Annotated in this window: 97 protein-coding genes, 1 tRNA gene, 1 pseudogene and 2 riboswitches (1 of these 101 running past the window's edge); of the genes and pseudogenes, 54 read left to right on the forward strand and 45 right to left on the reverse strand. The window is 73.2% G+C overall.

The annotated features are described in order from the left end of the window. Positions 1-476, forward strand: the final stretch of a protein-coding gene (locus ACTEI_RS10140) for a L,D-transpeptidase (RefSeq protein WP_122977422.1). It extends 751 nt beyond the left edge of the window; only the last 476 of its 1,227 coding nucleotides appear in the window; its start codon lies off the left edge, out of view; the stop codon is at positions 474-476. A gap of 111 nt (positions 477-587) precedes the next feature. Here the strand turns inward: ACTEI_RS10140 and ACTEI_RS10145 are convergent, their stop codons facing one another. Further along, the gene (locus tag ACTEI_RS10145; RefSeq protein ID WP_203723620.1) at positions 588-2,078 is read right to left on the reverse strand and encodes a bifunctional aminoglycoside phosphotransferase/ATP-binding protein; all 1,491 of its coding nucleotides are present in this window, start codon (positions 2,076-2,078) and stop codon (positions 588-590) included. A 166-nt stretch (positions 2,079-2,244) separates the two neighbouring features. Between ACTEI_RS10145 and ACTEI_RS10150 the strand changes: the two genes are divergently transcribed. The 3 genes from ACTEI_RS10150 to ACTEI_RS10160 all read left to right on the forward strand — a co-directional run bounded on the left by ACTEI_RS10150 (position 2,245) and on the right by ACTEI_RS10160 (position 4,293). Further along, complete coding sequence (locus tag ACTEI_RS10150) at positions 2,245-2,520, forward strand: DUF1876 domain-containing protein (RefSeq protein ID WP_122977423.1); 276 nt, start codon at positions 2,245-2,247, stop codon at positions 2,518-2,520. Positions 2,521-2,715: 195 nt separating this feature from the next. Then, complete coding sequence (locus ACTEI_RS10155; RefSeq protein WP_239082327.1) at positions 2,716-3,120, forward strand: universal stress protein; 405 nt, start codon at positions 2,716-2,718, stop codon at positions 3,118-3,120. 255 nt (positions 3,121-3,375) lie between these two features. Further along, complete coding sequence (locus ACTEI_RS10160) at positions 3,376-4,293, forward strand: universal stress protein (protein ID WP_122977425.1); 918 nt, start codon at positions 3,376-3,378, stop codon at positions 4,291-4,293. A 51-nt stretch (positions 4,294-4,344) separates the two neighbouring features. Here the strand turns inward: ACTEI_RS10160 and ACTEI_RS10165 are convergent, their stop codons facing one another. From ACTEI_RS10165 to ACTEI_RS10185, 5 genes are all read right to left on the reverse strand, one after another. Next, complete coding sequence (locus tag ACTEI_RS10165; RefSeq protein WP_122977426.1) at positions 4,345-4,824, reverse strand: universal stress protein; 480 nt, start codon at positions 4,822-4,824, stop codon at positions 4,345-4,347. Positions 4,825-4,917: 93 nt separating this feature from the next. Continuing rightward, a complete protein-coding gene (locus ACTEI_RS10170; RefSeq protein WP_122977427.1) occupies positions 4,918-5,802 on the reverse strand; it encodes a universal stress protein in 885 nt (294 codons plus the stop codon). A gap of 203 nt (positions 5,803-6,005) precedes the next feature. Further along, entirely contained in the window at positions 6,006-6,503 is a 498-nt protein-coding gene (locus ACTEI_RS10175; RefSeq protein ID WP_122977428.1) for a hypothetical protein, read from the reverse strand. A 137-nt stretch (positions 6,504-6,640) separates the two neighbouring features. Then, positions 6,641-7,483, reverse strand: coding sequence for a universal stress protein (locus ACTEI_RS10180; RefSeq protein WP_122977429.1), 843 nt, complete (start codon positions 7,481-7,483; stop codon positions 6,641-6,643). Between the two features lie 387 nt (positions 7,484-7,870). Further along, entirely contained in the window at positions 7,871-8,794 is a 924-nt protein-coding gene (locus ACTEI_RS10185; RefSeq protein WP_122977430.1) for a universal stress protein, read from the reverse strand. 299 nt (positions 8,795-9,093) lie between these two features. Here ACTEI_RS10185 and ACTEI_RS10190 point away from each other — a divergent pair, with 299 nt between their 5' ends. Together ACTEI_RS10190 and ACTEI_RS10195 are read left to right on the forward strand one after the other, a co-directional pair. Then, a complete protein-coding gene (locus ACTEI_RS10190) occupies positions 9,094-9,990 on the forward strand; it encodes a universal stress protein (protein WP_122977431.1) in 897 nt (298 codons plus the stop codon). 351 nt (positions 9,991-10,341) lie between these two features. Next, positions 10,342-10,626, forward strand: coding sequence for a hypothetical protein (locus ACTEI_RS10195; protein ID WP_122977432.1), 285 nt, complete (start codon positions 10,342-10,344; stop codon positions 10,624-10,626). Between the two features lie 217 nt (positions 10,627-10,843). On the opposite strand, the gene ACTEI_RS10200 is transcribed toward ACTEI_RS10195, so the two are convergent. Next, entirely contained in the window at positions 10,844-11,677 is an 834-nt protein-coding gene (locus ACTEI_RS10200; protein WP_122977433.1) for a universal stress protein, read from the reverse strand. Positions 11,678-12,069: 392 nt separating this feature from the next. Then, complete coding sequence (locus tag ACTEI_RS10205) at positions 12,070-12,528, reverse strand: SPW repeat protein (RefSeq protein ID WP_164465897.1); 459 nt, start codon at positions 12,526-12,528, stop codon at positions 12,070-12,072. A 286-nt stretch (positions 12,529-12,814) separates the two neighbouring features. On the opposite strand from ACTEI_RS10205, the gene ACTEI_RS10210 reads away from it, so the two are divergent. Further along, on the forward strand, positions 12,815-15,139 hold the full coding sequence (locus ACTEI_RS10210) for a heavy metal translocating P-type ATPase (RefSeq protein ID WP_203723619.1): 2,325 nt from the start codon (positions 12,815-12,817) through the stop codon (positions 15,137-15,139). Positions 15,140-15,571: 432 nt separating this feature from the next. On the opposite strand, the gene ACTEI_RS10215 is transcribed toward ACTEI_RS10210, so the two are convergent. Further along, positions 15,572-18,010 (reverse strand): glycoside hydrolase family 3 N-terminal domain-containing protein, encoded by a 2,439-nt coding sequence (locus ACTEI_RS10215; RefSeq protein WP_122977435.1) that lies wholly within the window; start codon positions 18,008-18,010, stop codon positions 15,572-15,574. Between the two features lie 142 nt (positions 18,011-18,152). Between ACTEI_RS10215 and ACTEI_RS10220 the strand changes: the two genes are divergently transcribed. The 3 genes from ACTEI_RS10220 to ACTEI_RS10230 all read left to right on the forward strand — a co-directional run bounded on the left by ACTEI_RS10220 (position 18,153) and on the right by ACTEI_RS10230 (position 24,044). Then, positions 18,153-18,965, forward strand: a complete 813-nt coding sequence (locus ACTEI_RS10220) for a hypothetical protein (RefSeq protein ID WP_239082326.1) — start codon at positions 18,153-18,155, stop codon at positions 18,963-18,965. Positions 18,966-19,772: 807 nt separating this feature from the next. Beyond that, positions 19,773-22,037, forward strand: a complete 2,265-nt coding sequence (locus ACTEI_RS10225; RefSeq protein WP_122977437.1) for a beta-L-arabinofuranosidase domain-containing protein — start codon at positions 19,773-19,775, stop codon at positions 22,035-22,037. A gap of 216 nt (positions 22,038-22,253) precedes the next feature. Next, the gene (locus tag ACTEI_RS10230; protein WP_122977438.1) at positions 22,254-24,044 is read left to right on the forward strand and encodes a CocE/NonD family hydrolase; all 1,791 of its coding nucleotides are present in this window, start codon (positions 22,254-22,256) and stop codon (positions 24,042-24,044) included. A gap of 244 nt (positions 24,045-24,288) precedes the next feature. Here the strand turns inward: ACTEI_RS10230 and ACTEI_RS10235 are convergent, their stop codons facing one another. Then, a complete protein-coding gene (locus ACTEI_RS10235; protein ID WP_122982041.1) occupies positions 24,289-25,233 on the reverse strand; it encodes an NADP-dependent oxidoreductase in 945 nt (314 codons plus the stop codon). Positions 25,234-25,894: 661 nt separating this feature from the next. Between ACTEI_RS10235 and ACTEI_RS10245 the strand changes: the two genes are divergently transcribed. The 3 genes from ACTEI_RS10245 (at position 25,895) to ACTEI_RS10255 (ending at position 30,227) form a co-directional block, all read left to right on the forward strand. Next, positions 25,895-27,004, forward strand: a complete 1,110-nt coding sequence (locus tag ACTEI_RS10245) for a nucleotide disphospho-sugar-binding domain-containing protein (protein ID WP_122977439.1) — start codon at positions 25,895-25,897, stop codon at positions 27,002-27,004. Between the two features lie 234 nt (positions 27,005-27,238). Then, positions 27,239-28,690, forward strand: coding sequence for a glycoside hydrolase family 43 protein (locus tag ACTEI_RS10250; protein ID WP_239082325.1), 1,452 nt, complete (start codon positions 27,239-27,241; stop codon positions 28,688-28,690). Positions 28,691-28,898: 208 nt separating this feature from the next. Beyond that, positions 28,899-30,227, forward strand: coding sequence for an ATP-dependent 6-phosphofructokinase (locus ACTEI_RS10255; protein ID WP_239082324.1), 1,329 nt, complete (start codon positions 28,899-28,901; stop codon positions 30,225-30,227). A gap of 94 nt (positions 30,228-30,321) precedes the next feature. On the opposite strand, the gene ACTEI_RS10260 is transcribed toward ACTEI_RS10255, so the two are convergent. Next, complete coding sequence (locus ACTEI_RS10260; RefSeq protein WP_122977441.1) at positions 30,322-30,921, reverse strand: MarR family winged helix-turn-helix transcriptional regulator; 600 nt, start codon at positions 30,919-30,921, stop codon at positions 30,322-30,324. A gap of 387 nt (positions 30,922-31,308) precedes the next feature. Between ACTEI_RS10260 and ACTEI_RS10265 the strand changes: the two genes are divergently transcribed. Continuing rightward, positions 31,309-31,857, forward strand: a complete 549-nt coding sequence (locus tag ACTEI_RS10265; RefSeq protein ID WP_122977442.1) for a carboxymuconolactone decarboxylase family protein — start codon at positions 31,309-31,311, stop codon at positions 31,855-31,857. Between the two features lie 115 nt (positions 31,858-31,972). Further along, the gene (locus tag ACTEI_RS10270; RefSeq protein WP_203723618.1) at positions 31,973-32,809 is read left to right on the forward strand and encodes a hypothetical protein; all 837 of its coding nucleotides are present in this window, start codon (positions 31,973-31,975) and stop codon (positions 32,807-32,809) included. Between the two features lie 353 nt (positions 32,810-33,162). On the opposite strand, the gene ACTEI_RS10275 is transcribed toward ACTEI_RS10270, so the two are convergent. Continuing rightward, entirely contained in the window at positions 33,163-34,605 is a 1,443-nt protein-coding gene (locus tag ACTEI_RS10275) for a family 43 glycosylhydrolase (protein WP_122977443.1), read from the reverse strand. 430 nt (positions 34,606-35,035) lie between these two features. On the opposite strand from ACTEI_RS10275, the gene ACTEI_RS10280 reads away from it, so the two are divergent. Genes ACTEI_RS10280 through ACTEI_RS10295 form a run of 4 tightly spaced genes read left to right on the forward strand, consistent with a single transcriptional unit; the run spans position 35,036 to position 40,200 of the window. Beyond that, positions 35,036-36,313 carry an ABC transporter substrate-binding protein gene (locus tag ACTEI_RS10280; RefSeq protein WP_122977444.1) on the forward strand — a complete coding sequence of 426 codons (1,278 nt, stop codon included), beginning with the start codon at positions 35,036-35,038 and terminating at the stop codon, positions 36,311-36,313. A gap of 13 nt (positions 36,314-36,326) precedes the next feature. Continuing rightward, the gene (locus tag ACTEI_RS10285; RefSeq protein WP_239082323.1) at positions 36,327-37,340 is read left to right on the forward strand and encodes a carbohydrate ABC transporter permease; all 1,014 of its coding nucleotides are present in this window, start codon (positions 36,327-36,329) and stop codon (positions 37,338-37,340) included. 3 nt (positions 37,341-37,343) lie between these two features. Then, a complete protein-coding gene (locus ACTEI_RS10290) occupies positions 37,344-38,177 on the forward strand; it encodes a carbohydrate ABC transporter permease (RefSeq protein ID WP_122977445.1) in 834 nt (277 codons plus the stop codon). A 55-nt stretch (positions 38,178-38,232) separates the two neighbouring features. Then, positions 38,233-40,200 (forward strand): right-handed parallel beta-helix repeat-containing protein, encoded by a 1,968-nt coding sequence (locus ACTEI_RS10295; RefSeq protein WP_122977446.1) that lies wholly within the window; start codon positions 38,233-38,235, stop codon positions 40,198-40,200. Between the two features lie 64 nt (positions 40,201-40,264). On the opposite strand, the gene ACTEI_RS10300 is transcribed toward ACTEI_RS10295, so the two are convergent. Further along, positions 40,265-40,534: a hypothetical protein gene (locus ACTEI_RS10300; protein WP_122977447.1), complete on the reverse strand. Its 270-nt coding sequence runs from the start codon at positions 40,532-40,534 to the stop codon at positions 40,265-40,267. Positions 40,535-41,026: 492 nt separating this feature from the next. Between ACTEI_RS10300 and ACTEI_RS10305 the strand changes: the two genes are divergently transcribed. Both ACTEI_RS10305 and ACTEI_RS10310 read left to right on the forward strand, forming a co-directional pair. Next, positions 41,027-42,289 (forward strand): M20 metallopeptidase family protein, encoded by a 1,263-nt coding sequence (locus ACTEI_RS10305; RefSeq protein WP_239082322.1) that lies wholly within the window; start codon positions 41,027-41,029, stop codon positions 42,287-42,289. 505 nt (positions 42,290-42,794) lie between these two features. Continuing rightward, entirely contained in the window at positions 42,795-43,460 is a 666-nt protein-coding gene (locus ACTEI_RS10310; RefSeq protein WP_164465898.1) for a PAS domain-containing protein, read from the forward strand. A gap of 148 nt (positions 43,461-43,608) precedes the next feature. Here the strand turns inward: ACTEI_RS10310 and ACTEI_RS10315 are convergent, their stop codons facing one another. Further along, positions 43,609-44,316, reverse strand: coding sequence for a LuxR C-terminal-related transcriptional regulator (locus tag ACTEI_RS10315; protein ID WP_164465899.1), 708 nt, complete (start codon positions 44,314-44,316; stop codon positions 43,609-43,611). Between the two features lie 426 nt (positions 44,317-44,742). Here ACTEI_RS10315 and ACTEI_RS10320 point away from each other — a divergent pair, with 426 nt between their 5' ends. Next, complete coding sequence (locus tag ACTEI_RS10320) at positions 44,743-45,051, forward strand: MazG-like family protein (RefSeq protein ID WP_122977451.1); 309 nt, start codon at positions 44,743-44,745, stop codon at positions 45,049-45,051. A 175-nt stretch (positions 45,052-45,226) separates the two neighbouring features. Here ACTEI_RS10320 and ACTEI_RS10325 read toward each other — a convergent pair whose 3' ends face one another. After that, the gene (locus tag ACTEI_RS10325) at positions 45,227-45,805 is read right to left on the reverse strand and encodes a MarR family winged helix-turn-helix transcriptional regulator (protein WP_164465900.1); all 579 of its coding nucleotides are present in this window, start codon (positions 45,803-45,805) and stop codon (positions 45,227-45,229) included. Between the two features lie 93 nt (positions 45,806-45,898). Here ACTEI_RS10325 and ACTEI_RS10330 point away from each other — a divergent pair, with 93 nt between their 5' ends. After that, a complete protein-coding gene (locus tag ACTEI_RS10330) occupies positions 45,899-46,486 on the forward strand; it encodes a hypothetical protein (protein ID WP_122977452.1) in 588 nt (195 codons plus the stop codon). Between the two features lie 304 nt (positions 46,487-46,790). Next, on the forward strand, positions 46,791-47,798 hold the full coding sequence (locus ACTEI_RS10335) for a BtrH N-terminal domain-containing protein (protein ID WP_122977453.1): 1,008 nt from the start codon (positions 46,791-46,793) through the stop codon (positions 47,796-47,798). A 231-nt stretch (positions 47,799-48,029) separates the two neighbouring features. Here ACTEI_RS10335 and ACTEI_RS10340 read toward each other — a convergent pair whose 3' ends face one another. The 5 genes from ACTEI_RS10340 to ACTEI_RS10360 all read right to left on the reverse strand — a co-directional run bounded on the left by ACTEI_RS10340 (position 48,030) and on the right by ACTEI_RS10360 (position 57,201). Then, positions 48,030-48,434, reverse strand: coding sequence for a hypothetical protein (locus ACTEI_RS10340; RefSeq protein ID WP_122977454.1), 405 nt, complete (start codon positions 48,432-48,434; stop codon positions 48,030-48,032). Between the two features lie 116 nt (positions 48,435-48,550). Continuing rightward, positions 48,551-54,622, reverse strand: coding sequence for a phospholipase A2 (locus ACTEI_RS10345; protein WP_122977455.1), 6,072 nt, complete (start codon positions 54,620-54,622; stop codon positions 48,551-48,553). Positions 54,623-55,204: 582 nt separating this feature from the next. Further along, positions 55,205-55,723 carry a hypothetical protein gene (locus ACTEI_RS10350; protein ID WP_145830840.1) on the reverse strand — a complete coding sequence of 173 codons (519 nt, stop codon included), beginning with the start codon at positions 55,721-55,723 and terminating at the stop codon, positions 55,205-55,207. A gap of 593 nt (positions 55,724-56,316) precedes the next feature. Further along, positions 56,317-56,520, reverse strand: a complete 204-nt coding sequence (locus ACTEI_RS10355) for a hypothetical protein (protein ID WP_122977457.1) — start codon at positions 56,518-56,520, stop codon at positions 56,317-56,319. A gap of 123 nt (positions 56,521-56,643) precedes the next feature. Further along, on the reverse strand, positions 56,644-57,201 hold the full coding sequence (locus ACTEI_RS10360) for a MarR family winged helix-turn-helix transcriptional regulator (RefSeq protein WP_122977458.1): 558 nt from the start codon (positions 57,199-57,201) through the stop codon (positions 56,644-56,646). A 370-nt stretch (positions 57,202-57,571) separates the two neighbouring features. On the opposite strand from ACTEI_RS10360, the gene ACTEI_RS10365 reads away from it, so the two are divergent. Together ACTEI_RS10365 and ACTEI_RS39525 are read left to right on the forward strand one after the other, a co-directional pair. Then, positions 57,572-58,888 carry a hypothetical protein gene (locus ACTEI_RS10365; protein ID WP_122977459.1) on the forward strand — a complete coding sequence of 439 codons (1,317 nt, stop codon included), beginning with the start codon at positions 57,572-57,574 and terminating at the stop codon, positions 58,886-58,888. Positions 58,889-59,179: 291 nt separating this feature from the next. Beyond that, entirely contained in the window at positions 59,180-59,413 is a 234-nt protein-coding gene (locus ACTEI_RS39525) for a hypothetical protein (RefSeq protein ID WP_483396351.1), read from the forward strand. A gap of 124 nt (positions 59,414-59,537) precedes the next feature. Here the strand turns inward: ACTEI_RS39525 and ACTEI_RS10370 are convergent, their stop codons facing one another. Together ACTEI_RS10370 and ACTEI_RS10375 are read right to left on the reverse strand one after the other, a co-directional pair. Further along, on the reverse strand, positions 59,538-61,175 hold the full coding sequence (locus tag ACTEI_RS10370; RefSeq protein WP_145830841.1) for an ABC transporter permease: 1,638 nt from the start codon (positions 61,173-61,175) through the stop codon (positions 59,538-59,540). Then, entirely contained in the window at positions 61,172-62,065 is an 894-nt protein-coding gene (locus ACTEI_RS10375; protein ID WP_122977461.1) for an ABC transporter ATP-binding protein, read from the reverse strand. The genes ACTEI_RS10370 and ACTEI_RS10375 overlap by 4 nt, the downstream gene beginning before the upstream one ends. Positions 62,066-62,570: 505 nt before the next feature. On the opposite strand from ACTEI_RS10375, the gene ACTEI_RS36855 reads away from it, so the two are divergent. The 3 genes from ACTEI_RS36855 to ACTEI_RS10385 are packed head-to-tail and all read left to right on the forward strand — an operon-like array spanning position 62,571 to position 65,717. Then, on the forward strand, positions 62,571-63,713 hold the full coding sequence (locus ACTEI_RS36855) for a hypothetical protein (protein WP_164465901.1): 1,143 nt from the start codon (positions 62,571-62,573) through the stop codon (positions 63,711-63,713). 20 nt (positions 63,714-63,733) lie between these two features. After that, the gene (murI, locus tag ACTEI_RS36860; RefSeq protein WP_164465902.1) at positions 63,734-64,618 is read left to right on the forward strand and encodes a glutamate racemase; all 885 of its coding nucleotides are present in this window, start codon (positions 63,734-63,736) and stop codon (positions 64,616-64,618) included. Between the two features lie 34 nt (positions 64,619-64,652). Beyond that, the gene (locus ACTEI_RS10385) at positions 64,653-65,717 is read left to right on the forward strand and encodes an amidoligase family protein (RefSeq protein ID WP_122977462.1); all 1,065 of its coding nucleotides are present in this window, start codon (positions 64,653-64,655) and stop codon (positions 65,715-65,717) included. Positions 65,718-66,029: 312 nt separating this feature from the next. On the opposite strand, the gene ACTEI_RS10390 is transcribed toward ACTEI_RS10385, so the two are convergent. Beyond that, on the reverse strand, positions 66,030-66,557 hold the full coding sequence (locus ACTEI_RS10390) for a hypothetical protein (RefSeq protein WP_145830842.1): 528 nt from the start codon (positions 66,555-66,557) through the stop codon (positions 66,030-66,032). Between the two features lie 44 nt (positions 66,558-66,601). Further along, the gene (locus tag ACTEI_RS10395) at positions 66,602-67,621 is read right to left on the reverse strand and encodes an NADPH:quinone reductase (protein WP_122977464.1); all 1,020 of its coding nucleotides are present in this window, start codon (positions 67,619-67,621) and stop codon (positions 66,602-66,604) included. A gap of 98 nt (positions 67,622-67,719) precedes the next feature. Here ACTEI_RS10395 and ACTEI_RS10400 point away from each other — a divergent pair, with 98 nt between their 5' ends. Next, positions 67,720-68,073 (forward strand): ArsR/SmtB family transcription factor, encoded by a 354-nt coding sequence (locus ACTEI_RS10400; protein WP_239082320.1) that lies wholly within the window; start codon positions 67,720-67,722, stop codon positions 68,071-68,073. A gap of 492 nt (positions 68,074-68,565) precedes the next feature. Here the strand turns inward: ACTEI_RS10400 and ACTEI_RS10410 are convergent, their stop codons facing one another. Both ACTEI_RS10410 and ACTEI_RS10415 read right to left on the reverse strand, forming a co-directional pair. Further along, complete coding sequence (locus tag ACTEI_RS10410) at positions 68,566-69,489, reverse strand: NADP-dependent oxidoreductase (protein WP_122977466.1); 924 nt, start codon at positions 69,487-69,489, stop codon at positions 68,566-68,568. 106 nt (positions 69,490-69,595) lie between these two features. Continuing rightward, the gene (locus ACTEI_RS10415) at positions 69,596-69,991 is read right to left on the reverse strand and encodes a MerR family transcriptional regulator (protein WP_122977467.1); all 396 of its coding nucleotides are present in this window, start codon (positions 69,989-69,991) and stop codon (positions 69,596-69,598) included. A 79-nt stretch (positions 69,992-70,070) separates the two neighbouring features. Between ACTEI_RS10415 and ACTEI_RS39310 the strand changes: the two are divergent. From ACTEI_RS39310 to ACTEI_RS36880, 4 genes and pseudogenes are all read left to right on the forward strand, one after another. Continuing rightward, positions 70,071-70,596: pseudogene (locus tag ACTEI_RS39310) on the forward strand (hypothetical protein); the annotation flags it as partial. A 146-nt stretch (positions 70,597-70,742) separates the two neighbouring features. Next, on the forward strand, positions 70,743-71,102 hold the full coding sequence (locus tag ACTEI_RS36870; RefSeq protein WP_164465903.1) for an ABC transporter permease: 360 nt from the start codon (positions 70,743-70,745) through the stop codon (positions 71,100-71,102). Then, positions 71,099-71,326, forward strand: a complete 228-nt coding sequence (locus tag ACTEI_RS36875; RefSeq protein ID WP_164465904.1) for an ABC transporter permease — start codon at positions 71,099-71,101, stop codon at positions 71,324-71,326. The genes ACTEI_RS36870 and ACTEI_RS36875 overlap by 4 nt, the downstream gene beginning before the upstream one ends. A gap of 15 nt (positions 71,327-71,341) precedes the next feature. Next, positions 71,342-71,611, forward strand: coding sequence for a hypothetical protein (locus ACTEI_RS36880; RefSeq protein ID WP_145830843.1), 270 nt, complete (start codon positions 71,342-71,344; stop codon positions 71,609-71,611). A 216-nt stretch (positions 71,612-71,827) separates the two neighbouring features. On the opposite strand, the gene ACTEI_RS10430 is transcribed toward ACTEI_RS36880, so the two are convergent. From ACTEI_RS10430 to ACTEI_RS38175, 4 genes are all read right to left on the reverse strand, one after another. Further along, positions 71,828-71,910, reverse strand: a tRNA-Leu gene (locus ACTEI_RS10430). Positions 71,911-72,155: 245 nt separating this feature from the next. Then, positions 72,156-72,470, reverse strand: a complete 315-nt coding sequence (locus tag ACTEI_RS38165) for a hypothetical protein (RefSeq protein ID WP_239082319.1) — start codon at positions 72,468-72,470, stop codon at positions 72,156-72,158. Positions 72,471-72,883: 413 nt separating this feature from the next. After that, a complete protein-coding gene (locus ACTEI_RS38170; RefSeq protein ID WP_145830844.1) occupies positions 72,884-73,762 on the reverse strand; it encodes a hypothetical protein in 879 nt (292 codons plus the stop codon). A 913-nt stretch (positions 73,763-74,675) separates the two neighbouring features. Continuing rightward, the gene (locus ACTEI_RS38175; protein WP_145830845.1) at positions 74,676-74,876 is read right to left on the reverse strand and encodes a hypothetical protein; all 201 of its coding nucleotides are present in this window, start codon (positions 74,874-74,876) and stop codon (positions 74,676-74,678) included. A 33-nt stretch (positions 74,877-74,909) separates the two neighbouring features. On the opposite strand from ACTEI_RS38175, the gene ACTEI_RS38180 reads away from it, so the two are divergent. The 6 genes from ACTEI_RS38180 to ACTEI_RS10460 all read left to right on the forward strand — a co-directional run bounded on the left by ACTEI_RS38180 (position 74,910) and on the right by ACTEI_RS10460 (position 85,390). Continuing rightward, positions 74,910-75,452, forward strand: coding sequence for a fibronectin type III domain-containing protein (locus ACTEI_RS38180; RefSeq protein WP_145830846.1), 543 nt, complete (start codon positions 74,910-74,912; stop codon positions 75,450-75,452). Positions 75,453-75,565: 113 nt separating this feature from the next. Further along, entirely contained in the window at positions 75,566-78,205 is a 2,640-nt protein-coding gene (locus ACTEI_RS10440; protein ID WP_122977469.1) for a fibronectin type III domain-containing protein, read from the forward strand. A gap of 13 nt (positions 78,206-78,218) precedes the next feature. After that, a complete protein-coding gene (locus tag ACTEI_RS10445) occupies positions 78,219-79,193 on the forward strand; it encodes an AAA family ATPase (protein ID WP_122977470.1) in 975 nt (324 codons plus the stop codon). Then, positions 79,190-80,302, forward strand: coding sequence for a DUF58 domain-containing protein (locus ACTEI_RS10450; RefSeq protein ID WP_122977471.1), 1,113 nt, complete (start codon positions 79,190-79,192; stop codon positions 80,300-80,302). Before ACTEI_RS10445 ends, ACTEI_RS10450 begins: the two co-directional genes overlap by 4 nt. Beyond that, positions 80,296-82,863, forward strand: a complete 2,568-nt coding sequence (locus ACTEI_RS10455; RefSeq protein WP_122982048.1) for a transglutaminase TgpA family protein — start codon at positions 80,296-80,298, stop codon at positions 82,861-82,863. Before ACTEI_RS10450 ends, ACTEI_RS10455 begins: the two co-directional genes overlap by 7 nt. 289 nt (positions 82,864-83,152) lie before the next feature. Further along, on the forward strand, positions 83,153-85,390 hold the full coding sequence (locus ACTEI_RS10460) for a hypothetical protein (protein WP_122977472.1): 2,238 nt from the start codon (positions 83,153-83,155) through the stop codon (positions 85,388-85,390). Between the two features lie 148 nt (positions 85,391-85,538). Here the strand turns inward: ACTEI_RS10460 and ACTEI_RS10465 are convergent, their stop codons facing one another. Continuing rightward, on the reverse strand, positions 85,539-86,246 hold the full coding sequence (locus ACTEI_RS10465) for an alpha/beta hydrolase family protein (protein WP_122977473.1): 708 nt from the start codon (positions 86,244-86,246) through the stop codon (positions 85,539-85,541). A 29-nt stretch (positions 86,247-86,275) separates the two neighbouring features. On the opposite strand from ACTEI_RS10465, the gene ACTEI_RS38185 reads away from it, so the two are divergent. The 5 genes from ACTEI_RS38185 (at position 86,276) to ACTEI_RS10480 (ending at position 90,142) form a co-directional block, all read left to right on the forward strand. Then, positions 86,276-86,509: a hypothetical protein gene (locus tag ACTEI_RS38185; RefSeq protein WP_244940676.1), complete on the forward strand. Its 234-nt coding sequence runs from the start codon at positions 86,276-86,278 to the stop codon at positions 86,507-86,509. Between the two features lie 154 nt (positions 86,510-86,663). Beyond that, positions 86,664-87,524, forward strand: coding sequence for a phytochrome family protein (locus tag ACTEI_RS38190; RefSeq protein WP_239082316.1), 861 nt, complete (start codon positions 86,664-86,666; stop codon positions 87,522-87,524). Beyond that, a complete protein-coding gene (locus tag ACTEI_RS38195) occupies positions 87,406-87,696 on the forward strand; it encodes a sensor histidine kinase (RefSeq protein ID WP_239082321.1) in 291 nt (96 codons plus the stop codon). The genes ACTEI_RS38190 and ACTEI_RS38195 overlap by 119 nt, the downstream gene beginning before the upstream one ends. Before the next feature lie 202 nt (positions 87,697-87,898). Next, the gene (locus ACTEI_RS10475) at positions 87,899-89,239 is read left to right on the forward strand and encodes a hypothetical protein (protein WP_244940677.1); all 1,341 of its coding nucleotides are present in this window, start codon (positions 87,899-87,901) and stop codon (positions 89,237-89,239) included. Between the two features lie 99 nt (positions 89,240-89,338). Next, the gene (locus tag ACTEI_RS10480; RefSeq protein WP_122982050.1) at positions 89,339-90,142 is read left to right on the forward strand and encodes a class I SAM-dependent methyltransferase; all 804 of its coding nucleotides are present in this window, start codon (positions 89,339-89,341) and stop codon (positions 90,140-90,142) included. A gap of 179 nt (positions 90,143-90,321) precedes the next feature. On the opposite strand, the gene ACTEI_RS10485 is transcribed toward ACTEI_RS10480, so the two are convergent. Beyond that, the gene (locus ACTEI_RS10485; protein ID WP_122977474.1) at positions 90,322-91,947 is read right to left on the reverse strand and encodes a glycoside hydrolase domain-containing protein; all 1,626 of its coding nucleotides are present in this window, start codon (positions 91,945-91,947) and stop codon (positions 90,322-90,324) included. Positions 91,948-92,109: 162 nt separating this feature from the next. Between ACTEI_RS10485 and ACTEI_RS10490 the strand changes: the two genes are divergently transcribed. Next, positions 92,110-93,333: an MFS transporter gene (locus ACTEI_RS10490; protein ID WP_122977475.1), complete on the forward strand. Its 1,224-nt coding sequence runs from the start codon at positions 92,110-92,112 to the stop codon at positions 93,331-93,333. 166 nt (positions 93,334-93,499) lie between these two features. Here the strand turns inward: ACTEI_RS10490 and ACTEI_RS10495 are convergent, their stop codons facing one another. Beyond that, complete coding sequence (locus tag ACTEI_RS10495) at positions 93,500-93,892, reverse strand: hypothetical protein (protein WP_145830847.1); 393 nt, start codon at positions 93,890-93,892, stop codon at positions 93,500-93,502. A 327-nt stretch (positions 93,893-94,219) separates the two neighbouring features. On the opposite strand from ACTEI_RS10495, the gene ACTEI_RS10500 reads away from it, so the two are divergent. Together ACTEI_RS10500 and ACTEI_RS10505 are read left to right on the forward strand one after the other, a co-directional pair. Beyond that, the gene (locus ACTEI_RS10500; RefSeq protein ID WP_122977477.1) at positions 94,220-94,543 is read left to right on the forward strand and encodes a hypothetical protein; all 324 of its coding nucleotides are present in this window, start codon (positions 94,220-94,222) and stop codon (positions 94,541-94,543) included. Between the two features lie 275 nt (positions 94,544-94,818). Beyond that, the gene (locus ACTEI_RS10505) at positions 94,819-95,448 is read left to right on the forward strand and encodes an HD domain-containing protein (RefSeq protein WP_122977478.1); all 630 of its coding nucleotides are present in this window, start codon (positions 94,819-94,821) and stop codon (positions 95,446-95,448) included. Positions 95,449-95,787: 339 nt separating this feature from the next. On the opposite strand, the gene ACTEI_RS10510 is transcribed toward ACTEI_RS10505, so the two are convergent. After that, positions 95,788-96,918 carry a M20 family metallopeptidase gene (locus tag ACTEI_RS10510; protein WP_122977479.1) on the reverse strand — a complete coding sequence of 377 codons (1,131 nt, stop codon included), beginning with the start codon at positions 96,916-96,918 and terminating at the stop codon, positions 95,788-95,790. 223 nt (positions 96,919-97,141) lie between these two features. Then, positions 97,142-97,900, reverse strand: coding sequence for a DUF1684 domain-containing protein (locus ACTEI_RS10515; protein ID WP_122977480.1), 759 nt, complete (start codon positions 97,898-97,900; stop codon positions 97,142-97,144). A gap of 72 nt (positions 97,901-97,972) precedes the next feature. Continuing rightward, positions 97,973-98,087: riboswitch (SAM riboswitch) on the forward strand. A gap of 48 nt (positions 98,088-98,135) precedes the next feature. On the opposite strand from ACTEI_RS10515, the gene ACTEI_RS10520 reads away from it, so the two are divergent. The 3 genes from ACTEI_RS10520 to ACTEI_RS10530 all read left to right on the forward strand — a co-directional run bounded on the left by ACTEI_RS10520 (position 98,136) and on the right by ACTEI_RS10530 (position 102,977). Then, positions 98,136-99,338: an aminotransferase class V-fold PLP-dependent enzyme gene (locus ACTEI_RS10520; protein ID WP_239082314.1), complete on the forward strand. Its 1,203-nt coding sequence runs from the start codon at positions 98,136-98,138 to the stop codon at positions 99,336-99,338. A gap of 118 nt (positions 99,339-99,456) precedes the next feature. Further along, a complete protein-coding gene (locus ACTEI_RS10525) occupies positions 99,457-101,679 on the forward strand; it encodes a glycoside hydrolase domain-containing protein (RefSeq protein ID WP_262384709.1) in 2,223 nt (740 codons plus the stop codon). A 2-nt stretch (positions 101,680-101,681) separates the two neighbouring features. Continuing rightward, entirely contained in the window at positions 101,682-102,977 is a 1,296-nt protein-coding gene (locus tag ACTEI_RS10530; RefSeq protein ID WP_122977482.1) for a glycosyltransferase, read from the forward strand. An 80-nt stretch (positions 102,978-103,057) separates the two neighbouring features. Here ACTEI_RS10530 and ACTEI_RS10535 read toward each other — a convergent pair whose 3' ends face one another. Next, complete coding sequence (locus tag ACTEI_RS10535; protein WP_239082310.1) at positions 103,058-103,678, reverse strand: GNAT family N-acetyltransferase; 621 nt, start codon at positions 103,676-103,678, stop codon at positions 103,058-103,060. Between the two features lie 11 nt (positions 103,679-103,689). Further along, positions 103,690-103,806: riboswitch (SAM riboswitch) on the reverse strand. A 109-nt stretch (positions 103,807-103,915) separates the two neighbouring features. Between ACTEI_RS10535 and ACTEI_RS10540 the strand changes: the two genes are divergently transcribed. Continuing rightward, positions 103,916-104,797, forward strand: a complete 882-nt coding sequence (locus ACTEI_RS10540) for a TIGR03560 family F420-dependent LLM class oxidoreductase (protein WP_122977483.1) — start codon at positions 103,916-103,918, stop codon at positions 104,795-104,797. A 119-nt stretch (positions 104,798-104,916) separates the two neighbouring features. After that, on the forward strand, positions 104,917-105,543 hold the full coding sequence (locus tag ACTEI_RS10545; protein WP_122977484.1) for a PilZ domain-containing protein: 627 nt from the start codon (positions 104,917-104,919) through the stop codon (positions 105,541-105,543). A 122-nt stretch (positions 105,544-105,665) separates the two neighbouring features. On the opposite strand, the gene ACTEI_RS10550 is transcribed toward ACTEI_RS10545, so the two are convergent. The 9 genes from ACTEI_RS10550 to ACTEI_RS10595 all read right to left on the reverse strand — a co-directional run bounded on the left by ACTEI_RS10550 (position 105,666) and on the right by ACTEI_RS10595 (position 114,300). Further along, positions 105,666-106,640, reverse strand: a complete 975-nt coding sequence (locus tag ACTEI_RS10550; RefSeq protein WP_122977485.1) for a DUF4190 domain-containing protein — start codon at positions 106,638-106,640, stop codon at positions 105,666-105,668. Between the two features lie 108 nt (positions 106,641-106,748). Further along, positions 106,749-107,951: an esterase-like activity of phytase family protein gene (locus ACTEI_RS10555; RefSeq protein WP_122977486.1), complete on the reverse strand. Its 1,203-nt coding sequence runs from the start codon at positions 107,949-107,951 to the stop codon at positions 106,749-106,751. Between the two features lie 316 nt (positions 107,952-108,267). Next, positions 108,268-109,464: a glutamate-cysteine ligase family protein gene (locus ACTEI_RS38200; protein WP_239082309.1), complete on the reverse strand. Its 1,197-nt coding sequence runs from the start codon at positions 109,462-109,464 to the stop codon at positions 108,268-108,270. Positions 109,465-109,764: 300 nt separating this feature from the next. Further along, a complete protein-coding gene (locus tag ACTEI_RS10575; protein WP_122977488.1) occupies positions 109,765-110,304 on the reverse strand; it encodes an SUKH-4 family immunity protein in 540 nt (179 codons plus the stop codon). Continuing rightward, positions 110,301-110,840, reverse strand: a complete 540-nt coding sequence (locus tag ACTEI_RS10580) for an SUKH-4 family immunity protein (RefSeq protein ID WP_122977489.1) — start codon at positions 110,838-110,840, stop codon at positions 110,301-110,303. The genes ACTEI_RS10575 and ACTEI_RS10580 overlap by 4 nt, the downstream gene beginning before the upstream one ends. Further along, positions 110,837-111,550 carry a hypothetical protein gene (locus tag ACTEI_RS10585; RefSeq protein ID WP_122977490.1) on the reverse strand — a complete coding sequence of 238 codons (714 nt, stop codon included), beginning with the start codon at positions 111,548-111,550 and terminating at the stop codon, positions 110,837-110,839. The genes ACTEI_RS10580 and ACTEI_RS10585 overlap by 4 nt, the downstream gene beginning before the upstream one ends. After that, on the reverse strand, positions 111,547-112,989 hold the full coding sequence (locus ACTEI_RS10590) for a PrsW family glutamic-type intramembrane protease (RefSeq protein WP_164465906.1): 1,443 nt from the start codon (positions 112,987-112,989) through the stop codon (positions 111,547-111,549). Before ACTEI_RS10590 ends, ACTEI_RS10585 begins: the two co-directional genes overlap by 4 nt. Positions 112,990-113,014: 25 nt before the next feature. Further along, positions 113,015-113,359 carry a hypothetical protein gene (locus tag ACTEI_RS36885; RefSeq protein WP_164465907.1) on the reverse strand — a complete coding sequence of 115 codons (345 nt, stop codon included), beginning with the start codon at positions 113,357-113,359 and terminating at the stop codon, positions 113,015-113,017. Beyond that, entirely contained in the window at positions 113,359-114,300 is a 942-nt protein-coding gene (locus tag ACTEI_RS10595; RefSeq protein WP_122977492.1) for a hypothetical protein, read from the reverse strand. Before ACTEI_RS10595 ends, ACTEI_RS36885 begins: the two co-directional genes overlap by 1 nt. Before the next feature lie 243 nt (positions 114,301-114,543). Here ACTEI_RS10595 and ACTEI_RS10600 point away from each other — a divergent pair, with 243 nt between their 5' ends. Next, positions 114,544-115,113, forward strand: coding sequence for a hypothetical protein (locus ACTEI_RS10600; RefSeq protein ID WP_122977493.1), 570 nt, complete (start codon positions 114,544-114,546; stop codon positions 115,111-115,113). Positions 115,114-115,343: the final 230 nt, after the last annotated feature.

Raw genomic sequence — 115,343 nt, forward strand, 5'->3', positions numbered from 1 at the left:
GTGACAACCGGACACATCACACGAAGGTCTATATCGACGGCAAGCTCGTCCGGACCATGAAGAGCAGCCTCGGCAAGGGCGGCTCCACCACGGGCGCGAACGGCGAACACGTCAGTTACTGGACGGCCGGCGGCCCGCACGTCGTGCTGTCCAAGGAGCGGGTGCACACCATGAGCTCGGCCAGTTACGGCGTCACCGACCCGAAGGACCCGAACTACTACGGCGCCGAGGAGATCGAGTACTGCACCCGGATCACCTACTCCGGCGAGTTCCTGCACGCCGCCCCCTGGAACCAGGCGCTCGGCCGGGCCAACCTGTCGCACGGCTGCATCAACCTCAGCGTGGCCGACGCCCGGTGGGTGTACGAGAACTTCCTGGTCGGCGACATCGTGGACGTCCGCAACAGCCCCCGCAAGCTGCCGATCTGGAACGGGCTCGGCGACTGGACGGTCCCGTTCGACCGGTACGGCCGCTGACCGGGGCCGGGCCCGCGCCCTCCGGTCAGGCGAGAAGCGTCGTCACCCCGGCCGCTGTCCCGCCCGATCGCCGCGACCGGTGCGTTCCCGCCGTCCGCCCGGGCCCGCCGGTCAGCCCGGCTGGTGGACCGGGCCGCCCGCGGTCGAGAGCTGCCGGTACGGCCCGACCGCGGCCAGCGCCTGAGCGATCGCGTCGACGGTGGTGTCGGTGCGGATCTCATGGGCCTGCGGCCAGTCGTCGGCGTCCCGGGCCAGCAGGGCGGCGATCCGGGCGTCCGCGTCGGAGTACCCGCCCGGGACGCGAGCGGCCAGCCGGTCCGCGAGCGTCGCCGGCTCGGCGGTGCAGCGCAGCTCGGTCAGGTCGCTGTGGGCACAGGTGGCCAGGGAGCGGGCGCAGCCGCGCCGTCGTTCGCTCGTCCAGGAGGCGTCCAGAATGACCGTCTCGCCGTGTTCGAGCAGGCGGCGGGCGCGCCACATCATCTCGGCGTAGGTGCGTTCGGTCCACTCGGCGGTGTAGATCCCGGTGCGGTAGTCGGCGGCGCCGGTCCCCGGGTCGATGCCGGCCAGCTCCTTGCGGATCCGGTCGCTGCTCAGGACGGTGGCGCCGAGCCGGTCGGCGAGCCGGCCGGCCAGGGTCGACTTGCCGGTCGCCGGTGTCCCGCCGACCAGCACCAGCCGGACCGCGCCGGCGCGCAGGTGCCGCAGGGTCAGATCGGTGTAGTCGGCGACGTCGACGGCCGCGTCCGGATCGCCCTGCTCGTGACGCAGGCAGGCGACCTTGGCGCGGACGAACGCCCGGTACGCCGAGTAGTGGTGGACCAGTGCCTCCGGCGCCGGATCGCCGCTGAACTCCAGGTATCCGGCGAGGAAGTCGTGCGCGAGGGCGGGCGCGCCCAGGTGTTCCAGGTCCATGGTCAGGAACGCCACGTCGTCGAGCACGTCGAGGTAGCGCAGCCGGTCGTCGAACTCCAGGCAGTCCAGCACCCGGGGGCCGTCGTCGAGCAGGAAGATGTCGTCGGCGATCAGGTCGCCGTGGCCGTCGACGATGTGCCCGTGCCCGATCCGCTCGGTGAACAGCCGGTCCCGGCCGGCCAGGAACTCGTGCGTACGGTCCTCCACCTCGGCGGCGTCCAGGGCGTCCAGCACCCCGCCGTGGAAGCGGCGCAGCTGGGTGAACGTGGCGTCCCACCGGTCCTGCAGCGCGGCCCGGGAGCCCTCGATGTCGATCGTGGGCCCGCGCCGCGCCCGGGCGTGGAAGGCGGCCAGCATCCGGGCCAGCCGGCGCAGGTCGGCGGCGATCGGGGCCGGCCTGCGGACCAGCGTGGACAGGCGCCGGTCGGCCGGCATCCGGCGCATCACCACGAGATGGTCGCAGGGTTCCCCGTCCGGACCGAGCACGTCGGCGACGCCGAGGTAGACGTCCGGCGCCAGCCGGCGGTTGAGCTGGATCTCCCGGTGGCAGACCCGGGACCGGTCGGTTCGCTGGCGGAAGTCGAGGAAGCCCAGATCGACCGGCTTCTTCAGCTTGTACACGCGATCACCGAGGAAGAACAGCACCGCGGTGTGTGTCTGCAGCATCTCCGCGTGGCCGGGCACTGCCATGATCCACCACCCCCATGGCTTCTCCACTCCACCGTCATTCTGTCGTCCCGGCGCCGGCAGGGGACGTCGGGCCGGGAAACCGGGGCCGATGACCTGCCCGGAGCCGGCCCCCACGCGCCTGGTCCGGGGAAACAATGAGGGGGAGGACCGCGAGAGGAGGGTAGTGATGATTCATACGCGGAACTGGGCCGTGGAAATCGCCATCGACGAGGACGAGGAGGACCGGCGTACCCGTGCGGTCGCCCTGCTGCGCACCGGGGCCGGGCAGCCGGTCCGGGGCGAGGGCATCGCCCGCCGGGCGCCCCGCGACCGGGAGGTGCCGGAGATCGGTGACGAGCTGGCGACGGCGCGCGCCCTGTCCGACCTCGCCTACCAGTTGCTGGACGTGACGGCCGCGGACATCGAGGAGATCACCCACCGCCCGGCGCACCTGAACTGTTAGGGGTCGCGGCGGGCCAGCACGGCGGTGCCCGGCTCCTCGCCAGCCCGGCACCGCCCGCTCGTGCCGGTGGCGCACACGCCGGCGAAGCGGAAGCGGCGCATCGTACGGATCGTCCCGGATCATGGAGGTGCGTGATGACACGGTTTCGAGGACCCGGACCCCTCCGGCGTCCGTGACGGCGACATCGTCGTCGGCGTGGACGGGTCGCCACCGGCCCAGCGGGCGCTGCGCTGGGCGGCCGGTCAGGCGCGGCTCACCGGCGCTCGGCTGCACGTGGTGACCGCCTGGGAGCTGCCGTCCTACCACGGGTGGGCGCCGCCCGCCCCGTACGACGAGGATCTGGCCGCGACCGCCGGCAAGGTGCTGTCGATATCGGTGCGCGAGGTGCTCGGCGACGAGCCGTCCGACCTGGTGGTGGCCGAGAGCGTGGTGCCCGGACACCCGGTGCAGGTGCTGGTCGACGCGTCGGCCCGGGCCGCCCTGCTGGTGGTGGGCTGCCGCGGGCACGGCGCCTTCACCGGCGCCCTGCTCGGCTCGGTCAGCCAGCAGTGCGTCCAGCACTCCCGCTGCCCGGTCGTGGTGGTGCGCGGGAGCGGATGAGGGACGTCCGGCCGGCAGCTCGTGATCAGAAGTGGGTTCGGGACACCGGCCTGCGCATCGCGCCGGCCGGTGTCACGTCACGTGCCGGTACCGCGGTGTCCGGCGACGTCCTGGCCGGGCCGCGCTCGGGGCCCGGCACGTGATCGCGGGACCGGGACAGGCCGAACGGCACTACAACGGAGCGTGTTCGAGGGTTCACTTGAGGTGAGGGCGTCGGTGGTTCGGCCCGGCGCCCCGGCATTCGGAGGTGCCGTCATGAGAAACATCGAACAATTCAGGGACGAGACGGCGGCACGCCGCACCATGGGCGGCGTCAACCATTTCGGTGACATGATCAATCGCTACCTGGGTGCGGTCAGCTACCCCGACCCGTACGCCGCCGCGCCCGCCCGGGCCCCGGCCGCGAAACGGGCCGCGGCCACCCTCACCGCCGGAACCGTCCTGGTCGGCGTGGACGACAGCCTGATCAGCACGGTCGCGGTCGATCACGCCGCGATCGAGGCCGAGCTGCACGGCTGGGCCCTGCGCCTGGTCACGATCCAGCACACCGGCGCCGACGAGGCGGGGGAGACCCTGCTGCGCCGGCTGACCGACCGGGTGCACGCCAGCGCCCCGGCGGTCCCGGTGACCAGCCGGCTCACCGTCGGGGCCCGGCCGGCCCCGGTGCTGCTGGCCACCGCCGCCGACGCGGACCTGCTCGTGGTCGGTCACCGGCACGGCGCCGCGACCACCGCGCTCGGGCGCAGCGTCGCCGACCGGGTGTGCCACGGCCACCCCGGGCCGGTCCTGGTGGTCCGGATGCCGGACTGGCCGGCCGGGCCGGAGTTCGGCACCAGGCCGCTGGCGGTGGCCGTGGACGGCTCGCCGGCGGCACGGGTGGCGGAGGAGTTCGCGTACGCCGAAGCCCGCGTCCGCGGCTGTGAGGTCACCCTGCTGCACGTCGTCGGCGACCGGATGGACCTGGCCCGGCGGCAGGAGACCCGCGACGGCGTACCGGTGCACCACCGGATCGTCTCCGGCGACCCGGTCTCGGCTCTGGTGGAGGAGTCCGCCCGGGCGGCCGCGGTGGTGATCGCGCGTCACCGGCACGACGTGCTGAACCGGACCCTGCTCGGGCCGGCCACGCACGTGCTGCCTCAGCGCGCGCTCTGCCCGGTCTTCCTGGTCGGCTGAGCGCGGCAACGGCCGGCGCCCCACGGGCGCCGGCCGCGTCTGGTCCGGCTCCTACCGGTGCGCGCCGACGGTACGCAACGCCGGCTCCCGGTCCGGCACCGGTTCACCCATCCGGGACGGGATCACCACCACCGGGCAGATCGCCTTGCGGATGCAGGCCTCGCTGACCGAACCGAGCACGGTGTGCCGCAACCTGCTGTGCCCGTGGCTGCCCAGCACCAGCAGGTCGGCGCTGCGGGCGGCCCCGGTCAGCACCTCGGCCGGTGACCCCTCGACCGCCTCCGCGGCGATCGGCAGGTGCGCGCCGTGCACGGCCAGGACCGCTCGGATCTGCTGATCGAGCAGCTCGGCGGCCCGCCGGCGCTCCTCCTGCGGCGAGGCCGTGTCACTGGCCTCGACGCCCTCCCAGGACCACGCCATCACCGCTTGCACGGCGGTGTCGCGGTCGGCGGCCTCCTGGGCCGCCCACTCCAGCGCGCGGCGGCCGCTGTCGGAGCCGTCCACGCCTACGACGATCAGATGTTTGTTCACGTGTGCCCCCCTTGGATGATGGCGGCTGCCCGGCGCCGGAGCGGCTCCGGCCCGCGCAGCCGCCGCATGGTCGGGTCCGGTCCCGGCCGGTGCTCATGGCGTGCCGTCCCGCCCGTGCTCCGGGCGCACGATCAGGACCGGGCATGCGGCGTGGTGCAGCAGCTGCAGGCCGACGGAGCCGAGCAGGGTACCGGCGAGCACCCCGTGGCCCCGGCTGCCGACGATCACCAGCTGGGCGTCCCGCGAGGCGTCGACCAGCACCGCCGCGGCGCCGTCCGGCGACACCAGGGTCTCCACCTCTACGTCGGGGAACTTCGCCTGCCACGGCGCGAGGTGCTCGGCCAGCCGGATGCGCTCGGCGGCGTCCTGCACCGGGGCCCGCAGGTAGGCCGGCGGGAGGTCGCCGTCGTACGGCGGGAGCGGCGGCACGTACGCGCGGATCGCCACCAGCTTGACGCCGCGCTGGTGAGCCGCGGCGAACGCGGCCTCCAGCACGCCGTCGGCCGCCACGGAGTCGTCCACCCCGGCGGCCACCGGCCGGTCGCCGTGCTCGGCGTCGTCCGGGACCACGGTGACCGAGCAGTGGGCGTGGGTGGCGACCCGCTGGCTCACCGACCCGAGCCGCAGCCCGGGGAAACCGCCGTGCCCGCGGTGACCGAGGACCATCAGCCCGGCCGTCTCGGAGGCGATCACCAGCTGGGCGGCCGGGCTGCCGATCAGCACGCCGGTCTCCACCCCGAGCGACGGCGCGACCGCGCGCGCCTGTTCGGCCGCCGCGGCCGTGATGGCCTCGGCGGCCTGGTGGGCGGCCCGGTACTGCTCGCCGGCGAAGTCGTACCGCGCGGTCGCCCATTCCCAGTCCAGCACGTGCACGACCCGCAGCGGCTGCTCGCGGCGCCGCGCCTCGGCCGCGGCCCACCGGACCGCGAACCGGCTGGCATCGGCGCCGTCGACCGCGACGACGACGGTTCGTGTCATGTCGGCTCCCTCCACGGGCCTGCTCGCATCGTCGTCCGGGTCGTGCCGGCGGCGTCCCGGTCGTGCCGGCGGCGTCCGGGTCGTGCCGGCGGCGTCCGGCCGCGCCGAGCAGATGCGGGTTGCGGGTCCCTACCGAAAGCGTCCCATGCCGGCTGCGGCGGGACCGGGGGATTGGGGCTCGCCCGGGCCCGGTCGCGCTCCGGTCAGCCGGCCGTCGCCGGCGCGGCTTCCCGCTGCTGCTCGGCCAGTGACAGGTACAGGCGACTCCAGTCGCGTTGTTTGCGCTCGGCGCGCCGCAGCGCCAGCGCCCGCGACGACAGCCGCCAGCGCCACAGCGCCGTGATCCGCAGCTCGCGGTCGGACATCCGGCGGAAGCGCGGATCCCCGGCGGCGGCCTGCGCGTACACCCGGTCGGTCTCCCGGACCAGCCCGGCGTGCCAGCGGTCCCGGCAGCGCTCGGCCTCGCGCAGGCAACCGGCGGCCTGCTCGTTCCAGTTCAACCGGCACTGGCGGCAGCCGGGCGGCACCCACACCGGCCAGTACCGCGCGTCGCCCTGCGGCGGCCCGACGAGGTGCCCGGCGCACGGCACGACGCCGTCGCGGCCGGCTCGAGGGCAGACCCCGGCCGGCGTGGGTCCGCGGCAGACGTCGATGACCTGACCGGTGACCGGTTCGCGGATCGCTACCGTGGTGGTGCTCATCGTCCCCGCCTCCTCACGGTCGGTGACGGCTCATACCGTCAGTGTCACGCCGGCCGGGACCGGCGGTCAGGGGCGAACGGACCACCGGCACGGGGCGAGCGCCCGTATCCGGCCCTCGCCCGGTCGTGGTGGCGCGGTCATGCCGCACCGACCGTCCCGCCGGTCTCGTGCACCACGGCGAGCGGGCACTTCGCGTGCCGCAACACCCGCCAGGTGGGCGAGCCGAGCAGCAGGCCGCGCACCGCGCCCAGCCCGCGACCGCCGACGACCAGCAACTGGGCGGTGTCCCCGGCCGCGATCAGCGCGTCGGCCGCGTGCCCGGACACGACCTCGGCCTCGATCCGCAGCCCGGGGAACTCGTGCCGGGCCGTGTCGACCAGGGTGTCGAAGACCGGTCCGCGGGCGGCCGCCGAATGGTGCGAGCGGATGTCCAGGGCACGCAGCGCGACGTCGCGGGCGGCGGCCCGTCCGGCGGCGAACCGCAGCACGGCCGGCGCGTGGCGGGAGCCGTCCAGCGCCGCCACCACCGGCTCGGTCCCCGCCGGGTGGCCGTGCACCACCACGACCGGGCAGCGCGCGTGCGCGCCCACCTCGGCGGCGACCGAGCCGAGCACGTCGGCCAGGATCCCGTGGTCCCCACCGCCGAGCACGATCATCGTGGCCCCGGCGGAGCGTTCCACCAGCGCGGTGGAGGTGAGCGCGGGTACGGCGGTGGCGGTCACCTCGACCAGCGGGTGCGTCCGCCGCGCGTCGGTCACGGCGTCGCCGAGCATCTGCTGGATGACCCGGTCGTAGCTCTCCGGCCGCAGCGCGGGCGACGGCACCACGCTCGCCGCGGGCGCCCAGATCGGCCACTCGTCGGCGTACACCAGCTCCGCGGGTGTGTTCGTGCGGCTCGCCTCGTCCAGCGCCCACATCAGGGCGGCCCGGGCGGCGGGTGAACCGTCGAATCCGATGACGATCCTCTTCTTCTCCTGCATGGCCGCGGGCCTCCTTCCCGATCGCCGGCCGCCACGCCGGGTGGCGCTGGGTCCGGTCGCCTTCTCAGCCTCCATCGGACGCCCGCCCCGGACGGCCGGGCGGGCGTGCCGGTCCGGCCGGGTGGGCCTGCCGGGCCCCGGCGGGCCCGGGACGTGCCGCCTCCGGACCGGGGGTGACGCTCCCGGCGCGTCCGGGACGTGCCGCTTCCGGACCGGGGGTGACGCTCCCGGCGCGTCCGGGACGTGCCGCTTCCGGACCGACGGTGACGCCGGGTCACCGGCCGCCGCCCGCGGCACCCCGTCGGCACCGGCCGGATGCCGATGTCGCGGGCCCTCCGGACGGCCGGGCGCGAACCCCCGGAGACGGGCCCCGGGGCGACCCGCCGCTCAGCGGGTGAGCCGGGCCTCGGCGGGACGCACCGCGTCCGGGAGCCGCACCGGCCGGTCGGCGGGAACCAGCAGCACCGGGCAGAGCCCGGGGCGCCGCTCCGGGCGCCCGGCCGGGACGCCGATGAGGTCGCCGAGCCGGCCACGGCCCCCGGTCCCGGCCACCAGCAGCCGGGCCCGCCGCGACGCCCGGGCGAGGGTGTACGGCACGTCGACGTCCGGGATGACCAACCGTTCCACGGTGACTCGCGGGAACCGCCCGGACCATTCCACCAGAGCGGCGGCCAGCGGCTCCGGCACCTGCTCGGCACCGTCGCCGTCCGCGCGCACCGGGAACGGGTGCCGGGCCCACCGGTCCGGCGACGGCTGCCGGGCGTGCACCACGACCAGGTGCGCGCCGGTCAGCGCGGCCTGCGCGAACGCGTACCCGACGGCGGCCTCGGCGGGACGGCCGGAAACGCCCAGGACGACGGGGCCCCGCTCCGGGACCTGCCCGCGGTGCACCAGCAGCGGGCCGGGGCAGGCACGGGCCAGCAGGCGAGCCGTCGTACCCCAGTCCGGCCGGCCGAACTTCCCGTCCCGATGGCCGATCACCAGCATCTCGGCGTTCCGCGAGCAGTCGATCAGCGCGTCGGCGGGATCGCCGGCGCACAGCCGGGTCTGCACGGTGAGCCCGGGCCGGCCGGTGGCGGCGTGCTGGGCGGCGAGCGCCAGCACCCGCCCGCCCTCCGCGGGGCCCGGATGCGGGCCCGGCAGGCGGAACCGGCCGCGGTAGTGCCCCGGCCAGGCGTGCACGATGAGCAGCCGCGCCGAGCGGCGGGTGGCCTCGGCGGCCGCCAGCTCGACGATCGCCGGGCTGTGCGTGGTGCCGTCGATGCCGGCCACGACCGTACGGTCGTCCCCGGACGGGCGAGGCTTTCCCATGACTCAACGGTACGAAAGTTTCCCGGGATCGGGGCACGGTCCGCGGTCCCGTCCGGCGCTCCGGAGTCCCCGCGCCGCCTCGCCGCCCGGATCGGCCGGCGACTCGCCGACCCGCCGGCCGCGGCCGTGGTCACCGCGCCGGGACACCGGCCGGGTCGGGAACGGCTCGAAGCCCTGCCCGGGCGCCGCTTCGGCGGTTATATGGGAGTAAGGAGCGCCGGCAGCGCCGTCGCTGCCCCGGTCCCGGGGCGCCGCTTCGTTCCCGACGCGCACAGCGCCGATGAGGTCGGGAGGCTGCCATGAGCGACCTGAGCAACTTCAGAGTGGAGCGGGAGGCCCGGAACCGGGCGGGCGCCCCGCGCCGGACCGCGCCGTACAGCGAGGCGGTCAACCGCTACCTCGGCTTCCCCTCGTACGTGGACCCGTACGCCCCGATTTCCGCGCCGGCGGTCGCGGCCGGGGAGGCGGCCGGCGCCGGGCCGGTCGTCGTCGGGGTGGACGACCACCCGAGCGGTCACGTCGCGGTCGACCTGGCGGCGATCGAGGCCGGGGTACGCGGGGCCGGGCTGCTGATCCTGCACGCCGGCCCGCTGGCCCGCGACGCCGGGGTGCTGGACCGGCTGACCGAGCGGGTGCACGGCTTCCTCCCGAGGGTGGCGGTGACCACCCGGCTCAGCGGCGGCACGGGCGCCGCCGAGGCGCTGCTGTCCGAGGCGGGCCGCGCCGACCTGATCGTGGTCGGGCACCGGCACGGGGCCGCCTGGGGCCTGTTGGGGCTCAGCGTGGCCGACCGGGTCGCGGCCCGGCATCCCGGCCCGGTTCTGGTGGTACGGGTTCCCGGCTGGCCGCCCGGACCGGAGCTGGCAACCCCGCCCCTGGTCGTCGGCGTCGACGGGTCGGCGGCGGCCTCCCGGGCGGCGGACTTCGCCGTCGCGGAGGCGCGAATCCGCGGCTGCGACGTCACCCTCGTGCACGTCACCCGGCAGCCCAGCGAGCGGCCGAACTGGACGGACCGGTGCGGCGGTGTCGCGGTGCACAACCGCACCGTGGCCGGCGACCCGGCGAGCGAGCTCGTGGCCGCCTCCGCCCACGCCACCGCGATCGTGCTCGGCCGCGACCGGCGGCACACCAGGCTGGGGCCGGTGAGCCGGGCGGTCCTGCACCACGCGTGCTGCCCGGTCTTCTTCACCGGGTGAGCGCGGGCCGGCAACCACCGGCCCCGGGCGCCCGGCCGCCCTGGCCGGTCCCGCCCCGCCGGCCGGATGGCGGCCGCGCCCGGCCGGTTCGCGGCCGGAACGGTCATCGGGTCGGTTTCTTGCGGAGCGTGTGTGGAGGCGGCCCGCCGGGTTCGCGGCCGGAACGGTCATCGGGTCGGTTTCTTGCGGAGCGTGTGTGGAGGCGGCCCGCCGGGTTCGCGGCCGGAACGGTGACCGGGCCGGTTCTCGCGGCGGCGCGTGTGCGGCGGCCGCCCGGCCGGACGTTTTTCGCTGTTCGCCCCGCCGCCGCGAGTCCATGCCGAGCGGGGTCCGGCAGGAGCAGGATAGGTGGTGAAGGGGGTGATCCTCATGCTGTTCCTGACGGTGTTCATGCTGATGATGGTGGTCGTCGGCATCCTGGCCATGTGGCCCGTCTGCGAGTCGGCGAAGGCGTCGGACGGCGAGGCGAATGGCGATGCCGGATCTGACGACGCCGCACAGCAGCCGACGACCCTGGAGGGCGCGCTGACCGCACAGCTTCTCCGCGGCGAGATCAACCGCCGGCAGTATCGGCACGAGCTGGAGCGGCTGGCCGCCCGTGACGACGAGGCACATCCGCTGACGGCGCCCAACTAGAGGCGGCCGCGGCGCCCGGACCGATGGGCCGTCCCGGTCCGGGCGCGACGGCGCCCGTGCTCGACACACGCCGCCCGTGCTCGACACGCGCCGACGGGTGCGACAAGCGCCGACCGTGTTCGACACGCGCCGACCGCGCCTGACAGGCGCCGACCGCGCCTGACAGGCGCCGACCGCGCTTGACACGCGCCGACCCGGCTGGGACCCGGCCGCGGGCTCAGACGCGGGCGCTCTCCGCCGGGGCCGCGGGCGCCTCGACCCTGGTGCCCGAGCGCGGCCGGGAGGCGCCACGTACCACCACGATCGGTCCGCGACCGTGGTGCAGCAGCGTCTGCGCGACCGAGCCGAGCAGGCCGTGGTACGGCTGCCGGCCGCGGGCGCCCACGACGATCAGCGACGACTCCTGCGATTCGCGGCGCAGCACCGCGGTCGGATCCCCGCCGAGCACACGGACCTGCGCCTGCACCCCCCGCTTGAGCGCCCGCGTGGCGACCACCTCGTCGAGCTCGCGGTCCCGGTCCTCGCCGACGTGGATCACGAGCAGGCCGGTCCGCCGGCTCGCGGCCTCGTCGAACGCGAAGTCGAGCAACGGGTCCGGCGCCCCGGCGCCGTCCACCCCGACCAGGATCGGACCGGCCGGGGCCGGCGCGGCCCGGGTCACCATGACGGTGCCGAAGGAGCGTGCCGCGATCTGCACCGCGACCGCGTCGGCCGGCAGGCAGACCTGGTCGTTCAGGCCGCCGTCGCCGATGACGGTCAGCTCGGCGTGGCGGCACCGGCGCAGCAGCCCGGTCACCGGGTAGCCCTCCACGAGCTCGGTGACGATCGCCAGGCCGGGCGCCGTCGCGGTGGCCGTGGCCACGGCTTGCTGGAGCAGGTCACCGGCGGCTCTCGGATGGTCGGTCGTGCAGGGCGGGCAGTTGATCGCGTGCACCAGGTGGAGCGGACATCCGCGAGTGGCGGCCTCCCGCGCGGCCGCCTCGACCGCGCGGCAACTGGCCGGCGAGCCGCTCACACCGGCGATGACTGGTGGTGAGGACGAGGGATTCATGGGTTCACCTCCGGAGCCGTGCCGTCGGCCCAGTCGTCAACTCCGACCGTAACCGGTCAGTGACGCTGCGTACAGTGTTGGGCTGCTCCGGATGCCCGGGACCCGCGTCGTGGCGGTGCGGTTCGCGGTGGGTGGCGGGATCGGCTCGGGGGGGGGGATGGGCGGCCCCGGGGGATGGGCGACCCGGGGGGATGGGCGGCCCCGGGGGGATGGGCGGCCCCGGGGGGCGGGCGGCCCCGGCGGGTGGGCGGCCCCGGCGGGTGGGTGCCCCGGGGGATGGGAGGCCCCGGGGGATGGGCGGCCCCGGGGGTGACGGGCAGGCGGCCGCCGGCCGGCCGGTGCTGGTCGAGTCCCTCCGGCTCGGCGGCGAGGACTCGACCGGGCCGGTCGGCTCAGCTGGTCTGTCTCGGGGCCGCGGTGGACTCGCTGGCCTTGAGGATCGACGCGGCGGCCACACCGAGCACCATGATCAAGGCGCCGCTGACCACATTGTTGATCATGATTGGTGCGCTGCTGCTGGACTGCTGGATGATCCACTGCGAGACGACCACCCAGGCGCCGAGCGCGGCGGTCGCCCAGCTCAGCCGCACCATGCGCTGCGGCGCCGCGGTCAGCGCCACGGCGATCACGGCGACCGCTATGCCGAGGACGAGATTGTTGACGCGTACGGCGGGTGCGGTCAGGTCGAACCCCACCACCCACGGTGAGATGGCCAGCCACAGCCCGGCCAGCAGCGTCATGCCGTCGGTGATCACCGCTGGTCCGCTCGCGGCGGCGCGCTCGTACCGGGCCTGCATCTCGACCAGGTCGGGATGTGTCGCCAGGGGCGCGTAGTGCGTCGGGTTGCTCATTCCCTTCACCTCCTCCGAGTTTCGGTTCTCGGGTACCCCGGATCGCTGCCCGTTATGACCCATAAGCAATATTATTTCGCGTCCGCCGGGCCGGGGTGGTGGTGGATCCCAGCGCATTGTGGTCACTGTCAGTAACTGTGCCGTGGAGCTCGCCATGATGGCTGCGGCTCGGGATGAATGGCCCGCATACCAGGGTATTTCGGCGGAAACGGTGAGTGTCGCCTTAGTGATCCGGGGCTCGATGGCCCTGGGATACTGCCGTACAGAGGGAAGACTCTTACGCACAGTGACTGTCGAGGAGGCTGTGGTGCGGTGGTGGCGGCGCGGACAGGTGCTGGCGGTGGCGACGGTCCTGCTGCTGGCCGCCGGAACGGCGGCGTGGGCGCTGGGCGCGGCGCCGGTCGCGGCCGTGCCGTGGGTGGCCGCCACGCTGCTGGGGCTGCTGGCCTCCACCGCGACCCTGGTCGCCGCCGTGCGCGAGCGCCGGCCCAGCGTGGACGTGATCGCCTGGCTGGCGCTGGCCGGTGCGCTGGCCGTCGGGGAGGCCTTCGCCGGCGCGGTCGTCGCCGTCATGCTGGCCACCGGCGCGCTGTTGGAGGAGCGTGCCGACGCCCGGGCCCGCCGCGAGCTGAGCGCCCTGGTGGGGCGGGCGCCCCGGACGGCGCGCCGGGTCGCCGCGACCGGACCGTCCCCGGTGCCGGTCGCCGAGGCCACCGTGGGGGACCGCCTGCTGGTCGGCTCCGGCGAGATCGTTCCCGTGGACGGCCGGCTGCTCACCGTGGCCGAGCTCGACGAGGCGGCGCTGACCGGGGAGTCCCGGCCGGTGTCGCGCGGCGTCGGCGAGGACGTACGCAGCGGTGTGGTCAACGCCGGAGCGCCCCTGGAGCTGACCGCCACCGCGACCGCCGCCGGATCCACCTACGCCGGGGTGGTGCGCCTGGTGGAGCAGGCGCGGGCCGGCACGGCGCCGTTCGTGCGCGCCGCCGACCGGTTCGCCGTCGCGTTCGTGCCGGTCACCCTGGTGCTGGCGGCGGTCGCCGGGCTGGCCGCGGGTGACCCGGGCCGGGCCGTCGCGGTGCTGGTGGTGGCCACCCCGTGCCCGTTGCTGCTGGCCGCCCCGATCGCGATCGTGTCCGGGCTGTCCCGGGCGGCGCGCCGGGGCGTGGTGATCAAGGGCGGCGCCGCCCTGGAGCGGCTGGCCGCGGGGCGGGTGCTGATGTTCGACAAGACCGGCACGCTGACCGTGGGACGCCCGGTGCTCACCGACGTGGTCACCGCGCCCGGCGGGCCGTCCGCCGGGGAGGTGCTGGGCTGGGCCGCCGCACTGGATGCCAGCTCGGCGCACGTGCTGGCCGCCGCGATCGTCACGGCGGCCCGCGAGCGCGGGCTGCCGCCGGGCCGCGCCCGGGACGTACGCGAGGTCCACGGCTACGGGATCGAGGGCGTCGTCGACGGCCACCGGGTCCGGCTGGGCAAGGCGTCCTGGGTCGCGGCCGGGGCCGGGCCCGCGTGGCTGCGGCAGACCCGGCGCCGGGCCGCGCTGGACGGCTCGATCACCGTTTTCCTGGCCGTCGACGACGAGCCGGCCGGAGCGCTGCTGCTGCACGACCCGGTGCGGCCGCAGGCGCCCCGCATGATCCGGGCGCTGCGGGCCGCCGGCATCCGCCGGATGGTGCTGCTCACCGGTGACCGGGCCGACGCGGCGGAGGCGGTCGGTCACGTGGTCAGCGCGGACGCGGTGCACGCCGACTGCGACCCGGCCCACAAGCTGGCCCTGGTCCGCGCCGAGCAGCAGCGCGAGCCGACCATCATGGTCGGGGACGGGATCAACGACGCGCCCGCGCTGGCCGCCGCCGGCGTCGGGGTGGCCCTGGCCGCCCGCGGCGCCACCGCCTCGGCGGAGGCCGCCGACGTGGTGCTGACCGTGGACCGCATCGACGCGCTCGCCGACGCGATCCTGATCGCCCGCCGCTCCCGCTCGATCGCGCTGGTCGCGGTCCTGACCGGGATGGGCGCCTCGGTGCTGGCGATGCTCGCCGCGGCGGCCGGGTGGCTGCCGATCCCGGCCGGGGCGCTGCTGCAGGAGGCCATCGACGTCGCCGCGATCGGCATCGCGTTGACCGCGCTGCTGCCCGGGCGTACGCACACCGTGCCGATGAACGCCACCGACGCCGCCGTCGCCCGCCGCCTGTACGCCCAGCACCGCGACGTGCGGTCGCTGGTCGAGCAGGTGCGCACGGTCGCCGACGGGCTCAGCGACCCGCCGTACCGGCTGTCCGGCGTGCGCGGGCTGGTGCGCCGGCTGCAGGAGGACCTGTTGCCGCACGAGCGTGCCGAGGAGGCCGAACTGCTGCCGATCATGGCGCGGGCGCTGGGCGGCGCCGAGGCGGTCGCCGCGCTCAGCCGTACCCATGCCGAGATCGAACACCAGGTCAGCCGGCTCGCGCGTACCCTGCGGGACCTGCCGGAGACCGCCGAGCCGGAGGACGTGGTCGACGTGCGGCGGCTGCTCTACGGCCTCTACGCGATCCTGTGCCTGCACAACGCGCAGGAGGAGGAGGACGCGTTCAGCCTGGTCCCCGACGAGCCCCGGGAACCGGCCGCGGTGTGAGCGGGCGCAGGGCGGCTTTCCGCCGGCTCACCCGCGGCACGCCGGCCCGGCCGGTCGGGTCAGGACAGCCACGGTGCGAAAAGTTCCGGGTCGGCGACGAATCCGCTGAACCTGACGGCCGGTACAGGTACGGCCGGCGCTGCTGCCGGGTCACCGTGAAGCCCACGGCGCCGCCAGACTCGGGGGTCTCGTCCGGGGCCAGGCACGGCAACAGCGGCACGGTCGTCTCGTCCGCCTCGACCACTGCCGCGGTCATGTCCAGCACCCTCCCCCGTGCAGCGGCATCGGCGAGGCCGGAGTTCTCCGGAAACCGGACCCAGGCGCACACGGGTCGGTACGAAGCGGCGTTCAGCTGGGGCGACGGCGCCCGGTGCGGGGAGACGCAAGCCGCGCGCACCGCACGGCTTGCGTCTCCTCATGCCCGGCGGGAGGTCACGCCACCGTGCACGCGGTGCCGTTCAACGTGAACGTGGCGGGCCGCGGATTGCTGCCGGACGACGTCGCGTTGAAGCCGAAGTTCAGCGACGCGCCCGGGTTCAGTGCCGTGCTCCACGACTCGCCGGTGGCGGTGACCGTGGCGCCGGACTGGCTGACGCGCGCCGACCAGGACTGGGTCACCACCTGACCGGCGGTGAACGTCCATCGCAGCGTCCACGGGTTGACCGCGGCCGTGCCGGTGTTGGTGACCGTGACAGCGGCGGTGAAGCCGGCGCTCCAGTCGTTGGTGGTCCAGCTCACCCGGCATCCCGCGCCGTCGGAGGGCGCGGCGGAGGTGGTCACGGTCAGCGCGGCGGACGGGGCCGACCGGTTGCCGGCCCGGTCCCGGGCGACCACGGTGAAGGCGTACCGGGAGGCGGCGGTCAGCCCGGTGGCGGTGTACCCGGCGGTGGTGGTCGAGCCGATCAGCGTGCCGTCCCGGTAGACGTCGTAGCCGGCCAGGCCGCTGCCGCCGGTGTCGGTGGAGGCGCTCCAGCTCAGCGTCGCGCCGGTGGCGGTCACCGCGGACGCGACCGGGGTGCCGGGCACGCTGGGCGCGGCGACGTCGGCCGGTTCGCCGGCATAGGTCAGGCCATATCCGTACGGGAAGAGGCCGGTCTTGCCGTCGCCCGCGTTGATCGGTTCCTGGCCGGCCGAGGCGGGCCACGTCACCGGCAGCTTCCCGGTCGGGGCGTAGTCGCCGAAGAGCACGTCGGCCACGCCCGCGCCCTCGGTGCCGGGCAGCCAGGAGGCGAGCAGCGCGTCCCAGCCGTCGAGCTGGCCGGCGATGTCGAGCGGCCGGCCGGAGACCAGCACCACGATCACCGGCACGCCGGCCGCCCGCAGCCGGGTGAGGACGGCCTGATCGGCGCTGTCCAGCCCGAACGCGCCCGGCCGGTCGCCCTCGCCCTCCGCGTACGGCGTCTCGCCGACCACCGCGACGGCCGCGCGGTAGGTGCTGTCGACACCGCTGCCGTCCCTGCTGTACGTGACGGTGGCGCCGCTGCCGACGGCGCTGCGGATGCCCTGCAGGATCGTCGTGCCCGGCACGGTGTTGCCGCTGGCGCCCTGCCAGCTCAGCGTCCAGCCGCCGCTGGAGTTGCCGATGTCGTCGGCGCTCTTGCCGGCCACGAAGATCTTGCCGCCGGTCTTGGCGAGCGGCAGCACGTCGCCGCGGTTCTTCAGCAGCACCTGCGACTTGCGCACCGCTTCCCGGGCGAGGACGCGGTGGGCGGCGCTGCCGACGGTCGCGGCCAGCGAGCGGTCGGCGTACGGCTTCTCGAACAGGCCCAGCTCGAACTTCTGGGTGAGGATGCGCCGGTTCGCGTCGTCGATGCGCGACATCGGGATCTGCCCGGCGGTGACGGCCGCACGCAGGTAGCCGAGGAAGGTCTGCCAGTTCTCCGGGACCATCAGCATGTCCAGACCGGCGTTGACGGCGGTGACCACCTCGGCCTGGGTGAAGCCGGGCTGCCCGTCGAGCTGGTCGACCCCGGCCCAGTCGGACACGGTGAAGCCGGTGAAGCCCAGTTCGCCCTTGAGCACGTCGGTGACCAGGTACCGGTGTCCGTGCAGTTTGGTCCCGTTCCAGCTGCTGAACGAGATCATCACCGACCCGACGCCGCGCTCGACGGCGGCCCGGAAGGGCGGCAGGTGGATGGCCCGCAGGTCGGCCTCGGTGAGCGCGGTGTCGCCCTGGTCCACGCCGCCGGTGGTGCCGCCGTCGCCCAGGTAGTGCTTGGCGGTGGCGAGCACCGGGTGCGCGCCGTCCTGCAGCCCGGTGATCACCGTGGTCATCGCGGTGGCCAGCGCCGGGTCCTCGCCGAACGACTCGTAGGTGCGTCCCCAGCGGTCGTTGCGGGCGACGCACACGCAGGGCGCGAAGGTCCAGTCCAGACCGGCGCCGGCGACCTCGTCGGCGGTGGCCTGACCGATCCGCTCTACCAGGGCCGGGTCGCGGGTGGCGCCCAGACCGATGTTGTGCGGGAAGATCGTCGAGCCGTACACATTGTTGTTGCCGTGCACCGCGTCGATGCCGTAGATCATCGGGATCTGCAGCGGGGTGGCGAGGGCGCCGCGCTGGTAGGCGTCGTACATGTCGGCCCATCCGGCCGGGCTGTTCGGCGTGGGCGCCGAGCCGCCACCGGACAGCACGGAGCCGAGGCGGTACTGCGTGATCTGCTGGGCGGAGACCTTGGCCCGTTCCGCCTGGACCATCTGGCCGACCTTGTCGTCGACACTCATCCGGCTGAGCAGGTCGCTCACCCGGTCGGCGACCGGCAGTGACGGGTCCTGATAGGGCAGTACGGCCGCGGCGGACACGGCTGGAGCGGCGGCGACGGTGGCCGCGACGGCCACGCTGAGCAGGGTGGCGAGCAGGCGGGATTTTCGCATGGCGGGACTCCGGGGCTGGGAGCGGGAGTGACGGCCATCGTCACACGGGAGCGCTCCCATGACAATCCGTTGACAGATCGATGACGATCTCGTCACGCCACGGCGGGGCGCGTGCTGCGTAAGACATCGATGCTGTGCAATGATGGGAGCGCTCCCAAAGATGATCAAGGAGGAACGGGTGAAGCGCATCGGCCTGCTGGTCGCCCTCTCGGCACTGACCCTGAGCCTGCCGCCCGGCGCCCCGGCCGGCGCGACACCGGGCCGGGGCGCCGCTGACTGCCGCGGTGGCGGCACGCTGTTCTGCGAGAACTTCGACCGGCTGCCGGTGGGCGGCGCGAGCAGCCTGGACTGGGGCATCGACACCCGCAACGGCACGCTGACCGTCGAGCGCCGGGCCGCCGGCAGCGGCAAGGTGCTGCACGTGCGTACCCGCGACAACGGGCGGGCCTTCCTGCGCGTCGACGACCTCGCCGCGCCGGCCACCGGCTTCTACGGCCGGATGCGGCTGCGGGTCGACGCCTTCCCGACGGCCCCCGACTGGGCGCACTTCACCCTGGTCGAGGCGACCGGCCCGGGCAGCGCCGAGGTGGTGCGCCCGGTCGGCGGGCAGTACGTCCCGACCCTGGACCGGGCGCTGTGGGGCATCGGGGCGGACGGGGGTCCCACCGGCGACTGGACCGACTGGAGCGAGTCCGCTCCGGCCGCCGCCGACGTCTGGCAGTGCGTCGAGTGGCGCCTCGATCCGGTCACGAACACGGTGACCACCTGGATCGGCGGGGACGTCGTGCTGCGGGCCACCGAGCGTGACCACGGCGGCAACGCCGTCCCGTTCGTGCTGCCCACCGTCGACACCGTCAAGATCGGCTGGCAGCTGTACCAGCCGGGGACCACGCCCGCCGGCTTCGACCTCTGGATCGACGACGTCGCGCTGTCCACCCGCCGCCTGGGCTGCTGAGCCGCCGAGCGCGGGGCGATCGCCACCGGCGCGCTGGCCGCTCCTTACCGGCGCGCTGGGCCGGTCCAGATCCGCGTCCCCGACCGGTCCTGATCCGCGTCCTTGGCCGGTCTGATCCGCGTCCCCGGCCGGCGCGCCCGGCCGGTTCGGACCGGCGTCCCCGGGCGGTCCAGATCCGCGTCCGCGGCCGGTCCAGATCCGCGTCCCAGGGTGGTCCTGATCTGCGTCCCTGGTCGGTCCTGACCGGCGTCCAGTGGCTGGTCTGCGGCGTCCGGCCGGCGGGCTTTCCCGGCGCGGCGTGCTCCGGTGAGCGCTTCGCTGCACCCGCGTGGATATCGCCTCCGCGCGGCTTGATGGGCTTTCCCGGCTCGGAACCGGCGATCCGGGGAGGTCCGGATCGCCGCCGCGCTCGCCGCGCCGCGCCGCGCCGCGCTGGCCGCGCCGCGCCGCGCTGGCCGCGCCGCGCCGCGCTGGCCGCGCCGCGCTCGCCGTCGGCTTTCCGCCAGGACCTCTTCGAGCGCGCCGGACGCTCATCATGGTCGATGCGTTGACAGCTGCGTTACCGCAGTGTTTCAATCGGCTGCGATTGAATTTGTGAGCGATAACACTCAACGCTGTGTGCGCACGGTTGTGCGAGGGCCGCCCCGGGTCGCATCGCCGTGGTCCGCCTCGGCCCGTGCCTCTGGCCGGTAGCCAACGCCGGATGGCCGATCCTGCTCGCCGTCCCGTCCGGCGCGCCGTCAGGGAGCCCGCTTCGTCCTGTTAGCGATAACAGGAGTCGTCCCCTCGTCCCCCGGAGGTCTGACCATGTCCCCGCTCCCCGTGACCCGCCGCAGTCTGCTCGTCGCCGCCGTCGGCGGCGCGGCCGGCTCGGTCCTGCCGCGCGGCGGCGCCCCGGCCGCCGCCGCAGCCGTCCCGCCCGTGCGCGACGACCTGGGCGTCGCCGCCTACCCGTTCGACCTGAGCCAGGTCCGGCTCACCACCGGCCGGCTGCTGGACAATCAGACCCGGACCCTGAACTACCTGCGGTTCGTCGATGTCGACCGGCTGCTCTACGTGTTCCGCGTCAACCACGGCCGGTCCACCGGCGGCGCGGCCGCCAACGGCGGCTGGGACGCGCCGTCGTTCCCGTTCCGCTCGCATGTGCAGGGACACTTCCTGACCGCGTGGGCGCAGGCGTGGGCCACCCTCGGCGACACGGTGTGCCGGGACAAGGCCGCCTACATGGTCGCCGAGCTGGCGAAGTGCCAGGCGGCGAACGGATATCTGTCCGGGTTCCCGGAGTCCGACTTCGACGCCCTCGAGGCGCGGACGCTGTCCAACGGCAACGTGCCGTACTACTGCATCCACAAGACTCTCGCCGGCCTGCTCGACGTGTGGCGGCTGACCGGCAACACCCAGGCCCGGACCGTGCTGCGCAACCTGGCCGGCTGGGTGGACACCCGCACCGCCAGGCTGACCACCGCGCAGATGCAGGCCATGCTCGGCACCGAGTTCGGCGGGATGAACGCCGTGCTCACCGACCTGTACCAGCAGACCGGCGAGACGCGCTGGCTGACCGCCGCGCAGCGCTTCGACCACGCCGCCGTGTTCGGCCCCCTCGCCGCCGGGGTCGACGCGCTCGCCGGGTTGCACGCCAACACCCAGGTGCCCAAGTGGATCGGAGCGGCCCGCGAATACCAGGCCACCGGCACCACCCGGTACCGCGACATCGCCGCGAACGCCTGGAAGATCACGGTCGGCGCGCACACGTACGCCATCGGCGGCAACAGCCAGGCCGAGCACTTCCGCGCCCCGAACGCCATCGCCTCGTACCTGACCAACGACACCTGCGAGCACTGCAACTCGGTCAACATGCTGCGGCTCACCCGCGAGCTGTGGGTCCTCGACCCGACCCGCGCCGACTACTTCGACTTCTACGAGAAGGCGCTGCTCAACCACGTCGTCGGCGCGCAGAACCCGGCCGACGGCCACGGGCACGTCACATATTTCACCCCGCTCAGACCGGGCGGGCGGCGCGGTGTCGGGCCGGCCTGGGGCGGCGGGACGTGGAGCACCGACTACGGCACGTTCTGGTGCTGCCAGGGCACCGGCGTCGAGGTCAACACCCGGCTCGCGGAGGCGATCTACTTCCGGGCCGGGACCACGCTGACGGTGAACCTGTTCGCGCCGTCGGTGCTGAACTGGACCCAGCGCGGGATCACGGTCACCCAGAGCACCACGTTCCCGGCCGGGGACACGAGCACGCTGACGCTGACCGGCACGATGAGCGGCTCGTGGAGCATCCGGATACGGATCCCGTCCTGGACCTCCGGGGCCACGATCAGCGTCAACGGCGCGGTGCAGTCCGTCGCCACCACCCCGGGGACCTACGCGACGCTGACCCGGACCTGGGCGGCCGGGGACACGATCACGGTGCGGCTGCCGATGCGGGTGGTCCTGCGGGCGGCCAACGACAACCCCGACGTGCGGGCGATCACGTACGGGCCGATGGTGCTGGCCGGCAACTACGGTGACGCCGCGGTCGGCGCGCCGCCCGCGCTGACCGTCTCGTCGATCACCCGGACCAGCGCGGTCGCGAACGGCGCGACCGTCGGACTGGTGCCGTTCCACGACGCGCACGGCTTCAACTACACCGTCTACTGGACCGTGTCGCCGACGTACAAGCTGGTCCATGCCGCCTCCGGCCTGGTCCTCGGCATCAAGGACATGTCGGTTGCCAACGGCGGCTCCGCCCTGATCTGGCCGGACACCGGCACGCCGGACCACCTGTGGATCAGGGTCGCCGACGGTGACGCGGTCCGCCTGCGCAACCTCAACAGCGGCAAGGTGCTGGGTGTCGACGGCATGTCGACCGCCGACAACGCGCGCGTGCTGCAGTGGGACGACAACGGCACGGCGGACCATCGCTGGACGCTGCTCGACCAGGGCAACGGCACCTACAAGATCCGCAACGGGAACAGCGGGAAGCTGCTCGGGATCCTCGGCAACGGCACCGCCCAGGGCGCTCAGGTGGTGCAGACCGCCGACGACGGCACCGCCGACAACCTGTGGCGGCTCACGCCCGCCTGAACCCGCCGTCACGACAGGCGACGGCCACTGCCGCCGCAACCCGCCGTCATGACCCGCGACGGCCACCGCCCGCCTGAACCCGCCCGTCACGACAGGCGACGGCCACCGCGCGGCGGTCCGGAACGGACCGCCGCGCCCGGGGTGGGGCTCCACATCGGACGCAAACACGCTAGCGTCAAGGCCTCCAGAGACGATGGTCTATTACTGGGAGGTCAGATGAGGATACGCACGGCAGCGGCCGCCGCCGGAGCGCTGATCACGATGGCGACTCTCGCGGTCGGTGGCGCGGCGACCGCCGCGCCGCCGTCGCCGGCGGGCGTCACGCACGAGGAGAACCCGCGCGTGCCCGAGGGCGCGGTGTGGACCGAGGCGTACTTCCCGTCCGCCGACCACAGCGGCGTCGAACTCCACGCCGACGTCCTGCGGCCGGCCCACCTGTCGCCGCGCGCCAAGACGCCGGTGATCCTGGCCGTCGGCCCGTACTTCGGCCACGCGGGCCAGACCGGGCCGGAGGGGTGGACCCGGACCGGTCCGTCCAGCCGGTTCGCCGACTTCACCAGCGGCACGAACCTCTTCGCCCGCGGCTACACCTACGTCATGGTCGACCTGCGCGGTTTCGGTGGCAGCACCGGCTGCCTGGACTGGGTGGGACCGGGCGAGCAGGCGGACGTGAAGGCCGCGATCGGGTGGGCGGCGAGCCAGCCGTGGTCGACCGGCAGGGTCGGCATGTACGGCAAGTCGTACGACGCGGTGACCGGCCTCGTCGGCAACAACCTGCGCCTGCCCGCGCTGAAGGCCGTGGTGGCCCAGGAGCCGGTGTGGAACATGTACAACTACCTGTTCAGCAACGCGGTTCCCCGGCCCAACGTGACCGGCACCCCGAACGCCTACAACAGCATCGCCACGGTCGCGCCGCTGCCCGACGACACCGAGCGCTACCGGGCCAACGCGGCGTACGAGCAGAGCCACCCGGAGTGCCTGGCCGACAACCTGACGAACAACAACAATCCCGACCTCGCATCGCGCTACTGGCGCGCCCGTGACCTCGCGGCGAACGCGAAGGGCACGAGCACCCCGCTGTTCGTCACCCAGGGCTTCATCGAGAACAACACCAAGCCGGAGGACATGCAGGAGTACCTCGCCAACCACCGCGGCGTCGAGCGGGGCTGGCTGGGGCAGTGGGAGCACGTCCGCGGCAACGAGACGAACGAGCAGGGGCAGCTGCTGCAGGGCCGCGCCGGCTTCTTCGACGAGGTCATGCGCTTCTACGACCGCTATCTCAAGGGCATCCGGCCGCAGGTCCACGACCCCGCCTTCGCCATCGAGGACAACACCGGCGCGTGGCGGGCGCAGCGGACCTGGCCGGCGCCGTCGTCGTACACCACGGCGAAGCTGCCGGACGGACGCTACGTCGACGACGGCGCCGCCTCGACGCTGGCCGCGCCGGCCGGGACCGGCGGCCGGCAGTGGGACATGGAGCACGCGGCGGATCCCGCCCCGCGCGCCGTCCGCGGTCTCGCCCCGATGGCGGCCGACGACCCGCACAGCTACCTCAGCTGGTCCACCCCGGTGACGTCCCGGCTGCGGATCACCGCCACGCCGCGGATCGCGCTGCACGCCGACGCGCCGGGCAACGTCATGGTGCGGCTGTGGGACGTCGCTCCGGACGGGACCGCGGTGATGTTCGACGAGAACGTGGCGCTGATCGAACGGGCGGGCCGGGTCGCGTTCGACCTGAAGTCCACCGACTGGACCTTCGAGGTGGGTCACCAGCTCGCCGTGCAGATCGGGACGATCGGCAGCGGCAGCTGGCGCGACACCCCGAGCGGCAACACGATCGGCGTCACCCGGGCGCGGCTGGGTCTGGCGCTGCAGAACCCCCGGTTCGACGTGCCGACGCAGGGCGACCGGTCCCCGTTCCTGGACACCTACCTGAGCCAGTACACCCGGACCTTCACCGGCGTCGGCGCGGGGACGTTCCCGCTCGCCCTCGGCAACCGGCACTGACCGCCGACCGGTGGCGGCAGGCTGCCCGGCCCGCAACCGGGCAGCCTGCCCCGCCGGGCCGGGCCGGGCCGTGCGTGGCGCGGGCCGCTCACGGGAACCGGGCAGCCTGCTCCGGCCGGGCCTTGCGTGGCGCGGGCCGCTCACGGGAACCGGGCAGCCTGCTCCGGCCGGGCCTTGCGTGGCGCGGGCCGCTCACAGGGACCGGGCAGCCTGGTCCGGCCGGGCCGTGCGTCGCGCGGCCCGGTCACGCGGCCGGCGCGACGATGACGACCTTGCCGGCCGACGTTCCGGCGGCGGCCCGGGCGTGGACCGCCGGCAGCTCCGCCAGCGGCGCCCGCTCGGCCACGTCGACGCGCAGCTTGCCGGCGTCGACCAGTCCCACCAGCCGCGCCAGCTGATCGGCGTCGCTGCGGACGAACAGGTTGATGCCGCGCACGCCGCGCTCCTCATCGGCGGGGGCGGGCATCCACACCGTGGTGTTGACCAGCACCCCTCCGGAACGGACCAGGCCGACCAGCGCGGCCAGTCGCGCCGGCTCGACCGGTGCGAGGTTGAGTACGACGTCGACCGGTTCGGTCACCGCCGCGGTGACCTCGGTGGCGGTGTGGTCGATGACCCGGTCGGCGCCGGCCGCCCGGACCGACTCGCCGCTGCGCGGGCCGGCCGTGGCGATCACGTGGGCGCCGGCGTTCTTGGCCAGCTGCACCGCGTAGCCGCCGACCGCCCCGCCCGCGCCGTTGATCAGCACCCGCTGCCCGGCGGTCAGCCCGGCGTGCTCGAAGAGCGCCTGCCACGCGGTGAGACCGACCAGCGGGAGCGCGGCGGCATCGGCCAGCGGGATGCTCGTGGGCGCCGGGACCAGGATCTCGGCCGGCGCCACGACGTACTCCGCGGCCGCGCCGGTCCCCGTCATCGGCAGGAAGCCGACGACCTCGGCGCCGGCCTCGATGCCGGCCACACCCGCGCCGAGCGCTTCGACCCGGCCGGCGACGTCGATGCCGGGCGTGTGCGGCAGCGTCACCGGAATCGGGCCCTGCATGAACCCGCCGCGGATGTTGCCGTCGACCGGGTTGAACGACGTCGCGGTGACCCGGACCAGCACCTGCCCGGCGCCGGCGACGGGCCGCTCGACCTCCTCGTAACGCAGGACGTCCGGGTCGCCGTACTCGTGGAAACGCACTGCCTTTATCGGAACCCTCATCTCTCGTTGTTGCTTCGAACTCGAAGCACTCACCGAACATAGCACGCTTCGAATTCAAAGCAACATGTTCGCCGGGTGTGACCGAGCCGACAGTTGGGTGCCGCCCGGTCGCCCACGGCGGCCGGCGGATGCGTTCTCCCAGCCGCCGGGAGAGGGAAGCGGGGAGAGGGAAGCAGAGAGCGGGGAGCCGGGAGCCGGGAGCGGGGAGCCGCGAGCGGGGAGCGGGGAGCCGGGAGCGGGGAGCCGGGAGCCGGGAGCGGGGAGCCGGGAGCCGGGAGCCGAAAGCAGGGAACGGGGAGCCGAAAGCAGGGAACGGAAAGCCGGGAAAGGCAAGCCCGGAGCGGGGTCGCCGAACACCCTGCTGATCAACGGGCACCCCGTCGACGGCACACCCGCGCGAGAACGTCCCCGGCGCCGGCCTCACGCTCTCCGACGAGGACGTCGCCGAACCGCACCGGATCGGCCGGTGGGTGAGGGTCGACGCGCGGTGGCCAGGTCGTTGATCTGCGGCCAACCGGCTTTTCGTGCGCGATAATCGGAATACAACAGAGCTGTCCAGCCCCGGGGCGGTGGGGACAGGCCGCGCTGTGGCGCGGGAGCGGGTAGCTTCCGGACAGCACCTGGATCGGGCATCCAGAGTGGTGGCGACATGCGCGTTCTTTTCCTCTCCACCGCGGGGTTCGGCACGGTGTCCCCCCTCGTCCCGCTGACCTGGGCGTTTCGCGCCGCCGGGCACGATGTCCTGGTCGGCACCTTCGGGGAGGGCTTCGTCGCCGGGCACGCCGGACTGCCGATCGCCGACATCGCCCCCGGATTCCGGATGGAGGACTACGTCGGCGGGGTCATCGCCGCCGATCCGACCCACCTGCGGCAGGGGCGTGCGGCGGCCCGCCGGCGGGACATGGAGTTCGTGGTGGCCCTGTTCGAGGGCGTGAACCGCCGGCTGCTGGCGAACGCCACCCGCCTGGCCCGCACGTGGCGTCCCGACCTGGTGGTCCACGAGGAGATGGCGGCGATGGGGCCGCTGGTCGCCGCCGCGATCGATGTGCCGGCGGTACGCGTGAGTGTCACGTTCGGCGACGGTCTGGCGATGCAGCGGTCGTTCGCCCGGCGGCTGGCCGATCTCCACGAGGGCCCGCGCCGCCCGGGCGGCGGGCTCTCGCTGATCCTCCCGCCGCCCAGCATGTTGGTCGAACCGGGCGGGTGGCCCATGCGGTTCGTGGCCTACAGCGGCGGAGGGGTACGCCCCGACTGGCTGGCCGAGCGCCCCCGGTGTCGCCGGGTCGCGGTCACCGTCGGCACGGTGACGCCCACCCTGCTCGGTCCGGATCTGATGCTGCGCATGGTCGGCGCCGCGCGCGACGTGGACGCGGAGTTCGTGCTGGCGCTCGGCGGCGCCCCGGTCGACAGCTTCGGCCCCCTGCCGCCCAATGTGCGCGCCGCCGCGTGGCTGCCGCTCGACATCGTGCTGACCACCTGTGACGCCATTGTGCACCACGGCGGGGCGAACACCGCGATGGCCGCGCTCGACGCCGGCGTTCCGCAACTGGTGCTGCCGGACTTCGCCGATCGCTTCATCACGGCGGACGCGATCTGTGCCCGGGGCGCCGGGCTGTCGGCCGAACCGGCGGACCTGACCGCCGCGCTGCTCGATCAGCTGCTGTCCGACGGTGCCCTGCGGGCCGCCGCCCGTGACGTGCGCACCGAGATCCGGCAGCTGCCCACCCCGGCGGAGATCGTCGGCCGCCTGACTCGGTGACCGGCCGTACGCAGCTCGAAGATCGTTCAGGATGTGAACTTAGCCGTTGACTGGCGTGCACCGGCATGGCTAGTCTTCGGTGACTGTCGATCTATGCCTGGGGTGGCTCCACGGGTGGCCGGCAGAGGTGGAGCACCGCGGCCCGCCCACCGCCGCACCGCTGCCGGCCGCGTCCCGCGAGACGTCGCCGACGGCACGCCGACCGGCGCGATCAACGGCGGAGAGGGAACCGACGTGCAGAGCACCAACCCCGTGCTGCCGGGATTCCACCCGGACCCGAGCGTCTGCCGGGTGGGCGGCGACTACTACCTCGCCTGCTCCAGCTTCGAGTACTTCCCCGGCATCCCGATCTTCCACAGCCGTGATCTCGTGCACTGGCGGCAGATCGGCAACGCGCTGGAGCGCCCCAGCCAGCTGCGCCTGCCGCCGGGCACCCGGTCGTCCGGCGGGATCTACGCGCCGACCCTGCGCCATCACGCCGGCCGCTTCCATCTGATCGTGACGAACGTCAGCGACGGCGGGAACCGGCTCTACACCGCCACCGACGCGGCCGGGCCGTGGTCCGACCCGATCCCGCTGCCCGGGGTGCCCGGCATCGACCCCGATCTGGCCTGGGACGACGAGGGCAACTGCTGGTGCACGGTCGCCGGGATCAGCCAGGTGCGCATCGACCCGGCCACCGGGCGTACGTTCGGCGCGCCGTACCGGATCTGGTCGGGTTCGCCCGGCGCCAAGGCGCCGGAAGCGCCGCACCTGTACCGGATCGGCGAGTACTGGTATCTGCTGATCGCCGAGGGCGGCACCGAACGCGGCCACGGCGTGGCGGTCGCGCGGGGGCGTACCCCGGCCGGGCCGTTCGAGGCGTGCCCGGACAACCCGGTCCTGACCCACCGCGGCACCGACCACCCGATCCAGAACACCGGGCACGGCGATCTGGTGCAGGCGCCGGACGGCTCCTGGTGGATGATGCTGCTCGGGGTCCGGCCCGGTGGCGGCACCCCGGGCTGGCACGTGCTCGGCCGCGAGACCTTCCTCGCGCCGGTGACCTGGGTCGACGGCTGGCCGGTCATCGGTGAGCCGGGGGCGCCGGCACCCGGGTCCGGCGCGCCCGTGCGGGACGACTTCGACTCCGCCGACCTCGACCCGTGCTGGATCTCGCCGCGGCACCGCCCGGCGCAGCGGTACACGACCGCGGAGCGGGCCGGATGGCTGACCCTGCACGCCGCCGGCCCCCTCGACGACCTCGACGTGACCTTTCTCGGCCGCCGCCAGCAGCACCTGTCCTGCCGGGTCCGGGCCCGGGTCGACGCGGCCGAGGGGCGGGGCGGGCTCGCCGTCCGCCTGGACGAACGCCACCACTACGAGATCGAGGCGGCCGCCGGGCACGTCGCGGTGCGCGCCCGGATCGGCCCGCTGAACACCGTCGTGGCCGACCGGCGGGTGCCCGACGGGCCGGTCGTGCTGCGCATCGACGTCGTCGCCGGTGAGGTACGGGATCCGCGCGACGGCCCGGACACGCTCGCCTTCGGGGTCGAGGAGCCGGACGGCGCCTGCGCCGTGCTGGCCACGCTCGACGGCCGGTATCTGTCCACCGAGGTCGCCGGCGGGTTCACCGGCCGGGTGATCGGCATGTACGCGGTGGCCGGAACCGTGCACGTCGACTGGCTGGACTACCAGCCGCGCTGACCGGTCCGGCAGCCGTCACGCCCCGCGTCCGCCGCCGACGGCGAGCCGCGACCGCCGGCCGGCCGCAGCCACGTGACCGAGGCGACTCCGCGACCCGCCCACCCGGGATGCCCACAGGCCGCTGAGTATGCTCCAGCTGCTGCTAGCCGGGTGACTCGGTTGACGCCGTCCGCCGATCCCGCAGCACGTACGGTATCCGGAGGACGCGTTGCCGACGATCGAAGCCTCGGACCTGGTGGTCCGCACTCTTGGCCCCTGCCGGATCGACTCCCCGTTGGCCCCCGTGCTCGACGGTCGGCGCAGCTCCCTGCACTGCGTCGACGAGGACGATCTGGTGCTCTTCGACGACACCCGCAGCATGGCGGCGGCCCGCGGCACCGGCCCGGACCAGCTGCCGGGCTTCGAGCCGGCCGGTCCGCGCCGGCGCATCTACTTCGACCCGGCCAAGACCCGGGTCGGCATCGTCACCTGCGGCGGCCTCTGCCCCGGGCTCAACGACGTCATCCGCGCCCTGGTCCTGGAGCTGACCTCGCGTTACGGGGTGAACCGCATCTTCGGCTTCCGCAACGGATACCAGGGTTTCATCCCCCGCTACGGGCACGGTGTGATCGATCTGACGCCGGAGGTGGTGGCGAGCATCAACGAGGACGGCGGGACGATCCTCGGCTCCTCTCGCGGTCAGCAGGACCCCAACGAGGTGGTCGACTGCCTGGACCGGATGAGCATCAACATCCTGTTCGTCATCGGCGGCGACGGCTCGATGCGCGGCGCGATGGAGATCGCCCGGGTCATCGCCGAGCGGGACGAGAAGATCGCGGTGGTCTGCATCCCGAAGACCATCGACAACGACATCCCGTTCATCGACCGCAGCTTCGGCTTCCAGACCGCGTTCTCCGAGGCCGCCGAGGCGATCCGGGTGGCGCACGTGGAGGCCACCTCGGCGCCGAACGGGGTCGGCGTGGTCAACGTGATGGGCCGGCACTCCGGTTTCATCGCCCTGTACGCGGCGCTGGCCAACAGCGACGCGGACATCGTGCTGATCCCCGAGGTGCCCCTCAAGCTGGAGGGCGAGCACGGGCTCCTGCCCTACCTGCACCGCCGGGTCATCGACCGCGGGCACGCGGTGGTGGTCGTGGCCGAGGGCGCCGGGCAGGACCTGCTGGCCGGGGAGCCGTACGCGACCGACGCGTCGGGCAACGTCAAACTGCGCGACATCGGCCCCTACCTGTGTCAGCGGATCAACGACTGGTTCGACGCCCGCAACACCGAGCTGAACGTCAAGTACATCGACCCCAGCTACATGATCCGCGGCGTGCCGGCCAACCCGTACGACAGCGTCTACTGCATCCGGCTCGCGCACGCCGCGGTGCACGCCGCGATGGCCGGGCGGACCGAGGTGGTGGTGGGCCGCTGGCACCGCCGCTTCGTCCACGTGCCGATCCAGCTCGCGGTCAGCCACCGCAACCAGGTCGACCCGAACAGCGACCTGTGGCTGTCCCTGCTGGAGACCACCGGGCAGCCGGCGAGCTTCGGCTGAGCCGGTCGCGCGGCGGGACGTCCACCGGGCGTCCCGCGCCGCGCGGCCGGGACGGCAGTCCGAGTCCGGACCTGCCTGCGGCGCGGCGCCCCGGTCACGCGGTCTCGTGGTCGGGGCAGGTCACGCGCAGCTCGGCGTCGCCGAACGGCGTGTCGACGAAGTTGCAGTGGTGCGGCCGGTCCGGGTTGTCGGGGTGTGCGCGCGGGACGAAGAAGCGGCACGTCAGACACATCTGCGAGATCGGGATCGCGCGGCGTTCCTGCAGCTCGCGCATCAGGGTGGTGGTGCCGCGCAGCATGGCGGCGAAGTCGCTGGGCGACAGCGCCGCCACGGCGCCGCTGAGGGTCTCCGACTGACTTCTCAGCCGGTCGGCCTCCTCGCGGCCCAGCGGCGTCAGGCCGAGCAGCAGCGCCCGGGCGTCCCCGGGATCGCGGCTTCCTTCCAGCAGTTCCTTCTTCCGCAGGACCTTGACGGCGTCGGAGACGGTCGGCGGCGTCGAGGCGAGAGCCGTGACGATCTCCCCTTGGCGGATCGGATGCGGCTTGCCGTGCAGCAGGGTGACGATGTCGGCCTGCAGCGGCGACAGATTGTGCGGTCCGGCGTTGCGCCACGCCTCCATACGGACGGCTTGACCGAGACGGGCCAGGCCGATCAGCAGCTGGCTGACCGATGGCGGTCCGGGCACCTCGGACATGCGAACCGCTCCTCCTCCGAACCGTTCCCCCGCCAGTTGTTCCCACGCCCACCGTTGCTTCGCCGGCCGTGTTGCTTTGCCAGCTCTTGCTTCACCAACGGGCGCTTCACCAGCTGGCGCTTCACCAGCTGGCGCTTCACCAACCGGGTCTTCTTCGGTGCGCCTGCGACCAGCGCTTTTCCCATTCTACGGGGTACTTGGCAGGGACAAGAACCGTGTCGGCGGCGGTGATCGGACGCTAGCGACCCGCGCCGTCCCAGCCGCGGGCGGGGCGTGCCGGGGCGGCCACAGTGTTCCAGCCCACAGGGCGGTCGTCTTGTGCCGGGGACACCCGTCGTCGCTATATTTGGCAGTGCCAAGTAAACCGGACCATCGTAGGGAGAAGTCATGTCTCGTATCGCCACCGTCGACCCCGCCACCGCCGAGGGCCAGGCCCGCACCCTGCTCGGTCGCGTCGAGCGCGCCCTCGGCGTCACTCCGAACATGATGCGCGCGATGGCGACCTCGCCCGCCGTGCTCGACGCCTACCTGCAGTTCTCCGGCGCGCTGTCCAAGGGCCTGCTGCCGGCCCGGGTGCAGGAGCAGATCGCCCTGGTCGCCGCCGTGCAGAACGAGTGCGGTTACTGCCTCGCCGCGCACACCGTGCTCGGCGCCAGGGCCGGCGTGTCCGAGGACGACCTGGTCGCCGGCCGGGACGCCCGCGCCTCGGACCCCAGGGCGGAGGCCGCGCTCACCTTTGCCAAGCGGGTCATCGCCAGCAAGGGTTTCGTCACCGACGAGGATCTCGCCGCGGTCCGCGAGGCCGGCTACCGCGACGGCGAGATCGGCGAGATCGTCGCCGCGGTAGCGCTCAACACCTTCACCAACTACTTCAACTCGGTCGCCCAGACCACCCTCGACTTCCCGGCCGTCGAGGGTGTCGCCATCCGCCACTGACCCACCCCGGGCCCGGCGAGGCGCCGGCCGGCCATCTCGACGGCGGCGCTCCGCACCGCGCCGACGTGTGCCCCAAAGAATTGGCAGTGCCAACCACATGACAGGAGACCAGACCATGACCCGACTGCCGATCCGGTCCACCCGCCGCGTCGTCGTCCCCGCGGCCGTCGCGGTGGCGGCCGTCGCGGCGACGGTGCTCGCCGGCGCCCGCCCGGACGCCGCCGCCGAAGCCGCCCCGCAGCCGGTGGCGGCCGTCGCGCACGACCACCGCGCCCACCACCACGGCCCGGGCATCGTCTCCGCGCCCGGCGACACCGAACCCGCCGCCTTCGACCTGGTCAAGACCACGGTCCGGCGGCAGGGCGACAGGATCGTCTTCACCGAGCAGGTCCGTGGCCGGGCCGGGTCGGTGAAACCGGAGCCAGTGGGGCAATTCGCCGGCAGCTCCGTGCTCAGCTACGTGTGGCCGATCTCGCTCAACGCGGACACCGTCGGCTTCCCCGCCGACAGCGGCGTGCTGGCGATGGCCGCGACCAGCCACCCCGACTTCGACGACACGCCGCTGGCCGACGAGAACCGCAACGGCAGCAAGGACGACGACGGTGGCCTGTGGCACTCCCACTGGGTGGTGCTCGTGCCGGACACCACCCGGGCGGACGGGGCGCTGAAGGTCCGCGACATCCTGCCGGGGGAGCGGCCGCGGCTGCCCAGGACCTGGCCGGGCGCGCCGATCTACCTGGACAGCCCGTCGTACCCGACGACCGTGACCGGGCGGACCGTGCGCATCGAGGTGCCGCTGGCCGCGCTCGGTTTCCCGGAGACCTTCCGGTACGACGGCGTCACCGCGGCCCTGAAGGTCAACGCCGACCTGCACGACCCGCTGCTGCGGGTCGAGAACCCCTTCGACGTGGCCTCCGGCGACCTGTCTCTGCCCGGAACGTTCTGGCGTTGACCCGCCCGGTGGCCGTCCCCCGGCACCCGGCCGGGACCGGGGCCGGTCACCGCCGCGTCCCCGGCCCGGCCCGCGCGGCGGGCCGGACCGGCACCCCCCGCCGGGCGCGCCCGCGTCCGGCGGGGGGTGCCGTCCTGGTGGAGAACTATCTGCGCGGACGTTCCGCCGCGGCGCCGGCCGACATGCCGCGGGCGCCGCCCGGCGCGGTCCGGTCGCGGACGTCCACGCCCCGCGCGGGTTGCGCGACGACCTGAGCAGGTGCGGTTTCCTGGCGCCGGCCCACCCGCGGCGCGATGCTCACCGCCGGTCCCGGCCGGCGTGCCGGGGCGGGCCGGCCGCCCCGGCACGTGGGCTCAGCCCAGGCGCCAGAGCTGGGCGGCGAGGCCGTTGCAGGGGTAGAGGGAGAGGCGGGCGCCGTTGGCGGCGTTCCACTCGTAGTTGTCCAGGCACATGTTGCCGGCGATGTTGCGCAGCGAGAACCAGCCGTTGCCGCGGTCCTGGACGGTCCACCGCTGGGCGGTGGAGCCGTTGCAGGTGTAGAGGCCGACGTCGGCGTTCGAGGCGGTGCTGGAGTTCAGGTCGTCCAGGCAGGTGCCGGTGTTGCGGTTGCGGATCTCGTAGTAGCCGCCCGACCGGTGGGTGAGTTCGAACTGCTGGGCGGTGCCGCCGTTGCAGTCGTAGAGCCGGACCAGGGCGCCGAGCGTGGTGTCCCGGTTGTAGTTGTCGACGCACCGGTTGCTGTGCTGCCCGCGGATGCCGGGGCTGGTGACCGTGCCCGGGATCGGCTGGCCGAAGAACGGGTCGCCGTTCTCACGCCACAGCAGCTGCTGCATCCGGGTGTGCCGGTTCGGGTCGGTCAGCGCGTCCGGGGTCGGGGTGGCGTAGTCCCGGGCGTGGTAGACCAGCATGTCGGTGGCGTTGTCCTCGGCGACGGTGAAGCTGCCGTGGCCCGGGCCGTACACCCCGTTGGCGGTCTGGAAGACCGGGTTGGGGTGCTTGTACCAGGACGCGGGGTTGAGCAGATCGACGTTGTCCCACGAGGACAGCAGACCCAGCTTGTAGCGGGAGTCGGTCGCGGAGGCCGAGTAGGCGATGTAGACGCGGCCGTTCTTCACCAGCGGCGACGGGCCCTCCACGACACCGGCGACGCCCTCCATCTCCCAGCTCAGCGTCGGCCGGGCGATCTCCACCGCGGAGCCGGTGATCGCGGTCGGCCCGCTCATCCGGGCGATGTACATGTGACTGTTGTAGTTCGTCGACGGGCTGTCCTGGGCCCACACGAAGTAGCGGACGCCGCGGTTGACGAACGACGCCGCGTCCAGCTGGAACGACTCCCAGCCGGTGTGGAACCGCTGCGGGGCGCTCCACGAGCAGGTCATCGGGTTGGCGCAGGTGTTGCGGATCCAGTACAGCCGCTGGTCGAAGACGGCGGTGCTCGGCGACGCCGAGAAGTACATGTACCAGGCGCCGTCGATGTACTGGATGTCGGGCGCCCAGATCCAGCCGCTGAGCGCGCCGCTGGACGGGGCGACGAACGCGTTGGCGGTCGCCGCGCTGCCCAGGCCCTGCAGGGTGGTGGCGCGGCGCAGCTCGACGCGCTTGTAGTCGGGCACCGAGGCGGTCATGTAGTAGTAGCCGTCGGTGTGCTTGTAGATCGCCGTGTCGGCGCGTTGCGAGATGACCGGATTACGAACGGTGATGAACTGGGCGGACGCCGGTGTGGCGTAGCCGGCCAGCACGACGACGAGCAGGGCCAGCACGACCGTGGCCGTGCGACGGACTGCGGGGAGACCCATCGGGCGACTTCCTCGGGGCGGGGACGGGGGACGTGACCGGCACGTGTGATCGTTAACATGCCCGTCGATGGGTGACGCCGTCAAGAAACAACGTGGAAATCAGCGTCGAGGCCGAAAACCGCGCCCGGGCGCCCGGATCGGCCGGGTGAGCACGCGCGGTGGACCCCCGTACCAAAACTTTCGGCAGAGATTTCACAACTTCCGGGTGCCGGCGCCCCGGGGGGTGGGGAAGCGCCCCACCGCCCTCAGTTGATCTTTTCCTGGCCGGAGGTGCCGTCGCGGTGGGCGCCGGCTCCGCGCGCGGTGCCCGCCACTCGGGCCATCGCCTTCATCCGCATCAATATCTTGACATCTCGATCCGCTGGTCCCTAGTTTGAGCGTCATATTCCGGAAACATTCCGAAACTTTCGCTACCGAGAGGTGGGCTCTCATGGCACCCAGCAGAACCCTTGCCGTGGCCGCCGTACTGGCGCTGAGCACCGTGGGGCTGGCCGCCTGTGGCGGTGACGACGACGACGCGGGCGGCACGGTCTCGATGGAGCTGTGGGAGAACGCCACGACCGGTCCCGGCAAGGCGTTCTGGGAGAAGGCGGCCGCGGACTTCCAGGCCGCGCATCCGAACGTCAAGATCAAAATCCAGGCGGTCCAGAACGAGGACCTGGACGGCAAGCTGCAGACCGCCCTGAACTCCGGGGCCGCGCCGGACATCTTCCTGCAGCGTGGCGGCGGGAAGATGGCCGCGATGGTGGAGGCCGGCCAGCTCAAGGACATCACCGCGGACATCTCCGCCGAGACCAGGCAGGCGGTGCCCGAGGCGGCGCTGAAGACCGGGCAGATCGACGGCAAGGCGTACGCCGTACCGGTGGCGATCCTTCCCGGGGGTTTCTGGTACAGCAAGGAACTGTTCCAGAAGGCCGGGGTGACGCCGCCGACGACGCTGGACGAGCTGACCTCGGCGGCGAGCAAGCTCAAGGCGAACGGCACGCCGATCGCGCTCGGCGCCAAGGACGCCTGGCCGGCCGCGCACTGGTACTACTTCTTCGCGCTGCGCGCCTGCAGCCAGGCCACGCTGGAGGCCGCCGCGAAGAGCAAGACCTTCGACGACCCCTGCTGGACGAAGGCCGGCGCGGACCTCAAGGCCTTCGCCGACACCAAACCGTTCAACGAGGGGTTCCTGACCACCTCGGCGCAGCAGGGCGCGGGCAGCTCGGCCGGCCTGGTGGCCAACCACAAGGCCAGCATGGAACTGATGGGCGCCTGGAATCCGGGTGTCATCGCGTCCCTGACCAAGGACACCAAGCCGCTGCCCGACCTCGGCTTCTTCCCCTTCCCGGCGGTGCCCGGCGGCCAGGGCGACCCGGCCGCGGTGATGGGCGGCGCGGACGGCTACTCGTGCTCGGCCCAGGCGCCGAAGGAGTGCGCCGACTTCCTCAACTACATCCTCACCAAGGACGTGCAGGAGGCGTACTACCGGGGCTTCAACGCGCTGCCGGTCAACAAGGCGGCCCAGGGCGCGGTCACCGAGGACTACCTCAAGGCGGTTCTCGACGCCTACAACAAGGCGCCGTACGTCTCGCAGTGGCTCGACACGGTGTACGGCCAGAACGTCGGCAACGCCCTGAACGTCAGCATCGTCGATCTGCTCGCCGGCAAGGGTGACGTCGCCGCCATCATCAAGGCCGTGACCGACGCGGCCAAGAAGGGCTGAGGGTAACCCGGCGATGAGCAGCGACTTCGGTGGCGAGGCCACAGCGGTCGCCGAGGACGTGCCCGCCGGTCGCGTACCGGCCGGGGACGTGGCGGAGCAGCCTGCGCCGCGTCCCCGCCGGTGCGGGATCGGGTGGGCCCAGCGTCTGGAGATCGCGCTGCTGTCCGGCCCGGCGATCCTGATGTTCCTCGGCTTCGTGATCCTGCCCGTCCTGATGGCCGCGTACTACGGCTTCTACCGGTGGAAGGGTTTCGGGGCCCCGACCGATTTCGTCGGCCTGGACAACTACCTCACCATCCTGCGGGACAGCTCGTTCCACGACGCGCTGCTGCACAACGGCCTGATCGTCGTGCTGTCCCTGGTGCTGCAGGGGCCGATCGCGCTCGCCCTCGCTCTCCTGCTCAACCGGAGGATGCGCGGACAATCCGTCATCCGGGTGCTGATCTTCGTGCCGTATGTGATCGCCGAGGTCATCGTCGGGACGGCCTGGAGCCTGCTGCTGCAGGTCGAGGGCGCGGTCAACGGCGTCCTGGAGGCGATCGGCCTGGGCGGGCTGACCGCGGACTGGCTGGCCGACCCGAAGCTCGCCATCTGGACCCTGATGCTCGTCCTGACCTGGAAATACGTCGGGTTCGCGGTGATCCTGTTCCTGGCCGGCATGCAGAACATCCCGGAGGAGCTTTCCGAGGCGGCCGCGGTGGACGGGGCGTCGTACTGGCAGACCCAGCGGCGGATCACCCTGCCGCTGCTCGGGCCGACCGTCCGGATCTGGGCCTTCCTGTCGATCATCGGCGCCCTGCAGCTGTTCGACCTGGTCTACATCATCTGGGGCCAGTACGTCGCGTCGACCGCCGGCACCTCGACCATGGCGACGTACCTGGTCACCGAGGGGCGCAACGCGGGCAACTACGGGTACGGCAACGCGGTGGCGGTCGTGCTCTTCCTCATTTCCATGATCATCGCGCTCGTGTACCAGCGCTTCGTGCTGCGCCGCGACACCGAGGGCGCGCTCACCGGAGGACGGTAGGACATGGCCAGGAACACCCCCGCCCGGCGCAGCGATCCCCTCGTCCACGTCGCCGTCCTGATGCTGGTCGGCCTCATGCTCGGCCCGGTCCTCTACATCGTCGTCGGCGGCTTCCGGACCAACTCGCAGATCACCATCGACCCGGCCGGCCTGCCGGACCCGTGGGAGTTCGGCAACTACGCCGACGTGCTGACCGGCGGCACGTTCTGGCGCCAGGTCGGCAACTCGACGATCGCCGCGGCGGCCACCACCGTGGGGGTCGTCACGCTCGGCGTCATGGCGAGCTACGTCCTGGCCCGGTACCGCTTCCGCGGCCGGGGAGCGATGTACGCGCTGTTCGCCGCCGGGCTGATGTTCCCGGTCACGGTCGCCATCACACCGCTGTACCTCCTGGTGCGGAACCTGGGACTGGCCAACACCCTGCCCGGCGTCATCCTGCCGCAGATCGCCTTCGGACTGCCCACGACGATCATCATCCTGGTGCCGTTCCTGCGGGCGATCCCCAAGGAGATCGAGGAAGCCGCCGCCATCGACCGGTGCGGCCGGCTCGGCTTCTTCTGGCGGATGGTGCTCCCGCTCTCGGTGCCGGGCCTGATCACCACCGGCATCCTCGCGTTCATCGGCAGCTGGAACAGCTACCTGCTGCCGCTGTTCATCCTCAACGACCACGACAGCTTCACGCTGCCGCTGGGCGTGCAGGCGTTCGCGTCGCAGTACTCCGTCGACACCGCCAAGGTGCTCGCCTTCACCTCGTTGTCGATGATCCCCGCGTTGGTGTTCTTCAGCCTGTTCGAACGCCGCATCGTCGGCGGGCTCACCGGCGCGGTCAAGGGATGAGCCACCACACCGCCGGTACCCGGCTCCGGCAACGACGACAGAAAGGTGCCAGGACATGACATCGCTGCTGCACGTGGCGACCACCGGATCCGACGACGCCGACGGCTCGGCGCAGCGGCCGTTGCGGACGATCAACCGGGCCGCGGCGCTCGCCCGGCCCGGGGACACCGTGGTGGTGCACGCCGGCGAGTACCGGGAGTGGGTGACGCCCCGGCGCGGCGGCCTCAGCGACCGGCGGCGCATCACCTACCAGGCCGCCGAGGGTGAGCACGTCGTCATCAAGGGATCCGAGCGGATCACCGGCTGGCAGCCGGACGGCGGGACCGTGTGGAAGGCGACCGTGCCGAACACGCTGTTCGGCGACTTCAACCCGTTCGCCGAGGAGATCGCCGGGGACTGGATCGTCTACGCGGAGAAGGCGCCCCGCAAGCACCTCGGCGACGTCTACCTCAACGGCCTCAGCTTCTACGAGGTCGGCTCGCGCGCCGACGTGTCCGCCCCCGAGAAGCGGACCGAGATGATCGACGACTGGACCGGCGTCACGGATCGTGTCCGCGACCCGCAACAGACCCTGCTGGTCTGGTACGCCCAGGTGGGCGCCGAGGCCACGACGATCTGGGCGAACTTCCAGGGCGCCGACCCGAACGCCGAGCTGGTCGAGATCAACGTACGCCGGTCGGTGTTCTACCCGCTCGTGCCGCACCTGGACTACATCACCGTGCGCGGCTTCGAGCTCGCCCAGGCGGCCACGCCGTGGAGCCCGCCCACCGCCGACCAGCCCGGGCTGATCGGGCCCAACTGGGCCAAGGGCTGGATCATCGAGGACAACGTCATCCACGACGCGAAGTGCTCGGCGATCTCCATCGGCAAGGAGGCCTCGACCGGCCACAACCACGCCACCGAGCGCGGCGACAAGCCCGGCTACCAGTACCAGCTGGAGTCGGTCTTCGCCGCCCGGCAGATCGGCTGGGACCGCGAGCACATCGGCTCGCACGTCATCCGCCGCAACACCATCCACGACTGCGGGCAGAACGGCATCGTCGGCCACCTCGGCGGCGTCTTCTCCACCATCGAGGACAACCACATCCACCACATCGCGGTCAAGCGGGAGTTCTACGGGTACGAGATCGGCGGCATCAAGCTGCACGCCGCCATCGACGTCGAGATCCGCCACAACCGCATCCACGACTGCTCGCTGGGCACCTGGCTGGACTGGCAGACCCAGGGCACCCGGGTCTCCCGCAACATCTACCACGACAACAACCGGGACCTGTTCATCGAGGTCAGCCACGGGCCGTACCTGGTGGAGCACAACATTCTCGCCTCGCCGGCCGCGATCGAGCTGTGGAGCCAGGGCGGGGCGTTCGTCAACAACCTGATCTGCGGCACGCTCTGGGTGGAGCCGGTGATGGACCGGGCCACCCCGTACCACCGGCCGCACAGCACCCAGGTGGCCGGCTACGCGTTCATCGTCGGCGGCGACGACCGCTGGATCGGCAACGTCTTCGTCGGGGGAGACCCCGCGGTGGCGTACCGGAGCATGCCCGAAGGCTCCGCCGCCGCGTACGCGGGCACCGCCGGCTACGACGCCTACCCCGCCTCGTTCCAGGAGTACCTGCGGCGCATCGACGAGCAGCCGCCCGGCGACCATCAGCGCTTCCTCACCGTGAAGCAGGCCGTGTACGCCCGGGGCAACGTCTACGCCGCGGCCGCCCGCCCGTTCGCCGGCGAGCGGGACCCGGTGGTCCTGGACGGCGGGTCCGCCTCGGTCGTCACCGAGGGCGACCGGGTGTACCTGGTGACCGACCTGCCGGAGGGCCTCGCCGACGCCGGGCTGCGCCCGGTCGGCGGCCGGGACCTGGAGCGGGTACGGCTCGCCGACGCCGAGTTCGAGGAGCGGGACGGCAGCCCGGCGGTCATCGCCACCGACCTGACCGGCGCCCGCAAGGACCCGCAGCGCACGTATCCGGCGGGCCCGCTCGTCGCCCTGACCCCGGGAGGCAGCCGGATACGCATCTGGTGAGCGGGGCTGACGGCCGGCGCCGCGTCCGCGTGCCCGCCCGGGTGTGCGCCTCGGCCCGGTCCGGTCAGCGGCGGGTCGCCGGCCGCGTGGGCGGGGTCGCGGCGCGCTTGTCGCCGGGCTCGGCCGGGGCCGGCAGCCGCTGTTGCAGATCGTCGAGGATGTGACGCAGCCGGGTCCGCTGCTGCTCGATCGAGGGCTCGGACCGGCTGCCGGCCCGGTCCGGACGCCGGGACGTCGCGGCGCGTTCCTCCCGGTGGGCCTCCCGCAGAGCGGTCAGCACCAGGCCGACCAGCAGGTAGCAGGCCGCCACCAGGTACGAGACGTGGTAGAGCACCGCCCAGCCGCTGACCTCCCGGCCGGCCCGCGGCGTGTCGGTGATCCCGTCCGGTGAGGATGCCCGGCGTCAGCGGCGCGGTGATGATCAGGAGGTCGAAGAGCTTCCACCGGTCCCGGACGAACGCGGCGGGCCGGTGCAGGTGGGCGCCGAAGCGGACGAGCAGCTCCGGTACGAAAGCGGCCACACAGGCGTGCTCGACGGCGTGCGGAACCGCGGCCCATGCCAGGCCCAGCAGCACGAAATGACCGGCTCGACCACCAGCGACGGTTGCAGCCGTACGGGTGCGGCGCGGGTCGCCGGAGATCCGGCAGTCGCGGCACGGCGGGCAGCCCAGCCGGTCGACGCCACCAGCGGCCGGTGTGTCGACGTGCCGAGGGTGGGGCCGGCCGGGTGGGGCTGGCACCACCCCTCGGCCGGGAGTCCGCCCCCTCGTGCCCGGGCGCGAATCGCGAAAGGCTGAACCACGTCGGACAAGGCGGGGGAGGACCAGTGCGAAGTTCACAGGGTCGCGTGATCAGCCGGCGGGCCGTTCTCGGTGGAGCGGTCGCGGCGACCGCGGGGGCGTGGCTCACGTCGCCCGGGGCCGCTTCGGCGACCGACCGGGAGGCCCTGGCCGTTCAGCGGGCGGCCGCCCGGCTGGACGGCGCGCTGATCGCGCTGCGACGCGACCTGCACGCTCATCCGGAGCTTGCCGGTCGGGAGCAGCGGACCGCCGGGGTGGTGGCGGCGCGCCTGCGGGCGGCGGGGCTCGATGTCACGACCGGCGTCGGTGGGCACGGTGTCGTCGGTGTCCTGACCGGGGTCCGTCCGGGCCGGACGGTGGCGTACCGGGCGGACATCGACGCGGTCGGCCCGGACGACGGGGCCGGCGGCGCCACCGGCCCGGCGCACCTGTGCGGTCACGACATCCACACCACGATCGGGGTGGGGATCGCCGAGGTGCTGGCCCGGCTGCGCCAGCGGCTGTCCGGCCGGGTGGTGGTGCTGTTCCAGCCGGCCGAGGAGAGCCTGACCGGCGCCGCCGCGATGATCGCCGACGGCGTTCTCACGGCGACCCGGCCGAGCGAGATCCATGCGCTGCACTGCGGTCCGTTCCCGGTCGGCCGGTTCGCGACGATCGCCGGCATCGGCTTGCCCGGCCAGGACAAGGGCCAGATCACCCTCACCGGCGCCGATGCCCCGGCGCGCGCCCGGCGGTTGGCCGGGAGCATCAACGGCATGAGTACGGTGAAGCGCCCGACCGGCCCCGCCGACCTGGAGCGGTTGGTGGCCGACCTGCAGACCCCCGGTGGACCGCTGGCCCGGTTCGTCGTCGTGCAGGCCCAGGCCGTCGGCGCGACCGTGCGGGTGTCGTCGCGGTGCTGGCCGGAGCACCGTTACCCGCGGGTGCGGGCCGAGATCCGGCGCCGCGTCCGGGCGGTGGGCCCGGCGACCGTGGACTTCCCGGCCGACCCGTTCCCGGCGATGCACGCGCCCCGGCGTGAGGGCCAGGCCCTCCAGCGGCATCTGCGGCGCACGCTGGGCACCGAGCGGGTGATGCCGCTGCACGCCGCGATCCCGTTCAGCGGCGAGGACTACGCCCACTTCCTGGACCGGATCCCGGGCACCTACACGTTCCTCGGCGTCCGGGCCCCGAACACCGGCATCGAGACCAGCTATCCCCACCTGGCCACCTTCCAGCCGGACGAGAGCGCCATCGGCCACGGCGTCCGGGCCATGTCCGGCTGGCTACTCACCCGCACCCGCTCCTGACAGACCACCCCGGCCGGCCCCGTCGCGGTACCGGGCGGCTGCCCCGCCGGGCGCCTGGGGCGAGACGCGCGTCGGGACGCGGCCGTGCGGACAGGCCCGGCCGCGAAACCACGGCGTGGTGTCCGAGTGGGATCATGTCCTGTCCGAATTGATTTGGATGCCGCCGCTTCGGTGGAGGCACGGTGACCGAGTCGAGCCGTCCGGTCACCGTGGACTGTCCATGAGGTGCCGCGAGCTGGTCTCTGGTGCGGATCCGGGTTCGGTACGCTAAATCTTGCCTGCCGCGCAACTTCTTTGTTTGTGTGGGTGCTCCATAGAGCGGTGGCGTTCTTTCGGTTAACATGCTTTCGGGTTCAAGCATCGCCGGGCGGGCTGTCGGCTCCGCTCCTCCGGCGGTGTCACGGGGTGGCCAACGTACTCGTCGTCGCTGTAGGCCCGAGCGGCCTTCGGTCTGATGCCTGTCCGAAAGGTCTGATGCGCTATGTCCTTGTCCGGGGACACCGTGATGTCGGCACTCCTCGACGAGACGGACTTCGCCGAAGGTTTCCGCTCCCTGTTCGAGCAGTCCGGCATCGGCATAGCCAACCTCGACACCCGGATGCGGTTGCGTGAGGCCAACGCCGACTTCCTCCGCGAGGTCGACCGCGAGCCGCAGGACGCCTACGGCCGCTCGTTCCCGGCCCTGCTGCACCGCAGCGTGCGGCAGCGGGTGGAACACGGGCTGACCGAGCTGATCGCCGGTCGCCGGGAGCGGTTCGTCGAGCGGGTGCTGGCGGTGCGGCCGGACGGCACGCTGGTGCCGGCGGGGATGACCGCGGTGGCCGTGCCGGCCGTCGCGTCGCCGGACGGGCCCGGCGAGATCGACACCGTTCTCGTCCTGCTGCACGCCAAGCCCCGCGGCGGCGAGCCGCCGGCCGCCGCGCCGGCCAGGGTCGCGCTGCAGCCGATGGACGCGCGCATCCTGGAGGGCGTGGCGGCCGGGATTCCGACGGTGAAGCTCGCCTCGTCACTGTTCATGAGTCGCGGCGGCGTGGAATACCGGGTCACCGCGCTGCTGCGGATGCTGCGCGTGCCGAACCGGCCCGCACTGGTCTCCAAAGCTCATTCGATCGGCATGTTCGACACCGCCGTCTGGCCGCCCAGGGTGCACCCCGAATACGTCAAGAATTGAGGACCGCAAGAAAGCCCCGACCCGGCCGGTCGGGGCTTTCCTGTCTGCTTCCGCCGCGCCGGAGATCCGTTATGGAAGCGGATATCAAGAAACGCTCAGGAAAAAGCCCCCGCCGTTGTGGGTGGGGGGCTCAATGCGGTTCGCGCGCTCAGTGCACATATTCGGGGCGGGCCCGCGGGGGCCACACGCCGACCGCGAGGATGCCGAGTTCGTAAGCGCGCGAGACCAGCGCCGGCCGGTTCGGGGCGTTGAGCTTCCGCAGCATCGCGCTCACGTGGTACTCGACCCCCTGCCGGCTCAGGTACAGCTGGCTCGCCAGCTGCATCGTGGAGGCGCCGGCGGCCACTCCCTCGAGGATCCGTGCGTCCAGCCGGCTGAGCACCCTGGTGCCGGCCACGGTCGGCGCCGGAGCCGGCCTACGCGACCTGACCAGCACGATCAGGACCGAAGTGACGTGCGAGCCGGTGCGCCGCAGCGGGACAGCGGTGAGGTCGGCCTCGACCGGCTCACCGTCCGGGCGCAACAGCCGCACGTGATCGCCGAAGCGGCGTTCCGTGCCCGCACGGACCCCGTCGAGGCCGTTGAGCAGCCGCCCGCGGCCGTCCCCGGGCAGCAGCTCGGTGAAGGCCAGGCCGGACACCTCGGCGGCCTCACGGTGGAGCATGGCCAGCATGTCGGCATTGACACGGGTGATCCGGCACCGCGAATCCAGCACGGCGACACCGACGCCGGATCGCTCGAACAGCGAACGGAACAGCTCGCCGGTCCGGGTGGCGACGGTAGGCAGCGGTGACGAATGGCCGAGCACGTCCGAAGGTGACGCCGAAGTCCTGGGGGAAGTGTCGAGCGCGGTCATCCTTGAGGCTCCTACCGAAGGATCTAGGGGGTTATCCGACAGCGATGTTAGAGGGTCGGCAGGAGGCCCACAATAAATACCGGGAAAGCAGCCGTCATCCGGATCCGAACGGTAATCGACGAGTGCGTCGAATGGAACGGGCGGTGAAGCCGGCATTGCTGTCAACACCTGGAACGCAGGAAAATCCCTAGACTCGCACGGCCGGGGCGTCGATGATCCGGCCCGCCGGGCCGCAGACGGCGCGGAGCCCGCCGCGCCCGGCCGGACTGGATCATCTCGGATCGGTGGCGTGCCCTGGCGGAGGTCCTCCTGATCACCACGGATCACCCGGACGGGGACGCCGGACACGGCGACAGCGGGTCACCCGCGGCGCGCGGGCGGCGATAAGCTGCCCCGCGGTAACCCGCTGACACCCGGAGGTGCCTCTTGGAGATCAGGTCCGCCCAGCGGTCGGCCTGGGAGAACAAGCTGGCCAAGGGTTTCAACACCAGCGACGTTCCCCTGGAGTTCTGCCTGCTGCAGGGCGAGGTCGCCGAAGCCTTCGACGCCTGGCGCCGCACCCGTGACGATCTCGGCGAAGAACTCGCCGACATCGCGATCTACCTCATGTCGCTGGCCGAGATGACCGGTGTCGACCTGCAGTCAGCGGTCGAGCAGAAGCTCGCCAAGAACGCCAAGCGCACCTACGTCAAGGACGAGGCGTCCGGAACCTTGGTCAGGGTCGAGCCGGCGTAAGCGCCGGACGTGACGCGACGCCCGGTGACGGCCACCGCATCGGACGATCGCCACACGACGTCCACGGCGCGAGGAGATGGGTGTCGGCGCCACCACGAGCGGACAACGACACCCTTCTCGCCCCGCTGCGCCGGCCCGATCCGCCCGCGTCAGCCAGCCGACCTTCCGGGGGCGCTTACGCTTGCCGGTCCCGGAAGCGCAGCCACTGCGTGAAAGCGTCCACCTCCGCGCGCTGGTCGGCCGTCAACGGCGTCTCCTCGTCGGCCGGGGTGTCCCGGGAGCGCCCACGGTCCGGTATCGCGTCGACCCGGTAGGGCCGGGCCGGCAGCTTCAGCGCCTTGCGGACGGCCGCATCCACGTGCTGCAGGAGGATGCGACTGTCGTGATCCGGTATGTCGAGGTGTTCCGCGAGCCGCGCGCGAGCCGAAGCCAGAGCCGGTAGAGCCGCCTCGTAGACCGCCCGGCCCTGCTCGGTGAGCTCTATCAGGGTGCTGCGCCGGTCCGCTTCGTTGGGCGTGCGCACCAGTTCGCCGCGTGCCTGGCACCGGCGAAGCGTGGCCGACAGCGTGGTGGGCGACAGGCCGGTCCATTGCGCCAATTGCGTGGCGGTCACCGGGCCGAGGTCGCTGACCAGCCCGTACAGCGCGAATTCGTCGACGGACAGCGGGCTGTCGGCGAGTCCTTCGGCAACCAGCGTGGTGGCGACCGAGGACAGCAACCAGATGTCCACGAGCAGGTTCTTCGGGCCGGGCACGAGATCAGCATACCAAGAAGTTATTGCGATATCGCACTGACTGCTGCGATAGTGCAGTGACTGCACCGTGCCTGCTCGCTCCTGGAGGTCCCCATGGTCATCACCGCACCCGTGCGGCTGTCGCATCCGACGCAGCGGCTCGGCGGCATCGCCGGTCTGCTCGGCGCGGCTGTCCTCGTCGTCAATGCCGCCAAGCGTGCCGAGGTCATTCCCGCCTCCGCGCTGACGCAACTGCTGGCTCCGTTGGCGGAGGTGTTCGCCCTGGCGCTGGTCACCGTCCTGTACCTGGTCTGCGAGCCTCGGCTGGGCCGGTTCGGCAGAGTCGCCTTCGTGGTGAACTACCTGGCGCTGGGTGCTCTCGTCGGCGTCGAGTTCGTCATCAACCTGGTCTTCTCCCGGTTGGACGCCGGACAGATCGCTGAGCTGCGTTCCGGCCCGCTCGGTACGGCGTTGACCGTCGCGTCCGTGCTCTTCCTGCTGGGCACGCTCGGATTCGCCGCCGCGCTGCTGCCGGCCGCGCTGCCGCCCCGCGGCGCCCTCATCCTGTACGCGCTGGGATCGGTGCCGGTGTCCCTGCGGGCCTTCGTCCCCGAACCGGTTCTCGACGTGTCGCTGATCGTGCTGGCCGGTGGCGTGGCCTGGCTGGCGGTGTGGCTGCTGAACGCCGACCGCGATCGATAGCGGGAAGGGCCGCGGCTCGGTACCCCGGTGGAACGCCCGGGGACCGGCCGTGACCCAGTGCACCGACATCCCCGGTACGGGCCCGACCGAAGACCTGTCTTCAGCCGAGCGGCAGGAGCGCGGCTCGGCCGGCAGGCTCGACTGTCTCCCCGGGGGAGACTTCACGATGTGGAGGCGAAGGTCTCATGGAACGTTACCGCCCCGCCCGGCCCCGGCGTGCCGACGGGGGCGTACCGCACGGAGATCGCCTGGCCGATCCGTACCCGCGGGTGCGGTCATCGCAACCCACCGCACAGGAGGCTGAATGATCATCGCAGAGGTGTCCCCCGCCGCCGGCCAGCACTGCGAGACCACCGCGCTCGGGGTCCTGCTCCGTCACGAGGGCATCGACCTGTCCGAACCCATGCGGTTCGGCCTCGGCGAAGGTCTCGGCTTCGTCTACTGGGACGCCAAGAACATGGACTTCCCGTTCCTCGGCGGCCGGACCAAGCCGATGGCCATCACCCGGACCCTGGTCGCCCGGCTGGGCCTGACGATGCGTGTCGAGGAGACCACGTCGGTACGCAAGGCCTGGCGCAATGTCACCGCCGCCATCGACGCCGGACGTCCGGTGGGCCTGCAGCTCGACTCCTACCACCTGGACTACTTCACCACGAAAGTCCACTTCGGCGGCCACGTCGTCGCGATGTACGGCTACGACGACGCCCACGCCTACCTGATCGACACAGTCCAGCAGGGCGGCGCTGTGCGGACCACCCGTACGAGCCTGGAACTGGCTCGCCAGGAACGTGGACCGATGACCGCCCGCAACCTGTCCTACACCCTCGCCGACGGTGGGAACCGACCGAAGCTGAGCGATGTCGTCCGCGCGGCCATCCGTGGCAACGCCCATGACTTCCTTCACCCGCCGATCGCCAACCTCGGCCATCGCGGCATCCGCAAGGCGGCAAGGCAGGTGCCGAAATGGCTCACCCGCAGCGCCGACCCATGCCACGACCTCGCCCTGGCCGCCTCGCTGATGGAACGCGGCGGAACCGGCGGCGCCCTGTTCCGCACCATGTACCGCGACTTCCTCGCCGAATGCTGCACCGTCGTCGACGACGACAACCTCCATCGGGGTCACCGTATGTACGACGAGATAGCTCCGCTGTGGACCGAGGTCTCCCGGCACCTCGCGGCCGCCGCGGAAACCACCGACGAGCGGCACCTGGCCGACGCCTCGGCGATCCTGTCCGACCTGGCGGACCGGGAGCACGAGGCCATGCAGACACTGGCCGGGGTTCACGCCCCCGGCCGGCTCGCTGGAACCTGACCCGTTCCGGCCGACCAGGCGCCGCCGGTACCGGCGCCGCCGATCCCCGCCGAACGGCCCGTGGCGCAGGGGCCGCCGAGCGCTGCGTCGCGGGACGGACGGTGTCCGCCATCCGGCAGCTCCGCAGGCCCCGCTGTCTGTGGCTGAAGTCCTTGGCATGCCGATGCAAGTCGGCGAGATTCTGCTCCCGGGCCATTCCGGCCGGGGCAGGGCCACCCGCGAATCGGTACGTCAGGACCGCGGCCGGCGGTCCTGCAGGCCGGTCAGCAGGGCGCAGACGATCGCGCACGCCACGCTGAGCCCGACCAGCAGCATCAGGGCCCCGGCTGCGAACAGGCCGCTGTCGTCGCTGAGCGCCGCCTGGATGGTCCAGGTCGCGGTGAAACCGAGGGTCAGGGCAGCCGACGCGTACAGCGGCCGGACGCGGCCGAGCACTGCGGCGCTCAGCAGGATCAGCAGAGTGAGCGCGCAGCCGGCGATCTGCCAGGTCTGGTAGGGGCCGCTCTCGGTGCCGGTGACCGGATCGGTCTGATACTCGTCGTCCCAGCCCAGCCACCCCAGCCACGCTCCCGCGGACAGCACCGCGACGGACGCGGCGGCGGTGACCTGGAACAGCGGGCTGCGTCTCACCGGCATGGAAGAGTCTCCTCGATCGTCGTCGTCGATTATCGCGCTCGGACCGGCGGTCCGGTCTGAAAGGCACAAACGGTGATGCCGGGCGGGCCGGTGCACGGCCCGCCCGGCATCACTACTCAGGCGTCATCATCACCGAAGGTGACCACCGCCAGGTAATACTTGTCCGCGATGCCGTAGCACGACTGCCGCATCGGGTTGAATCGGCCGTAGGCGTAGCGGCAATTGTTCATCAGGTGGCTGTGGAAGGTGCTGTCGCAGTAGGCCTTCCGCTTGCCCGGACGCTCGTAGCACATGTCGTGGCGGGCGCAGGGCCCCCGGAAGTTGGCGCGGAAATAGCTGTCCGGCGCCTTGGTGCAGAAGTCGTGCAGTGACCCCAGACTCGGTTTGTAGATGTAGAGCGCCGGGACGGTGACCTCGGATTCCATGCCCGACAGGTCGGTGCAGTTGACGACGTCGCCGCGGCAGTACTCGTACGCGTTGTCGTTGCCGCCGTAGACCGGATCGGTGGACAGGAAGCGGGCGGTGGCCGGGTTGTAGAGCCGGACGCCCATCGTGATCAGGCCACCGGCGTTGGTGGTGGCGCGCTGGTGTGCGCCCAGGTAGCCGTAGCGCGGGGCTGCGGCGCCGGTGACCGACTGCCCGTTCTCATCGGTGACCCTGGTGGTGACCAGGCCCGCGGCCCCGGCGAGGTGGATGGCGACCACGTCACCGTGCAGGTTCACGATCGGCCATTCCACCTGGTTGGTGGCGCTGGCGTAGGTGCCGTTGAACCCGACGACGCCGCGGATGGTGCGGGTGTACGAGGAACCCTCGGAGACCCACGCGGGGCTGTCGGTCTCGTCGCTGTAGTGGTTGACGGTGTTCACCGTGGTGCCGCCGGTGGTGGTGCTGTGGCTGCGGTAGCGCTCCAGGACGACGTCGGGGACGTAGGTGGTCTGGGTGGCGCCCTGGGTGACGGTGCGGGTCAGGTCGTTGGTGAAGTAGGTCAGCTTGGTGTCCCCGGTCGCGCCGGCCGTGCCGTCCCCGGCCGGGACGGCGAGCGTGCGACCGAACGCGTCCATGCTGTAGCCCGCCGACGTGAGACGGTCCGCCGCATCGTACGACCAGCTCTGCGTGGTGGCCGGGTTGCTGTCCTGGCACAGGCCCGCGCTGTCGGGGCCACGGCTGACCCGCTTCGTACGGTTGCTGTTCCTGTCGTAGGTGTAGGTGCGCAGCGCGCAGCCCTGCAGGGTGTCCTGCCGGACGTCGGTGATGCGGCCGGCGTTGTCGTAGCCGAAGCCGGAGTTGCTGAAGCTGGAGGCGTCCCAGCGGTTCTTCCCGTGCGCGTCGGCGCCGGCGTAGTCGTAGTAGAGGTAGGAGCCGTCGTCCATGACGTATTCGCGGCCGACGTCCAGGCCGGTCTCGTCGTACTGGTAGTTGACGGTGACGCCGTCGGGCCGGGTCTCGGCGATGACCTCACCGGTCTTGTTGTAGGTGGCGGTGAAGGTGCCGGCCTGGCTGTCGACGACCTTCGTGAGGCGTCCGCGGTACTCGCCGGAGGCGCCGTAGGTCAGGGTCTGCGTGCCCTTGCCGTCGTTGATGGTGGCCGGTCGTGACAACAGGTCGTAGGTGGTGGTCGAGGTGTTCCCGTCGGCGTCGGTGTACGAGATGCGCCGGCCGAGGGTGTCGTAGGCCGAGGTGACCGCGCCGGTGACCGTTCCGCTGCTGTTGAGCGTCTGCACCGCCGCCTCCCGGCCGGTGGCCGGCGCGTAGACGATGTGCCGCTTCTCCAGCGCGGTTCCCACCGCGGAGCTGATCTCGACGTCGGTGCGCCGGCCGGCGCCGTCGGTGGTGTACGTGGTGGTGCGCAGGGTGCCGGTCGAATTCTTCTCGATCGTGGAGCGCACCTGGCCGAAGATGTCGTACGTCGTCACGGTCGTGGGGAGCTCGGTCCCGGCGGGCTGACCCCCGGTGAACACCCGGCAGGCCAGGCCGGCCCACTCGGGGCGGTTGTCACATTCGCTGTACCCGCTGCCGGTGCCGGTGCGGTAGTAGACGGTCCTGCGGGTGGACGGTGTGGTCCCGGTCGCGTCACCGGCCGGTGTCGTGACCGAGGTGATCTGCTTGCTGGTGCTGTCGTAGGTGTAGCGGGTGGTCAGCGCCAGGCCGGTGGGGTCGATCGTCTCCGACTTCAACTCCCGCGTCGGCCAGTCGTAGGCGCGGGCCGTGACGCGTTTGTCGGCGTCCAGGCTCGCACCGTTGTCGACGTAGCGGATCGACGTGGTCTGCGTGGTGACCAGGTTGTAGACGACGCCGCTGGGCGCGCCCTCGTCATAGGCGTAGGTGGTGTGGGTGCGTCCGCGGACCGAGTCCCAGTCGGCCAGCACGACGTTGCGCTCCGGCGCCAGGCTCTCCAGCAGGCGCTGCCCGTCAGCGCTGTAGACGTACTCGGTCGACTCGCGCCGGGCGACTGCCGCTTCCGCGGCGGCGGTGTCGTTGTCCCAGGCGTACAGGGTCTCGGCCAGGTTGTCCGGGTCGAGTTGCCGCACGACGTTGCCGAAGCTGTCGTACCAGGTGGCGTCGAGGGTCCCGCCGGGGTACATCCGGTTGATCATGCGGCCGTCGCCGTCCATGTAGGTGACGGTGATCCGGTCGTCGTCGGAGTAGGTCGGCAGCGTGCCGGTGGCCGGGTTGCCGTCCGGGACGATGTCGCCCGGGTAGACGGCGGTGGCGTCGACCGGGAGGACGCTCTGGCCCCAGCGGGCGGCATTGGCGGCCATGTCGACCGGCGCGCCCGCCCCGGAGATCTTGACGTTGTAGACGATGGTCTCCACCGAGGTGCCGGCGGACCCCGCCGAGCGGGTCACCTTGTAGAGCCGGCCGGCGCCGGTGTCGCCGGGAACGGTGGTGTAGGTGAACTGCCAGGGCGCTTCACCGGCCGGGGTCAGCGTGCTGATCGTCCCGTCGGTGTTGTAGGTGTACTTGGTCGCCACGTGGGTCGTGACGCCGGCGCTGAGGTAGTCGAGTGCCGGATTCCAGGCGGCCTGCAGACGGCCGGTGCTGTCGTAGGCGTACTGGGTGAGCACGACGGTACGCATGGCCGGAGTCGCCAGGGCGGGATCCCAGGCGGTGAGGGTGACCTGCTTGACCCGTCCGACGAAGTCGCCGGGGGTGCTGCTGGTGGCGGTCGTAGCGGTGGCGTAGGAAAGGTTCAGCCGCCGGCAGCCGCGTACCGGGGTGGTGCAGTTGATCCCGTCCGACGAGGTGTCGAGGACCGCCGTGGGCCGGGTCACGGTGGCGCCGTTGACGGTCACCGTCTCCCAGGAGATCTTGGCACTGGTGCTGAGACCGGCGGACGTCAGCGCCGTGGGGGTGTAGACCCCGCTGCTCTGCCGGGCGAACGTGACGATGTCCCCGGACGGCTCGACGAGCTGGTAGGTGTCACCCGTCGTGGTGTAGGTCAGGGCGTACGCCCCGATCCCGACCTGCCCGGTGAAGGTGGCTCCGGTGCTGGTCGTGGCCTTCTTGGTGAAGCCAAGGCTGGTGCCGTCGGCCAGGCCGACCTGGGCCAGGCCACCGGTCACGGTGAGCTTGTTGTAGGTACCGGCGTCCGGCGCCTCGATGCCGGAGATCCAGCCGGGGCCGAAGAGCGGGTCGATGTCCGCCGGGCGCCGGGAGTTGAACGTGCGGTGCAGGCCCAGGCCACTGATGGTCTCGACATCGACACCGGTCAGCGCGTAGTTGCCGGTCAGCAGGTTGACCTCGCCCGGGCCGACGCCCGTGCTGGCCGCATCGGACCGGTTGCGGTCCAGGGTCACCGAGACGCCGGAGCTCGTACCGGTCGTGGTGCCCGAGAACGAGGCGCGGATCTGTACCGGGCCGTTGAGCGGGTCCGGGCCGGCCTCGGCGTTGTTCACGGTCTGGGCGGCGTTCCAGACGAGGTTCGGGTAGGCGCCGGATCCGGTGGTGGCGACCGGCCAGGTGACCGCGCCGCCGGTGGCGGTGGTGACGTCGCCGGCCGGAACGGTGGTCCAGGCGTCCGTGTCACCGCGGCGCCACTGGTAGGTGATGCCGGAGCTGGTGCTCTTGCTGCGGCCCGACAGCGTCACCTTGCCGGCGGTCTGCGTACCGGCCGCCGGGGCGGTGACCGCACCGGTGCCGACCAGGAAGGCGTACGACGTGATCGGGGACAGGTTGCCGGCGCGGTCGCGCGTCTGCACCTTCAGCACGTGCGGACCGTCCGCGGCCGGGGTGAGGCTGATCGTGGCGCTGCCGCCGAGCGTGCCGGCGTTGACCACGGTGGCCGGGTCGGCGTCGAGGCCGTACACGTAGGCGGCGGCATCGGCGGCACCGGCGGCGTTGAAGCTGAAAGTGCCGGTGGTGCCGGTCGTGCCGGCCCAGGTGTCGGCCGGGTAGGTGGCCGAGGAGACGGTGGGCCCGGTGGTGGGTGCGGCGGTGTCGACGGTGAATTCACAAGGCGTCGACCAGGGGCCCCAGGCGGTGCCGTCGAAGCCGCGGACCTTCCAGGAGTAGCTGCCGCCGTTGGCGAAGGCCCCGGCGGGCACCGTCGTGGACTGGGTCTGCCCGGAGGCCCGGCCCGGCGTGGGCTGAGCACTGCCGATGGCCGTGCCGCCGATGGTCGACCAGGCGAACTCCGCTCGCACCTGGGCGCCCTCGGGGTCGGTGATGCGCGCCTGCAGCTGCGGCGTGGCGGTGTTGAGGTACGGCCGGTTCGTGCCGGTCGTGCACGGCGTCGCCGGGGACGTCGACAGCTCCGCGGCGGTCGGGTAGTCGGTGTAGGTCAGGGTCAGGGTCGGGTTGTTGGCGAACCGCTTCCACCCGTTGGGGTCGGACTCGTCGCTGGCGCGCAGGCCGAGGGCCATGCCGTTCCAGCCGCTGGCCGCCGCGGCCTGCAGGTAGCTGGTGACGTCCATGGCGACGGGGCCGGCCGGGCAGGCGGCAGAACCACCGAGGGTGGTCGACGACGTGGACTGCTTGCTGTACCAGTCCGGCTGGTTGTTCCAGGTGCTGGTGCTGCTGGGCACGGCGGTGGACCACACCTCGAACGGCGTCGGCGTGCAGCTGGACGCGTAGGTGCCGGTGAGGTTCAGCGTGGCGGAGGTCACGAACTTGCCGGGCAGAGGGCTGCCGGTGAGGTCGTACGAGAAGAAGGACCGGTACTTGCTGACCCCGCCGTCCCAGGAACCGACGTAGGCGTCGTCCGGGATGTTCCAGAACGTCGTGTCGGGCGAGGCGGAACTCACGACGGCGTACCCGGCCCGGTTCACGGTCAGGCCGGGGTCGATGTAGACCGGGTAGACCGTGTCGGGGCCGGTGAGAACCTGCTGGTTCGGGGTGATGGTGACCGCTCCGGTGGCGACCGCGGCAGGCATCGTCACCTGGCGCGGCCGGGCATGCGGGGCGGAGGCGCCCGGCGATGCGGGCGCGGTACGGGTGTGCGCCTTGCGCGCGGCCTGGGCGGTGGCGTCCCACATCAGGGGGGTGCTGCCGTTCAGGACGACCGCGCCCTTCTTGTCGGTGGCGCGCAGGTTCCCGGCCGGGTCGGTCTTGAGGGTGGCGCCCCCTCCGGTGAGGCCGAAGGACAGTCGGCGGAGCTTGGGGTTGGCTGCCGCGCGGGCGTTCTTGACGACGAGGACCTGGGAGTACCCGTCGACGTCCGCGGTCAGCTCCAGGTCCACCCCGGGCAGGACGTCGGCGTACGTGGCCGTGTCACCGGACAGTCGTGGAGCCGGTAGCGCCCCGACGGGCGAGGCGAGTCCGACCGAGGTGGCGCCGTGAGCGACGGTGACCATCGGCGCGGTGCCACCGGCCGAGAACGTCACCGCGGCGGCGGCTGCCTTCGGCGCGACGCGGCCGTCCGCGGTGAAGCTCAGTGTGGTGTCGATCGGCTTCCACACGTTGCCTTGCTTGATCCGGACGGGGCGGAAATTGTGTTCCAGCCGTACGGTGCCGTTCGGGGTGGCGACGGCCCGGTCGGTGGCGGAAGTCAGACCGGCGATGCCGACGTCGCCGTGACACATTCGCGCGGTGATCAGCGCGGCGTGCTCGTCCGGCAGCTCATCGGGGCAGGACACCGCCGCCGCGGGCGCCGCAACGGCGGGGGTGGCCGGCGCGGTCACCGAGAGCAGGCCGGCGACCAGGGAGACGGGCATCCCGAACAGCAGGGCCCGGTTCACCGACGTGGTCACGGCGCCTCGGCGCCTCCACGGTGATATCGGCCAGGGCGTGCGTGATCGTGGACGATCGGTCCGATTCAACTAACCATTCCTCTTCCTGGAACGGCCGCAGGCGAGCAGCGGCGAACGCCGGCCCATGACATGTCGTGACACGACAATGACGGCCGGATGAAAAAGATCGGGGGCGTAGTTCTTGGAGGCTGAATCTGCTTAGGAGCACGCCGTTTTATCCGCGGCCGTCAGCAACCTTCGCGCAACCGTACTCATCCCTGGCAGTTAGCTGCAGGTCTTGACCAGCAGGGTGGAGTATGCATAAGCATTTTTATGTCAATTTTTATTGATCTTTGAGATCTATGGGCGTTTAGAGAGTGCCCGTTCGGTCACCATGCGGCAACTGAGCAGCACCGCCGCGGTGGACCGTTGCAGGCGCCCGCTTCGTCCGTCCGGGGCCACGCGCGACGCCGCACCGACCGGTTGCCGGAGGCGGCTGCCCCGGACGCGCCGTCGGATCGGCAGGGGCGAGACGACGGCCGCCGCAGAAGGTGATCGACGTGGCTCGCTGCCCATCGGCAGCGGGCCACGTCGGCCACAGGCTCAAACCGCCGAGTCACGCCGCAGGTAGACGGCCGATCCGATGATCAGGAGGGCCGCGGCGACCAGCCAGGTCATTCCGGTGGTACCCGGCTGCGCCGGCCATGCCCACCACGCCGCGCCCGCGGAGTCGTCGTGGGGCGCCGCGGTCAGGACGAAGGCCACGTACCCGCACGCCGGCATCCACACGCCGGGCCCGCCGATGACGGTGCTGAACAGCAGCATGAGACCGAATAGGCCGACGCCGTTACGGACGACGGCCAGGGTCGCCGCGGGGTCGAGTCCGGCGGCGCCGGCCATCGCGGTGGGGAGTACGACCAGGGCCAGCCCTCCGGCGGCATGGGCGGCGCGCCACCCCGGCCGCTGCCGCGGCGTGGCCCGCTCCAGGCCGACGTCCGCGCCGGTCAGGACCCGGGCCGCGAAGGTCGCCGACAGCAGCGGCCCGATCGCGGCGACCGGCACCCACCATGAAGTGAAGGTCTCATCACCCTCGACCCATCCCGCGACGACGACAACGGTCAAGGCTGGGCGCTGTCGGTGTGGCCGATCAAGCCCTCCAGGGCGGCGCGGCGTGAGGCGACGTCACCGACGGGCGGGGCAGTCGCACCGGCCAGGGCCTGAGCGATGGAAGCGTGAAGGTCACGTCCTCATCCTCCTGAGTTGCTTCGATTTCGAAGCATGATGCTAACCGTAGCACGCTTCGAAGTCGAAGCAATAGTGGTGAGTGTGACGCACGGCGCATCGAGGCGAGCGCCCCGACCTCCGCTGAGCGCGGCAGAGGCTCGTCGGGCGACCCGCGCACGTCACGGCCATGCGGCATCGGTGACGTGACTGCCGCCGCCCCGGCGTACCCGTCGGCGGAGGGAGGCGGTCGGCGCCGGACATCCGTACCGGCTAGGGCGCGCTCCGCACGGGATCCGTCTCTGCGTCGAGTGCCGTTGCGGACCGTCGGCGCGCTCCCGACGAGCTGGTGTGCATCAGGCGCTGGCTCGGGAGGGCCGCGAGATCGATGCGGCCACCGCCGTCATGCCTGCCGCCCCAGCCGGTTGCGTGTTCCTTCGCGGCTCCGGCGCGCCGACGCCGGCGGGGTTCTGATCGAATGCGCGATCCGGTCGTCATCGGGTACGGGCGCGAATCGCGGACGCGACCGCGGCGATGACCGCTGTGACGATGACGGCGATGCCCACGCGTACGAAGAAGTGTTGCAGCGGACCGCCGGCGAACTGGTCGGTCCGGGCGAGGGCGCTGAGCACCAGGTGCACAACGAACGGAACCGCCAGGTAGGCCACCCACCCGCGGTGGGTCGTGTCGTTCTTCATGTTGTCGAGTCTGGCAGCCGGTGACAGGCACCGGATCCCGCTTGAGTGAGGCTTTCATCTATGCCGCTGGGTATAGGCGCCGCCGCACGAGAGCCGGTCCCGGATGCTCGTCCGCTGCGCCGGTCAGTCCGTCCCGGCTGCCGCCGGCGGCGAGGCTTTGCGACCGGTTCGCCGCTTGCGCGGTGCGGCCGATCGGGGCGGATGGGCGCGCATCTGGTCGCGGATGCGGGTCATGATGTCGCCGAGTTGCTGGACGTCCTGATCGTTGAGGGAGGCGAACAGGAGGCGGCGGACGGCGTCGATGTGGCCGGGCAGCACACGACGGAAGAGGGCGGCGCCGTCGTCGGTGAGGGTGACGAGGGTGGCGCGTTCGTCGTCGGGGTAGGTGTCGCGAGTGATGAGGCCGGCCTTCTCGAGTAGTCCGGCCTGGTAGGTGAGCCCGCTACGGCTGTAGACGACGCCGTCGGCCAGCTGGGTCATGGTGAGCGGTCCGCCGGCATCGGCGAGACGGGCCAGCAGCTGGAACTGCACGTAGCTGATCGCGCCTTCCTTGCGCAGGTGCTGGTCGACCTGGTGTTGCAGCAGGCTGACCGACTCCATGAGGGCGAAGTAGGTCGCCAACTGCTGTGGTGGGAGCGAGGGGACGCCGGGGGCGCTGCTCGCGGAGTGATCCGATGCCATGTACCTACCATACTTGTTTCGAATTCTGAGTATGTGGGGTGCAGTCACCTGCGGCGCGCTTTGCTTCGAACTTGAAGCGACGCTGGCGCGGACCCGCCTACGGTGGCGGCGCCGGATCGCGAACCACCCCTTTCCGGCGGCCGTCCATGTCCATGGACGCTGTGGAATCACTTCGCCGACCGGGCCCTCAACGCGACCGGGCCGGACGTGACACCCGCTGTTCAGGCGTTGAACTACCTGCATCGGTACAGCGACACGATGGCGCGATTCACGACCTGGCACGGACGGGGGCGAGGTCGAGCAGGGCGCGCCGCGCGACGGCGACCGCGAGGAGGTTTTGGCCATGGCCGGCAGGTAGGGGGAGCGGGACGTGGTCGGCTTCTGGCTCGACCGCCGGCCGCACGCTTTCCGGGTGTGCCGCCGGCCGGGCGACGGGAAGCCGGTGGCTTTCGTGGCGTGGCTCCGGCTCACCGAACCCGGCGAACAGGAGAACGCGGCCGATCCTCTCCTGGCCGCGATCTGGGCGCACGCCCACGAGAACGGGTCACGCCTCGCGGTGCAGCGGTTCGTCAACTCCGGCGGCGCCGCACCCGAGCCGGGCTTCGCCGGTGACCTCCTCTGCTCGACGGCGACCACGGTTCTTCTGCGGGAGCCGGAGCTGGCCTGGAGCTACCTCGTCATGCCGGATCCGGAAAGCGGTCGCCTGTTCCCTCACGGCCGGTGCGACCCACTCGGCCCCTCGTCGAGTGCTTCGCCGGCCACGCCGCCGGCGAGCCGCCCGAGCGTTCGCGTCGGCCGCCACGGCGATCCGCCGAGGCTTGCGGGCAGCCGGGACACTGGTGAGATGGCGCAGCCGTACCGGGTCGGCAGGTTGGAGTTGGTCACCGAGGTCAGTCCTGCGGCCTGGGTCGTCGAGGGCGTGCGCGACCGACGGCGCGGCGAGGTGGGAGCACTGGTGCCCGCGGGGTTCGCCGCCTATGCCCGGGTGTTCCACCCCGCGTGGGTCGAGGGCCCGACCGGCGAGAAGCCGGTGCGCTGGGACACCGTCGCGGCTGCCAACGGCCGTCATGCGCATCCCGGGATGCAGTGGGAGGCGATCGCGGGCACCTGGATCGGAGCGGACGGGCGGTGGCGCGAACCGGAGGATCTCTGGGAGCCGCGGGACGGGCGGGACGGCACGCTGTGGACCACCGCGCCGTGGCCGGGCGTTCTCCCCAAGACGACGGCGCTGCTGCTGGTCGACGTGCTCCGGGCGTACACCCGCACGCCGCACCGTTGCTGGTTCGCCGTCTGGGCGGGGCACCAGACGTTGGTGCTGCCGCGCGACGGGGTGCCCCACGTCGGCGTGCCGGACCGGCCGATGCTGCTGCTCACCGGCCCTCTGGACGCCGCCACCACCCGGCTGGACCAGCCCGCGGGAGGCCATCGACGGCCGTCGTACGCGCGGCTGCCGAACATGTGGTGGCCCGACGACCGCAGCTGGTGCGTGGTCACCGACGCGGATCAGAACAGTACCTACCTGGGCTGCAGCCGCGCCTGCATCGACTCCCTGCTCGTCCACCCGCGGCTGGAGGCGCGAGAGGTCGACCCGGGCCAGCGAACCAGCGCCGACAGCGACGAGGTCAACCGACCGCCACGGTACGCACGGGAGCACGCCCCACGCTGGTGGCGCCGCTTCCTCCGATGACCGGTCCGGAGATCGCCCGGCATCCTGCACCGGAACACCGGCCGCCTCCTGTGGACCACCGCCGCCGGCGCCCACCCCGTCCTGTTCCGCGCCGGTAGCAGCCTCGGCGAGGCCGGGTACGTCACCGCCGCCCGCGACTACTTCGCCGACCTGCACGCCACCGCCCATGAGCAGCTCGGTCCCGAGCACTCCCACACGCTGAGCGCCCGCTACCGCCTTGCCTGGTGGAGGGGCGAGGCCGGGGATCCCGGTGGTGCGATCGCCGCCTCCGAGCAGCTTCTTGAGGATTGTTTGCCGATCCTGGGTCCCGAGCACCCCTACACCCTGGACGCCCGCCACAGCAGTGGCTGGTGGCGGAGCCGGACCGGACATCCCGGCGCTGCGACCGCCGCCGAACAGCTGCTCGAGGATTGTGAGCGAATTCTGGGTGCTGAGCACCCCCACACTCTGATCGCACGCCACAGCCTCGCCTGGCGGCGAGGCGAGGCGGGCACCCAGGCGGCGCGCCCGCCTTCGAGCAGATGATCGACGACCACCTGCGCTTCCTCGGCCCCAGCACTCACATGTCGGTGTATTGACGACATCGCCGCTGCTCACCGTCGGCGATGAGGTACGGCCGGAACTCCTGCCGCCACGTCACTGACCTGCGTTAGGACAGCAAATCGCGGCGGCGGTAGGCGGCGATGCCCAGCAAGGTCAGGAGCGTGGCGAGCGCTAGCATGACGGCCGAAGTCGCCAGGCTGGCCTCGGTGAGCGGCACGGGTGCCAGGTGAGCGAATGGTGAGAGGTCGCGAACCCAGTCCGGTGCTGCGATGCTCTCGGCGGTGACCAGCAGCAGGAACCCACCGATGGTGGGAAGGCCGCCGACAAGCCCGGTCCAGCGTGGCGCCCAGCCGACCGCGAACACCGCCGCGCCGAGGCTGAGCAGCACGATCGGCAGCACGTTCCACGTGCCGCGTAGGGCGTCGGTTACGGCTAGCTCGCCACCGATGGCGGTGACACCGAGCCAGGTCGCCAGGCCGGCTCCGGTGATCAGGACCGCTGCGGCTGCGGCGATGACGGTGATCTCGGCGCCGATCAGCCGGAGCCGGGTGATCGGCTGACTCGCAAGCAACGTGAGCCTCCGGTCGGACTCGGCCGCCAGGAACGCGGTCATCCGGACGGTGACGAAGCCCCCGGCGGGCATGGCGAGGATCGCGAACAGCGTCGCGGCGAACCCGGCTGTGCTGCCCAACTCTTCGAAGCCGGCCTGTGACGCCTCGCCGGCCATGGCCGGGTTGTCGCGCAGGAAGTCGGTGACCGACACCGTGGTCAGCCCGATCAGCAGGTAGTAGGCGCCGATACCGAGCATCCACCCGGCCAGCGGCCGCAGCACCCGGCGTACCGCGAACGTTGCCGCACTGGCCAATAGCAGCGTGCGTGGACGTCGCCCGGCTGCCGCGGGGATGAGACCGTCGCGAACGTCGCGACGGCGGGCGACGCCCAGGGCCAACACTGTGAGCAGCGCGGTCGCGGCGGCCAGCAACAGCAGCGGTGGGACGCGGTTGTGGACGTAGGGCCCGGTGTGTGACAGCAGCCCGAACGGCGACAGCCAGAGCAGCCAACCGAGTGCGGTGACCCCGTCACCGATCATGCGGACCAGCAGGCTGACGCCCAGTACCGCCACTGCCGTCCCGGTCGCGGGGGAACGGGCTGGAAAGAGTTGGACGGCCAGTGCGGCTACCGCGGCGAAGAACATCCCGAGCAGGCCGGTTCCGGTGCCGTGCAGCAGCGCGCCTGCCGGTTCGGTGCCGGCCAGCAGCAGAACGGCCATGATGGTGGTCGCGGTGGCGGCCGCGACCACCATCACGGGGATCAGGTGGCGCAGCAGTACGGCCGGGGCTGGTAGGCGGCTGGACAGCAGCAGGTCCCAGCGGCCGGCGTCCTCCTCACCGCGGGTGATCCGGGTGGTCGCCAGGATCGACCAGGTGCCGAGCAGGACCGCGATGACGGTGCCGACCCGCCAGACGGTGAATCCACCGGCGGTGTCGAGGCCGATCGGGGCGCCGAACAGGGTCCGGATCGCCGGGTTTCCGGCCAGGGCCTGCAGACTTCCGGCCGCCGCGGGGTCGGCCATCACCTGCGCGTAGGTGGCGGCGACCAGCGCGGTCATCCCCGCGGCCAGCCCGACGACGATGAGAGCGCCACGCCGGATCTGGCGGACGGCCAGCCACGTGACAGCACGGCCCGGCGCAGGAGCCGATGTCACCCGCAAGTCGGCGGGGGCGGAAAGGGTGCCGAGGCTCATCGGACCGTCTCCGTCCCGTAGTAGTCCAGGAAGATCTCCTCCAGGCTGGGTTCCCGCATGCTCAGGCCGGTGACCTCCGCCGCGGCGAGGGCCCGCAGCGCGGGGGCGGGCTCGCCGGTCAGGGTGAACCGCAGGCGTTGTTCGCCGGCCGGCTCGATCGCCTCGACACCGGGAATCGCGTTCAGATCCGGTGCGGTGCCGGTGTAGCTGACCGTTACTTCGGCCCGGTGCAGGCCGCGCAGGTCACTGATCGTGGAGACGTCGGCGAGCCGGCCGGCGCGCAGGATGGCGACCCGGTCGCAGACGGCTTCGACCTCGGCGAGCTGATGCGAACTCAGGAACACGGTCTGCCCGCGGTCGCGGGCGTGGCGGACCGCGGTGCGGAACTCGCGTTCCATCAGCGGATCCAGGCCGCTGGTCGGCTCGTCGAGCACCAGCAGCGGGGCCCGGGTGGCGAACGCGGCGATCAGGGCGATCTTCTGCCGGTTGCCCGTGGAGTAGGTGCGGGCCGGTTTCGACGGGTCGAGGGCGAACCGTTCGACGAGCTCGTCGCGGTACGCCACATCGGTGCCCGGGCTGGTGCGGGCCTGCAGGTGCAGGATCTCGGCGCCGGTCAGTTGCGGCCACAACGCCACATCGGCGGGCACGTAGGCCAGGTGCCGGTGAGCGCGGGCCACGTCGAGGGCGTCGCCGCCGAACACCTCGGCCCGCCCGGCGGTGGGGCGGGCGAGGCCGAGCAGCAGGCGGATGGTGGTGGACTTGCCGGCACCGTTGGGTCCGAGGAACCCGAACACCTCACCCGGGACGACGTCCAAATTCAGGGTGTCGAGGGCGGTCAGGCGACCGTACCGTTTCGTGAGGTCGACAGTGCGCAGCGCGGGATCGGTCATCGCAGGAGGCCTTCCGGGTCGAGGCGTGGATCTATGACCGCCGACCAGACTTCCCGGCACACCTGTCGCTCACCGTACGCCTGTCCCGCACCGGGCGGGAAGGCCATGCCGGCGGTCAGCGCCGGACGGGGTCGTCGTCCCAGACGTCGGGGATGCCGTCGGTATGCCGACTCGGCCCGTCGACGGGCGACCCCCAGTCGCGGGCCCGCGGAAGCAGCTGCTGACCGGGATCCCGGTAGTCAGTCGGTACGACTACAGAACTCCGGCAGTTGCAAGGTCCGACGTTGCCGGCACACCTGGCCGCCAAGGATCTGCGATGGCCGTCTCTCCTATCCCGAGAGGTCCGGTCCATCCACCACTTCGACTCGACGCAACCTCGCCCTGGTGTGGGACGAAGGGTGGCGCCGGATGACCGTACGGGAAACTTTCGCCCTCGAGGCAACAGATCGGGTGATGGCCGGCGTCTCACTAGACGTCAACACCGATCAACAGATGGGCGAGAAGCATGCGTGAGAACGACGACCGGCAGCAGTCGTTCGGACTGAACGAGAACAGGACTCCGGACCCGGCCGCTGTCTACGCCGCGGTCGAGGAGCTCTCCCGTACGCCGAAGCGGCGTCGCCGCGGTGTGCAGGTCGCCGGCGGCGTCGCCGTCGGGGCCGGTCTGCTCGTCGGTCTCGTCGGCGTGCCGGCGGCCTTCGCGTCCGAGGTCTCCAAGCCGGCGCACGTCAACCAGGTGGCCGCCACCGCATCGGCCAAGGACAAGGCCGCCCCGTCCCCCTCCGCGTCGGTGAGTGAGGAGCAGGCGCGCAACGCCTACTTCGCCGCCGGCTACGGGCTGGACGAGGCCGAGAAGCTCGCCAAGCTGTGGAACATCACCGACCTCAGCGCCACCAAGGCCGAGGCCGGCCGTCGGCTGCTCGCCGGCCAGACGCTGCCGATCCCGCCGGGGTCCGCCCCGACCGACTCCGAGCACGACGCGCAGCGGGCGGCGTTCTTCGACGCCGGGTACGGCTGGGACGACGCGGTGAAGCTGGCCAAGCTGTGGAAGCTGGCCGACCCGGGCCAGGCGAAGGTGAAGGCCGGAGCCAAGCTGCTGGCCGGGCAGACCCTGCCGATCAAGCCGCACGCGAACAGCGAGGCGCAGGCCGACAAGCAGGTCAACGCGTTCTTCGGGGCCGGCTACGACTACGACGACGCGGTCAAGCTGGCCAAGCTGTGGAAGACCAAGACGCCGTACGACGCCAAGGTCGAGGCCGGAAAGCGGCTGCTCGCCGGCAAGAAGCTGCCCATCGCGCCGTCGGCCGAGAAGCAGGAGCAGGCCCGGCTGGACGCCTACTTCGCCGCCGGGTACGGCTGGGACGAGGCGGTCAAGCTGGCCAAGCTGTGGAAGCTGGCCGACCCGGGCCAGGCGAAGGTGAAGGCCGGAGCCAAGCTGCTGGCCGGGCAGACCCTGCCGATCAAGCCGGCGACGCCCCCCGCCGAGCCGGAGGAGGACAAGCAGGTCAACGCGTTCTTCGCCGCCGGCTACGACTACGACGACGCGGTCAAGCTGGCCAAGCTGTGGAAGACCACGTCGCCGTACGACGCCAAGGTGAAGGCGGGCGCCAAGCTGCTGGCCGGGCAGACCCTGCCGATCCGGCCCTGAGCGACCGGATCCCGGCCCGTGTGGTGCGCCGTGCCGACGGCGCGCCACGCGGCCCCCGGACGCTGACGATCGGGGTGTTCGACTCCGGCGTCGGCGGTCTCACCGTGACCGCCGACCTGCGGCAGGCGTTGCCCGACGCCCGGATCGTCTACCTCGCCGACACGGCGCACGCCCCGTACGGGAACAAGCCGCCGGACCAGGTCGTCGAGCTGGTGCTCGCCGGTCTGGACCGGCTGGTCGAGGCCGGGGCGGACGTGCTCGTCGTGGCCTGCAACACCGCCGCCGCGGCGGGACTGGCGGTCGCCCGGAGCCGCTACCCGGTGCCGGTCGTCGACGTGGTGGCGCCGACCGCGCGGGCGGCGATCGACCGCCTCGCCGCCGCCGGCGCCGTGGGCCGGCCGATCGGCGTCCTCGGCACCGCCGCCACGATCGCCGCCGGCGTCTATCCGCGCGCCCTGTCCGCGGTCGCCGGCGCCACGGTGGTCGGCGTCGCCGGCCCCGAACTCGTCACCCTGGTCGAGCGGGGAACGACGACCGGCGCCCTGGCCGGCGCGGTCGTCCGCCGCCGGGTGGCCCCGATCGTCGAGGCCGGCGTGGGCGCCCTCATCCTCGGCTGTACGCACTTCCCGTTCCTGGCCCCGGCGATCCGGGCCGCCGTGGGCGACGCGGTTCCCCTGGTCACCGCCGGCCCCGGGACCGCCGCGGCGACCGCCGCCGCCGTCGGTCGTGAGGTCGCGTACGGGCCGCGCCCGGCGTCCCGCGACCTGCTGGCTACGGTGGACCTGCGGTGCACCGGTGATCCGCGGCGCTTCGCGCGTACGGTCGAGCGGCTCTTCGCCCGTGCCGGTGCCGGAGATCTCTCCCGCCCGATGCCCGGTGACCACCGGCTTCCGGTGACCGTCTAGTGATCGTGACCAACGAGCTTTGCGAGGTGCAAGGGTGACGGCGACGCTGCGCGGCCGGATCGGCTTCGAGATCGAACTGCTCGCCCCCCGGGGCAGCAGCCGGCGCACATTGGCCGACGAGATCGCGTCCCGCTCCGGCGGCACCGTCCGGCCGGTGTGGCACCACGACAGCGAGCCGTCCCTGGTGCCGGGCCTGGGCCGGTTCCTGCGCCTCAGCCAGGGTTTCGAGGTGCGCCGGGCCGACGGCGAGCTGCTGTGCACGCTGGTCGACGACATCACGCTGCTGGCCGACCTGGATCCACGCCGACCGGCGCCGCCGGGCTGGTTCCGCATCCTCGGCGACGACGCCCGCCTGCTGCGGCTGCTCGCCCTGCACAGCGACCCGGGCGCCGACGCGGCGACGGCGCTGGACGAGGCGGCGCGCCTCTGGCGGACCACCGCCCAGCAGCTCGACGACGTGTACCGGCTGGACGACCCGAGCGGCGTCACCATCGCCCTGGCGGCACCGCAGGGCGGGGAACGGGAGCGGGGATGCGAGGTCGTCACCGCGCCCCTGACGGCCGACCACCACGCCGAACTGGAACGTCTCCTGGCCCCGGCGCGCGAGCTGGGCTTCACCGTGCCGCACGAGGCCGCCGTGCACCTGCACCTCGACGGCGGCCCGTTCCGCGAGGCGCACGCCGCGGCCAACGTCGTGCGCCTGTTCGCACACTGGCGCGAGCCGCTACGGCAGCTGCTGGGCACGAACCCGGCGTGCCTGCGGCTGGCGCCCCTGCCGGCGGAACTGGTGCGCGCGGTCGAGGGCACGCCCACCTGGGCCGACCTGCGGGAGGCAGCCGACGCCGGGGGCCTCACCAAGTACTTCGACGTCAACCTGACCCAGTTGTTCAGCGACACCCCGGTGCGGGACACCGTCGAGGTCCGCATCCTGCCCGGGGCGATCGACGCCGACGACATCGTCAACCAGGCCGGCGTGGTGGAGTTGCTGCTGGAGCGCTGCCGGTGGCCCGAGCCGATCGGTGCGGCCCCGGACGACCCGGGGGCGGCGGTGCAGGAGCTGATCGTCATGGCGGCCGACGTGCTCGCCGCCCGCCCGTAGGAGCCGGCCGAGGCAGCCCGGTGCGCCGCCACCACCGGCGCCGACGCCCAGCGGCTGACCGCCGAGATCACCAACCTGCGCGCGTCCCTGGAGCGCGCCCGACCGCCGCGGCCGCCGCCGAAGCCACCGCGGCCGCCGAACGCCAGCGCGCCGAACGCCAGCGCGCCGAACGCCAGCGCGCCGAACGCCAGCGCGCCGAACGCGCCGAGCTGGCGCATCGGGGCGCCGACGGCGAGCAGCACCGCACCGAGTGATCTGGTGTACCTGCCCGTACCCGCTCATACTCCGGTATGGGCAGGTACGGGCATGGTGTCAGCGACGCCGGGAGAACCCGGCCCGGTAGCGCCGGGCCAGGTACGCGGCGGCCGCGCGGCGCACGTGTAGCTCCTGTTCGGCCGGGTGCAGGCGCGGGTTCCAGCCGTTACGGCCGGCGAGGGCGTCGGCCACCGCGGCGATAGGTAGTTCGCCGCGTCGGGCGGCGGCCGGCACCGTGCGGCGCAGCACGCGTTCCCGGTCGATGTCCTGCGCCGGCCCGGCCGTGACCTGCGGCACCGGGAACGCGGCGGCGGCCCGGGCGCGGGCCAGGCGCATGTCGGCGTCCTGCCACGCCGCCCAGGTGGCGTCGAGACTCTGCTGCGCCTGCTGCCGATGCTCGTGCCAGCGCTGCGCGGTCGTCGCCGCATGCCCGGCCGCGGCGGCGAGCTCGTCGGCGTAACGCACGACCCCGGCTGCCCGCTGCCGGTCGTGGTCGCGCTGCTCGCGGTAGCGGCGCAGCGCATCCGCTGCCTGCCGCAACGCCTGCCCGGGCCGGCGGACCCCCTCCGGGCTGGCAAGCACCACCAGCGCCGGACCGGCGAGGCAGAGGTGCGCCTGCTGACTGAACTTCAGGGCGTGACGTCCACCAGTACCTTGCCGATCGTGCCGGTCTCCACTGCCCGGTGAGCGTCGGCGGTGCGGTGCAGCGGGAAGCGGACCAGTGGCAGGCCGTGCTTTTCGCCGACCGGCAGGGCGCCGTCGCGGACCGCTGCGGCGACGTCCTCGACCGCGATGGCGCGCGCTTGCGGGCCCGCCGTGTAGAGCACCAGGAACTGCAAGCGTGTGTTCAGCACCATGTTCTGCCCCACGTTCAGCTCGACCGTTCGTCCGCCCTCGTTGGCGTAAGTCGCGATCGTGCCGCGCGTGCGCAGCACGGCCAGGTCCAGTGCGAGGTTCGCGCCTAGCGCCACCTCGGCGACGATGTCGACGCCGTCCGGGGCGATGGCACGGATGGCGGCGGCTGGGTCGCCCTCGCGATAATTGATCACATGGTGGGCGCCGGCCGCGGTGGCCAGCTTCGCCTTCTCCGGGCTGCTGACCGTGCTGATCACGGTGGCGGCGGCCCATCGGGCGAGCTGGATGACCGCGTGCCCGACCGCGCCGGCCCCGCCGACGGCGAGCACGATCTTGCCGTCGAGTGCGCCGGGGTACAGGCGGCGCGGCCCGTCCTCGGCGACGGTCAGTGCGCGGTGTGCGGTGAGCGCGGGTACGCCGAGCGAGGCGCCGGCGTCGAAGCCGGCCTCGTCGGGCAGTGGCACGGCATGGTCGGCGGGCACGACGGTGAACTCGGCGGCGGTGCCTGTGGGCCGCCCGGCGGCGGCCATGAACAGCCACACCCGTTGCCCGACCCGGCCTGGGTCGACGCCCTCACCGACGGCGTCGATCACTCCGGCGCCGTCGAGGTGCGGGGTGATCTCACGGAAGAGCTTGCGGTGGGCGACGCCGGAGCGGGCCTGCCAGTCGGTCGGGTTGACGCCGGACACGGCGACCCGGACGCGGACCTCGCCGGGACCCGGCGCGGGCCGGTCACGCTCGACGAGTTGGAGAACGTCGGGGCCGCCGTTGTCACGGTAGATGATCGCCTTCATGATCCGTCCAATGTTCGATCTGCGTCGTTCGGTTTGATCCACATCGAACGGTACGGCGTGGATCGAACCTCCCGCAAGCATTGGCTACGCTTCCTCTTGTGACCGAGGTGATCGAACCCGCCCTCCAGACCGTGACGATCGACGTGGTGCTCAGCGCGCTCGCCGACCCGGTACGGCTCACCTTCGTGCGGGCGCTCGACGCCGCCGGGGACTGGACCTGTGGCAGCGACGTCCTCAGGAACACCGGCGTCACCATCGGCAAGTCCACCCTGTCGCACCACATGAAGGTGCTGCGCGATGCCGGCCTGATCCGTACCCGCGTCGACGGCATCCGCCGGCTGGTCACGCTCCGGTACGACGAGGTGGAACAACGCTTCCCCGGGCTGCTGGCCATGCTCCGCGAGCACAGGCCCGCCCCTGCCGCCGCGGGGTCGCCCGCCTCAACCGCATGACGCGGGCGACAGCGAGCGCTACCAGGCCCCCGTTGGAGCAGTCGCCGTAGCCGCAGCCCGAGACCGCTGGCGGCTTTGCCGGGCTCCACTGCTCGGTCATTCCGTCGATCATGTTCGACGCCGGGCGCCACTTCTCCCGGTGCCGTACGTCGTCGCCGATGCCGGCCCGGACCCGCTTCTGCCGGACCGCGGCCGCCCTGCCCGAGGTCGCTTAGCGACATCCGCATCTGCCGCGGACAACGCGTGATCTGCCCCGGCCGACCGTCACCCCGCGTGATGAGTCCACCGAGAGTGAGCCAGAGCCACCACCGGCTCTGTCACGCCTACCGTGACAGACCCGAGTCGTGGTCCCGTTCGAGCGGAAATTCGGGTCTTGCTGTCTGCTCACGATTTCCCCCGGCGTGAGTCTGGGACCCGCCCCGGCCGCGGCGGTTGGTGACCACGGACTCTCGTCAGGCCGCACCCGTGGTTTCCGGCGTCGGCGGACGCGTCTCATGCCACCTTGATGACAACCTTGCCCGAAGTATGACCGTTCTCGACGGTGGCGAGGGCGGCCGGAGCGTCGGCGAGTGGATGGACCGCAGTGATCACGGGTGGGAGGACTCCGTCGAGGGCCAGCCGTGCGGCCCGCTCCAGGTTCTCGCGGTCGAGACGACGCGCGACGAAACGCCCACCGATCTCGGGCACAGACATGTCACCCACGGCGATGACGTTGTGGGAATCCTTGGCCAGGGGAGCGACCGTCCGCAGCGAGGTGCCTCCGACCAGGTCGACGATCCCGTCGAAGCCGTCCGGAACCAGCTCGCGTGCCGCAGCGACGACATCCCCGGCGGTGTAGTCGATGAACCGTACCCCGATGGCCTCGGCGGGCTCGCGCTTGGCGGTACTCCCGATGCCGATCACCCGCAGCTCGCGCTCGACGGCCAGCCGGGCGACGAGAAGGCCGACCCCACCTCCGACGCCGTTGACCAGGACCGTAGCACCGGCCGGGAAGCCGAGTTGGTCGAGCGCGTCCACCGCGGTCGTCCCGGCCACTGGCAGCGTTGCCGCCACGGTCGCGGACAGGCCCACCGGGATGCGAGCCGTGTTCGGTGCGGACAGCACCGTCGTCTCGGCATAGGTGCCGCCACCGGTGAGTGCGAAGCCGAACACCGCGTCACCCACCTCGAGCCCGTCGACGCCCTCGCCCAGGGCGAGAACGGTTCCCGCTGCCTCCATGCCGAGGACACGGGGAAACGGACGCCCGCCGTCGAGTCCTGGTACCAGACCCGAGCGCACCATGTGGTCGAGGGGATTCACGCCGGCGACATCGACCCGGATCAGCACCTCGCCGCGACCGGGGACTGGCTCGGGGCGATCGAAGAACTCCTGCACCTCGGGCCCGCCATACCTGCCGAAACCCCACGCCTGTCCCATGATTCGTTACCTCCGGTGTGACCGGCCCGGTGGTTCCGGGCTCTGCGGCCATCCTCACCGCTGACATCGATGTAAGGGGCAACCGGCGGAGGCGCGGGTCACAGCATCAGGCCGCCGGTGTCATCGGTTTGCGGGCGGTAGACAGCTCCGCCCAGTGCCGGCGGTTGATCCTGATCAGTACGTCGAGTGCGTCCCGGGTCTCGATCAGGTCGGCGATGTCGGCGTCGATCCGGTCGCGCTCGCGCGTCATCGTCACGAACGCCGACTCGGTGACGCCCGGGTCACTCGGGGTCTCGACACACGGCAGCACCGACGCGATCACGCGGCTGGACATACCCGCGGCGAACAGCTGCCGGATCAGCGACACCCGCTCGACCTCGGCATCGGAATAGTGGCGCTGCCCGGCATCGGAGCGTGCGCTGGTCAGCAGGCCCTGCTCCTCGTAGTACCGCAGGGAGCGCGGACTCACGCCCGTGCGCTTGGACAGCTCGCCGATCCGCATCCCTGAAAGCCTACGCTCGTATGCTCCAAGACTCGGAGCACCTGCCTTCGGTCATCCCCTCGTCGGGCCGGCTGAGCCGTCCACGGGCTACTACTCGTCACATTCCCGGTTCTTCTGGGCCTGGCCGCACCTGGATCGTTCCGGCTGCCGATCGTCTGGGCCCTGGTCCATGCGAAAGCCGACGAACGTCAGGTCCTGGCCGCCGTATCCGAAGAAGACCCCGGCCTGCTTGCGACCCGTCCTGGCCAACTGATCGTCGCCGATGAGGGCTACGTCTCCGCCGAACCCGATCGCTGGCTCGCCGAGCGCGGAGCCCGGCAGATCCGGCCGTCCTGCCGCAACCGCACCCCGCGACCCGGCGAACATTCACCCGAACCCGTACGCCAGTTGATCGAGTCGGTCAATGACACCTCAAAGGCCAACTCGACCTCGAACTCCACGGCGGCCGCAGCACCGAAGGCATCGGCGCCCAACGCCTCCTCGCCATGACCACCGCCAGCTTGCACGACCGCACCACCGGACAGCCCGTGACCAGGTCATCGATCGCCTTGAGCGACCAGGACCCTGATCGGCGGGCGGCCTGCCGCCCGGGGTACGCCGACTGACCCGTACCGAGGATCTGCGGTATGAATGAGCCGGACCACGATCTTGAGGAAGTTGTCAGATCTCCCGTGATCCGCTGCGGGAGCCGCGCCGCATCAGCCGAGACTTCACCGTCGAGCTACCCCTGCTGCCCGAACTCGACCGGTCGGTGTTCGTCGGCCGGCCGGCCGCCCGCTCCGAACTGGCCTTCGACGGCAACCCCACAGTCCTCTACATCCAGACGGCCGAACCCGCGATCGAGGACGTCCGCGCCGTACTGCCGGAGACGGTGAACCCGGTACAGCCCGCCGACGTCGTGGTCAGCCGCCCCTCGGAGGCGCTGCTCGCCAGGCGGGCCACCGAGAACGCGTTCTCGGCGCTGTTCCTCGCCCTCGCCGCAGTGGCCCTGCTCGTCGGGGGGATCGGCGTGGCCAACACCATGGTCGTCTCCGTCCTGGAACGCCGCGCCGAGATCGGGTTACGCCGCGCGGTCGGAGCGACCAAGGGCCGATCTGGGGACAGTTCATGATCGAGTCGGTGATGCTCGCGTTGCTGGGCGGCGTCACCGGATCGCTGCTCGGCGCCTGCGCCACGGCGGTCTGGGCAGCCTGGCATCAGTGGCCGGTCGTCGTTCCGCTGTCCGTGACCCGCGCCGGGCTCGCCGGCGCCCTACTCGTCGGCATGGCCGCGGGCGTCTACCCCTCCATGCGCGCCGCGGTGCTCCTACCGACCGAAGCCCTCGGCAGCGGCTGAGCTACCGCGAGACCCATGACCTTCGTCCGTCGGCCGGACCCACCTCACTGGCTGCGCCACTCCACTCTCACCTGGGTCGAACGCAACCTCTCCCAGGCCGTCGCAAGAGCATTCGCCGGTCATGCCACCAGCGCCGGTGAGGGTGGCGCCACAGCGACCTATGTCAATGCCACGCTGCAGGAGATCGCTCAAGCAGTCGCCGCTCTCACCGGTCAGCCGCATCCCCCTGCGATAGCCGATCCGATGACGGCGATGTTCGCGACGGGCACTGAACTCGCGAGCTGAGGATCTGATGAGGGATGCGCAGGGATCTCGTCAGCTTGCGTGATCGCAATCGCGCGAGTGGAGTTACCGCTGACCAACGGCTATTTGCCCTTAACGAAGTAAGGCCTCACCGATTGGTGAGGCCTTACTTCTATGTCTTGCCGCGGCACAGTGTCCAGCTGACTGGCTGCCGTGTGCCGCATGAACACTCATTGCAGCATGAGTGCGTCGTTTGCGTGTCCGGAGGGGGACTTGAACCCCCATGCCCTTGCGGGCACTAGCACCTCAAGCTAGCGCGTCTGCCATTCCGCCACCCGGACCTGATGTCGTACAGCCTAGCGGCATCCTCGCCCCGGCTTCCACCTGGGTTTCGGCTGCCTCGTCGGCCGCACAGGTGAGAACAGTACACGGTCCCCGGAGCGGCTTGCAGCAGGGGTCGGAGGCTGGACAAGCAGTCGCATATGGGGACGGAGCGGGATCCGGCCTGGTTTCTCGGGGGAGTACCGGGCAGCATGGCGGGGTGTCCCACCCCTCCCCGTTGACTCCGGCCCTGGAACAGGCACGCTCACTGGCGGCTGGGGGCGACCTTGCCGGGGCGGCCGAGGTCCTGGAACGTGCCGTCGAGTTCGGCCGGGCGAGCCTCGGCCAGGACGATCCCGAGGTGCTGCGGGCGCACCGGGAGCTGGCTTCGGCGCGCCATCGGCTGGGCGATCCGGCGGCGGCGCGACGGGTGCTGGAGACGGCGTACGCGGCGGGGCAGTTCCGCCTCGGCGATGACCAGCCGGTCATGCTGCAGATCTCCTACGATCTCGGGGTCGTCGCCCAGGAGTTGGGCAACCGGCACGAGGCGCGGAAGGCGTTCGGGCGGGTCGCCCAGCACGGGCCCGCGGTCCTCGGGCCGGGGCACTGGGCGGTGGCCCAGGCACAGGCCTATCTCGCGCAGAACCCGGCGGGCGCAGCGCGCGTCGGCCCGGCCCGGCAGATGCCGCCGGACACTCCGATGACGCCGCCGGGCCGATTGGTCAGCCCGCCCGCCCCGCCGCAGCAGCCGGGTGACTCCCGGGCGGCGTCGGCCCGGCCGGCGGCGCCGCAGCAGCAGAACGGTCCGTGGGACTCCGGGCCGGCGCACACGCCGGCTCACCGGCAGTCCGGGCCGATGCCGCCGGGTGGGCAGCCGGTGGGGACGCCGCCGGGCCAGCAGGACACGGGGCTGCCGCCTGGCCCGCAGCCGACGGCGATTCCGCGGCGAGGAGCCGCGGCGATTCCGGCGCAGAGGGCTCCGGGATGGGGTGGTCAGCCGCAGGCGGCCGATCCGGCTTCGCCGCAGCAGGCGGGGCAGCGGTCCGTGCCGATGCCGCCGTCCGCGGATCTCCATGAGTACCCGCCCCCCGTCTGGCCGTCGGAGCAGCCGTTCCGGGAGTACCCCGCCCCGGTGTGGCCGGCGGACGAGAGCGAACCGTCGTTCCGGGCGTACCCGGCTCCGATCTGGCCCTCGGACCAGCCGCCGTCAACTGACGCGCCGCGGCCGGCCGAGGCCGCGTCGGCGATCCACCCCGATCCCGCGGCTGCGGCGCAGAGGACGCCGGAACCGGACGGCGAGTCGCGGGTGTCCCCGGGGCCGGCGGCCTTTCCGCCCGCACAGCCGCCGGACGGCTTCGTGCTGCCGCCTTCGCCGGCCGGCCAGTTCGGACCGCCTCCGCTGACCGATCCAGCACAGACACTGACCCGTCCGGAGGCGCCCGCGCCGGGTGCGCCGGAAGCGCCGCCGGCCGCGCCGAGGTCGTTCGGGGCGGCGCCCGGCGCGCCTGGGGTTTCCGCAGCGTCGCCAGTCGCGCCTGGCGTATCCACCGTGCCGCCGGCCGCGCCTGGCATCTCTGCCCCGCCGCCCGCGGGGGCGGGCACATCTGCGGTGTCGTCGGCGACGCCGGACGTTCCTGCAGCGCCGCCCGCGGGGGCGGGCACATCTGCGGTGTGGTCGGCGACGCCGGACGTTCCTGCAGCGCCGCCCGCCGGGCCGGGGCCGTCGAAGGTGGCGCCGACCGGATCGGCGCCGGATGCCACGAGGGCGGTGACGCCGGACGTGCCGGGACCGGCCGCCGCGGAAGCGCGGACGGCGTTCCGGCCGCAGTCGCCGTGGGGCCCGGCGCCGAGTGCCGGCGACGAGCCGGCCACCGCGCCGTTCCAGGAGGTCGAGCCGGGCCTGTTCGCCATGCCGGGCGCGCCGGAGACCCCGGCGCTCTACCACCGCCGGTCCGGCGATGCGGTCGTGGTCGTCCCGCGGGCCGATCCGGTGATCATGCCGGCTGCCGCGGAACGGTCTCCGGCCGCGCCGGAGGCGCGATCCGATTCGGTCACCGCAGGCGCGGAGGCGGTGGCTTCAACCATTTTCCCGGTACGACCGGAACCCGCCCGCCGAGCCGGACCGCAACCGGCGGCGCCCGACCGTCCGGTCACGCCGGAGCCCGACGGCACCGGCGGTACGCCCGGTCGACGCCGAGAGGCAGCACGCCCGGGCGGAGACGATCTCGCCGTCGACAACTCGCGCGCGGTACGGAAGGCGACGGCCAGCGCCCCGGCCGCGCCCGACGAGGGGTCGACGCGGGGTGTGACGGCCAGCGGCCCGGCCGCGCCCGACGAGGGGTCGGCGCCGGGTGCGACGGACAGCGCCCCGGCCGCGCCCGACGAGGGGTCGGCGCCGGGTGCGACGGCCAGCGGCCCGGCCGCGCCCGACGAGGGGTCGGCGCCGGGTGCGGCGGCGAGCGGTCCGGCGGCGGCGGGCGTTCCGGGCGTGGCTGCGGGCAGCCCGGCGGTAGTGGCGGGCAGTCCGGGGAGCGGCCCGGCCGTGGAGCCGGACACAGCGGTGTTGCCGCTGGTGGAGAGCCGCGCCGCGGGACGGCCTGAGGCCCCCGCGCACAGCCGGCCCGCCGCCGCCCGGCCGCCGCGGGCCGCCGGTCCGTGGGCCGGTGAGCCGGAGACCCAGCGTGCGAGCGCGGCGGCACCCGGCCCGGGGAACGAGCCGGCGCGGCCCGTGCCCCCGCCGGGTGGCCGTGAGCGGGCCGCCGGACAGCTCGGCGTTCACCCGATGTCACCCGGCGCGACGGGGAGTCAGTGGCCGGACGTCGGCCAGGCCGGCCACCCCGAGCAGACCGGTCCACGCCAGCTCGGCCACCACCGGGCCGCCCCCCAGCGGGCACCACAGCCCGAGGCGGCGCAGCGGGCGGCTCACCGGCCGGCCGGGCAGCCGGGGGTCCGCCAGGTGCCGGCCGGCCCCGCGGGCGTCCATCACCAGGCGCAGGCGGGCGGGTATGCGCCGGCCGGGGTGTATCACCGTGGCGAGGGCGGGGTCTGGCAGCAGGACCCGGCCACCACGGCGGCGCGTGACAGTGGCACGGGCGGTCCCGCGTCGTACCCGAAGGGGAACGAACCGGAACCGGCCGGGACCCGGCGGCGCGGCATGGCGCTGTTCGCGGTGATCGCCGCGACGCTCGCCGCGATCGTCGCGGTCGCGGCGATGGTGTTCACCCTGGCGCACCGCGGCGGCACCGGTGAGCGGACCGACACCCCGCCGGGTGCGCCGACGGTCGCCGGCGCCCCTCCCGGGGACGTGCGGCTGGCCGATCGGGGCACCGAGATCGAGGTGTCCTGGAGCGATCCGACGCGCGCCACGGTGAGCTTCATGATCACTATGGCGCATCCGGGCGAGCAGTTGAAACCGGTCAAGACGGTCGGGCCGGGGCAGACGTCGAACCGGATCGAGGGGTTGAACCCGTCGCTCGACTACTGCTTCGCGGTGGTCGCGGTGTACGCGACCGACCGGTTCGCCGCCTCGCCGCAGCAGTGCACCGATCGTGGCAAAAACTGATCACGTGGCTTGTCCACAGCGGTGAACGGTGGGTATCGACGCCCGCCGTAACCCACCTATGATGGCCTGCGTCCTGGACACGCCAACGCTCGCCGAACGGGGGGACAGCTGCTGTGAGCAGCACAGACGCCGCGCCGACCGGGGCCCGCAAGCGTCGGTTACCCAGTCGTGGCTATCTCGTCACGGCCGGTACGGTGCTGGCTCTCGCCGCGGGCCTCGGGCTGACCGTGCTCGGTCTCGGCGCCGCCGACGAGGCGGTGGCCAGCTTCGACGCGGCGTCCTGGGTGTGGAGCCGCGGCAAGGGCGAGGTGTCCCGGGTCAACGGCGTCACCGCGAAGATCGACACCCGGGTCGACGTGGGACAGGCCCGCGGGCACGGGTTGCAGGTCAGCCAGAGTGACCGGTTCGTCATCCTGCGCGACGTCGACACCGGCGCGATCGCCTCGATGGACCTGACGGATCTGCAGGCGTTCTGGAACCAGCAGTCGTCGCCGGGCATCGGCGTGAGCGTGGCGCTGCACGGCGACTCGGCGTTCGTCGTCGACTCGGTGCAGGGCCGGGTGCAGCAGGTGGACCCGGGCAGCCTGCAGGCGATCGGCCAGCCGGTCAGTTTCCCGCCGGGCATCACCGGTGGCGCCTTCGACGGCAAGGGCCGGCTGTGGATCGTGGTGCCCGGCGAGGGCACGGTGACCGCGATCACCCCGGCCCCGGTCGCCACCGGCGGGCAGGGCGGCGGGGCGCAGCCGCAGCGGGTGCGCACCGAGCCGGTCGGCGGCGCCAGCCACGACTTCCAGCTGACCACCCTGCACGACGGCGTCGCCGTGCTGGACCGCACCACCAACGAGCTCACCCGGGTCGGCGACACCGCCACCGCCCGTGTCACGCTCCCGCTGCCCGGGCCGGGCACGCTGCCCGCGCACACCGACGGCAGCACCGTCGCGGTCACCGTGCCGGACGCGCGCCGGGTCCTCGGCGTCGACCCGCAGGGCGCGGTCAAGGCGACGTTCACCGTGCCCGGCGCGCAGACCGGGCTGCAGCCCGCCGTCTCCTGGGAGGGCTACTACTACGTCGCCGACGCCGGTGGCGGCACCGTGCACGTGTTCGACGAGGCCGGCCAGCCGCGCAAGCCGATCACCTTCCAGCGCCCCGGCGGGTCGGTCGAGCTCGAGGTGCGCGAGGGCTACCTTTTCATCAACGCGCCCGGCTCGTCGACCGCCCGGGTGGTGGACGGCGAGCACGGTGTCCGGGTCGTCGACAAGTACGCCGACGACGTGCTCGGCGGTGACCCGCCGCCGGTGACGACACCGCCGGTCACCCCGCCGAAGCCGAAGAAGAAGAAGCCGAACAAGCCGGTGGTCAGCAAGCCGGGCGCGCCGCGCAACGTGCGGGCCGCCGCCGGCAACGCCGAGGCCCGGGTCACCTGGCAGGCCGCCGCCGACAACGGCGCCCCGATCACGAGGTACGTGGTGACTGGCGACAACCGGACCTTCCAGGTCGGCGCGGACCAGCGGTCGCTGGTGGTGACCGGGCTGACCAACGGCGAGACGTACCAGTTCCGGGTGCACGCGGTGAACAGCAAGGGCGACGGCCCGGCCCGGGCCAGCAACCCGGTCAAGCCCACCTCCGAGGTGCCGGACCCGCCGGGCACGCCGGTCGCCGAGGCGAAACCGGACGGCTCGGTGACGGTGACCTGGCCCGCGGCGAACGGGCAGGGCCTGGCGATCCAGCGGTACACGGTGACCGCCGTCACCGAGGGCGGCGCCGCCCCGGTCGGCGACGCGACCGAGACCTCGCTGACCATCCCGGCCGGCCAGTTGGAGTACGGCAAGCAGTACGCGTTCACCGTGGTGTCGGTCAACGAGCGCGGCGCCGGCTCGAAGGCGTCCGCGATCAGCAACAGCGTGGTGCCGTTCAGCAGGCCGAACCGGCCGGAGAATCTGGACGCGGCCACGGTCACCGACCGGGCCGGGACCGTCCGGGTCACCTGGACGGCGCCGGTCGACAACGGCCGGGCCATCACGAAGTACGTGGTGAAGGCCGGTGGCCGCAGCACCGACGTGACCGACGGCACGACCGCCACGCTGGACGGTTTCGGCGCGGGGGAGAATGTCGCGGTCGAGGTGGTCGCCGTGAACGAGGGCGGCGAGAGCGACCCGGCCTCGGCGACCGCGCGCACCGTCGCCCCGGCCACGATCACGGTGACCGGGGTGGACACCACGTTCAACACCGCGACCGTCGGGCTCAGCGTGGACGCGGGCGGCGGCACGGCCACCTGCGCGCTGACCGTGAGCGACGGCACCGGATCGAGCGGCAGCTGCAGCAGCCTCAAGGCCACCAAGCTCGCGCCGAGCACGAAGTACACGTTCACCATCACCGCGAAGAACGCCGCCGGCACGGTCACCAAGCAGGCCACCGGGACCACCGCGGAGCTGTACGGCACGGCGACCTGCCTCAACGGTGACAGCGGCGATCAGCGGACGTACTGCGACTCCGACGTCAGCGGCCGCAACGGCAACGAGATCTTCAAGGTCACCCGGCAGGAGAACGGGCAGCAGGCCGGCTGGGTGAAGAACGGGACCCGGCTGAAGGCGTACTGCAAGAGGTCCGGCGACTCGGTGGACGCGTGGATCTACAACCACAACAAGAAGAGCACCTGGTGGATCCAGGTCGCGTACGAGGGGAAGAACTACATCCCCTGGGCCTGGCTGAACCTCGACGGCGGCGACGACCTGGCCGACCTGCCCACCTGCTGATGAGGAACATTAGGTGACTCCCGAACCGCTGCCCCCGGCGTACGTCTCCGGCTTCGCCCAGGTCGCCGGCCAGCTCGCCGATCGCATCGGCGCGGTCGTGCTGGGCAAACCGGACGTCGTACGGCTGGCCCTGACCGCGCTCTTCGCCCAGGGCCACGTCCTGCTCGAGGACGTGCCCGGGGTGGGCAAGACCACCCTGGCCCGGGCGCTGGCGGCGTCCGTGCGCGGGCAGTGGCGGCGCATCCAGTTCACCCCGGACCTGCTGCCCTCGGACGTCTCCGGCGTCACCATCTTCAACCAGGGCAGCCGGGCCTTCGAGTTCCACCCCGGCCCGGTGTTCGCCAACATCGTGATCGCCGACGAGATCAACCGGGCGTCGCCGAAGACCCAGTCGGCGCTGCTGGAGGTGATGGAGGAGCGCCGGGTGACCGTCGACGGCGTGCCGCACCCGGTGCCGCAGCCGTTCCTGGTGGTGGCCACGCAGAACCCGGTCGAGATGGACGGCACGTACCGGCTGCCCGAGGCCCAGCTGGACCGTTTCCTGGTGAAGCTCTCGGTCGGGTACCCGGACGAGGACGTGGAGATCGAGGTGCTGCGCGGCGCCGCCCAGCGCTCGCCGGACTCGCTGGAGCCGGTCACCGACACCACCACCGTCGGCGAGATGGTCAAGATGGCGCAGCGGGTGCACGTCGCCGACCCGCTCTACGCGTACGCGGTCCGGCTCGCCGCCGCCACCCGCAACCATCCGCAGGTCCGGGTCGGCGTCAGTCCCCGTGGCGTGATCGCGCTGACCCGGGCAGCGTGCGCCTACGCGCTGATCAACGGCCGGGGCTACGTCCTCCCGGAGGACCTCAAGGCGCTGGTCGAGCCGGTCTTCGCGCACCGCGTGCTGCTGTCCGCGGACGCCCAGCTGCGCGGTGTGACCGCGACCGAGGTGCTCGCCGACGCCATCACCGCGGTGCCGGTGCCGCTGCCGGCCCGCACATGACCGCTCGCGGCATCGGCCTGCTGGCCGCGGCGCTGGCGCTGCTGGCCGCCGGCTTCGGCTACGGCTACCCGGACCTCGCCCTGCTCGGCGCCACCGGCCTGGTCGCGGCCGGCTGCGCGCTGGCGTTCGCGTTCTGGCGGCCCCGCCTGGGCGTGCAGCGGGTCGCCGAACCGGACCGGGTGGCCCGCGGCGAGCCGGCGCGGATGCGGCTGACCGTGCGCAACACCAGCCGGCTGCGCGCGGCCAGCATGGTCGCCACCGACCGCTGCGGCGGCGGCATCGTGCCGGTCCCGCTGCTGCGCCTGCGTCCCGGCACCGACACATGCGTCGCGTACCCGGTGCCGACCACCCGCCGCGGCATCGTGCCGATCGGCCCGCTGCGGGTCACCCGGGGCGACCCGCTGGGCCTGGTCACCCTGGCCCGGACCTACGGCGAGGTGGTCACCGTCCGGGTGCACCCGCGGATCCACCCGCTGCGGGCCACCCCGGCCGGGATGGCGCGCAGCCTGGACGGGCGGATCGACAAGGTGCCGCACGGCACGATCACCTTCGACGCGCTGCGCGAGTACGTCGTCGGCGACGAGCTGCGCCGGGTGCATTGGCGCAGCTCCGCCAAGGTGGGCGAGCTGATGGTCCGCGAACAGCTGGACACCGCCGAGCCGACGATCGTGGTGCTGCTCGACGACCGGGCCGCGACGTACCCCGATCCGGAGGTGTTCGAGTCGGCCTGCGAGGCGGCCGCGTCGATCGTCGCCGCCGCGGTGCGCGAGGACCTGCCGGTCGGGTTGCACCTGGTGTCGACGGTGGCGGCCGGGCCGTACCTGGACGTGCTCACCGAGGCCGCGCTGCGCCCGGGTGACCTGGACGCGACGCTGCGCCGGCTGCGCGCGCAGCGGCTCGGCGACACCCTGGTCTTCCTCACCGGGCCGGGCGGGCGCGCGGATCTGGGCACGGTCGGCGCGCTGCGCGGGACGTACCCGGTGGTGCTGGCCGGGCTGTTCGGTGACCGGGACGCCGCGCCGGTCACGGCCGGCGATCGGATGATCGTCATCGAGGCCGCGGACGGCGCCGAGTTCGCGGCGGCGTGGGACGGGGTGCGCGGGTGGTGAGGCGGCTGCGGCCCTACGTGACCGCGGTGGCGTTGACCGGCCTGCTGGCGCTGTCCGGGCTGGTGCTCGGCCGGATCTACGCGGACGGCCTGCTGGCGCGCCTGGTCGCCGGGGCCGCGGTGGGCTCGGTCGGCGCCGGGCTGCTGACCCGGCGGCTGCCGTCCTGGAGCGCCGCGCCGGTCTCCGCGGCGCTGCTGGCCGGGTACACCGCGCTGGCGCTGAAACTCGCCGCCGGGCACGCCGGCCTGGCCACGCCGTTCGCGGCGATGGTGCGCGACGCCCTGGGCAACGGCATCCCGCGGCTGCTCACCGCGATGATCCCGGTGGAGTCCACGCCGGACACCGTGGTGGTGCCGGTGATCGCCACCTGGCTGGCCGGGCTGGCCGCGGTGGAGGTCGGGGTGCGGGCCCGCCGGGTGCTGCTCGGCACGCTCACCCCGGCGCTGCTCTACGCCGGCGCACTGTACGTGGTCGGCCCGAACGCGGGCGCGGCGCTCGCCCCCACCCTCGGCTTCGCCGCGCTGACCGTGCTGGCGCTCGCGGTCAGCGCCGGATCGCCGCTGCCACCGATGGACGCCGTGCCGGAGCGGACCCGCGCCGCCGTCCGGGCCCGGGCGCTGGGCAGCGCGACCGCCGGGCTGGCCGCCGTGATCGCCCTGGCGGCCGTGGTCGGCCCGTGGATCAGCGGCCAGGTCGGCGCCGATCCGGTCGATCCCCGCCGGTACGTCGAGCCCCCGCAGGTGGACAGTCTCGACGAGAGCCCGCTGAACCGGATCTCCGGCTGGCTGCTCACGCCGCGGCAGCAGCTGTTCGCGTACCAGCCGGCGACCGCCCCGACCGGCAAGGCCACCACGGTCAAGGTCCGGCTGGCGGTGCTCTCCGACTACGACGGCGTGACCTGGAAGGTCGGCGCGACGTACCGCAACGCCGGGCGGGTGCTGCCGCAGCAGCCGGTGGCGCCGGGCGCGCAGGTCACCGAGGTACGGCAGCGGATCACCGTGTCCGGGCTGACCGGGCGGCTGCTGCCGGCCGTGGCCACGCCGGCCGCGGTGTCCGGGGCGCGGGTGGCGTACGACGCGGGCACCGGCACGCTGATCCGGCCGCAGGGGCTGAGCAGCGGGCTGACCTACACGGTCACCTCGCGGGCGGCAGCGGCGGACCTCACCATGCTGCCCACCGCCGGGGTGCCGTCCGGCGACGCGGTGGTGCGCTACCTCACGGTCGGCTCCGGCGTGCCGGACTCCATCCAGCGGCTCGCCGAGCACCTCGCCGACGGCAACGGCGGGGCGTACGACCGGGCCGTCGCGATCGAGGAGTTCCTCGCCGGGCACTACCGGCAGACCCCGGACGCGCCGACCGGGCACGCCTACCCGAACCTGGCGTACTTCCTGTTCGGGCCGCGCGGCCAGGGCGGACAGGAGGGCACGTCGGAGCAGTTCGCGGCGTCGTTCGCGCTGCTCGCCCGGATGACCGGGCTGCCCAGCCGGGTGGTGGTCGGCTTCACCACGCCGGCCGCCGGTGGCCAGGTCACCGGCGGGGATGCGCTGGCCTGGCCGGAGGTGCTGTTCGACGGGCTGGGCTGGGTGCCGTTCGACCCGATGCCGTCCACCGACGACCCGACACCGGTCGAGGAGGACTTCACCCCGAAGCCGACCACCCCGCCGACCACGCCGCCGCAGACCGCGACACCGTCGGACACGCCGGCGCCGTCGGTGCCGGTGGCGGCCGCCCCGGGGCGGACCGGCGGCGGCGTGCCGGGCGGCGTGGTGGCCACGAGCGTGTCCGGGTCGGTGCTGCTCCTGCTGGGGGTGGCGGCGCTGGCGGTGGTCCGGATGAGGCGGGCGCAGCGCCGGCGCCGGCTCCACGACGGCGGGCCGGACGAGCGGATCACCGGGGCGTGGCGGGAGTTCACCGACGCGCTGCGGCTGGCCGGGCAGCCGGTGCCGGAGCACCTGTCGGCCACCGAGATGGCCGCGTACGCGGCGCGGCCACCGGCGCCCCGGCGCGGCGGTGCGCTGCGCCGGGCGGCGCCCGCCGACGGTACGGGCGCGCCGCTGCCGTCGCCCGGAGCGGGCGGGGCGCCGCTGCCGCCGCCGGGGGCGGGCAAGGCGTCGCTGCCGTCGGGAGCGGACAGGGCGTCGCTGCCGTCGCCGGGAGGAGACAGGGCGCCGCTGCCGCCGGGGGCGGGCAAGGCGTCGCTGCCGTCGGGAGCGGACAGGGCGTCGCTGCCGTCGTCGGGAGGAGACAGGGCGCCGCTGCCGCCGGGGGCGGGCAAGGCGTCGCTGCCGTCGCCGGGAGGGGACAGGGCGTCGCTGCCGTCGGGAGCGGACAGGGCGTTGCAGCCGCCGCCGGGAGCGGGCGGCGCGCCGCTGCCGCCGTTGGACGAGCTGGTCAGCGCGCTCAACACGGTCGGGTTCGCGCCAAAAGCGGCCGACGCCGGGCAGGCGGAGCGGGCCGGGGCGCAGGCGCTGGCGTACGCGGCGGCGCTGCGCGAGCGACGGTCGTGGTGGCGCAGGGTGTGGTGGAGCGTGCACCCGGGACCGCTGCGCTGGCACCGCTGACGCCGCCGGCCGCCGCGGGTGTTCCAGTCGCGGGGTGAGTCGGCGGGTGCTTCCGGGACCGCTGGGGCCGAGGGCCGGCGGCCGCCGCGGATGGTTCGGCCGCCGGGTGGCGCGACGCCGGTCAACGAGCCGGGAGCGCGGGAATATCGGCTGGTCACCCGCCGGGTGGGAAGGATTGCCCCGGCGGGTGTGTCGAAGATCGAACCGGTGCACTGTCGGGGCTGGACGGTTGATAGTGAACTCGCCCGGATGCTGATCATGGCGTCCACGGAGGGGGAGTGGACCACGCATGGAGAGCACCGAACGTCTGTCCGTACGCCCGCGCCGGATCGGCGCCGCACTGGGGGCGGCGCTGCTGATGACCGTCGCCGCGGCGTGCACCGGTGACGACGAGGCGCCGTTCGCCGGAGACCTGCCCGCACCGGGAGCGACGTGGGAGACGCTGGAGCCGCCACTGCCGGACGCCGCCGACGACGGCGCCACCGAGGCGCCGGACGGCACCGGTCAGCCGCCGGGCGGGGCGCCGTCCGGCGGCGAGGACAGCGGCGACTGGCCGGGTCCGCTGGCCGGTGGCATCGGCTCGGCGGCCGGTGGCGCCGGTCCGGGGCCCGGTGGCGCGGGCCCGGCGGCCGGCGGGTCGTCCGGGACCGGGCCGGCCGCTGGAGCCGGCCGGCCTGCCCTGGGCCCGGACGGTCACGTCGTCGCCGCCGGCGGCGGGGCGCCCGGCGCGCATGGCGGTGGCCTGGGCGTGGGCGGGGTCACGGCCGGCAGCCCCGGCGCCGGCGGGGTCGGCGGGCCGGGGCTCGGCGGCGCTCCCGGTACGGTGTCGGCGCCGGGCGACGCGGCGGGTCCGGGCGGCGCGCCGGCTGCCGGTGGCCCGGGCGGCGCCGGGCCGAACGCGGTCGCCGGGGGCGCCGGCCCGCAGCACAGCGGTGGTCAGACCGGGGGCGGCACGGGTGGCCAGACCCTCGCCGGGCCGGTGCTCGGCGGCCCGGCCACGGGTGGCCCGGCGGCCGGCGGCGGTCAGAACACCGCGGGCCAGGGTACGGGCGGCCACGCCGCCGGTGGCGGGCCGGCGCCGGCCCGGCCCGGGCAGATCCTGGCGCGACCGGTCACCGGTCGGCCCTCCGTGGTGGCCCGCCCGGCGGTCGTGCACCGTCCGGCCGCGGACCGTCCGTCCGCCGACCGCCCGGTGGTCCACCGCCCGTCCGCGGACCGCCCGGTCGTTCACCGTCCGTCCGCGGACCGCCCGGTCGTTCACCGTCCGTCCGCCGACCGCCCGGCCGTGCACCGCCCGGCCGCGAACCACCCGGTCGTCAACCGCCCGGTTGTGGCGCGCCCGCACCCGGTGGTGAACCGGCCGGCGGTCTTCACACCCCCGGCGGCCGTCGACCGGCCCGCGCCGGGCGCTCGTCCGGCGCAGCCGAACCGTCCCAAGCCGGCGCACCGCCCGGCCGACCGGGACCGTCCCGTCCGGCAGCATCCGGCCTTCCTGGACCACCCCGTCCGGCAGCGCCCCGCGTGGGTCCGGGGCCTGGACCGCCCGGCCTCCGCCGACCGGCAGTGCGACGCCTTCCGCGGCGGGATCACCGACATCGCCCTCGCGCCCAGCTGGCTCGGCGGCTCGCGGCTGTGTTTCGACGCCGACCGCGATCACCGCGGCTCGCGGGTCTACCTGCTCAGCGACACCGGGGCGCCGATCTCGCTGCCCCGCTCGTACGACTGGGGCGACCGCCTGCTCTCCCGGATCGGCTTGGACCGGTTCGGCGTGGACGCGGACGACTGGGACCCGGGGGACGGGTGGGCCCGGCGGGCGTTCGGAATCGACACCGATCCGGGCCGCCACGGCCTCGACTTCGTGTTCGGCCGCCGCGCCGCCGCGCACCGGGGGGATGCCGGAGATCCGGGGGACGACTTCCGGGATCCCCGGCACGGCGGGGACTTCTGGGACGCGGACGATTCGCGGGCGTGGCGCCGTGACGGGTCCTGGGACGCGGACGATGCACGGGCGTGGCGCCGTGACAGGTCCTGGGACGCGGACGACTCGCGGCGGGCCCGGCATCGTGCAGACTTCCGGGACGCGGACGACTCGCGGGCGTGGCGCCGTGACCGATCCTGGGACGCGGACGGCTCCCCGGCGTGGCGCCGTGACCGGTCCTGGGACGCGGGCGACGGCCGCGGCGTCGGGCGCCGTGGCGGCTCCCGGGATGCGGTCGAGTCCCGCGGCAGCGAGTTCCGGGATGCCCGGCACGGCGGGGACTTCCGGGATGCCCGGCACGGCGGGGAATCCGGGAAGGCCCGGGACGCGCGGCGCGCCGGGCACGGCCCGGACCGCGACGCCGGCGAGGCGAAGCGACCGTACCGGGCGAAGCACCGGGCGGCGGCCGGCGAGCCGGAGGAGCGGGAGGTCCGGTGGAACGTGCACCGCACCGGCGAGGAGCGCGGTCACACCGCGGCTGCCCCGGATGAAACGGATGATTCGGGCCTGGAGTTCGCCGACCTCACCGTGTTGACCCCGGAATTCTGACGGCAAGGCTGCCGCCCGGCCCGCCGGGCGGTAGCGGGGTGTCGGACGCGCCGGGTGGCAGTGGGGTGTCGGGCCGCCGGGTGGCAGTGGCGTGTCAGGTCAGCCGGGTGGTAGCGGGGTGTCGGGCCCGCCGGGTGGCAGCCGCCTGTCAGGCCAGCCGGGCGGCCACCAGCTCGACCGCCCGGCGGATCGCCGCCCGCGACGCGTCGGAGTCGTTCACCACGTCGAACGTGTGCTGCCCGTCCGGCACGTCGACGATCTCCAGGTTCGCCTTCGCCGCGGCGTCCACGAACGCCGAGACCCCGGCCGCGATCCCGGGATCCTCCCGCCCCACCCGGGTCAGCACGATGGGCAGCTCGCCGGCCTCGGCCACCGCGGCGATCGGATCGAAGCGTTCCTCCACCGCCCAGCCCGGCAGGGCCGCCAGCAGCGGATAGGTCAGCGCCAGCGCGCGCAGCCAGGACGGCGGGTCGCGCAGCCAGTCGGCCGCGAACAGCCCGGCGCCGGAGAAGAACCACAGGGCCAGCCGGGTCTCGTCCACCCGGGGGTCGCTGCGCAGGCTCTCCAGCGCGGCGGCGACGTTGGCGGCGCCCGTGGCGTACGCGTCGGGGCTGTGCAGTCGGTGTTCGACCACCGCGCCGACCATGCCGCGGCTCGCCGCCAGTGCGCCGTACCCCTGGAAGACCGGCCAGTCGCGCTGCGCCGGGCGCACCCGCGCGGGCAGCGGCCCGCCGGGGACGAACAGGATCGCCGGGCGCGGTCCGGCGAGGTCGCCGGGCAGGTAGAGGTCGAGGAACTCCTGGCGTTCCGGGGTACGGGCGGCGACGTGCAGGACGAAGGGCTTCAGGAAGTCCATCGCCGGATCATATCGTCGAACTTCGATGTGTGGGCTCGTCGGTCCGGCGGCCGGTGCGGCGACGTCGCATCAGCGGGGACGCTCAGCACCGAGCCGGATCGGACGATCAGGCGAGGCTGGAGCGGGAACGCCTCGCGGCGCTGCACGGGTACCGGCTGTTCGACACTCCGCCGGGCGAGGAGCTGCGGGCTGTCCTGCGGGTCGCCGCGACGGTCGCCGGCGCGTCCTCGGCCGCCCTGAACCTGATCGGCGAGCGGCGGTAGTTCCGGCTGATCCACCTGAACGACGCGCCCGGCGAGTGCGACCGGGCCGACTCGATGTGTGAGGTCAACTTCCGGTCCGGTGGCTTCACCCACGTGCCGGACGCGCGGCTGGACCCGGCCTACCGGGACAACCCCTGGGGCGGGCCGGTTCACCGTGTTCAACCGGACCGGCCGTAGGTGGCACGGCCTCGACCCGGGCCCGGACGCCGACCTGCCCGCCCTCGGCCGGTACGAGCTCTACGAGTCCGACGGGGTGACCCCGCTGGCCCCGGACCGGGTCCCGCCGATCCGGGCGCTGCGCGAGGGCACGGTCCGCAACGCCGAAATGATCAACCGGCGCGGATCCGGCGACCCGGTCCGCGTCTCCGTCGACGGCCGCGCCCTGATCGCGCCGGACGGCACCGCGCTGGGCGCGGTGGCGGCGATGAACGACGTGACCACCGACCGGGTCGAGCAGCGGTTGATCGAGCAGGCCCGCCGCGAGCTGTCGGTTGCCAACGAGCGGCTGCGCCGCTCGAACGCGGACCTGACCAACTTCGCCGGCGCGGTCGGCCACGACCTCGTCGCGCCGCTCGGCGCGGTCGGCGGTCACCTGGACAAGCTCGGCGAGCTGGTCCGGGGTGAGCAGGAGCGGGCCTGGGTGGACGCGGCGTCCCGGGCGGTGACCCGGATGCGGGAGCTGATCGGCTCGCTGCTCGGCAACGCGCGGGCCGGCAGCGCGCCGGTGCGGCGCGTGCCCGCCGACCTCGGCGAGGTGTTCGACAGCGTGGTCGCCGACCTGCACGCCGAGATCGTCGCCGCGGACGCCGAGGTGCGCGCCCCCGAGCCCCTGCCGGCCGTCTCCTGCGACCCGGGTGCTGGCCCGCCAGCTGCTGCAGAACCTGATCGCCAACGCGATCAAATACCGCCACCCGCGGCGGCCGTCGCGGGTGGCGGCGACCGCGCAGCGGGCCGGCGCCGGCTGGGCGGTGACGGTCGCCGACAACGGCATGGGCATCCCGCCGGAGCGGCGTGACCGGGTCTTCGACATGTTCACCCGGCTGGCGGGCACGTCCGCGCCGGGGCACGGCCTCGGCCTGTCCAGCTGCCTGCGGATCGTCGACCGGCACGGCGGGTCGATCCGGGTGGCCGACAACCCGGGCGGGGGCAGCCGGGTGATCTTCACTCTTCCGGACCGGCCGGCGTGACCGCCGGACGAGGCCCCCGCGCCGCGGAAGAGGATGGGTGATACTCACCACCCTGGGCGTTTCCGTGGCGCGCCGCTCGTCACCTTTGCCCGGGATTTATGGGGACGACAGGGGAGCTTCCGGGAGGATGGCGATTCTGCGGTTGTTCGTGGTAGGTAATGTCCTCAGGCTGCTGCAGAGTGATCGGACCGGGGGACGGAGATTGCCAGCCGCGAACACCAGTGACACCACCGGACCCACCACCCAGATTCCCGCCCCGCGCGCGCCGGAACGGGAGGCGTCGCTCGCCGCGCCCGAGCCGGGCGCGCCGGAATCGACCGCGTCGCTCGCCGCGCCCGAGCCGGGCGCGCCGGAATCGACCGCGTCGCTCGCCGCGCCCGAGCCGGGCGCGCCGGGATCGGGAGCGCCGGTCGCCGCCGCACGGCCGCGCCGTCTCGCCGGGATCGCGGCGGCCTGGCCGGCCCTGCTGCTCTACGCCACGTTGCGCGCCACCGGCCTGATCACCTTCTGGCTGATCGCCACCGAGAAGCACCGCGACATGTGGGCGCAGCTCGGCCGCTGGGACGCCGGGTGGTACACCGGGATCGTCGCCCGGGGCTACGACGCCGCCTTCCAGTACCGGCCGGACGGCACGCCGCTGCCCAGCAACCTGGCGTTCTTCCCGCTCTACCCCGGCCTCACCTGGCTCGCCGACCGGGTGGTGCCCGGCGACGCCGCGGTGGCCGGGCTGGCGATCGCCTGGACGGCCGGGCTCGCCGCGGCCTGGGGCCTCTTCGCGGTCGGCGCGCACCTGCACAACCGGCGCACCGGCGTGCTGCTGGCGGGACTCTGGGCGGTCATCCCGCACGCGCTGGTCGAGTCGATGGCCTACACCGAGACGCTGTTCACCGCGCTCTGCGCCTGGTCGCTGTTCGCCGTGCTGCGGCGGCACTGGGTGACCGCCGGGCTGCTCTGCTCGCTGGCCGGGCTGACCCGCCCGACCGGCGCCGCCCTGGTCACCGCGGTCGGCCTGGCCGCGCTGGTGGCGGTCGTGCGCCGCCGGGACGGCTGGCGGCCCTGGCTGGGTGGGTTGCTGGCGCCGCTGGGCTTCGCCGGTTACGTCCTCTGGGTGGGCGACCGGCTCGGCCGGACGGACGGCTACTTCCGGGTCCAGAAGGACACCTGGAACATGTACTACGACAACGGCTGGTACACGCTCACCACGGCGCGCACCCTGGTCACCGGCAAGAGCGACCTGGCCATCGTGATGTGCACGGTGGTGCTGCTCGCCGCGATCGCCCTGTTCGTGGCGCTCTCCGCGGACGGCCGGGCGTGGCCGCTCGCGGTCTTCTCCCTGGTGGTCATCGCGATGGTCTTCTTCGGACACGGGTACTACCACGCCAAGGGCCGCCTGCTGATCCCCGCGTTCCCCGTGCTGCTGCCGATCGCCAGCGCCCTGGCGGCCGCCCACCGGCGCACCGTCGTCGCGGTCCTGACCACCCTGGCCGTGGTGTCCGCCACCTACGGCGTCTACGTGCTGCTCTTCTGGACCCACTCGCCGTGACGCACCGGGCGGGCGGCGCCGACGGCGATGCCCGGGCCGTCCGCGGCCGTCACCGCGACCCGCCGGTGGCGCCCGCCGCCGGGTGTTAGCGTCGACCGGGTGACAGCGGACCTTTTCGATGCGGCGGCCATGTACGACGACGACTACCTGCACTTCTTCACGGGGTCGGCGACACGGGTCACGCACGGGCCGGCGGTCCCCGCGGGCGGATCGGGCACGGCGGCCGCCGATCTGGTGTGGCGCCTTCTCGGCCTGGAGCCCGGAATGCGCGTGCTGGATCTCGCCTGCGGTCCCGGGGCGCTGGCGAACGCTCTGGCCGGGCGCGGCTGCCGGGTCACCGGGCTGGACTTCTCCGAGGTGTTCCTGCGGCGGGCCCGGGCGGACGCGGCCGCGCTGGGCGTCGAGGTCGACTATCAGGCCGGCGACATGCGGTCGTTGCCGGCCGGGTGGAGCGGCCGCTTCGGCCGGGTGGTGAACTGGTCGACGGCCTTCGGATACTTCGACGACCCCACGAACCGGCGGGTGCTCGGCGAGATCGTGCGGGTGCTGCGGCCCGGCGGGCGGCTGGCGATGGACCTCGACAACCTGACCAGGTTCCTCACCGACTGGACCCCGTCGCGGATCACGGTGGCCCGCGACGACGGCGACATGCTCGCCGACCGGCACCGCCTGGACCCGCTGACCGGCCGGTTCGAGGTGGAGCGGACGGTGATCCGGGACGGGACGGTCCGCCGGCTCACATTCCTCAAACGGCTGTTCGGTTTCCCGGAGATCCGGGACTGGTGTGTGGCCGCCGGGCTGGGCACGGTGGCCGGGTACGGCGAGGACGGCCGGCCGCTGACCGCCGAGCACCAGCGCATGATCGTGGTGGCCGGGACGGGTGACCCGGGGCGGGGCGCGTGAGCGCGGGCGGGACGGGACAGGTCGTACCGGAAAGGGTTGCGGGTCGCGCAGCGGCGCGGTGAATCGTCACCGCGCCGCACCCGGCGCGACCGCGCCGCACCCGGCGCGACCGCGCCGCACCCGGCGCGACCGCGCCGCACCCGGCGCGACCGCGCCGCACCCGGCGCGACCGCGCCGCCTCAGAACAGCGGCGAGCGTCCCCGGTACCCGGTGGCGATGCGCACCCCGGCGAGCAGGCCCTTGCCGGTGCCGCGGTAGAGGAACAGGTACCCGGTGCTGGCCTGCACCCCGACCAGGTCGGGGTAACCGTCGCGGTCGAAGTCGCCGACGCCGGTCAGGTCGCGCAGGCTCTTCCCGACGCCGACCCGCAGCCGGGCCTGGAAGCCGCCGGACTTGCCGCGGTACAGGTAGAAGATGCCGGTCTTGGTCTCCTTGACGAGCAGGTCCTGGTAACCGTCCCGGTTGAAGTCGCCGACGCCGGTGAACTCGCTGCGGTTGTTCCAGTCACCGGCCGCGACCAGCTTGCGGGTGCCGAACCGGGCGCCCTTGACACCGGGGTACAGGTAGAGGTTGCCGTTGCTGATCTGCTGGGCCAGCAGATCCTGGTAGCCGTCCCGGTTGAAGTCCCCGATCGCGGTGAACTCGCGCAGCTTGCGCTGATCCTTGTAGAGCTGCTTGCGGTTGCCGAGCCGCCCGTTGCGCAGGCCGGGGTAGAGGTAGACCGTCCCGGTGGACTTCGTGCGGGCCACCACGTCCTGGTAGCCGTCCCGGTTCAGGTCCATCCGGACCAGCTGGTCCATGCCGGCGAACCCGGAGACGACCGACGACCGGCCGGCCTCGGTGACGACCGTCCCGTTGCCCGGGTACGCGAACACGTTGCCGGTGCTCGTGGTCCGCGCCAGCACGTCGGACCAGCCGTTACGGGTCCAGTCGGACTGCTTCGTGGCCGGCAGCACGCGGAAGTCCAGGTAGTCGCTGTCGATGTTGATGGCGACGCCGCCGTACGTCTCGACGTGACCGCCCCGGTACTGCTTCATCCGCCGGTTCGGCGACCAGTAGCCGGCCGGGATCCCGGGATCGGTGACCGTGGCCTTGTTGTCCCAGCGGGCGAAGTCCACGTAGTCCGGTCGCACGTACCCGGCCTTGTGGTAGACCGCGACCTGGTCGGCGATGCCGGATCCTGCGCTGCTGTAGTACCCGGACAGGTAACCCAGGTCGTGCAGCCGGGCGGTCCACGCGCTCATGAACGTCAGCACCCCGGCCTTGCAGGTGGCGTCGGCGCTGTCGTACGCCTCCATGTCGTAGATCAGCACGCTCTGCGGAGCCAGCCCGAGCGCCCGGGCCTGCGCGGCCGCGTCACTGGCGGCGGCCGTGCCCTGCGCCGCGGCGGTGCTGTTGACGATCAGGTTCTTGCGGGTGGCGGGGGTGCAGGCGGCCTGCGGCCCGACGTAGATCGGGATCAGCCGCCAGCCACGGTTGACCTGTTCACGGACCCAGTCCGCGGTCAGGTTCGGCTGGGCGCAGCCCCGGCTCACCCCGCCGATGTAGATGCCGGCCGCCCGGTACGGCGACGACTTCAGCCACGCCGACATGGCCGCGCTGGACGGGGCGGTGCAGGCGTCGAAGCCGTACCCGGTGAAGTTGCCCGGCTGCGGCGGGAGTGCGGCCGCCGCGCCCGCGGTGTTCATGAACGCGAGCGGGATCAGCGACAACAGCACCGCGGCGGCCCCGAGCAGGCGCTTGCGGTGCCGGACCAGCCAGCGCGGACTCATCCGGTGACGGCCCGCCGTGGGCGCATCGCTCATGGGACACCTAACGTCGATGACGAGGAAACCCGTCGATGCAACCAGCTGGCGATCTTGCTGCCAAGGCCCGTTCGGCCGACTTCTGCCCGCCTGAACGGATCCCGTCGTGAGCTGCCCCACTCGGCCCGGGGCGACCGGGTCGTCGGGCCCTACGCTCGCCCGGTGGATCAACTGACCGGCCGGCAGCGGTGGATCGCGCTGCTCGCCCTCGCCCTGGGTGGCGTGGCGATCGGCCTGACCGAGTTCGTGGCCATGGGCCTGCTGCCGGACATGGCCCGGGACCTGCTGCCCGACGCGTGGGCCCGATCGAACGAGGACGCGGTCGCCCGGGCCGGATGGGTGATCACGGCGTACGCGCTCGGGGTGGTCGCCGGCGCGCCGCTGATCGCCGCGCTCTCCGCCCGGATGCCGCGCAAGCGGCTGGTGCTGCTCCTGCTCGCGCTCTTCACCGCGGGCACCCTGGCCTCCGCGGTCGCGCCCACGTTCGGCCTGGTGCTGGTGGCCCGGTTCGTGGCGGCCATGCCGCACGGCGCCTACTTCGGCGCGGCCGGGCTGCTCGCCGCCACCCTGATGGGTCCGGGCAGCGAGGCACGCGGATACGCCACCGTGCTGGGCGGGCTGACCCTGGCCAACGTCGCCGGCGTCCCGGCCATCACACTGCTCGGCCAGCAGGCCGGGTGGCGTCCGGCATATCTGGCGATCGCGGCGGTCTTCCTGCTCACCCTGTTCGCCGTGCTGGCCACCGTGCCCGACGTGCCGATGGCGGCCGGCGCCTCGATCGGCACCGAACTGCGCGCCCTGCGCCGGCCGCAGGTGTGGCTGGTGGCGGCGACCGCCGCGGTGGGCTTCGCCGGGTTCTTCGCGGTGGACAGCTACATCGCGCCGGTGACCACCGAGGTGACCGGGCTGAGCGCCGGCGCCGTGCCGTGGGTGCTGGTCGCGGTCGGTCTGGGGATGACGGTCGGCAACGCGCTGGGCGGCTGGTTCGCCGACCGGAACCTGCGACGGGCCACCCTGGCCGGGTTCGGCTGCTCGATCGCCGCGGTGGTGCTCTTCGCGCTGGTGGCACGCTCGCCGGTCGGGCTGTTCGGGGCGGCGTTCCTGGTCGGCGCGGCCAGCCTGTTCCTCGGCCCGGCGCTGCAGGCCCGGCTGATCACGGTCGCTCCGGGCGCCCAGCTGATGGGCGCCGCGGTCAACCAGTCGGCGATGAACCTGGCCAACAGCCTGGGCGCGGCCCTCGGCGGCCTGGTCATCGCCGGCGGCTACGGCTACCTCGCCCCGGCCTGGACCGGGGTGGCGCTGGCCGCGGGCGGCCTGGCGCTGGCGGCGACGAGTTTCGCACTGGACCGGCGGCCGCGGTCGGCGGCCCCCGTCGCGATCGGCTGACGGGCGGACCGGCCGGCATGGCGGCGTCCACGGGATGCGGCTGCATCACCGGGGCCCGTGCGCGCGGGAGATCGGCATCTGGCGGTGTCAGACGCGCCGCAGGCCTCCCAGGCCCGTGCGTGCGGGAGATCGAGCCGGAATCAGCCGCCGGTGCCGACGGCCGGGCTCACTCCCGGTAGGAGACCCCGATCACCAACTGCCCGTCCCGGGGATGGGCCCACACGTAGACGAAGCCGGGATCGAGCAGAGTCGGTGGCCTGCGTCGTGTCTCGGCCAGATCCATCGCACGGGCCAGGTCTTCCGGTGACTGCCCCGCCGCCGGTGCGATGGTGAGCTGCCACCAGCATCCACCGGAGCCGCACTTCCTGCCGTCCTCGACGACACTCGCCCCGGACGGCACGTCCGGTATTCGCGACCTCGGCGGCAGCTCTCCCTCACCGAACCAGCTCATCAGCATCAGGAACCGCAGGACCCAGAGGCACACCAGCACGGCCAGCGCGAGGGACACGGCCACGAGCGCGTACTTGACGCCTTTCCTCGACCCGGTACGCGGCATCATGGCGCCAGGGTAGCGAGCCCTCACCTCGGCCTGCCACGAGGGACGGCATCAGCGCCCGTGGATCGGCGGCCCTGCCGGTCGCGCCCTTCCCGGGCGGCGTCGTCCTCCGTTCACCTGATCGACAGGCGCAGTTGGTTCGCCGGAGGGATGGTGTCCGGGACGCTGGACGCCGTTCCTGCCGGGTGGTGTCCGGGTCCACCGTGGTCAACTCGGGTCCGTCCGGGATCCGCCGGGTCCCGGTCCGAGGGCGCCACCCGACGGGGGAAAGAACATCCGGCTCCGCGGGAGTGCGGAAAGCTGAACGTGACGGTAACGAAGGGTGACCCGATGCGCAGCTCGGTGCTGGAGGTCCGTACCGGTCCGGACGGCAGCGTGGTGATCCATCCACATGGCTCCGTCGGGGTCGACAAGGCGGTCGAGTTGCGCCAGCTCCTGGTGCACACCGTCCGCCGGGTCCGTCCGCTGCGGCTGATCGTCGACCTGGCCGACGCGCCCGAACTCGACCCGATCAACCTGGGCTCCGTGGTGGCCGCCTGCGACCTGGGTGACGACCACCAGGTCGCGGTGTTCATCCACAATGCCACCGTCTCGCTGGCCGCCCAGCTGACCGCGGCCGGTCTGCCGCGTCAGCGGGTGCGGGGCGGGTGCTGACGCGGCCGGTCCGCCGGGTCAGCGGGTGCGGGGCGGGTGCTGACGGAACGGCGGCCGGTCCGCCGGGTCAGCGGGTGCCGGGCGGGTCCTGACGGAACGGCGGCCGGTTCGCCGGGTCAGCGGGTGCCGGGCGGTGCGGGGCACGCGCGGACCGCCGTCGGTGGGCCCGGGCGGGGTCGGTCGATCGGCCGGGATTCCGGGCCCGGGCGTGCCATTCAGGCCGTGCTCACACCGCGTTTGACTGTTGTTCATCATCGGCGGCCTACCATCCGGCGATGACGGCTCCCAGCCTGCTGCGCGTACCCGGCGAACTCCTCGAGTCCTTCGGGCCGCTCCAGCCCGCCGTGCTCCCCGGCCGTGCCGGCCCGCTGACCGCCGCGGCCCGGCTTCTCGCCGAGTCGCTGCTGGGTGACATGGGCAACCGCTGGCTGCACACCCAGGGCGTCGCCGAGCGCGCCGCCGGCCTCGCCGGCCCGCTCGGCGTCGATGCCGACCTGCTCACCGCGGCGGCCTGGCTGCACGACATCGGCTACGCCCCGCCCCTCGTGGTGACCGGTTTCCATCCCCTGGACGGCGCCGACCACCTGACCCGCAACGGCTGGCCGGTCCGGGTCGCCGGCCTGGTCGCCTACCACTCCGGCGCCCGGTTCGTCGCCGCGGCCCGGGGGCTGAGCGAGATGCTCGCGGTCTACCCGGACGAACGCACGGTTCTCGCCGACGCCCTCACCTACGCCGACCAGACCGTGGGCCCCAGCGGCGACCGCGTCGACCCGGACGCCCGGTACGCCGAGGTGCTCCACCGTCACGGCCCCTGCTCCTGGAACGCCCGGGTCGACCCGGAGCGCGGCCCCCACCTGCGCGCCGTCGCACGCCGCGTCGAACACCTGCTCGCCCGCGCCGCCTGACCCGACGGACGCCGCCGACGGCGTGCCGGCCGCGCGGTGCCGCCGACGGCGTGCCGGCCCACGCGGTGTCGTTGTGGGGGGTCGCGGTTCCGGGTGCGGCGGGGTGTTGGTGCGGTCCCGTCCCGGTGGGCGCGGGGTGCTTGCGGACGTCGGGGTTCCGGTGGGCGCGGGGTGCTTGCGGACGTCGCGGTTCCGGGTGCGGCGGGGGGTTACGGCCGGCCCGCCCCGGCGGGTGGTCGTGGACGTGGGACCGCGTTGCCGTCACGGGCGGGACGGGCCGTCACCACCCGCCCCGCCCCGGCGGTCGCTGGACGGTCCGGACCCGGGACCGCGTCGCGGTTACGGACGGGACGCGTCGGTTGCGGTCGGGGATGGTGGCAAACCATCGTACGAAAAAAGGAAATACCGCAACGCGTCACGATAAGGCGCCAAAGAGCTGATCTCGAGGTATTCGTCGGGGCCGTGCTGCCCGTCGCCGGTCGGACCGAAGATCACCGCGTCGACGCCCAGCGGGAAGTAGAAGCGGCTGTCGGCGGCTCCGTGCTTGCGCAGCAGCGACCCGGGGTGGCCGGTCGCCCGGATCGCCTCTCGCAGCTTCCTGACTCCGGCACTGTCCGGGTCGGCCCGATGCGGCGTGCCCACCGCCTCGATCTCCACCGCCACCTCCGGGCCGGTCACCGCCCGCAGATGTTCCGTGATCGCCGCGGTCGGGCGGGCGGCCAGGTCGGTGTCCTCGGGCGGGTAGCGGATGTCGAGCCAGGCGGACGCGTCGGCGGGTACCTGGTTGGCGGCCTCGTTGGTGGTCTCGATCCTGGCCAGGTTGACCGTGGTCGTCCAGGTTTCCCGGTCGGGGACCGGGTAGCGCGTCAGCAGCCGGTCCACCGCGGACAGCAGTGTGAGCAGGGCGTTGCTGCCGAGCCACGGATAGGCGGCGTGGGCGGCCCGGCCGGTCGCGGTCACGCGCGCCCGGACCAGGCCCTTCGACTCGGTGACCACCCGCAGGCCGCTCTGCTCGCCGATGATCACGAAGTCGCCGCGGACACCCCGGTCGAGTTGATGGCCGGTGCCGTCGAAGCCGCCCACCTCCTCGTCGGTGACCAGTTGCAGGGCGATCGGGTACGGCAGCTCGGCGGCCAGCTCGCGGAAGACCGTGGCCAGCACCAGCGCGGCGGCCTTCATGTCGTGCGCGCCCCGGCCGTAGAGCCGGTCGCCTTCGCGGCGTGCCCGGAACTGATCAGGCCTACCGGGGACCACGTCGAGGTGCGCGTTGAGGATGACCCGGGGCCGCCCGGGCCGGTCCGGATGACTGACCAGCGCGCTCGGCCTGCCCCGGGACTCGAAGCGGCGGATCTCGAAACCCGGCCCGACCAGGTCGAGCACGAACCCGAGGGCGCGGTGCAGCTCACCGGGACGGTCGGCGGTGGAACGGATTCCGATCAGCGCCTCGACCTGCGCGAGCAGCTCCTCCATCCCGTCACGCTACCGGCGGGCGCCGCCGGCCGCCTCCCGGCGGGCGCTACGGCCTGCCTTCCGGCCGACGCCGCGGGTTACGGGCGGGCGCCGCGGGTCCCGGGCGGGCGCCGCGGCCCGCCTCCCCGGCGGGCGCCACGGCCCTGCCCTTCCGACGGGCGCCGCGGCCCGGGGAGCCCGCCATCCCGGGCTCCCCGGGCCGCGGCGCCCGGAACCCCACGGATCACCGGGGCAACTGCTCACCCGCCTCCACCGCGATCGGCAGCTTGTTCTCCGGCGGCGGCAGCGGGCAGGTGGCGAACTCGGTGTACGCGCACGGCAGGTTCGTCGCCCGGTTGAAGTCCAGCACCACCGACCCGTCCGGCCCGGGCGCCGCGACGGTCAGGCTGCGGTTCGCCCGGTACGTCGTGATCCCCGCCGTGGCATCGGTGAACACCACGAACAGCGTCCCCGGCGCGTCCCCGTTGAACGCGGTCAGTGACAGCTCCTGGTCGCCGACGCGGAACTCGATCCGTCCCGGCGCCTGGTAGACGTGTTCCAGCCCCTCCACGACCGATCCGACGGTGACCGGCTGCGGCTCGTCGAACGGCACGAACCGGCCCGGCACCACCCACTTCTCGTCCGGCGTGTAGGCGGGCGTGCCCAGGTATCGCACCCGGGTCGGGTGGTCCGGACGCCGGGGCCGCAGCACGTCGAGCCCGCCGCGGTGGGCGATCTCGACGAGCGTGTCGCCGTGCCGCACCGTGGTGTCGCCCCGGCCGAACCGGTGCTCGCCGGTGATCCCGTCCAGCTCCTCGCCCGGGCCGAGGACGACGACCACGCCGTCCGGCTCGCTGCGCCACTCACCCGGGGCGTCCGGGAACCGCTGCGGTGTCTCGCTCAGCCAGTGCAGTCCGGTGATGGCGAGGAACCCGTGCGGGGCGGCGCGCCGCTGCTCGTGCTCGTCGTGCCACCGCGCCCACTGTTGTGCGAAACCAGTCATGAATCGACCATAATCCCTACATCGAGTAGGGGATATGGCACGCCGCTGTGACGTCTGCTAACTTCGGTGCCAGGTCATGAGTGTCAGCGTCAAGCCCCGGCTCGCTGACCGGCAACCCTTGCGTTCGCGATGGGGTGCCCCGGGTGAGGACCGGGCCGGCGTCGACCGACGACGGCAAGCGCGGATCCGATGGGGTCCCCGACCTCATCGGAGGTGTGCCGTGTCGGCTCTCGACATCGTCGGCGACGACCTGAAGACCGAACTCCCCAGCGGCGAGACGGTCCGTTTCACCCATCTCGACTACGCCGCGTCGGCGCCGTGCGCGCAGGCCGCGGCGCAGGCGGTCGCCGAGCTGCTGCCGCGGTACGGCAGCGTCCACCGCGGAACCGGGGTGCGCTCCCAGACCTCCACCGTGGCGTACGAGGTGGCCCGCGACGTGGTGGCCGAGTTCGTCGGCGCCCGCCCCGGCGACCAGGTGATCTTCACGCGGAACACCACCGACGCGCTCAACCTGCTGGCCCGGGCGCTCCCGGCGGGCACCACCACGATCCAGTTCGACGGCGAGCACCACGCCAACCTGCTGCCCTGGCCGAACGTGCTGCGCCTGCCCACCCCGGCGTCGCCCGCGGCGGCCGTCGCGGACCTGCGCGCCGCGCTCGGCCGGGTGGACGGGCCGGCGGTGCTCACCGTCACCGGGGCCAGCAACGTCACCGGCGAACTGTGGCCGGTCCGGGAGCTCGCCGACGTCGCGCACGCCCACGGCGTACGGGTGATCGTCGACGCCGCCCAGCTGGCGCCGCACCGCGGCGTCTCGCTCGCCGCCCTGGGCGCCGACTACCTGGCCTTCTCCGGGCACAAGCTGTACGCGCCGTTCGGTGCGGGCGTGCTCGCCGGCCGCGCCGACTGGCTGGACGCCGCCGAGCCGTACCTGTACGGCGGTGGCGCCAGCGCCGCGGTCGGTGCCCGCCCCGGCGAGCTGACCTGGGCGGACGGCCCGGCCCGCCACGAGGGCGGCACCCCGAACCTGCTCGGCGCGGCCGCCGTGGCCGCGGTCTGCGCGGCGCTGCTCATCGCCGACCGGGACGCCCTGCACCGGCACGAGCAGGCCCTGCTGGAGCGGCTGCGCGCCGGCCTGCGCACGGTGCCGCAGGCGCGTGAGGTGAGCATTTTCGGACCGGACCACCCGCGGGTCGGGATCGTCTCGCTGCACCTGCCCGGCCACGACCCGGCGCAGGTCGCGCACCGGCTCGGCCGCGAGCACGGGGTCGGGGTGCGGGCCGGACAGTTCTGCGCGCACCCGCTGGTGCGGCGCCTGACCGGGACCGACCGGGTCGAGGCGTGCGGGCGGACCGGTCTGCTGCGGGCCAGCTTCGGCCTGGGCAGCACCATCGAGGACATCGACCGTTTCGTCAGCGCGCTGTCCACCGTGCTGGGCTGAGACCGTCCGGCGGGCCCGGCGCGGCTGTCACTCCGGAAGGTTCAGTTCACCTGAACGAAACCACAGCGGGCCCGGCGCCGGTTAGAGTCCCGAAATCCTGGACAACGTAGACCCCTTCATCGGCACCGCGGCGACCGATCTGCCCCGAGCACACGGTCTGGCCGCCACTTGGTGGTGGCCCAAGCCGCAGGTGGGCAACACGCACCCGGGCGCGACCTCGCCCCTGGGCATGGTGTCCGCCTGCGCCTACTCCGGCGCCTACCCCACCGGTTACGGCCGGTACGCCAAGAACACCGAGGGCGTTCCCGAGGAGATGTTCGAGCGCACCCAGGCGTCCGGCTTCACCCACTTCCAGCAGTCCGGCACCGGCGCGATCCGCAAGTACTACAACTACGTGCGGGTCACCCCGATGGTGCAGCCGCTGGACGATCTCGGCCGGTCCTGGGCGCTGCACGACGAGCGCGCCGAGCCCGGCTACTACGCCGCGAACCTGGACACCGGGGTGCGCTGCGAGATCACCGTGGGGGAGAAGGTCGCCGTGCACCGGTACACCTTCCCCGACCACCCCAGCGCCCGGGTCGTGATCGACCTGTCGTGCGGTGGCCTGGCGATCGACCTGGGGCGCACGGTGCCGCTGCGCGCCCAGGTGGAGAGCATGGGGCACGGCTGCGCGCGGGGCACCGTGGTGATGGAGGGCGTGCCGCTCTCGATCTACCTGGAGGCCGACACCCCCGGCTGGCGGCAGATGGTCTGGTACGACCGGCGCCTGATCCCGGGCGGCACCCGGCTGGACTTCGACAGCATCCGGCAGACCACGCTGCGCCCGTTCGGCCTGCTGTTCATGGGCCCGGCCCGGGCGGGACAGACCATCGAGGTACGGATCGGCTTCTCGCTGCGCGGCTGCGAGCAGGCCCGGCGCAACCTGGAGCGGGAGTGCGCCGGGGCGGAGCCGGCCTTCGAGCGGGTGCGCGCCGGCACCCGGCAGCGGTGGCGCGACCACATCGACCGGGTGCAGGTGGACGGCGGCACCCCGGCCCGGCGGACGGTGCTGGCCACCGCGCTCTACCACGCGCTGATCAAGCCGTGCTTCGCCGACGACGAGAGCCCGTTCTGGCCCACCTCCGGGCCGTACGCCTTCGACATCTGCACCATGTGGGACATCTACAAGACGCAGATCCCGCTGCTGCGGGCGATCGCCCCGGACCGGGCCACCGACCTGCTGGAGTCGCTGATCCGGGTCTGCGAGGAGGAGGGCAACTTCCCGATCGGCTACCGGATGGCCCGCGGCGCCGACCGGTTCTTCCGGCAGGCGTCGGCCCTGGCGCACACCGCGCTCGCCGACGCGCACGCGCTGGACCGGTCCGGCATCGACTGGGGCTGGGCGCTCGTGCACATGGTCGACGACCTGCGCCGGATGTACGGCGAGGACTTCTTCGAGCACGGCCTGGTGCACCCGATCACGCACACGCTGGACCTGGCGTACGCCCACCACTGCACCGCCAAGGTGGCGCGCGCGCTCAACGACCGGCGGCTCGCCGACGACCTGGAACGCCGCAGCCACCAGTGGGTGAACGCGTTCGACCCGGCCACCGGGCTGCTGCGCGACTCGGAGTTCTACGAGGGCGGCAAGTGGAACTACTCGTTCCGGCTGCTGCACGACATGGCCGCCCGGATCGAGCTGGCCGGCGGCGACCGCGGGTTCATCGACAAGCTGGACCGCTTCTTCGGGTACGGCGCGGAGCCGGTCCGCCAGCCCGGGATCAGCCCGCTGCCGGCCGAGATGGCTCTCGGGTACGCCCTGAACCGGTTCGAGGGGCTCAACAACGAGCCGGACATGGAGGCGCCCTGGGCGTACCACTACGCGGGCCGTCCGGACCGTACCGCCGAGATCGTGCACTCCGCGCTGACCTGGCAGTTCGGCACCGGGCCCGGCGGGCTGCCGGGCAACGACGACTCCGGTGGTCTCAGCGCCTGGTACGTCTGGGCGTCCCTGGGCCTGTTCCCGGTCGCCGGGCAGGGCCTGTTCCTGCTCAACACGCCCGCGTTCGCCCGGGCCGCGCTGCGCGTCGGCGACGAGGAGTTCGTCATCGAGACCAGCGGGCACCGGGAGACGCCGATCGGGGTCGACGGCCTCGACCGCGACCCGCCGCCGCAGTACGTGCAGTCCGCCACGCTCGACGGCAAGCCGCTGCACGCCGCCCACCTGTCCGCCACCGACGTGCACCGCGGGGGCCGGCTGCACCTGCGGCTCGGCCCCGAGCCGACCACCTGGGGACACGGGATCCGCCCGCCGTCCCATCCATTCACCCTCGCCCATTCCCCTGCGACTCCTAAGGAATGACCATGAGCCGTCCTACCCGGAGACTCGTGATCGCGGTCCGCGCCGATCCGGTTATCTGCGGGCATTCGGGTGAGGCACGCAATCTCGCCGAGGTGGCCCTGACCCGGGGCTTCGACGACGTACGCCTGCTCACCTGGCCGATCCCCGCCCTGCAGGCGGCCGGCCTGCCGCTGAAGCCGCTGGACCGGCTGCTGCCGTACAGCGACGGCATCACCGTCGAACGCCCGGAGGCGGTCGGCGACTACCGGGTGCCGGACGGCCGGCACCTGGCCGGGCTCACCGGCCGGCTGGTCGAGCTGCTCAGCGACGGCGTGCCCACCGTGTGCCTGTCGATGTACCTGGTCCCGCACACCCAGGTGATCAACGATGCGGTCACCGCGGCCCGGGCGGCCGGCTTCGCCCCGCGGGTGCACACGATCGCCAAGGCGGTCGGCTCGGACGTCACCAACGTCATCCGCTCCTGCCTGCGCGAGGGACGCTTCGGCGCGGCGACGGTGCTGCTGACCACGTTCCTGGCCAGCGACGAGGTGGTGGCGGTCTCGGCGTACACCAGGGACGAGATCATCGCGTCGGCCGAGGAGGTCGACGCGCACCGCGGCACCGCCTTCGCTCAGGCCTGCCGGGAACGGGTCACGGTCAGCTACCCGCCGATCGACTCGTCGGCGTTCCTCGGCCTCGACCGGCCGGCCATCGACGCCGCCCTGGCCGGGCGCGGCCTCCAACGCGACGGATACCTGCTGTTCCTGTCCCGGGTGGCCCGCGCCAAGGGCGTCTACGACCTGGTCATGGCGTACGGCAAGATGCGCTGCCGGGAGAAGGTCCCGCTGGTGATCGCCGGCACCGGGCCGGCACTGGAGCACGTGCGCGCGATGGCCGCGCACGACGACCGGATCATCTTCCTCGACGATGTCGACGACGACGAGAAACCGCTGCTGATGGCCGGGTGCGCCGCCTACGCGCTGCCCACCCGCCCGGAGCCGGACTTCGTCGAGACGTTCGGCATCGCCCTGGCCGAGAAGATGCTGGCCGGCGGCGGCCCGATCGTCACCACCCGTACCGGCGGGACCGGCGAGGCGGTCGGCGACACCGCGATCATCGTCGACGCGGGCGACGTCGACGCGCTGGGCGAGGCGCTGGACCGGGTCGTCCTGGAGCTGCCGGAGACCGAGAAACGCGCGATGGAGAAGCGCGCCCGCGACTACGCCATGCGGTTCGACCGGGTCGCGGTCTTCGACTCCCTCTTCCCGCGGGGTGACGTTGACGCGCGGGAGGGGCTGGTGGCGCGCGGCCGCTCCTGAGCACACGTCGGGTCCGGCCTTCGCGCGCGGGAGGAGCCGCCGCATACCACCATGAATGCCGGCCCGCTGTGCCCGGCGGCTCAGAGTGCCGACAGGCGCGCCTCCAGCCTGGCGCGGCAGTGCGGCCACTCCGACGCGACCACCGAGTACATCGCGGAGTCGCGCAGCCGCCCCTCCTCGCCCGGCGCCCACGACCGGGACCAGGACCGCAGCACGCCCTCGAAGGTGGCCCCGATCCGCTCGATCGCCGCCCGCGACCGCTCGTTGCGGGCGTCGGTCTTGAGATCCACCCGGACCGCGTTCCACCCCTCGAAAGCGTGCCGGAGCAGCAGGTACTTCGCCTCGGTGTTGACTCCGGCGCCCTGCGCGGACGCGGCCAGCCAGGTGAAGCCGATCTCGACCGCGCACAGCTCGTCCCGGTCCGGCCACGGCCGCGGATCCCACAGCCCGGTCACGCCGACGGCGCGCCCGGTGGCGCGCAGAACCTGCGCGTACGGCCGCAGCACGCCCGCCTCGGTCCGGGCGAGCTGCGCGTCGAGGTATCCGTCCACCTCGGCGGCCCGCGGCACCCAGGTCCACCGGTACGACCGGCGGTCCTCCTCGACGGCCACGGCCAGGTCGCCCGCGTGCCGCCGGGCCAGCGGTTCGAGGCGGACCAGCCGTCCCTCCAGGACCGGAGCGTCGAGGTTCTTGAGCAGCACGGCACGGCTCCCTTCGCGGCTTGCCCGGCGCACCGCGCGCCGGGCCCGGTCATCACCCGGGGCACCCCACCCGCACGTCGGAGGGTTGCCGGCCAGCAAGCCGGGGCTGAACGCTGGCACTCATGACCCGACGGCCACCCTAGCAACACCGCCCCGGCCGCGCCGTCCCGCGCGGCGCGGCACAGACCCGGCGGGCGAGCCCGGGCCGGGGCCAGCGGGTGTGGATAGGGTGACGACATGCGCATCTCGATCTGGCCGGGCGCCGGTCAGCCCTGGCCGGACATCCTGGAAACGGCCTCGCACGCGGCCGGCACCGGCTGGGACGGCGTCTGGATCGCCGACCACTTCATGCCGAACGCGGGCGCCGGGCGGGACCCCGAACACCCCACCCTGGAGGCCGGTTCGCTGGTCGCCGCGCTCGGCGCGGCCGTCCCCCGGGTCCGGATCGGCACCCTGGTGTACGGCAACACCTACCGTCACCCGGCCGTGCTGGCCAACATGGCGGCGACCGTCGACCACATCACCGGCGGGCGCTTCACCCTGGGTGTCGGCGCCGGATGGCAGCTCAACGAGCACGAGCAGTACGGCATCGAGCTGCCCTCGGTGAAGCAGCGCCTGGACCGGTTCGTCGAGGCGTTGCAGGTGCTGCGCGGCCTGCTGCGCGAGCCACGCACCACCCTGCACGGCGAGTACTACCAGCTCACCGACGCGGTCTGCGAGCCGAAACCGGTGCAGGACCCGCTGCCCATCATGATCGGCGGCAGTGGTGAGAAGCGGATGCTGGGTGTGGTCGCGCAGTACGCCGACCTGTGGAACGCCTGGGGCCGGCCCGAGCTGATCGCGCACAAGTCGGCGGTGCTCGACCGGTTCTGCGCCGAGCACGGCCGGGACCCGAAGTCCATCGCCCGTACCGCGCAGGCGATCACCGTGGTGGACGGCCCGCTGCCGGAAGGGCTGCCGGTGCCGGCCGCCGGCGGCAGCCCGGAGCGGCTCGCCGACGCCATCGCCGAGTACCGCGCGGCCGGCCTGGACGAGCTGATCGTGCCGGACGGCTTCCTCGGCACCGGCGCCGAGAAGCTCAAGGCGATGGACACCGTCCTCGCCCTGGTGCGCGGATAGCGCGGCCCGGATCGAGGTCAGCCACCGCGGTCCGACTTCTCACGTCGCCGATCCGGCCGCCGACATTGACAAGGCGACCCGCACGGTGCGGGCCAGGTGAGGTGAAAGGCCGGCGTGTGATGGAGCTGCCCGAGATCGGTGCCCCGATGTTCCTGGCCCTCGGGGACGGCGTGAACTTCCGTTCCCGGCTGGAGTCGGTCGACCCGGACACCTTCAGCGTGGCCGCCCCGCTGGAGACCAGCGGCCCGGAGGGCTTCCTGCCCGGTTACGAGTTCGAGGTGTTCTGGGTGCCGCCGCGCTCCCGGATCGTGATGCCGGTGCTGCTCAAGGGCATCTCCGACGGCGCCCCGTTCCGGTGGAACCTGTTCCCGACCGCGGAACCGGTGGTGAGCAACCGGCGCCAGTTCGCCCGCGGCGGCGCGGGCGCCCCGGTCCGGCTCTTCGGCGAGTGGGGCGAGCAGGAGCGCAACGGCCGGATGCTGGACATCAGCGAGGGCGGTCTGCGCTTCTGGATGCCGGAGGCCAAGGGCGTCAAGGAGGGCGACCACATGCGGGCGCTGGTCTGGCTCGGCACCAGCGAGGCCGAGCTGACCGGCCGGGTGCACGCGGTCCGGCCGGCCGTGGGGGAGCCCGGTCTGCACGTGGTGCTGATCTTCCGGACCGTCGACCCGCTCGCCCAGATGATCCGGCAGTACGTGATCGCCTGGGAGATCGGCGAGCGGCGCAAGGCCAAGTACGGCCAGTGACGGCATCTCCGGATGCCCGAGGCGGCTGCCCGCCGGGTCCGGCGTGACCGCACGGCACGGCGGGCGGCGGTGGCCCGTCGCCCGCGACGCGCGGGGATGACGCCGAACCCGGCGGACGACGGTCACTTCACCATGGACCCGGTCCATTTCGCGCCCTCCGGGGCGACCGCGATACAGGTGACGCTGCGGTCCACCGTCCAGGACCGGCTGGACGGGTAGACGTAGTAGATCTCGGCGTCGGCGAACCGGCCGATGGCGTACGGCTCGATCGAGCGGTCGCAGCGCTTCTCGGCCTGCGCCTCGACCTTCGCGTCGCCGGGGAAGGCGCCGGCCGGGAGGGTGAAGACCGTGTACACCTCGCCCTCGTGCCTCTGCGAGCAGGCGACCACCGGCAGGTCGTAGACGGTGTCGGCGTCGGTGATGGTGGCGATGCAGTCGCCGGCGGCCAGCTTGTCGGTGCGTACGTCGGCGGGTTCGCTGGATGCGGCGCTCGGCCGTCCCCCGGAGGTGACGGTGGTGCTCGTCTCGCTGTCGTCGCCGATCGCCAGACCGATCGCGATCAGCGCGACGATCGCCGTGAACCAGGCGACGGACAGGCTCAGACCGGCGACGGCCAGCCCGCGGCCACGGTCGCCGCGCCGGCGGATCTGGCCCAGGGCGATGAGGCCGAAGACGATGCCGAGCAGGCCGCCGAGGATGCCGAAGATCAGCGAGGCGATGGCGAAGCCGTTGGTCCGGCCGGAGTCCGGCGGCCCGTACATCGGGTACGGCGCGGGGTGACCCGGGTACGGCTGCCCCGGGTAGCCCGGGTACTGCTGGCCCGGGTACTGCTGAGCGGGGTACGGCTGGCCCGGGTAGGCGGGCGGTGGGTAGCCGCCGGGCGGTGTGGCGTGCGCCGGGTCCGGATGTCCGGGCTGCGCCGGATAGCCCGGCTGCGGGGTGACCGGCGGCACGCCGTACATGGGGTTGCCGCCGACCGGGGCCGGCGCGCTCAGCGGGTCACCGGTCGCCGGGATCGCGGCCAGCGGATCCGCCTGCTGCGGAAGGGGGGTCAGACCGGGGGCCGGGTGCGGCTGCCCGGGGATTTCCTCGTTCACGCCGGGACGCTAACGCACGAACCGAGCATCGCCGGGCGCACGACGGTGAAGATTGCGTATCGACCGAGGTGGAGCCGGCGCGGGCGGGCCCCCGCGCCGGCTCGCGGCTCACCTGAGCAGGCGCCGGTCGGTGTGCAGCGGCTGCGGCAGCTGGATGGTGATCCACTCGTTGTCGTCCGCGCGTCCGGCGGTCCGGCCGCTGGAGAACGGGAAGTTGTTGTCGTTGAGCACGGCCAGATGGGTGTCGTCCAGGATCACCACGTCCTCGATGGTCTGGAACGGGAAGGTGAACGTGGTGCCGAACCCGCCCAGCCGCTTCGGGTTGGCGATGTTCATCAGGTCGACCAGCAGGGTCTTGTCCAGCAGCCCGTCGCGGTCGCGGTCGCGCTTGTCGGCCAGGTAGAGCCGCTTGAAGACGGCCGTGGCGCCCTGCCCGCCGTCCCGCTCGATGATCAGGAAGCGGTCCCGGTCCACCGCGATGGCGTCGCCGATGGCGTTGGTGGCCGACTCCAGCCGGTAGCGGTAGCGCTTGCCGGTGTACCTCTGGGCGCGGGTGTCGAACTCGTTGAGCCGCAGCTGCCCCGGGGTGTCGCCGGTGACGGTGCCCTCCAGCAGGCCGTAGACGTACCGCCCGCCCGGGGAGGAGGCCAGGCCCTCGAATCCCTTGCTGCTGCCGGTGGTCGCCGGGACGCCGGTGCGGGCCGCGGTCTCCGGCGCGACCACCCCGTCGAGCGGGATCGGCGCGGTGAGCAGCCGGCCACCCCGATCGAAGTGCAGCAGGTACGGGCCGAACTCGTCGCCGATCCAGAACGTGCCGTCGGCCGCCTTGACGATCGACTCGACGTCGAAGTCGGCGCCGGTCAGTACCCGGTCGGCGCGGGTCAGCGGCCACGGGACCTTCCCGTTCGGGTCGGTCAGGTTGACGCCGCCGACCACGTCCACCGTGTTGGTGGCGAAGGCCGGGGCGAGCCGGTGCACGCGCAGCAGGAAGTCGGCGGAGTTGGCCTGGTTGCCGTACCCGTTGTCGGAGAGCACGTCGAAGGTGCCGTCGTGGTTGTCCACGATGCCGGAGAAGCCCTGCACCGGCTGGTCCGCGAACGGCGCGGTGAATCCGTGCAGGTCACCGGTGACCAGCGCGCCGGACGGCTCGCTGCCCGGGACGAACGTGCCGGCCGGCAGCGCGGCCCAGCCGGTCAGCGTCGGCGTGGTGACCTTCGGGTGCCCGCCGGCGTAGGACGCGGTGCCGGCCAGGGCGACAGCGAGGACCAGCGCGCCGGCGCCGGCGAGCGTGCGATTGGCGATCTTTCCCATGAGGCCGGACGTTAGGGAGACCGGGTGAACCGGCAGCAACACGCCGATGGCCGCGGACCGGCCTGCGGTGGGCCCTTCGACTCCGGCCGCCGCCGGCACACGCTGCCGGACCGCCCGCGCCAGGCGCGCCACCGGCACCAGGCGCGCCACCTGCCACGGGCACCAGCGGCGCCAGGGGCACCAGCGGCGCCAGGGGCACCAGCGGCGCCAGGGGCACCAGCCGCGCCCGGGCACCAGGCGCGCCCGGGCACCAGGCGCACCAGGCGCGGCCGGGCGGCGCGGGCCGCTCCGGTCCGCTGTACAGCGGCGGGCGCCGTCAGACGCGGCCGGCGGCGCGGTCCAGGAGGTCGTCGGCGGGGCAGCGGCCACGGCCGACGTACGTCTCGGTGAAGTCGGCGAGCGCGTCGCGCAGCTCCCGGCTGACCCCCTGGCGGGCCAGCGCGGCGTAGGCGGCGACGAAGCAGGCGCGGGCCGCGCCGGCCAGCACCGGATCGGTGAGCGCGTCGCGGGCGGCGCGTTCCCACAGGCGGGGCTCGTCGGCCAGGTGCGCGGTGGCGGCCTCGGCCTCCTCGGCGGCGCGGGGATCGTCGAGCAGGGCGGTGATCACCGCGGCGGGGACGCGCCAGCCGTTGCCCGGCTGCCGGTCGGCGACGTCGATCTCCAGATGACCGCGGGCGGCCACCGGCGGGCGGAGCGCGGCGAGGTGGCGGTGCAGGTCCGTCTCGGCCAGGCGGGCGCCGGCGCGCAGGCGGTCGCGCAGGCTGCGGCCGGTCCCGGTGGGGGCCTTCATGACGTACGCGGACCAGGCCGTACGTGGGTCGGTTGCGCACCGTGCCGGGCCGGACGCCGCGGCGCGCGGGATCGGCAGGCCCTGGGCCGGACCGGTCTGCGCGGCGCGCGGGGCCGGCAGATCCTGGGCCGGGCCGGCGGTCCGCCGGTCGCCGGGCTCGCACGGCGGGGCGCTCGGGCCGGGCGGCAGCACCGGAAGGTCGCGCCGCAGCGCCTGGCGGACGCTGCGCCAGCCGGTCGGGCGGCCGTGCCGCAGCGGGGCGTTCGCGAACGCGGCGGCCAGCACCGGAGCCAGGGTGTGCGCGAGGGCCCAGCGACGCCGCAGCCCGAGCGGGCCGCCGTCGTCCAGGCCCGCCTCCAGGCCGATCCGGACGCCCGCGGTGGCGGCGCCGTAGGCGTGCACCGGACCCTCCGGGTGCACGGTGTCGGTGGCGAACGGCAGCACGCTCAACCCGTGCTGGTCCATCACCCGGGTGGCCGCGGCCAGGTCGTCGGACATCCGGCGGAGGGCGACCTCCAGCCCGGGCGACGGGGGACCGCTGACCACGACCACGCCCGGTGACCGGGCGTCCAGGAAGCCGTGCCGCAGCGGCCGCCGGCCGGTCGGCGCGCAGGCCGGATCCAGCAGGAGGTCCACCGCGATCCCGGCGAACCCCGGCATCCCGGGCTGGAACGCCCGGGCCGCGAAGAAGTCCTCGGCCGCCTGCTCGGTCAGGGTGGTCACGCGTTGCCTCCGCTTTGCGTCCGAGGAGTGGGGTGCGGGTGTTCCGGAGCCGGTCCGGGCCGGCGCCGGAGCGCGGTCCGGCGGGCCGGCGCCGGGAGTGGTCGGAGCGTCAGGTGAGGTCCCCGCCGCTCCCGGCGGTCGGCCCCCGTTGCGGCAGAGCATAGCATTCCTATCTGCGCGATAGGAAAAACGGCGCCCGCGATCCGCTTCCACGCCGCCGCCCGGGCCCGGCTGTCGCGCCCCGCCGCCCGCGGCGCTGTCCGGGCGGGTGGTTCGACCCGGCACGGTGGCCGGCGCGCGTCACCGCCCGGTGGACTCCAGCTGGTCGAAGGCCATGCTCCACCACGACTCCGGGTCGGCGAAGGCCGAGGGGTCGGCGCCGGTCAGCTCGGCGCGGATCGTGGCGGCCCGCTCGGCGCGGGCCCGGCCGCCCGGGTCGTCCCCGATCAGCTGCCCCAGCCGGTACAGGAACTCGACGAACGCGGCGAACGTCGCGTTGACCGGCTCGAAGTTCGGCGTCTGCAGGTCCAGCAGCACCACCGCGCCGGTCAGCGCCTCCAGGCAGAAGAGCATCTGCGCGTCCTCCGGCGAGCTGCCGAGCACGATGTAGATGCGCGGCTCGGCGTCGCCGACCTCGATGCGCAGCCGGGAGAACAGCTGCACGCCCGCGACGTCGACGTCGACGGTGAACAGGATCGGCACGTCCCGCGGCAGCACGCCCCCGGGCGGGAACACCTGTGGCGTCAGCGGTCCCAGCACGTCGCCGAACCGGTCGGCCGGAAAACGGATCATCCCGTCGGCGCCCCAGAGCGCGGTGAGCTGCTCCTGCGTGACGCTCATGCCTCCCGGCCCCCGTCGTGGTCGCCCTCGGTCAGACCGTGCCGGCTGAGGAACTCCCACCACTCGTCGTCGTCGAAAGCGATCCGTCCGTAGCCCGGTCCGAAGACGTAGTGACCGACGAACTCGTCGAGGCCGGAGGCCACGTTGTCGAACCGCTCACGCATGAACCACTCGTCGCCGTCGGCGTCCGGGAAGTACCACACCGCGCCGGTCTCGCGGTCGAGCAGCAGCGGCTCCTCGTGCAGCGTGCCGAAGACCAGCCACCGCTGCGGTTCGTCGGCGATGCGGGTGAAGCCGGGCATCGTCTCCAGGTGGTACTGGATGCCGGGCAGCTCCGCGGCGGCGGGCAGGTCGAACGCGCCGGCCAGGATCCCGTCGGCGGCCGCCAGCAGCTCGCGGACCGGCCGTGGCAGGCCGGCCGGGATCTCGTCGGCCGGCGCGCCGGCGTTGATCTGCGCCCAGACCAGGGTGGCCGGCCGGCCCCCCTCCAGCTCGGCGCGCAGCCCGGCGATGAGCTCGCGCAGCTCAGGATTCAACCCACCACCTCTATTCGGATCGGTGTGCCGTCGGGCAGATGCATGATCTGCTGCCAGATCTGGCTGCCGATGTCCACGTTCGTTCTACCATGCAGAAGCTGCAGATTACTGACGGTGTCGGGGCCGCCCAGCTGCAGCTCCCACACGTGATCGGGGTGCTGCTCCTTCAGCCGCTGCAACAGCTTTGTGGCCAGCTGCTTGTGGCCGGGCCAGTACTTGCGCAGGATCGCCTTGCGGACGCGCTTCTTGTAGCCGTCCGTTATCCTCTTGTCCCGCGCCACCTTGTTGGCCTGTTTGAACAGCTTGCCGTCGTCGCTGAGTCTGCTCAACGCGTTCATCTTGCGATCGAACTGCCCGCGCGGATGGAAGTCCTTGCGGTGCACCTTGACGGTGGCCTCCGGCAGGCTGTCGTCCCGGCTGACCGGCGCGGCGGTCCCGGTCGTCGCCATCGCACCGAGATCGGCCTCGGCGGTGACGGCGCCGGCCGCGTCGAGCCAGGCGCTCAGGATCAGTGGCGACAGACCCGCCAGGACACCGCTCGTCGTGACCAGGGCCGCGGCGACCCACGGAACGGCGCCACCGCACCCGTTGTCCACCCCCGGCGCGATCTCGCCGGGCTGGTAGGAGATGGCGCATCCGGCCGCGGCCGGTGTCGCGAGTGCCAGCACGAGCAGGACACTGCCCAGCAGCAGTAGCAGCGCCCGCCTCATGCCGCCGCCTTCGTCGCTCGTGCCGCCGTCATGGCCGCGCCCAGCAGTCGGCGCTGCTGCGCAATGCGCAGGCGCAGCCGGGCCAGGCGTTCGGGTTCCTCCCGGTGGGTCGCGGCCAGCTCGTACTGAGCGGCGTGCAGCCGGCGCACGGCGGCCAGCGCCTCCCATCCGTGCCGGCGCCAGGCGGCCAGCCGGGCACCGGTCCGCCGCCGAGGACTGAGCAGGACCGGCACCTCCGCCGGCCTGATGCCGCCGGCCGGGTCGGCTGCGGCGGCTCGCAGGTCCGCCGCCAGCCGGGCCGCCTGGCCGCGGCTGCCCTGCCGCAGCAGGACCAGGTAGACCGCCACCAGTGGTCCCTGCAGCACGACGAGCGTCAGCGGCTGCACGAGCAGCATCTCGGTCAGGGCGCCGCCGTGGATCGGCACGGTGATGTCACCCGTGCTCAGCGCGTCCAGGATGACGTCATCGGCGAAATGCACCCCCGCGGCAGCGAGGTAGCCGGCGGCGACGACCAGTACGCGGCGGCGGCGCGAGCCCAGCGCGGTGGCCAGTCCGAAGCCCGCGCCGACCACAGCGCTGAAAGCCGTGTGGGCGCCCAGCAGCGCGAACGACTGACGTATCCAATAGTGCAGGCCGGCGCCGGCGCCCCCGTCGGCGGTCATGAACAGGACGGTCTCGGTCAGGTTGAAACCGAGCCCGGTCAGGCCACCGAGGACCAGACCGGCGACGACACCGTCGAGATGGCGCCGGAACAGCAGGTATGCCAGCCCGACCGCGGCGCCCTTGCCGAGTTCCTCCATCGTTCCCGCACTGACGAACGTCGTGGCGCTGCTCCAGTGCAGAGCCTGGCCGAGCCGGCCCGGCGCGGCGTAGTAGCTGATCGACGCCAGCTGCAGCGTGGAGTTCATGACCACGCCGAAGCCTGCCGCGATCACCGCTCCCCAGCCGAAGACGGCAGCGGCCAGCCACCACGGTGACCTCCGCCAGCGCTGGAAGCGGCGAACCGTCCAGATGCCGAAGGCGGTGGTGGGCGCGCACAACAGCGTGATCAACGGGTGACCGGCCAGGATGCGCACCGGATGGATCGCGAACGGCACCAGCAGGACGATCGCCGCCCCCAGGTGCAGCACCCGGTCCGCGGGCAGCCGGCGCAGCCACCGGCCCCCGGCCCCGCGACGGCGTAGGGCGACGGCGCTTTCGATCCCGGCCGCCACGGCCCAGCCGACCCAGGCGAGGCGCACGACGACCCGCATGAGCACCGGCATGGTGTCGCTGAGCGCCGCCAACGCGGGCTCGTCCGCGCCGGCGCGCGGCCGGGCCGCGTCGATCAGCAGGACGACGGCGTAGAGGGCGTTGAAGAGCAGGCCAACGCCCAGCAGCGCCTGCGGCCCCCGGGCGCGCCAGGCCGGCTCGGGGGACCGGGTGGCGGTCACCGACATGACTGCTCCCCTCCGTGGCGGCCGGTCATCGCGGGACGTCCGGCAGATCGGGTGGTAGAAGCACCCCGGGCGCGCCCGGGACGGCGGTGGCCGGCGTCCACGGCGTGTCGTCCGGCGTCCAGGGGTCGTCGGCCGGCAGGGTGGGCCGCCCCGGCAGGTCCGGCAGGGGTCGTACCGGCGCATCCGACCGGTGCGGCCGTGGCGGCAGGCTGGGCAACGCCGGGACGCCGGGCAGACCCGGGACGCCGGTGAGATCCGGCCGGTGACCGGCCGGCATCACGAAACCGACGTACGCTCCCGCGCCCGCGAACACCAGCCCGAGCGCCCCGGCGACCAGCATGGTGCGCAGCTGAGCGGCGATGTCGCCCACTACGGCGTGCGCGGGTCGAGGAAGGACCCGCTGCAACCGGCGAACACCTCCGGTCCCCGGCGTGCCAGGCTCACGCCGTCCACCTGGATCTCGCAGCTGACCCGGCTGGTCAGCGTCGGCTGTCGCGGTGTCACCATCAGCTGTACGGGCGTCGCAACCCTGCCGAACCACGGAAAGTCCAGGCTCTTGGTGTACGGCAGGGTCACGTTGCCGACCTTCACCTGCTCACCGAGGACCGGGTCGTAGTACGTGATGTCGACGGGCCCCGACGTGCCGCGCCCCGTCAAGGTCAGCCGATGAGGCTTGCCGGTCGACGCCGTGCCCACCTCGGGGATCCGGCCGAACAGCGTTTCGGCCAGCACGCCGCCCGCCTTGCGCACGTCCGCCGACGCCTTGCCGCTGTTGAGGAAGCCGATCTGCAGATGCAGCACGACGGCGCCGCGCCGGGCGGTCAGCACCTGGGCCTCGTGGGCGGCGTCCAGATCACTGGCGTCGAACCAGCTCTCCTGCGCGGTACGCACCCCGTTGAGCTGCAGGTCGCCCTTGCGGTTGCTCTCGGCCATCCTGCGCTTGTGCGCGATCAGCTGCGTCTTGTAGAGCAGGGCCGCCGAGGCGGCGTCCGGCTGCAGGTCGAGCCGCAGCCACGTGTCGCCGATCGAGTGGCAGGTCACCGTGTTGTGCCCCTGCTTCGGATCCGCCGAGCGGTTCGACCACGCCAGCGCGCCCAGGCCCACCGCGGCGAAGTCGTCCGGGCCGAGCAGATCGCACATCTGCTCGGTCAACCGGCCACCCTGCGGCTGCGGCCAAGCGGTCCGTTCCGGCGCGCCGCCTTGCCGGTTGCCCTCCGGTTCATCGCCGGACCCGCATCCCGCCGCGAGCACACCCATGACCAGCACCAGGCATGCCGCCGCCCACCGGGTCACCCCGTCGTAGCGATACATCCGCGCCCCTCAATGAGTCGATGTGACCGACAGGCTAGGGCATCATCATCGCGCGGTGTCCTGAGACGACTGAGGGTGGACACGGCCGTACCGGTCCGGCCTCGTGGTTTCCCGGCGGCCCGAAGCAGGACAGCCTCCTAGGACGCCTTAGGGGTGGTGGGCGTGACCCCGGGACCGGAATCAGGGCCACCTCCGGGGAACCACCGGTCCACGCCACCCACCCGGCCGCCATAGCGTCATCGCATGTCATCCAACCCGGCCACCGTCCGCCGGACCGCGCTCGCGGCGCCGGCGCTGCTGCTGCTCCACGGGATCCTGCGCCTGGCCGACGGCCCCGACGGCCACCCCGGCTCCGGCCCTCTCCGGGACGTCGGCCACCTGGCGTTCTTCGCCGGCATGGTGCTGTTCGGGCTGCTCGCCGTCGCCTTGCCCGGCATGGTGCCGGTCACTGCCCGGCGACTCGCCACGGTGGCCACCGTGGCGGCCGTCATCGGTGTGGCGTGCTTCCTCTGGGGGATCGCCGGTGACCTCTCCACCGGCTTCCGGTCGGCCGCGCCGCTGCCCGCCGCGCTGCAGACCGCCGGGCCGATGCTCTTCGCCCTCGGCGTACTGATCCTTTTCGGCCTCCTGGTCGCCGCCCGCCGCCTCCCGGCCCGCACACCGCTGCTGTTCGGCGCCGGCGTCGCCGCGATCACCGTCGAGCCGGACCTGCTGCCGATCGCCGCCCTGGTCCTGCTGGCCGCCCTGGCCCCGTTGCGCCGTACCGGCCGTCCCGTCGTCCTGCGCCCGGTGCTGGCGACCGGCCGGCACTGACCCCGCGTTCGGCGGCCCCTGTCCCGCGTCGCCGCACGCGGTCCCCGACAGGGTGCGTCTCCGCCGGCGCCCGGCCGGTGGCCCAAGGTCGCGCCGTCGCTCCGGCGCGGCGTCGGGTCCATGCCGCCGCGCCCCAGGCCGGCCGGTGACGGCGAGGCGGTGCGGGGTCCGCTGTGCTCGGTGCGACTTCCTGGAGTACGCCGAACGGCGGAGCCGCCACCGGGTACGGG

The organism is Actinoplanes teichomyceticus ATCC 31121 (assembly GCF_003711105.1).
Taxonomy (GTDB): domain Bacteria; phylum Actinomycetota; class Actinomycetes; order Mycobacteriales; family Micromonosporaceae; genus Actinoplanes; species Actinoplanes teichomyceticus.

Coding starts and splice junctions, on each gene's coding strand:
- ACTEI_RS10145 (WP_203723620.1), bottom strand. CDS start 2,078: ATGGCAGTGCCCGGCCACGCGGAGATGCTGCAGACACACACCGCGGTG.
- ACTEI_RS10150 (WP_122977423.1), top strand. CDS start 2,245: ATGATTCATACGCGGAACTGGGCCGTGGAAATCGCCATCGACGAGGAC.
- ACTEI_RS10160 (WP_122977425.1), top strand. CDS start 3,376: ATGAGAAACATCGAACAATTCAGGGACGAGACGGCGGCACGCCGCACC.
- ACTEI_RS10170 (WP_122977427.1), bottom strand. CDS start 5,802: ATGACACGAACCGTCGTCGTCGCGGTCGACGGCGCCGATGCCAGCCGG.
- ACTEI_RS10175 (WP_122977428.1), bottom strand. CDS start 6,503: ATGAGCACCACCACGGTAGCGATCCGCGAACCGGTCACCGGTCAGGTC.
- ACTEI_RS10180 (WP_122977429.1), bottom strand. CDS start 7,483: ATGCAGGAGAAGAAGAGGATCGTCATCGGATTCGACGGTTCACCCGCC.
- ACTEI_RS10185 (WP_122977430.1), bottom strand. CDS start 8,794: ATGGGAAAGCCTCGCCCGTCCGGGGACGACCGTACGGTCGTGGCCGGC.
- ACTEI_RS10190 (WP_122977431.1), top strand. CDS start 9,094: ATGAGCGACCTGAGCAACTTCAGAGTGGAGCGGGAGGCCCGGAACCGG.
- ACTEI_RS10200 (WP_122977433.1), bottom strand. CDS start 11,677: ATGAATCCCTCGTCCTCACCACCAGTCATCGCCGGTGTGAGCGGCTCG.
- ACTEI_RS10205 (WP_164465897.1), bottom strand. CDS start 12,528: ATGAGCAACCCGACGCACTACGCGCCCCTGGCGACACATCCCGACCTG.
- ACTEI_RS10215 (WP_122977435.1), bottom strand. CDS start 18,010: ATGCGAAAATCCCGCCTGCTCGCCACCCTGCTCAGCGTGGCCGTCGCG.
- ACTEI_RS10220 (WP_239082326.1), top strand. CDS start 18,153: ATGGGAGCGCTCCCAAAGATGATCAAGGAGGAACGGGTGAAGCGCATC.
- ACTEI_RS10225 (WP_122977437.1), top strand. CDS start 19,773: ATGTCCCCGCTCCCCGTGACCCGCCGCAGTCTGCTCGTCGCCGCCGTC.
- ACTEI_RS10230 (WP_122977438.1), top strand. CDS start 22,254: ATGAGGATACGCACGGCAGCGGCCGCCGCCGGAGCGCTGATCACGATG.
- ACTEI_RS10245 (WP_122977439.1), top strand. CDS start 25,895: ATGCGCGTTCTTTTCCTCTCCACCGCGGGGTTCGGCACGGTGTCCCCC.
- ACTEI_RS10260 (WP_122977441.1), bottom strand. CDS start 30,921: ATGTCCGAGGTGCCCGGACCGCCATCGGTCAGCCAGCTGCTGATCGGC.
- ACTEI_RS10265 (WP_122977442.1), top strand. CDS start 31,309: ATGTCTCGTATCGCCACCGTCGACCCCGCCACCGCCGAGGGCCAGGCC.
- ACTEI_RS10270 (WP_203723618.1), top strand. CDS start 31,973: ATGACCCGACTGCCGATCCGGTCCACCCGCCGCGTCGTCGTCCCCGCG.
- ACTEI_RS10275 (WP_122977443.1), bottom strand. CDS start 34,605: ATGGGTCTCCCCGCAGTCCGTCGCACGGCCACGGTCGTGCTGGCCCTG.
- ACTEI_RS10280 (WP_122977444.1), top strand. CDS start 35,036: ATGGCACCCAGCAGAACCCTTGCCGTGGCCGCCGTACTGGCGCTGAGC.
- ACTEI_RS10285 (WP_239082323.1), top strand. CDS start 36,327: ATGAGCAGCGACTTCGGTGGCGAGGCCACAGCGGTCGCCGAGGACGTG.
- ACTEI_RS10290 (WP_122977445.1), top strand. CDS start 37,344: ATGGCCAGGAACACCCCCGCCCGGCGCAGCGATCCCCTCGTCCACGTC.
- ACTEI_RS10295 (WP_122977446.1), top strand. CDS start 38,233: ATGACATCGCTGCTGCACGTGGCGACCACCGGATCCGACGACGCCGAC.
- ACTEI_RS10310 (WP_164465898.1), top strand. CDS start 42,795: ATGTCGGCACTCCTCGACGAGACGGACTTCGCCGAAGGTTTCCGCTCC.
- ACTEI_RS10315 (WP_164465899.1), bottom strand. CDS start 44,316: ATGACCGCGCTCGACACTTCCCCCAGGACTTCGGCGTCACCTTCGGAC.
- ACTEI_RS10330 (WP_122977452.1), top strand. CDS start 45,899: ATGGTCATCACCGCACCCGTGCGGCTGTCGCATCCGACGCAGCGGCTC.
- ACTEI_RS10335 (WP_122977453.1), top strand. CDS start 46,791: ATGATCATCGCAGAGGTGTCCCCCGCCGCCGGCCAGCACTGCGAGACC.
- ACTEI_RS10340 (WP_122977454.1), bottom strand. CDS start 48,434: ATGCCGGTGAGACGCAGCCCGCTGTTCCAGGTCACCGCCGCCGCGTCC.
- ACTEI_RS10355 (WP_122977457.1), bottom strand. CDS start 56,520: ATGAAGAACGACACGACCCACCGCGGGTGGGTGGCCTACCTGGCGGTT.
- ACTEI_RS10360 (WP_122977458.1), bottom strand. CDS start 57,201: ATGGCATCGGATCACTCCGCGAGCAGCGCCCCCGGCGTCCCCTCGCTC.
- ACTEI_RS10370 (WP_145830841.1), bottom strand. CDS start 61,175: ATGAGCCTCGGCACCCTTTCCGCCCCCGCCGACTTGCGGGTGACATCG.
- ACTEI_RS10375 (WP_122977461.1), bottom strand. CDS start 62,065: ATGACCGATCCCGCGCTGCGCACTGTCGACCTCACGAAACGGTACGGT.
- ACTEI_RS36855 (WP_164465901.1), top strand. CDS start 62,571: ATGCGTGAGAACGACGACCGGCAGCAGTCGTTCGGACTGAACGAGAAC.
- ACTEI_RS10395 (WP_122977464.1), bottom strand. CDS start 67,621: ATGAAGGCGATCATCTACCGTGACAACGGCGGCCCCGACGTTCTCCAA.
- ACTEI_RS10410 (WP_122977466.1), bottom strand. CDS start 69,489: ATGGGACAGGCGTGGGGTTTCGGCAGGTATGGCGGGCCCGAGGTGCAG.
- ACTEI_RS10415 (WP_122977467.1), bottom strand. CDS start 69,991: ATGCGGATCGGCGAGCTGTCCAAGCGCACGGGCGTGAGTCCGCGCTCC.
- ACTEI_RS36875 (WP_164465904.1), top strand. CDS start 71,099: ATGATCGAGTCGGTGATGCTCGCGTTGCTGGGCGGCGTCACCGGATCG.
- ACTEI_RS36880 (WP_145830843.1), top strand. CDS start 71,342: ATGACCTTCGTCCGTCGGCCGGACCCACCTCACTGGCTGCGCCACTCC.
- ACTEI_RS10450 (WP_122977471.1), top strand. CDS start 79,190: ATGACCGCTCGCGGCATCGGCCTGCTGGCCGCGGCGCTGGCGCTGCTG.
- ACTEI_RS10460 (WP_122977472.1), top strand. CDS start 83,153: ATGGAGAGCACCGAACGTCTGTCCGTACGCCCGCGCCGGATCGGCGCC.
- ACTEI_RS10465 (WP_122977473.1), bottom strand. CDS start 86,246: ATGGACTTCCTGAAGCCCTTCGTCCTGCACGTCGCCGCCCGTACCCCG.
- ACTEI_RS10485 (WP_122977474.1), bottom strand. CDS start 91,947: ATGAGCGATGCGCCCACGGCGGGCCGTCACCGGATGAGTCCGCGCTGG.
- ACTEI_RS10495 (WP_145830847.1), bottom strand. CDS start 93,892: ATGATGCCGCGTACCGGGTCGAGGAAAGGCGTCAAGTACGCGCTCGTG.
- ACTEI_RS10500 (WP_122977477.1), top strand. CDS start 94,220: ATGCGCAGCTCGGTGCTGGAGGTCCGTACCGGTCCGGACGGCAGCGTG.
- ACTEI_RS10505 (WP_122977478.1), top strand. CDS start 94,819: ATGACGGCTCCCAGCCTGCTGCGCGTACCCGGCGAACTCCTCGAGTCC.
- ACTEI_RS10510 (WP_122977479.1), bottom strand. CDS start 96,918: ATGGAGGAGCTGCTCGCGCAGGTCGAGGCGCTGATCGGAATCCGTTCC.
- ACTEI_RS10515 (WP_122977480.1), bottom strand. CDS start 97,900: ATGACTGGTTTCGCACAACAGTGGGCGCGGTGGCACGACGAGCACGAG.
- ACTEI_RS10530 (WP_122977482.1), top strand. CDS start 101,682: ATGAGCCGTCCTACCCGGAGACTCGTGATCGCGGTCCGCGCCGATCCG.
- ACTEI_RS10540 (WP_122977483.1), top strand. CDS start 103,916: ATGCGCATCTCGATCTGGCCGGGCGCCGGTCAGCCCTGGCCGGACATC.
- ACTEI_RS10545 (WP_122977484.1), top strand. CDS start 104,917: ATGGAGCTGCCCGAGATCGGTGCCCCGATGTTCCTGGCCCTCGGGGAC.
- ACTEI_RS10555 (WP_122977486.1), bottom strand. CDS start 107,951: ATGGGAAAGATCGCCAATCGCACGCTCGCCGGCGCCGGCGCGCTGGTC.
- ACTEI_RS10575 (WP_122977488.1), bottom strand. CDS start 110,304: ATGAGCGTCACGCAGGAGCAGCTCACCGCGCTCTGGGGCGCCGACGGG.
- ACTEI_RS10585 (WP_122977490.1), bottom strand. CDS start 111,550: ATGAGGCGGGCGCTGCTACTGCTGCTGGGCAGTGTCCTGCTCGTGCTG.
- ACTEI_RS10590 (WP_164465906.1), bottom strand. CDS start 112,989: ATGTCGGTGACCGCCACCCGGTCCCCCGAGCCGGCCTGGCGCGCCCGG.
- ACTEI_RS10595 (WP_122977492.1), bottom strand. CDS start 114,300: ATGTATCGCTACGACGGGGTGACCCGGTGGGCGGCGGCATGCCTGGTG.
- ACTEI_RS10600 (WP_122977493.1), top strand. CDS start 114,544: ATGTCATCCAACCCGGCCACCGTCCGCCGGACCGCGCTCGCGGCGCCG.